101 protein-coding genes and 1 tRNA gene (1 of these 102 running past the window's edge) are annotated in these 115,343 nt (G+C 33.5%); 29 read left to right on the forward strand and 73 right to left on the reverse strand.

Translation table 11 applies throughout. From position 1 onward, the window contains the following. Window positions 1-271: 271 nt before the first annotated feature. The 10 genes from JM658_RS00005 to JM658_RS00050 form a co-directional block, all read right to left on the reverse strand. Window positions 272-1,045, reverse strand: a complete 774-nt coding sequence (locus JM658_RS00005; protein ID WP_236957166.1) for a P-loop NTPase family protein — start codon at window positions 1,043-1,045, stop codon at window positions 272-274. Then, window positions 1,042-1,500: a helix-turn-helix domain-containing protein gene (locus tag JM658_RS00010; protein WP_236957168.1), complete on the reverse strand. Its 459-nt coding sequence runs from the start codon at window positions 1,498-1,500 to the stop codon at window positions 1,042-1,044. Before JM658_RS00010 ends, JM658_RS00005 begins: the two co-directional genes overlap by 4 nt. 10 nt (window positions 1,501-1,510) lie before the next feature. Continuing rightward, window positions 1,511-1,813 (reverse strand): helix-turn-helix domain-containing protein, encoded by a 303-nt coding sequence (locus JM658_RS00015; RefSeq protein WP_236957170.1) that lies wholly within the window; start codon window positions 1,811-1,813, stop codon window positions 1,511-1,513. A 135-nt stretch (window positions 1,814-1,948) separates the two neighbouring features. Beyond that, a complete protein-coding gene (locus tag JM658_RS00020) occupies window positions 1,949-2,665 on the reverse strand; it encodes a hypothetical protein (protein WP_236957171.1) in 717 nt (238 codons plus the stop codon). After that, on the reverse strand, window positions 2,634-3,866 hold the full coding sequence (locus JM658_RS00025) for a site-specific integrase (RefSeq protein ID WP_236957173.1): 1,233 nt from the start codon (window positions 3,864-3,866) through the stop codon (window positions 2,634-2,636). The genes JM658_RS00020 and JM658_RS00025 overlap by 32 nt, the downstream gene beginning before the upstream one ends. Before the next feature lie 677 nt (window positions 3,867-4,543). Next, window positions 4,544-4,729: a hypothetical protein gene (locus JM658_RS00030; RefSeq protein WP_236957175.1), complete on the reverse strand. Its 186-nt coding sequence runs from the start codon at window positions 4,727-4,729 to the stop codon at window positions 4,544-4,546. Between the two features lie 36 nt (window positions 4,730-4,765). Continuing rightward, window positions 4,766-4,927, reverse strand: a complete 162-nt coding sequence (locus tag JM658_RS00035) for a DUF1328 domain-containing protein (RefSeq protein ID WP_236957177.1) — start codon at window positions 4,925-4,927, stop codon at window positions 4,766-4,768. Between the two features lie 134 nt (window positions 4,928-5,061). Beyond that, entirely contained in the window at window positions 5,062-5,937 is an 876-nt protein-coding gene (gene fabD, locus JM658_RS00040) for an ACP S-malonyltransferase (protein WP_236957178.1), read from the reverse strand. A 140-nt stretch (window positions 5,938-6,077) separates the two neighbouring features. After that, window positions 6,078-6,593, reverse strand: a complete 516-nt coding sequence (locus JM658_RS00045; protein WP_236957180.1) for a gamma carbonic anhydrase family protein — start codon at window positions 6,591-6,593, stop codon at window positions 6,078-6,080. 33 nt (window positions 6,594-6,626) lie between these two features. Beyond that, window positions 6,627-7,628, reverse strand: coding sequence for a PorP/SprF family type IX secretion system membrane protein (locus JM658_RS00050; protein ID WP_236957182.1), 1,002 nt, complete (start codon window positions 7,626-7,628; stop codon window positions 6,627-6,629). 86 nt (window positions 7,629-7,714) lie between these two features. Between JM658_RS00050 and JM658_RS00055 the strand changes: the two genes are divergently transcribed. Further along, entirely contained in the window at window positions 7,715-8,641 is a 927-nt protein-coding gene (locus tag JM658_RS00055; RefSeq protein WP_236957183.1) for a NifU family protein, read from the forward strand. A gap of 116 nt (window positions 8,642-8,757) precedes the next feature. On the opposite strand, the gene JM658_RS00060 is transcribed toward JM658_RS00055, so the two are convergent. After that, on the reverse strand, window positions 8,758-11,022 hold the full coding sequence (locus JM658_RS00060) for an inorganic phosphate transporter (RefSeq protein WP_236957184.1): 2,265 nt from the start codon (window positions 11,020-11,022) through the stop codon (window positions 8,758-8,760). Between the two features lie 190 nt (window positions 11,023-11,212). Between JM658_RS00060 and JM658_RS00065 the strand changes: the two genes are divergently transcribed. Both JM658_RS00065 and JM658_RS00070 read left to right on the forward strand, forming a co-directional pair. Further along, a complete protein-coding gene (locus tag JM658_RS00065) occupies window positions 11,213-11,413 on the forward strand; it encodes a dodecin family protein (RefSeq protein WP_236957185.1) in 201 nt (66 codons plus the stop codon). A gap of 158 nt (window positions 11,414-11,571) precedes the next feature. Continuing rightward, window positions 11,572-12,384: a mechanosensitive ion channel family protein gene (locus JM658_RS00070; protein WP_236957186.1), complete on the forward strand. Its 813-nt coding sequence runs from the start codon at window positions 11,572-11,574 to the stop codon at window positions 12,382-12,384. Here JM658_RS00070 and tsaB read toward each other — a convergent pair. From tsaB to ruvB, 24 genes are all read right to left on the reverse strand, one after another. Then, window positions 12,381-13,049, reverse strand: coding sequence for a tRNA (adenosine(37)-N6)-threonylcarbamoyltransferase complex dimerization subunit type 1 TsaB (gene tsaB / locus JM658_RS00075; protein WP_236957187.1), 669 nt, complete (start codon window positions 13,047-13,049; stop codon window positions 12,381-12,383). The two genes, JM658_RS00070 and tsaB, sit on opposite strands and share 4 nt — an antisense overlap. Window positions 13,050-13,070: 21 nt before the next feature. Next, the gene (locus tag JM658_RS00080) at window positions 13,071-14,441 is read right to left on the reverse strand and encodes a TolC family protein (protein ID WP_236957188.1); all 1,371 of its coding nucleotides are present in this window, start codon (window positions 14,439-14,441) and stop codon (window positions 13,071-13,073) included. Window positions 14,442-14,469: 28 nt separating this feature from the next. Then, on the reverse strand, window positions 14,470-15,591 hold the full coding sequence (locus JM658_RS00085; RefSeq protein ID WP_236957189.1) for an efflux RND transporter periplasmic adaptor subunit: 1,122 nt from the start codon (window positions 15,589-15,591) through the stop codon (window positions 14,470-14,472). A 133-nt stretch (window positions 15,592-15,724) separates the two neighbouring features. Then, complete coding sequence (locus JM658_RS00090) at window positions 15,725-16,981, reverse strand: ABC transporter permease (RefSeq protein WP_236957190.1); 1,257 nt, start codon at window positions 16,979-16,981, stop codon at window positions 15,725-15,727. Between the two features lie 2 nt (window positions 16,982-16,983). Further along, window positions 16,984-18,213, reverse strand: coding sequence for an ABC transporter permease (locus JM658_RS00095; RefSeq protein ID WP_236957191.1), 1,230 nt, complete (start codon window positions 18,211-18,213; stop codon window positions 16,984-16,986). After that, the gene (locus tag JM658_RS00100) at window positions 18,203-18,907 is read right to left on the reverse strand and encodes an ABC transporter ATP-binding protein (RefSeq protein WP_236957192.1); all 705 of its coding nucleotides are present in this window, start codon (window positions 18,905-18,907) and stop codon (window positions 18,203-18,205) included. Before JM658_RS00100 ends, JM658_RS00095 begins: the two co-directional genes overlap by 11 nt. Before the next feature lie 170 nt (window positions 18,908-19,077). Beyond that, on the reverse strand, window positions 19,078-19,290 hold the full coding sequence (locus JM658_RS00105) for a hypothetical protein (protein ID WP_236957193.1): 213 nt from the start codon (window positions 19,288-19,290) through the stop codon (window positions 19,078-19,080). Between the two features lie 11 nt (window positions 19,291-19,301). Then, window positions 19,302-19,832 (reverse strand): DUF420 domain-containing protein, encoded by a 531-nt coding sequence (locus tag JM658_RS00110; RefSeq protein ID WP_236957194.1) that lies wholly within the window; start codon window positions 19,830-19,832, stop codon window positions 19,302-19,304. 5 nt (window positions 19,833-19,837) lie between these two features. Further along, the gene (locus JM658_RS00115) at window positions 19,838-20,515 is read right to left on the reverse strand and encodes an SCO family protein (protein ID WP_236957195.1); all 678 of its coding nucleotides are present in this window, start codon (window positions 20,513-20,515) and stop codon (window positions 19,838-19,840) included. Continuing rightward, on the reverse strand, window positions 20,505-21,182 hold the full coding sequence (locus JM658_RS00120) for a hypothetical protein (protein ID WP_236957196.1): 678 nt from the start codon (window positions 21,180-21,182) through the stop codon (window positions 20,505-20,507). The genes JM658_RS00115 and JM658_RS00120 overlap by 11 nt, the downstream gene beginning before the upstream one ends. A gap of 73 nt (window positions 21,183-21,255) precedes the next feature. After that, window positions 21,256-21,603, reverse strand: a complete 348-nt coding sequence (locus tag JM658_RS00125) for a cytochrome C oxidase subunit IV family protein (protein WP_236957197.1) — start codon at window positions 21,601-21,603, stop codon at window positions 21,256-21,258. Window positions 21,604-21,622: 19 nt separating this feature from the next. Continuing rightward, a complete protein-coding gene (locus JM658_RS00130; RefSeq protein ID WP_236957198.1) occupies window positions 21,623-22,600 on the reverse strand; it encodes a cytochrome c oxidase subunit 3 in 978 nt (325 codons plus the stop codon). A gap of 50 nt (window positions 22,601-22,650) precedes the next feature. Further along, window positions 22,651-23,232, reverse strand: a complete 582-nt coding sequence (locus tag JM658_RS00135) for a cytochrome c oxidase subunit 3 (protein ID WP_236957199.1) — start codon at window positions 23,230-23,232, stop codon at window positions 22,651-22,653. After that, a complete protein-coding gene (cyoE, locus tag JM658_RS00140) occupies window positions 23,232-24,137 on the reverse strand; it encodes a heme o synthase (protein WP_236957200.1) in 906 nt (301 codons plus the stop codon). The genes JM658_RS00135 and cyoE overlap by 1 nt, the downstream gene beginning before the upstream one ends. 64 nt (window positions 24,138-24,201) lie before the next feature. Beyond that, complete coding sequence (locus JM658_RS00145; RefSeq protein WP_236957201.1) at window positions 24,202-24,984, reverse strand: energy transducer TonB; 783 nt, start codon at window positions 24,982-24,984, stop codon at window positions 24,202-24,204. A 113-nt stretch (window positions 24,985-25,097) separates the two neighbouring features. Then, window positions 25,098-25,808, reverse strand: coding sequence for an energy transducer TonB (locus JM658_RS00150; protein WP_236957202.1), 711 nt, complete (start codon window positions 25,806-25,808; stop codon window positions 25,098-25,100). A gap of 64 nt (window positions 25,809-25,872) precedes the next feature. After that, window positions 25,873-26,247 carry a VanZ family protein gene (locus JM658_RS00155; protein WP_236957203.1) on the reverse strand — a complete coding sequence of 125 codons (375 nt, stop codon included), beginning with the start codon at window positions 26,245-26,247 and terminating at the stop codon, window positions 25,873-25,875. Next, entirely contained in the window at window positions 26,237-26,617 is a 381-nt protein-coding gene (gene gcvH / locus JM658_RS00160) for a glycine cleavage system protein GcvH (protein ID WP_236957204.1), read from the reverse strand. Before gcvH ends, JM658_RS00155 begins: the two co-directional genes overlap by 11 nt. Before the next feature lie 72 nt (window positions 26,618-26,689). Continuing rightward, window positions 26,690-33,796: a T9SS outer membrane translocon Sov/SprA gene (gene sov / locus JM658_RS00165; protein ID WP_449555717.1), complete on the reverse strand. Its 7,107-nt coding sequence runs from the start codon at window positions 33,794-33,796 to the stop codon at window positions 26,690-26,692. Between the two features lie 5 nt (window positions 33,797-33,801). Then, window positions 33,802-34,383 carry a Holliday junction branch migration protein RuvA gene (gene ruvA / locus JM658_RS00170; RefSeq protein WP_236957206.1) on the reverse strand — a complete coding sequence of 194 codons (582 nt, stop codon included), beginning with the start codon at window positions 34,381-34,383 and terminating at the stop codon, window positions 33,802-33,804. An 84-nt stretch (window positions 34,384-34,467) separates the two neighbouring features. Then, complete coding sequence (locus JM658_RS00175) at window positions 34,468-36,756, reverse strand: NADP-dependent malic enzyme (protein WP_236957207.1); 2,289 nt, start codon at window positions 36,754-36,756, stop codon at window positions 34,468-34,470. A gap of 199 nt (window positions 36,757-36,955) precedes the next feature. Then, window positions 36,956-37,891: a tRNA epoxyqueuosine(34) reductase QueG gene (gene queG / locus JM658_RS00180; protein WP_236957208.1), complete on the reverse strand. Its 936-nt coding sequence runs from the start codon at window positions 37,889-37,891 to the stop codon at window positions 36,956-36,958. Further along, window positions 37,888-39,222 carry a cytochrome P450 gene (locus JM658_RS00185; protein WP_236957209.1) on the reverse strand — a complete coding sequence of 445 codons (1,335 nt, stop codon included), beginning with the start codon at window positions 39,220-39,222 and terminating at the stop codon, window positions 37,888-37,890. Before JM658_RS00185 ends, queG begins: the two co-directional genes overlap by 4 nt. A 34-nt stretch (window positions 39,223-39,256) precedes the next feature. Further along, window positions 39,257-40,279, reverse strand: coding sequence for a Holliday junction branch migration DNA helicase RuvB (gene ruvB / locus JM658_RS00190; RefSeq protein ID WP_236957210.1), 1,023 nt, complete (start codon window positions 40,277-40,279; stop codon window positions 39,257-39,259). A gap of 105 nt (window positions 40,280-40,384) precedes the next feature. Between ruvB and JM658_RS00195 the strand changes: the two genes are divergently transcribed. Then, a complete protein-coding gene (locus JM658_RS00195) occupies window positions 40,385-42,643 on the forward strand; it encodes an acyl-CoA dehydrogenase family protein (protein WP_236957211.1) in 2,259 nt (752 codons plus the stop codon). Window positions 42,644-42,726: 83 nt separating this feature from the next. On the opposite strand, the gene JM658_RS00200 is transcribed toward JM658_RS00195, so the two are convergent. The 7 genes from JM658_RS00200 to JM658_RS00230 form a co-directional block, all read right to left on the reverse strand. Beyond that, window positions 42,727-43,314 carry a DUF3332 domain-containing protein gene (locus JM658_RS00200; RefSeq protein ID WP_236957212.1) on the reverse strand — a complete coding sequence of 196 codons (588 nt, stop codon included), beginning with the start codon at window positions 43,312-43,314 and terminating at the stop codon, window positions 42,727-42,729. Between the two features lie 68 nt (window positions 43,315-43,382). Beyond that, on the reverse strand, window positions 43,383-44,390 hold the full coding sequence (locus JM658_RS00205; protein WP_236957213.1) for a phytase: 1,008 nt from the start codon (window positions 44,388-44,390) through the stop codon (window positions 43,383-43,385). Window positions 44,391-44,485: 95 nt separating this feature from the next. Further along, on the reverse strand, window positions 44,486-47,359 hold the full coding sequence (locus JM658_RS00210) for a TonB-dependent receptor (RefSeq protein ID WP_236957214.1): 2,874 nt from the start codon (window positions 47,357-47,359) through the stop codon (window positions 44,486-44,488). Window positions 47,360-47,525: 166 nt separating this feature from the next. Next, window positions 47,526-49,106 carry a tetratricopeptide repeat protein gene (locus JM658_RS00215; RefSeq protein WP_236957215.1) on the reverse strand — a complete coding sequence of 527 codons (1,581 nt, stop codon included), beginning with the start codon at window positions 49,104-49,106 and terminating at the stop codon, window positions 47,526-47,528. A gap of 154 nt (window positions 49,107-49,260) precedes the next feature. Further along, the gene (rpmA, locus tag JM658_RS00220) at window positions 49,261-49,521 is read right to left on the reverse strand and encodes a 50S ribosomal protein L27 (RefSeq protein ID WP_236957216.1); all 261 of its coding nucleotides are present in this window, start codon (window positions 49,519-49,521) and stop codon (window positions 49,261-49,263) included. A 69-nt stretch (window positions 49,522-49,590) separates the two neighbouring features. Continuing rightward, complete coding sequence (gene rplU, locus JM658_RS00225) at window positions 49,591-50,256, reverse strand: 50S ribosomal protein L21 (protein ID WP_236957217.1); 666 nt, start codon at window positions 50,254-50,256, stop codon at window positions 49,591-49,593. 98 nt (window positions 50,257-50,354) lie between these two features. Further along, window positions 50,355-50,816, reverse strand: coding sequence for a DUF4199 domain-containing protein (locus JM658_RS00230; protein WP_236957218.1), 462 nt, complete (start codon window positions 50,814-50,816; stop codon window positions 50,355-50,357). A gap of 189 nt (window positions 50,817-51,005) precedes the next feature. Between JM658_RS00230 and JM658_RS00235 the strand changes: the two genes are divergently transcribed. Beyond that, window positions 51,006-52,337 (forward strand): M16 family metallopeptidase, encoded by a 1,332-nt coding sequence (locus tag JM658_RS00235; RefSeq protein WP_236957219.1) that lies wholly within the window; start codon window positions 51,006-51,008, stop codon window positions 52,335-52,337. A gap of 9 nt (window positions 52,338-52,346) precedes the next feature. Next, window positions 52,347-54,410 carry a M16 family metallopeptidase gene (locus tag JM658_RS00240; protein WP_236957220.1) on the forward strand — a complete coding sequence of 688 codons (2,064 nt, stop codon included), beginning with the start codon at window positions 52,347-52,349 and terminating at the stop codon, window positions 54,408-54,410. 36 nt (window positions 54,411-54,446) lie between these two features. Here JM658_RS00240 and JM658_RS00245 read toward each other — a convergent pair whose 3' ends face one another. Continuing rightward, the gene (locus JM658_RS00245; RefSeq protein WP_236957221.1) at window positions 54,447-55,346 is read right to left on the reverse strand and encodes a DMT family transporter; all 900 of its coding nucleotides are present in this window, start codon (window positions 55,344-55,346) and stop codon (window positions 54,447-54,449) included. Between the two features lie 164 nt (window positions 55,347-55,510). On the opposite strand from JM658_RS00245, the gene JM658_RS00250 reads away from it, so the two are divergent. The 5 genes from JM658_RS00250 (at window position 55,511) to JM658_RS00270 (ending at window position 61,107) form a co-directional block, all read left to right on the forward strand. Beyond that, entirely contained in the window at window positions 55,511-55,819 is a 309-nt protein-coding gene (locus JM658_RS00250) for a hypothetical protein (RefSeq protein ID WP_236957222.1), read from the forward strand. Window positions 55,820-56,060: 241 nt separating this feature from the next. Then, complete coding sequence (locus tag JM658_RS00255) at window positions 56,061-57,059, forward strand: transporter (RefSeq protein WP_236957223.1); 999 nt, start codon at window positions 56,061-56,063, stop codon at window positions 57,057-57,059. Between the two features lie 19 nt (window positions 57,060-57,078). Next, window positions 57,079-59,415, forward strand: a complete 2,337-nt coding sequence (locus tag JM658_RS00260) for a TonB-dependent receptor domain-containing protein (protein WP_236957224.1) — start codon at window positions 57,079-57,081, stop codon at window positions 59,413-59,415. Between the two features lie 5 nt (window positions 59,416-59,420). After that, entirely contained in the window at window positions 59,421-60,674 is a 1,254-nt protein-coding gene (locus tag JM658_RS00265; protein WP_236957225.1) for a PepSY-associated TM helix domain-containing protein, read from the forward strand. 10 nt (window positions 60,675-60,684) lie between these two features. Then, window positions 60,685-61,107 (forward strand): hypothetical protein, encoded by a 423-nt coding sequence (locus JM658_RS00270; protein WP_236957226.1) that lies wholly within the window; start codon window positions 60,685-60,687, stop codon window positions 61,105-61,107. Window positions 61,108-61,179: 72 nt separating this feature from the next. Here JM658_RS00270 and JM658_RS00275 read toward each other — a convergent pair whose 3' ends face one another. Continuing rightward, the gene (locus JM658_RS00275) at window positions 61,180-62,049 is read right to left on the reverse strand and encodes a hypothetical protein (RefSeq protein ID WP_236957227.1); all 870 of its coding nucleotides are present in this window, start codon (window positions 62,047-62,049) and stop codon (window positions 61,180-61,182) included. A gap of 287 nt (window positions 62,050-62,336) precedes the next feature. Between JM658_RS00275 and JM658_RS00280 the strand changes: the two genes are divergently transcribed. Further along, a complete protein-coding gene (locus tag JM658_RS00280; RefSeq protein WP_236957228.1) occupies window positions 62,337-64,235 on the forward strand; it encodes an outer membrane protein assembly factor BamB family protein in 1,899 nt (632 codons plus the stop codon). Window positions 64,236-64,282: 47 nt separating this feature from the next. Here the strand turns inward: JM658_RS00280 and JM658_RS00285 are convergent, their stop codons facing one another. From JM658_RS00285 to mutY, 5 genes are read right to left on the reverse strand one after another with little or no spacing between them, the layout of a single operon-like run. Further along, the gene (locus tag JM658_RS00285; protein ID WP_236957229.1) at window positions 64,283-65,851 is read right to left on the reverse strand and encodes a hypothetical protein; all 1,569 of its coding nucleotides are present in this window, start codon (window positions 65,849-65,851) and stop codon (window positions 64,283-64,285) included. 23 nt (window positions 65,852-65,874) lie between these two features. Continuing rightward, the gene (gldD, locus tag JM658_RS00290) at window positions 65,875-66,432 is read right to left on the reverse strand and encodes a gliding motility lipoprotein GldD (RefSeq protein WP_236957230.1); all 558 of its coding nucleotides are present in this window, start codon (window positions 66,430-66,432) and stop codon (window positions 65,875-65,877) included. Continuing rightward, window positions 66,429-67,748: a gliding motility-associated protein GldE gene (locus tag JM658_RS00295; RefSeq protein WP_236957231.1), complete on the reverse strand. Its 1,320-nt coding sequence runs from the start codon at window positions 67,746-67,748 to the stop codon at window positions 66,429-66,431. The genes gldD and JM658_RS00295 overlap by 4 nt, the downstream gene beginning before the upstream one ends. 25 nt (window positions 67,749-67,773) lie before the next feature. Continuing rightward, window positions 67,774-68,235, reverse strand: a complete 462-nt coding sequence (locus tag JM658_RS00300) for a single-stranded DNA-binding protein (RefSeq protein ID WP_236957232.1) — start codon at window positions 68,233-68,235, stop codon at window positions 67,774-67,776. 58 nt (window positions 68,236-68,293) lie between these two features. After that, window positions 68,294-69,331 (reverse strand): A/G-specific adenine glycosylase, encoded by a 1,038-nt coding sequence (gene mutY / locus JM658_RS00305; RefSeq protein WP_236957233.1) that lies wholly within the window; start codon window positions 69,329-69,331, stop codon window positions 68,294-68,296. 103 nt (window positions 69,332-69,434) lie between these two features. Between mutY and JM658_RS00310 the strand changes: the two genes are divergently transcribed. The 3 genes from JM658_RS00310 to JM658_RS00320 all read left to right on the forward strand — a co-directional run bounded on the left by JM658_RS00310 (window position 69,435) and on the right by JM658_RS00320 (window position 72,906). Further along, window positions 69,435-69,755 carry an HU family DNA-binding protein gene (locus tag JM658_RS00310; RefSeq protein WP_280985323.1) on the forward strand — a complete coding sequence of 107 codons (321 nt, stop codon included), beginning with the start codon at window positions 69,435-69,437 and terminating at the stop codon, window positions 69,753-69,755. A gap of 354 nt (window positions 69,756-70,109) precedes the next feature. Beyond that, entirely contained in the window at window positions 70,110-71,663 is a 1,554-nt protein-coding gene (locus tag JM658_RS00315) for an Rne/Rng family ribonuclease (RefSeq protein WP_236957234.1), read from the forward strand. Between the two features lie 190 nt (window positions 71,664-71,853). Further along, window positions 71,854-72,906 (forward strand): NAD(P)-dependent alcohol dehydrogenase, encoded by a 1,053-nt coding sequence (locus JM658_RS00320; RefSeq protein ID WP_236957235.1) that lies wholly within the window; start codon window positions 71,854-71,856, stop codon window positions 72,904-72,906. A 58-nt stretch (window positions 72,907-72,964) separates the two neighbouring features. On the opposite strand, the gene JM658_RS00325 is transcribed toward JM658_RS00320, so the two are convergent. Genes JM658_RS00325 through JM658_RS00340 form a run of 4 tightly spaced genes read right to left on the reverse strand, consistent with a single transcriptional unit; the run spans window position 72,965 to window position 77,042 of the window. Beyond that, complete coding sequence (locus JM658_RS00325) at window positions 72,965-74,032, reverse strand: dipeptidase (RefSeq protein ID WP_236957236.1); 1,068 nt, start codon at window positions 74,030-74,032, stop codon at window positions 72,965-72,967. Window positions 74,033-74,091: 59 nt separating this feature from the next. Next, the gene (locus JM658_RS00330) at window positions 74,092-75,195 is read right to left on the reverse strand and encodes a D-TA family PLP-dependent enzyme (protein ID WP_236957237.1); all 1,104 of its coding nucleotides are present in this window, start codon (window positions 75,193-75,195) and stop codon (window positions 74,092-74,094) included. A 6-nt stretch (window positions 75,196-75,201) separates the two neighbouring features. After that, the gene (locus JM658_RS00335; RefSeq protein WP_236957238.1) at window positions 75,202-75,663 is read right to left on the reverse strand and encodes a RidA family protein; all 462 of its coding nucleotides are present in this window, start codon (window positions 75,661-75,663) and stop codon (window positions 75,202-75,204) included. A gap of 56 nt (window positions 75,664-75,719) precedes the next feature. Further along, window positions 75,720-77,042 carry a gluconate:H+ symporter gene (locus tag JM658_RS00340; RefSeq protein WP_236957239.1) on the reverse strand — a complete coding sequence of 441 codons (1,323 nt, stop codon included), beginning with the start codon at window positions 77,040-77,042 and terminating at the stop codon, window positions 75,720-75,722. Between the two features lie 166 nt (window positions 77,043-77,208). Here JM658_RS00340 and JM658_RS00345 point away from each other — a divergent pair, with 166 nt between their 5' ends. The 4 genes from JM658_RS00345 to JM658_RS00360 all read left to right on the forward strand — a co-directional run bounded on the left by JM658_RS00345 (window position 77,209) and on the right by JM658_RS00360 (window position 80,026). Continuing rightward, window positions 77,209-77,835 carry a hypothetical protein gene (locus tag JM658_RS00345; RefSeq protein ID WP_236957240.1) on the forward strand — a complete coding sequence of 209 codons (627 nt, stop codon included), beginning with the start codon at window positions 77,209-77,211 and terminating at the stop codon, window positions 77,833-77,835. Next, window positions 77,819-78,106, forward strand: coding sequence for a winged helix-turn-helix domain-containing protein (locus tag JM658_RS00350; RefSeq protein ID WP_236957241.1), 288 nt, complete (start codon window positions 77,819-77,821; stop codon window positions 78,104-78,106). The genes JM658_RS00345 and JM658_RS00350 overlap by 17 nt, the downstream gene beginning before the upstream one ends. 52 nt (window positions 78,107-78,158) lie before the next feature. After that, window positions 78,159-79,520: a cell envelope integrity protein CreD gene (gene creD, locus JM658_RS00355; RefSeq protein ID WP_236957242.1), complete on the forward strand. Its 1,362-nt coding sequence runs from the start codon at window positions 78,159-78,161 to the stop codon at window positions 79,518-79,520. An 86-nt stretch (window positions 79,521-79,606) separates the two neighbouring features. Further along, the gene (locus JM658_RS00360) at window positions 79,607-80,026 is read left to right on the forward strand and encodes a ribosomal maturation YjgA family protein (protein WP_236957243.1); all 420 of its coding nucleotides are present in this window, start codon (window positions 79,607-79,609) and stop codon (window positions 80,024-80,026) included. Here the strand turns inward: JM658_RS00360 and JM658_RS00365 are convergent. Continuing rightward, window positions 80,016-81,116, reverse strand: coding sequence for an acyltransferase family protein (locus tag JM658_RS00365; RefSeq protein WP_236957244.1), 1,101 nt, complete (start codon window positions 81,114-81,116; stop codon window positions 80,016-80,018). The two genes, JM658_RS00360 and JM658_RS00365, sit on opposite strands and share 11 nt — an antisense overlap. 131 nt (window positions 81,117-81,247) lie before the next feature. On the opposite strand from JM658_RS00365, the gene JM658_RS00370 reads away from it, so the two are divergent. Next, complete coding sequence (locus tag JM658_RS00370) at window positions 81,248-81,721, forward strand: regulatory protein RecX (RefSeq protein ID WP_236957245.1); 474 nt, start codon at window positions 81,248-81,250, stop codon at window positions 81,719-81,721. 19 nt (window positions 81,722-81,740) lie between these two features. Here JM658_RS00370 and JM658_RS00375 read toward each other — a convergent pair whose 3' ends face one another. The 11 genes from JM658_RS00375 to JM658_RS00425 all read right to left on the reverse strand — a co-directional run bounded on the left by JM658_RS00375 (window position 81,741) and on the right by JM658_RS00425 (window position 90,827). Continuing rightward, window positions 81,741-82,028, reverse strand: coding sequence for a YciI-like protein (locus JM658_RS00375; protein ID WP_236957246.1), 288 nt, complete (start codon window positions 82,026-82,028; stop codon window positions 81,741-81,743). An 8-nt stretch (window positions 82,029-82,036) separates the two neighbouring features. Then, window positions 82,037-82,903 carry a cupin-like domain-containing protein gene (locus tag JM658_RS00380; RefSeq protein WP_236957247.1) on the reverse strand — a complete coding sequence of 289 codons (867 nt, stop codon included), beginning with the start codon at window positions 82,901-82,903 and terminating at the stop codon, window positions 82,037-82,039. A 127-nt stretch (window positions 82,904-83,030) separates the two neighbouring features. Further along, a complete protein-coding gene (gene bioB, locus JM658_RS00385; protein WP_236957248.1) occupies window positions 83,031-84,131 on the reverse strand; it encodes a biotin synthase BioB in 1,101 nt (366 codons plus the stop codon). Between the two features lie 248 nt (window positions 84,132-84,379). Next, window positions 84,380-85,537 (reverse strand): beta-ketoacyl synthase N-terminal-like domain-containing protein, encoded by a 1,158-nt coding sequence (locus JM658_RS00390; protein ID WP_236957249.1) that lies wholly within the window; start codon window positions 85,535-85,537, stop codon window positions 84,380-84,382. A gap of 99 nt (window positions 85,538-85,636) precedes the next feature. Further along, window positions 85,637-85,879 carry a VF530 family protein gene (locus JM658_RS00395; protein ID WP_236957250.1) on the reverse strand — a complete coding sequence of 81 codons (243 nt, stop codon included), beginning with the start codon at window positions 85,877-85,879 and terminating at the stop codon, window positions 85,637-85,639. Between the two features lie 124 nt (window positions 85,880-86,003). Continuing rightward, complete coding sequence (locus JM658_RS00400; RefSeq protein WP_236957251.1) at window positions 86,004-86,591, reverse strand: SET domain-containing protein; 588 nt, start codon at window positions 86,589-86,591, stop codon at window positions 86,004-86,006. A gap of 128 nt (window positions 86,592-86,719) precedes the next feature. Next, a complete protein-coding gene (gene bioA, locus JM658_RS00405) occupies window positions 86,720-87,988 on the reverse strand; it encodes an adenosylmethionine--8-amino-7-oxononanoate transaminase (protein WP_236957252.1) in 1,269 nt (422 codons plus the stop codon). An 82-nt stretch (window positions 87,989-88,070) separates the two neighbouring features. Beyond that, window positions 88,071-88,463: a DUF1398 domain-containing protein gene (locus JM658_RS00410; protein WP_236957253.1), complete on the reverse strand. Its 393-nt coding sequence runs from the start codon at window positions 88,461-88,463 to the stop codon at window positions 88,071-88,073. 60 nt (window positions 88,464-88,523) lie between these two features. Beyond that, a complete protein-coding gene (bioD, locus tag JM658_RS00415) occupies window positions 88,524-89,144 on the reverse strand; it encodes a dethiobiotin synthase (RefSeq protein ID WP_236957254.1) in 621 nt (206 codons plus the stop codon). Window positions 89,145-89,173: 29 nt separating this feature from the next. Next, window positions 89,174-90,367, reverse strand: coding sequence for an aminotransferase class I/II-fold pyridoxal phosphate-dependent enzyme (locus JM658_RS00420; RefSeq protein WP_236957255.1), 1,194 nt, complete (start codon window positions 90,365-90,367; stop codon window positions 89,174-89,176). 43 nt (window positions 90,368-90,410) lie between these two features. Next, a complete protein-coding gene (locus JM658_RS00425; RefSeq protein ID WP_236957256.1) occupies window positions 90,411-90,827 on the reverse strand; it encodes a putative quinol monooxygenase in 417 nt (138 codons plus the stop codon). Between the two features lie 183 nt (window positions 90,828-91,010). On the opposite strand from JM658_RS00425, the gene JM658_RS00430 reads away from it, so the two are divergent. Then, entirely contained in the window at window positions 91,011-92,762 is a 1,752-nt protein-coding gene (locus JM658_RS00430; protein WP_236958046.1) for a M61 family metallopeptidase, read from the forward strand. A gap of 100 nt (window positions 92,763-92,862) precedes the next feature. Here the strand turns inward: JM658_RS00430 and JM658_RS00435 are convergent, their stop codons facing one another. From JM658_RS00435 to JM658_RS00445, 3 genes are all read right to left on the reverse strand, one after another. Continuing rightward, window positions 92,863-93,567 carry an SGNH/GDSL hydrolase family protein gene (locus tag JM658_RS00435; RefSeq protein ID WP_236957257.1) on the reverse strand — a complete coding sequence of 235 codons (705 nt, stop codon included), beginning with the start codon at window positions 93,565-93,567 and terminating at the stop codon, window positions 92,863-92,865. A gap of 180 nt (window positions 93,568-93,747) precedes the next feature. Next, window positions 93,748-94,644 (reverse strand): metallophosphoesterase, encoded by an 897-nt coding sequence (locus JM658_RS00440; protein ID WP_236957258.1) that lies wholly within the window; start codon window positions 94,642-94,644, stop codon window positions 93,748-93,750. Window positions 94,645-94,662: 18 nt separating this feature from the next. Then, entirely contained in the window at window positions 94,663-95,439 is a 777-nt protein-coding gene (locus JM658_RS00445; protein ID WP_236957259.1) for a DUF3050 domain-containing protein, read from the reverse strand. A 99-nt stretch (window positions 95,440-95,538) separates the two neighbouring features. On the opposite strand from JM658_RS00445, the gene JM658_RS00450 reads away from it, so the two are divergent. Continuing rightward, on the forward strand, window positions 95,539-97,899 hold the full coding sequence (locus JM658_RS00450; protein WP_236957260.1) for a GAF domain-containing protein: 2,361 nt from the start codon (window positions 95,539-95,541) through the stop codon (window positions 97,897-97,899). Here JM658_RS00450 and JM658_RS00455 read toward each other — a convergent pair. Continuing rightward, a complete protein-coding gene (locus tag JM658_RS00455) occupies window positions 97,892-99,064 on the reverse strand; it encodes a Pycsar system effector family protein (RefSeq protein ID WP_236957261.1) in 1,173 nt (390 codons plus the stop codon). The two genes, JM658_RS00450 and JM658_RS00455, sit on opposite strands and share 8 nt — an antisense overlap. Before the next feature lie 64 nt (window positions 99,065-99,128). On the opposite strand from JM658_RS00455, the gene JM658_RS00460 reads away from it, so the two are divergent. Further along, window positions 99,129-102,830 (forward strand): metallophosphoesterase, encoded by a 3,702-nt coding sequence (locus JM658_RS00460; RefSeq protein ID WP_236957262.1) that lies wholly within the window; start codon window positions 99,129-99,131, stop codon window positions 102,828-102,830. Between the two features lie 24 nt (window positions 102,831-102,854). Next, window positions 102,855-104,888, forward strand: a complete 2,034-nt coding sequence (locus JM658_RS00465; protein ID WP_236957263.1) for a sensor histidine kinase — start codon at window positions 102,855-102,857, stop codon at window positions 104,886-104,888. 79 nt (window positions 104,889-104,967) lie between these two features. Here the strand turns inward: JM658_RS00465 and JM658_RS00470 are convergent, their stop codons facing one another. Continuing rightward, complete coding sequence (locus tag JM658_RS00470) at window positions 104,968-106,356, reverse strand: dipeptidase (protein WP_236957264.1); 1,389 nt, start codon at window positions 106,354-106,356, stop codon at window positions 104,968-104,970. A gap of 104 nt (window positions 106,357-106,460) precedes the next feature. On the opposite strand from JM658_RS00470, the gene JM658_RS00475 reads away from it, so the two are divergent. Both JM658_RS00475 and JM658_RS00480 read left to right on the forward strand, forming a co-directional pair. Further along, window positions 106,461-106,542 (forward strand) — tRNA-Leu (locus tag JM658_RS00475). Window positions 106,543-106,644: 102 nt separating this feature from the next. Continuing rightward, the gene (locus JM658_RS00480; protein WP_236957265.1) at window positions 106,645-107,436 is read left to right on the forward strand and encodes a glycoside hydrolase family 16 protein; all 792 of its coding nucleotides are present in this window, start codon (window positions 106,645-106,647) and stop codon (window positions 107,434-107,436) included. 63 nt (window positions 107,437-107,499) lie between these two features. Here the strand turns inward: JM658_RS00480 and JM658_RS00485 are convergent, their stop codons facing one another. Beyond that, window positions 107,500-107,901 (reverse strand): prolipoprotein diacylglyceryl transferase, encoded by a 402-nt coding sequence (locus tag JM658_RS00485; protein WP_236957266.1) that lies wholly within the window; start codon window positions 107,899-107,901, stop codon window positions 107,500-107,502. Between the two features lie 115 nt (window positions 107,902-108,016). Next, on the reverse strand, window positions 108,017-109,261 hold the full coding sequence (locus JM658_RS00490) for a 3-deoxy-D-manno-octulosonic acid transferase (RefSeq protein WP_236957267.1): 1,245 nt from the start codon (window positions 109,259-109,261) through the stop codon (window positions 108,017-108,019). A gap of 97 nt (window positions 109,262-109,358) precedes the next feature. Between JM658_RS00490 and JM658_RS00495 the strand changes: the two genes are divergently transcribed. Both JM658_RS00495 and galE read left to right on the forward strand, forming a co-directional pair. After that, complete coding sequence (locus JM658_RS00495; protein ID WP_236957268.1) at window positions 109,359-110,504, forward strand: DegT/DnrJ/EryC1/StrS family aminotransferase; 1,146 nt, start codon at window positions 109,359-109,361, stop codon at window positions 110,502-110,504. A 43-nt stretch (window positions 110,505-110,547) separates the two neighbouring features. After that, the gene (galE, locus tag JM658_RS00500; RefSeq protein WP_236957269.1) at window positions 110,548-111,564 is read left to right on the forward strand and encodes a UDP-glucose 4-epimerase GalE; all 1,017 of its coding nucleotides are present in this window, start codon (window positions 110,548-110,550) and stop codon (window positions 111,562-111,564) included. 89 nt (window positions 111,565-111,653) lie between these two features. Here the strand turns inward: galE and JM658_RS00505 are convergent, their stop codons facing one another. Next, window positions 111,654-112,436 carry an SDR family NAD(P)-dependent oxidoreductase gene (locus tag JM658_RS00505; RefSeq protein WP_236957270.1) on the reverse strand — a complete coding sequence of 261 codons (783 nt, stop codon included), beginning with the start codon at window positions 112,434-112,436 and terminating at the stop codon, window positions 111,654-111,656. A gap of 222 nt (window positions 112,437-112,658) precedes the next feature. Here JM658_RS00505 and mfd point away from each other — a divergent pair, with 222 nt between their 5' ends. Then, window positions 112,659-115,343 carry the 5' portion of a transcription-repair coupling factor gene (gene mfd, locus JM658_RS00510; protein WP_236957271.1) on the forward strand. It continues 693 nt past the right edge of the window, so the window shows 2,685 of its 3,378 coding nt (coding positions 1-2,685); it begins with the start codon at window positions 112,659-112,661; the stop codon falls past the right edge of the window.

Below are 115,343 nucleotides of genomic sequence, written 5' to 3' on the forward strand. Positions count from 1 at the left end.
GCTAATCTATTTTTATGAAGCGACTTTGGAGGTTCTGAACTCTTTTACTGATAAGTAAAAGCAAGGTCTTTAAAATGTTATTTTAAAGGTTTTTGTAATACAAAAACACACCTTGCTCCCTCTCTAAACACGGAAATCTTTAATGTAATATGTTTTGATGCTCCTTATATATCAGATATTTAACTTCATAGAGCAAGCTGAAAGATGGTACCCTGTACCAACTTCGGCTTGATATACTTCGTTGACTCCTTTTCCAAGAAGAATGTCTTAATTAAAAGCGGCGATCCTCTCCTTCTAAGGGTATCATATTAAACATCTCATACAACCTACTTAAAATCCTATTTCTAGAATCTTCGGCACCTTCCCCATAAAACTTTTTTAAATCATACAGAGATAAATTTGTCGTTAAAAAAGTTCTAGTCCCCTTACGTTTAAACTCATTATATCTAAGTTCTAAAATCCTCCCCATGAGTTTCTCTTTAACTCCCCAAGAATTCGCCAGCTTTTCAGTACCTAAATCATCAAAGTGAACTTTTCCTTTTGCATATTTTTCAACCACATACTCACCTTCAAGATTATATTGTGCTACCACATTATGAACCGAAGTATTGGTAAACCAAAACTGCATAAGGTTATATTTTCGACTTATATTTTGAACGATATCAAACAAACTGCTTTTTCCAGTTCCACATGGTCCATATATCAAAAGCCCCTTTCTTAATTCTCCTTTGCATTGAGTTTCAAACTCTGGGTCATTTGCAAAGTATTTGCATATCAAATCAAGCACATGTTTATTATTCTCATCTACAACAAATGGCCGGTTCAAACGGTGGAAATATTCTTTATCTTCTTTCCAAAAAAGAGACTTAAACTGATCTGTAGAGATTCCTGGTTTTCGTTTCTTTTTATTCTGAGCATGAATGCGATCAAAATACTCATGTATCGAGGCGTTCTCTTTTTTTTCTCGCGCAACTCTTTTTTTTCTTTCATCCTCTGTATCTAATCCCATTTGAATTTTTACTCGTTGACCTAATGAATTTTTCATGGCTTTCTTGGGTTTGCGTTAAACTGAAATTTTGAATCTCTTTTTAAAGAATTTTTATTTATGTTATTTTTTATTCTATAAGGCTTTTTATTCTTATGTGTCAGACTTTTTCCGTCTCGGTTTTTTACCGTGTCGATATTTTTCCTGCACGGTGAAACTTGGACAGGTTGATCATTTATAACATAACAGTTTGCCCCAAATTGTCCCCCTTTTCGCTCCTGCTCCATTTTAGTAATCCATCCAGAATCAACTAATTCATTCAAATATTTTCTTAGGGTTTCAATTGAATACCCCATCGCTTTGGCTAACCCATGATTATAAAATTTCCAGTCATCACTTTGACTCGCCATATAAATAAATAATAAGCGTGCCCTATCTGATATCTCTTTATCTCGAATTAGGTTATTAGGGATTACGGTAAACCCACTTTTCAGGTTATTTTTTATATTATTCATAATTGAATAATTACCTTCTACTTGGTTTTACTAAATGAGGATTTTTTCGAGCTATTTTTAATAACTCGGATTTACTGTAGAATACTGATCGACCAATCTCGTAATATGGAACTTTACCCTTTCTTTTCCAACTTATAATGGTAGTTATCGAAACTCCAAGAAACTTTGCAGCCTCTTTTTGAGTTAAACGATCTTCTTCGGGATTTATAGGAGAATTAGAAATGGTTTCTGTTTTTAGCATTTCATCTAAAACCATTTTTACGACCCTCTTTAGATCTTCTTTATTGTGGGTATAAAATAAAACGTTGCTCATATTTAAACATATTTAAGTTTAACATGAACAAAGTTTGGGTTAAATAACAAGATGACAAGCCATACAAGTTAAGTTGCATGGCAAAACCCTAGTATTTGTGAGATGTTCGAGAGATAAATTTTTATTTTAAATCAATTATTTTGTATTCTGTAGCGTAGACTTAAAGAAAGAATATGAGGAGTATCCAATTTGTTTAGGAATAGATTTTAATAATTGGGGGTTCTTATTAATTTCGTAGAAGAGATTCTTCATAGTAACTTTTCCAAGTCCTATATTTTCAGGATTTGATTCTTTCAATTCATTGATAAGAGCTAAGTATATCTCCCTCAAACTTTTATACTCAATTGAATTACTATTTTTCAAAAGCATGATTAAATAGCATAATTTCTCCCTTGCCTCAAAATTCAGAAAGTTTATAGTTCCTTCAGCTGAGCTAGAAAAACTATACTTTGAATTAAAATCGAATACATTTATTATGAATCGTCTAATTCGATTTTCTTTATCATTATTTAACACCACATCATTTCTTTCGAAAAAATCAATCATTGTAGCCAACAAGGCTTTTGGGGATATCTTTAAAATTATTTTTCTTTCACTTCTAGATTTAACCTCTTCGATATCTGTAGGTTTAAAGTATTTCGAATAGCTTTGGAAGCTTAAAGTGATAAAGCCCACAAAACAGAATAGAATTCCACTAAGCATAGCTAGTTGAAACATTATGTCATTATTATCTACAACTATCCATAAAGCGGCAAACAGAAAAATAAATGCTAAATTTAAAAGCCCAAGGTTTTTATTTATCCAGTTTTTTATCATCTTTCTAAATTTTATTCCAGGTATTATCCATCTCACTTTGTTTAAAATCTTCGGCTATTTTAACATAACGATTAAAAGAAACTCCTTTATGACCAGTAATATTTCTTACCACCATTTCTTTCATCCCAAGAATCAAACTGTTAGTAGCAAAAGTTTTTCTTGCTGTATGACTAGTAATAAATTTATGTTTAGGTTCTGTAGTATCTACCCGTTCTTGCCCAACATATCGGGTAATAGTAATCTTTTTATTAATTTCAACTTTTTCACAACACTCTTTAATATACTTATTAAATTTCTGTCCAGAAATTACTGGTAAGGGCTCGTAGATTGTATCCTTATATTTCTTTAGAATAGCTCTCGAGTAATCATTTAAAGGAACTATATGATCTTTCACTTTAGTTTTTTGGATGTTTATTTTGATATAATCATCGAAGATATTGGATGGTCGCAATTGTTTTATATCAGAAAATCTTAATCCCGTAAAACATCCGAAACAATACGTATCCCTAACGTGCTCATATTTTTTAGATCTAAACTTATGATTATACAAAGCTAGCAATTCATCCATTGTAAGATATATCACTTCTGTTTCATCTTCTTTAGCTCTAAACTTCTTGTATTGTAAATTATCATGATACTCTCTCTCATGAGCCCATGTCATAAATGTTTTCAAGGTTTTAATAAGAAAAGCTAAGTAGCTGTTTTTATTTTTTCTTTCAAGAAAAGTATAATCCCTTATTCTTTCAAAAAACTCTCGAGTGATGGTCTCAAAATATAATTTATAACCTGTATTCTCCTCGAAGTCTTTAAGGAAGTTTTTAGTAGTAGTATATGATTTTATGGTCCTTTCTACTTTAGTAGTTCTACTAGTCTCAATGAATTCTTCAAATGAACTCCAAAACTCCTTTCCTAGATTTATATTTACACCATCCTTAAGCTTACTAGTAATAAAATCTTTTGTGGGAGTAATATCGTTAAGTAGAATATATCTTTGCAGCTTACGAAGCTTCTCAGCAAACTCATCAATTTTTAAGTTGTATTCTACTGCATAATTATAAGGTTCAGTCTTTTTGGAAGGTTTAATCCTTTCAGTCCTTTCATTCCAATGTTTTTTATTACTCTTTACCCCTGGAACAGCTTTGAATATCTTGAACCCACTTGCAGATATTAATGTCCGCACAGGTGCCAAACCTTCTTTATCAAACTTATCCGTTCTTAAATGAAATGAAGCTTTCATATAAATTAAATTTGACATAAATATACAAAAGGGGATACAAATAGGGATACTTTATTAAATAAAAGTTGAATTAAATGCATTTAAAATAATACGCATAAACGCATATAATACTAGATAAGTTGATTTAAAAGGATTTAAGATAGTTTAAAATAAATAGTACTCCCACCTCGAGTACTTAAAACCTCTGAAATCTGTTGATTTTAGAGGTTTTTTTTATTTCTCCATTTATCAAATTAAAACCACAGAGGTCATGCCATATGCCCTTTAAGAGGCACATCACCCCTTATAGCGACTACAGAAGACATTATTTGGGTCGTTTTATGGCCAATCACCCCTATTTTGCCACCCCGACCCCTATATGCACCCCCATTTACCCCTCTCTTTAAGGGGTCTTGCCCATCTTGAGACACCAAAAAGCGATAGCAAGTGGCAAAAAAGCCTCATACTATCGCTTATAAGTATTAATTTAATGGTTAAAACCCATCTCAACACCCCTCTAGGGGGTAGCTGTATGGGGTAAGGCCCCTACGACATACCCCCTCTATTTTTTATTTTATGTATTAGCTTCAATATCGGGCTAACCTTATAAGCACCATAAAATAAAGCTGCCTGAAAAACTAAATCTTAATAGATTGAGAGTTTTCAGGCAGCCTTTATATAATTGCTATAACAGGATATTAGTTATCGTCTGTCATATCATCAATTTCATCTTCTACTTCTTCAGCACCTTCTTCAATTTTATCTCCAGCGTCATCTACAGCTTCTTCAACTTGTTCTGCTGGGGTGTCTTTTTTCTCTTTACAGCTTGTTGTGAAAGCTCCTAGAGTGAATACTAATGCAAGGGTTAAAAAAATCTTTTTCATGTTGTTTAGTTTTAATGGTTTATTATTATTTGTTATTTACTTCTTCGCTATTCTACCTATTAAAGATATTAAGAATAATACCAAGAAAATAAAGAAAAGTATTTTAGCAATTCCCGCTGAAGCTTCAGAGATTCCTCCAAAACCAAATACACCGGCTATAACTGCTACTATTAAAAAAATGATTGTCCAACGTAACATATATTTAAGTTTTATGGTTATACTCTAATATACGATAATAATGTATTTTCCGACGTCTCTTTGGAGAAATTTAACGCAACTTGTTAAACCGCTGTTAACGCCAAAAAACACATTATTTATTGGATTTTAATAGATTAAGCAGAGGCTACTTCTGCTTCTCTATGGATTTTTTTCACTAAACCTTGCAACACTTTTCCTGGTCCTACTTCTGTAAATAGTAATGCACCATCTGCTACCATATTCTCTACACTTTGCGTCCATTTTACTGGAGCTGTAAGTTGTGCTATTAAGTTCTTTTTAATTTCCTCTGGATCTTCAACTGCTGTTGTAGATACGTTTTGGTAAACAGGACAGATTGGTTTATTAAATGTAGTTTGCTCTATTGCTGCTGCCAATTCTTCTTTTGCTGGATCCATTAAAGGTGAATGAAATGCACCTCCTACTGGCAATACCAATGCTCTACGCGCTCCCTTTTCTTTTAAGACCTCACAAGCTTTATTTATAGCTTCCACTTCTCCAGAAATCACAAGTTGCCCTGGGCAGTTATAATTTGCAGGTACTACAACACCTTCAATTTCTTTACAAGCGTCTTCCACAACCTCATCTGCTAATCCTAAAACTGCAGCCATGGTTCCTGGTGTGATTTCACATGCTTTCTGCATTGCCAATGCTCTACGAGAAACAAGTTTTAATCCATCTTGAAAACTCAATACGCCATTTGCTACTAAAGCAGAAAGTTCTCCTAAAGAATGCCCTGCAACCATTGCTGGCTTAAAACTTTCTCCCAATACTTTACTTAATATTACAGAATGTAAAAAGATAGCTGGCTGTGTTACTTTTGTTTGTTTTAGGTCTTCTGCTGTTCCTTGGAACATAATATCTGTAATTCTAAATCCTAAGATATCATTTGCCTCTTCAAACATTTGCTTTGCTAAATCGGAATTCTCGTATAAATCGAGTCCCATTCCTACAAATTGTGCCCCTTGACCAGGGAATATATATGCATTCATACTATTTTTTTATTTTATGGGTTGTCAGCAAAAATAGAAATTATATTTAAAGGAAGTAAATCTTAGAACGAAGTAAAAGATAGCCCTTGTAGATTCTCTATATTCTTACTGTATTAATAAACTTTATTTTTTCAAGTACTTTAATCTTCCTTATACCAAGAAGCATACTTCACATAGCTATTTGCAATTCTTTCTATCTCATTCTTACTTAAATCTTCGCTTATTTCCTTAACCTTTTTAGCAGGAACACCAGCATATATAGCATTAGCTTCTACATGAGTATGTTGCGTCACCACTGCTCCAGCTGCAATAATAGAGTTGCTTTCTACCACACAATTATCCATCACAATGCTCCCCATACCTATAAGCACATTGTCTTTTATGGTACATCCGTGCACTATCGCATTATGACCAATGGAAACGTTATTTCCAATAATTGTAGGATACTTTTGGTAAGTGCAATGAACTACTGCTCCGTCTTGAATATTTACTTTATCTCCTATTTTTATATAATTAACATCGCCTCTTAAAACAGCATTAAACCATACACTACAATAATCTCCAAATACTACATCGCCAACAATAGTAGCATTTTCAGCTATAAAAATATCAGTTCCAAATACTGGACTTTTACCGTTTACTTCTTTAACAATCATCTCCTATATATTTTTTACAAAGGTAATTTTAGTTTAGTAATTAACGGCAGGGCACTTACAATTGTAACGCGATTTACCTTGTAAAAAGTTATAGCCAATTGTTATTTGATGAAAACCTCCATCGTCAAATCTTAAATCTCCCTTCTGATAAGAATAATTATATGAGAACATAAACTTATTAAGGTTCACACCAATAAATGGAGTAAACAATTGAAGCCTCTGCGCCCCTGAAGCTCCTGGTATTTCATATTCTGCTCCATCAAAACTTCTTCTGTAAGAAAGACCTCCCCAAATTTGCCCGAAATTCATTTCTCTATAAATCTTACCATTTAAATCTATGGTAGATTCTTCTGTATATTCTGAAAACTGAAATAAAAATGAAGGTTCAAATTGCCATTGTGATTTTCCAAAAACATACCCGGCAGAGAATAAATAACGTCTTAGATTATCAATTTCTTCTACGGAATAAAGATCTCTCCCACTTCCAAGCAGATTCTTAACCGTGAAATGAGCATAGAATTCAAGAAAATTATAAGACATTCCTGCATCTACATTAAAATAACTAACATTATTACTAGCCCCAGTAATTATTGGGTCTGAAGCTGATCCCCCTGATAAAAACTCGGATTCATCTAGCCTACTCTGAAGAAAACCTACATTAATTCCAAAAGATAATTGATTAACGCCATCTCGATATTCCGAAAGTTTTATATGATGTGCATAGGTAAGCTTCATCCCCGATTGAGAGTGATACCCATTGCTATCATTAAAGAGAATAGCACCTACCCCACTTTTTTCTCCCACACGAAGATGTGCACTTAGTGTTTGTAGTGCTGGAGCATTCTCCACATCAAACCATTGTTTTCTTGCTGTTAATCGCACTTTTCCTCCCTCACTAACACCAGCCATAGACGGATGGATTATGTAATAATTATCTGACAAATAATCAAAATAAACAGGAATACCTTCTTGAGCATAAGAGGATAACGATATAAAGAATAACACAAAAGCAAATAAGCTCTTAAAATCACACATGGGGTTTGTTTAATATTAGTAGGTTATCAATCAAAGATATCGATAAATGACATATGTTTCGTAATTTTGCCTGAAATTAGATGAAAATGGAGCCTTATAAAATACATATACAGACAACAAACAAACCTGCTATAATAAAGTTTGAAGCCAATAAGTTTTTAACTCGTAAACAAAATTATGAGTTTAAAAATGTGGACGAAGCAAAAAACTCACCGCTTGCAAAACAACTTTTTTACCTGCCTTTTACAAAAACAGTATACATCTCTGGGAACTTTGTTGCCATAGAACGATACGATATTGTAGCATGGCCAGATGTGCAAGATGAAGTTGCAGCACAAATTGAAAATTATTTAAACTCTGGAGAGCCTATTATTATAGAAGATGACACAACACCTTCTAAAGTTCCAGTTACCGTTTATGCAGAAAGTACACCAAACCCTGCTGCCTTAAAATTTGTTTCGAATAAAAAATTAGCATTAGCTACATACGAGTTTAAAAATATCGAAGAAGCTAAAGACTCTCCTCTAGCTACTGGACTTTTTCATTTTCCTTTTGTAAAAGAGGTTTTTATTGATGAAAACTATATCTCAGTTATAAAATATGATATTGCTGAATGGGATGATATTGTAATCGAATTAAGAGAATACATCCGTTTACATATTGAAGAAGGAAAAGAAATTATAGCGGAAGGAGCGCAACAGAAAACGAGTAACGCTACTACTGAAGCTACTCCACAGAACAATAATAAAGGAATAGACACTTCTAACCTTGATGATACTTCTAAGCAGATTATAGATATTCTTGAAGAATATGTTAAACCTGCTGTAGCTAGTGACGGTGGTAATATTCTTTTCCAATCTTATGAAGAAGACACTAAAACTGTAAATGTTATTTTACAAGGAGCTTGTAGCGGTTGTCCATCTTCTACATTTACATTAAAAAATGGAATCGAAACAATGCTTAAAAGCATGTTAGAAGGAAAAGTAAACGAAGTGGTTGCCATTAACGGATAAACCCATTCTCCAAATTGCTAGCAAAAGCATTAGGGAGTAACAATAATAAGGAAGCTATCTATAAACAACATCACTTGTTTTTTTAGATAGCTTCTCTCTTTCATAGCAACTTATTATTATTTTATTCGCTTAAAATCGTCGTAAAAATCTTTAAATAGAGTCAGTAGATTAATTGTGGCAGTTATAAGATCTTTTGTTTCTAGTAATAAACTAAAATATAATTTAGTATTCTTTGGACTCGTTTCCGTACTTCTAATTCTATCTATTTGCTTCTGAATTAATCCACTTACACTGTCTAATAATTCTTTCTGATCTTCAATAATAGCACCAATATCTTCAAAAGTACTCCCATCTAAGTCTACTTTAGTCCTTTCAAAAAGTACTGCTAACTTATCTGCAATCCTCTTTAAATCTCGAATCTGATTAAACTTTAAGTTTTTATGATTGTTATTAACGTGAGAATAGCTGTTCTTAGCAATGTAACCAATAGACTGAACCATGTCTTGCAAGTAATCTAAGGTCAGAATATAAAACTTACTGGCTGCAACCGAGTTTTCATCTAAAGATTTAATAAAATAAAAGATATCACTCTTTAAAGTATCAACTTCCCCTTCTAACTTTACAAGTTGCTTCTTAGATTTTTTCAGTTTACTTAAGTCTTGAAGTCCTAAATTATCTACTACATCAGTATACACCTTGTCTGTTCTCCTTATAACCTTAGAAATTGTTTCCGAGCTATCTGTAATAATTTCATTAATAGTTATTAGTGATGTCCGATCTACTTTTACTAATTCTTCTTTTTCCTTTTCTGATTTACGATATGCCAAAAAGCTACGGATAAGCAATAAAGCAGCAATTATTAATAACGCCACCAAAGCAACACCCTTCCCGTAATAAATAATAGTAGCAAATAAGGCAGCTGCAATAAAAGCTACAATCGCTGTAATAAACCAACCGCCAATAACATTAAAAACACCTGCCACCCTATACACAGCGCTCTCTCTACCCCAAGCTTTGTCTGAAAGAGAAGACCCCATTGCTACCATAAATGAAACATACGTAGTAGAAAGCGGCAACTTTAAAGACGTTGCTACAGAAATTAATATACTTGCAACCATCAAGTTTACAGACGCTCTAACCATATCAAAAGCAGGGTCGTTGTTATTATCTGAAGATCGTTTTTCTTGCGGCTTAGAAAACCTTCTTTCTATTCCATCTTGAATACTTTCTGGCAATAAAGTTTTTAAAAACCTATTTGCGTTAACGGAAGACCTAACAATTAATCGGGATAGATAATTAGGCTGAAATCGTTCTGACCCCTCGTTACTTCTTGCCAAATTAATTTCTGTATACATTACAGAACGTGCCTTTTTAGAAAGCCATAAAGTAATTACCATAATTAATCCTGCTATAACCAACATATAAGCTGGTGTTGCAACTTTACCCGAAAGACTGCCCATAGCAAACTCACTTGGAAGAACCCCCGTTGCCTGGTATGCACCTTGCCATATTTCATAAGATTGATAGGCTGCAATAGGAACTCCAATAAAGTTTACTAAATCGTTCCCTGCAAAAGCTAACGCCAGACCGAAAGTCCCTATCAGGATTATAATTTTCAAGAGATTAATTTTGGTATAATTAACAATCACCTGAGATAATACCGTGAAAAAAACCAAACATACCAATACAATAAGTGACTTATTACCATCTACAAAATCCATAAAAGATTGTGGTATCACAGCAACGCCCTTAATCCCTTTGATAAGAATAAAATATACAATCGATGTAATTGCAATCCCTCCAAAAATACCTCCTACATATTTTATTCGCTTTTGATAATGGAAAGAAAAAATGAATCTCGCCAACCATTGTACAATCGCACCGACAGTAAAGGCTATCACTACAGATAGTAGTATTCCAAAAATAATTTCTATCGCCTTATCTCCATTTATATAATTGGCGATTTCGGAAATAGAATGGTCTGCTTTAAAAATTTTTATAAATGAAATTGCTACAGAAGCTCCAAGAAGTTCAAAAACTATAGATACCGTAGTAGAAGTTGGCAGTGCCAGCGAATTAAACAAATCTAAAAGCAATATATCTGTTATCATGACCGCCATAAAAATGATCATGATCTCATCAAAATAAAACTCCCCTGGATTAAATATCCCTTTCCTAGCAACTTCCATCAACCCAGAAGAAAAGATAGCACCCACCGCTACTCCAATGCTTGCTATAATAAGTATTGTTTTTAAAGAAGCTGCTTTAGAACCAACAGCAGAGTTTAAAAAATTGACTGCATCATTACTAACTCCTACCGTTAAATCTACTATAGCCAAAACAAAAAGGGCTCCCAACATTAAAATATAAAACTGCTCCATACGTACTGTTAACTAACAGCAAAAGTCTACTAAGAAATTAAAAACAAGGTTAATTTAAAGTTACCAAAATATTACTTTGAAATTAATAACTCTCTAAAATAGCAATAGTTAGAAGCGTATAAATTTCAAAATCGAATAAAAAAAGCTATCTTTAAGAAGATGAATTATTAATCATAAAAAACACAACATTATGTCAGTTTTAAAAGTAATAGAAGTACTAGCAAGTTCAGAGAAAAGCTGGGAAGATGCCGCAAGAAACGCAGTAAAAAAAGCATCTAAGTCGGTGAAAAATATTAAATCTGTTTATATAAACGAGCAAAGTGTTACCGTAAATAATGGTGATATTGCCAACTTTAGAGTAAACGTAAAAATTACATTCGAAATAGATTAAAAAACCTTCTATAAAACATATAAAAGCTGTTTTTAATGATTAAACACCATTAAAACAGCTTTTTATTTGGAAAATTTTATGAGAAAATACGTAATAAAACTTGTAAAATTCTTTCGATTTAATTTTATAGGTTCTAATTTTGAAAAAATTAAAATTATATGGAAACAGAAAAGTGGTTTGAACAAGGAATGGAAGTTGCAGTAGCATATGCGCCAAAAGTAATCATGGCTATTTTAATATGGATCATAGGTTCTTTTATATTTGGTCGTGTATTAAAGTTGATTAGAAAAATAATGGAGAGAAGAAATTACGACCTTAGCTTAAGGGAGTTTTTAGCTAATCTACTTTATTGGGCGTTTAAGATCTTATTAATAATAGTAATATTAGGAACTTTAGGGATCGAAACAACTTCTTTTGCCGCAATTATTGCCTCTGCTGGTTTAGCTGTTGGTTTAGCCCTTCAAGGTTCTCTATCTAATTTTGCTGGAGGTGTGCTTATACTAATCTTCAAACCTTTCAAAGTAGGAGATTTTATCGAAGCACAAGGACTTTCTGGCACGGTAAAAGAAATTGGTATTATCAATACTGTATTGAATACTTTCGGAAATCAACAAGCTATTATCCCTAATGGTAAATTATCTAACGAAAACATCGTTAACTACAGTGCAGAAAGTACACGTAGAGAGAACATCACCGCAGGAATAAGCTATGATTCTGACATCAAAAAGGCTAAAGAAATTCTATTAGATATTGTTAAATCTAATGATAAAGTATTAAAACACCCTGCACCAGAAGTAATGGTTGCCGAATTAGCAGATAGCTCTGTAAACTTATCATTAAGATATTGGGCTACAAATGGCGATTTCTGGGCTTGCCGTTGGTACGTTTTAGAAGAAATGAAAAATAGATTTGATGCTGAAGGTATTGAAATTCCTTACCCACATCAAGTAGAGATTCAGAAACAAGCTTAATTTTTAGGTTTTGTAGTTACAAAATCTTTCAAATAATAAGGTTCAAAATAGGCGACATCTTCAAAGTCGCCTTTTTTGTACTTTTCATTTGCCAAAAAAGCCAGCTCTTTAGCCGATGGAAAGTTTACATCTGTTGTAAATATGGCATTTACATTCTTAATAACATCTTTACATTTTGCAGCCCCATCACCAATAAAGCGAACCTCTCCTTCCGATAAATAATCGGAAAATGAATGTTCATCTATAATTTCGGCTTTGGTTTCTCTTATTTGTTGTTTCCCTTTAAAAACAGCTGCATAGACTTCCATTCTACGTGCATCTAAAAGAGATATTACACAACCATCTGTAGCAGCTTGCAGCGCTAATACAGACAATGTAGGTACAGCAATTAATGGTATATCTAACGCATAACATAGGCCTTTGGCAGCAGAAACACCGATTCGTAATCCAGTGTAAGAACCTGGCCCCATACTTACGGCTATAGCATCGATATCTGAAAATAACAAAGAAGCGTCAAGTAACGCTTCTTTTATAAAAACATGTAAATTTTCAGCATGGGAATACCCCTTGTCGTTAATTTCTTTTAACGCTATTACTTTATCATCACTACTAATACTAACAGAACAATTGGTAGTGGCTGTCTCTAAATTTAATATTATCGCCATAATGCAAAAGTACCTGCAATCTTACCATTCTTCCAAAGGAATTCCGTAATAAAATTTAAGCACCTTTAAACGGAAGATAAAATCATATTTTGCCTGGATAAGTGTTGCCTCAGAATCATCCAGCCTAGCTTGCGCCTGACTAAAATCAAAACTATTCATTAACCCAACGTTATAACGTTCTTTAGCATAATCGTAAGACAAACGTCTTGCCTCAACAGTTTTCCCAGCCGCCTCATAGTTTTTATAAGCACCCTTAACGTCTACAAAAGCTTGGTTAACGTCTGTTTCTAAATTCAATTTATCTTGTTGGAGCTGTAATTCTGCTCTCTGAATATCTATCTGACTTCTCTTTATATTATTCTTTACACTAAAGTTATTCAGAATAGGAATATTTAGTTGTAACCCATAAGAGAATCCATCTTGTAACCACAATTGGTCTTTAAACGAAATAGAAGGTCCTGCAATAAAATCTCCTGTAACGGGATCTAAACTCGCTGGATATGTAGCATTATCAGAATACCTAGTGTTGTATTGAAAAAAAGCATTTAAAGAAGGATATCTTGACGCTTTAGCAATTTGCAAATCTTTAGTTGCTAAATCTACATTCGCTTCAGAAGCTTTTATATCATTTCTAAACGTAAGTGCTTTTTCATAAATCTCTTTTGGAGTAATTTTTAAAACAGCATCATCTGGAATCACATACCCTTCATCTACCACGTCAAAGTTTTCATAATCGGTGATTTGAAGCAATTGTGCCAAACTAATTCTAGATATAAGCACACTATTTTCAGCATTTACAATTTGTTGCTCCTGCGTAGCTGCTGTAGCTTGAATTTCTAAAAGATCTCCTTTTGGCAGAACCCCATTTTCTACCAACTCATTCGTTCTTTCCAAATCCTGTTGAGTAGATCTATATTGTGCATTTAAAACATTAAGTGTTTCTCTATTAGATAGTATCTGAAGGTATGCATTTGCAACTGCTAGTCTAATATCATCTCTTATATCGTCAGATTGGTATTGTGTTGCTATAGCATTTAACTTCGCTCTGTTAAGCGTATGAAAGTTTCTTAAACCATCAAATAAAGTCAAAGAAGACGATACGGATGGCGTTACATTAAAGAACTTCTGGTTCACAAAACTATTCGTTGTTGGATCTACAGAATATCCAGTGCTTGAAGAAGCAGAGGCCTGAGCATTCAAACTCGGAATAAAATTCCCAATCGCATCAGATTTATCAATCTTTACACTTTCGATATTTAATTCTGCCTGTTGAATGCTTAAGTTATTCTCTTCAGCATATCTTACACATTCTTCAAGTGTCCAAATCTTCTTTTCTTGAGCAAACGCAAAAACCGAACATGTTAATGCTAAAATCAATAATTTAAATTTCATAAAGCGCATTTTTAATTTTCAGTATTAATTAGCTATCTCCCTTTTTCTCATCTTCCATAGGCTCTGTCTTATTCCAGACTTTAATCTTATCGTCTTTAGTAATTCCAGATAAAACTTCTACATTAATTCCATCCGAAACTCCCAATTCTAAATCGTGACGCTCATATTCATTCTCTCCAGTCACCACTTCTACGTATGGTTTTTCTGTTTCTTTATCAAACTGAAGTAATGCCTCTTTTATAGCTAATACTTTTTCTTTTTTATCTAAAATGATAGACGCATTAGCACTATAACCAGCTCTTATGAACACATCTGATGGTAAAGATAAATCAGCTTTTATTGTAAACTGAACTGCTCCTTGATCTTCAACTCCTTTTGGAGCGATAAATTTTAATTTAGCATCGAACTCTTTGTCTTGAACAGCTCCTAAATTAATAGAGATTGGCATTCCCATTTCTAATTTATCAACTTCTGCTTCATCTACTTGTCCTTCAAAAATCATTTTCGACATATCTGCAATAGTTGCAATAGATGTACCGTCGTTGAAGTTATTAGCTTCAATAACCTGATCTCCTTCTTTTACTGGAATCTCTAAAACTGTACCTTCTACTGTAGCACGAATATTTGTATTTGCCGTAGCAGAACCTCCTGAAGAACCAACTTTAATAATTTGATAATCGTTTTTAGCATTTTGAAGATCTTGCTTAGCCTGATTGTATTGTAATTCTACAGCTAAGAAATCTTGACTAGCAACTACTCCTTTATCAAAAAGCTTTTTATTTCTATCATATTCTATTTTCGCATTATTCAAAGTGAACTCTGCATTACTAACACGCCCCCTAGCGCTCACTAAAGATTGCTCATTTGGAACAACTTTAATTTTAGCAATAAGATCTCCAGATTTAAGTTTATCACCCTCTTCCACATGAATAGATTCGATAATACCAGATATTTGTGGTTTTATCAATACTTCATCCTCTGGAATAACCTTTCCAGTAGCGACTACTCTATTTGTAATAGTCTCTTCGGTTGCCGTTGCGGTATCAAAAGTAACAGCAGGCTTGCTATTTGTTTTTAAAATTCTAGCAACTGCATATAGAACAAGAACCACTCCTATTCCAATTAAAACGTACTTTAAAATCTTTTTCATCTTATTAAAATTTTTAATTTACCTAAATTGAAAAAATCAAGATTCTCTCATATTTAGGAATTTACACAATAACCGAACTACTTCTTTTTACAGGCTGTACTTTGATTATTTATGCTCATTCATGGTTGTTTAGTTATTCTTCTCTTAATGCTTCTATTGGTTTTATCTTCACAGCTCTATTTGCTGGTATCAATCCTATTAACACACTCAATGAAATCATCAATATAAATGAAAATAGAATTTGTGGGATACTCACCGTTGGATTTACGAAAGGAAACTCATCTGAATTTCCAAACTTATAATCTAAAAAATGCAACGCTGCTACCGATATAACAAAACCTACTAAACCAGCAAAGGTTGTAAGTACAATAGATTCTAATATAATTTGTCTTTTTATAATCTTAGGAGTTGCTCCTAAAGCTCTCCTTACTCCAATCTCATTTGTTCGCTCTTTTACTGTAATCAGCAGGATATTACTAACTGCGATTACTCCCGCTAGCAATGTGAATATTCCAACGAAAAAGGAAAACCCTTGCAGTACAAATGTAAATGCACTAATCCCTTTGAATATCTCTGAGAAATCGAAAGATCCAATCGCTCTAATATCGTCAGGATGAATACTATATTTTCTTTTTAAAATTGTTTTAATTTTATTTTCAGCTACAGCAACCTCTTTATCAGGGTCTACCAAAATAGCCATCCAGCCTATTTTATTTCCGCTATTAAAAGCCTTTTGAAAAGTTGTAAACGGTACAAAAATTGAATTCTCGCCTTCGAAATTTATGTTATCGTTCTTCTTATAAATCCCAACAACAGAAAAGTATATTCCATTTATTTTAACTGATTTCCCTATTGCTTTTTCCCCTTTATCGAACAGTAATTTATAGGCATCTACACCTATAACACAGACTTTTTTAGATTCTTCAATATCGTTATGGTTGATAAATCGACCTTCAACAATTCGCTTTTTTGAAACTAAATCTATGCTAGGATAATCTCCATAAACTCCAGAACCACTAGTTCTACCGTTACGAATAACTGTTGCTGTACCACCAAAATCTCCAAGTTGAATTCTCGGCGCTATAATATCTACTTCGCTAACTTGCTTTTTAATAAGATCAACATCTTCTAAAGTAAAATCTATCGGTCTACCACGTTCAAACCCTTTGTATGCCATAGATGTGTTTTGGGTCCACATAAACATACTATTGGTAGCTGTACCAGCAAAAATCTTATTGAATCCATTAGACATTCCGTTGGTAGCACCCAATAAAAGAATTAAGATTACGATTGCAAAAATTACCCCAAGAGTGGTGAGAAATGTTCTCAACATATTCTTAGTTAGCGTACTAAAAACTTCTGTCCAAAGGTCTCTATCAAATATTCCCATAGTTAGTCGGCTCTTAGTGCTACAATTGGTTTTACACGTGCTGCATTTATTGCAGGTATTAATCCTGCTAATAATCCTGCTACAACTAATACAATTGTAGAAGTTACAACAGTTACAGTGTCTACTGATGGATTTGAAAAAGCAGGGGCATCTATAATTGGCGATATAACTCCAACAACTGCCATTGCAAATAACATCCCAATTAATCCAGAAATTGAAGTAATAAACACAGACTCCAGCAATACCAATTTAATAACATCAAATGGTTTTGCTCCCAGCGCCTTTCTTACCCCAATTTCTTTGGTACGTTCTTTAATAATAAAAACTAATATATTTCCTATCCCCACAATCCCGGCGATTAGAATCAACATTCCGATTCCGATACTTATTGCAGAAAGCATTGTTGTGAAGTTAGAAACATCCGAAAAACCTTCAGCATAATTATTCATATATAGCGCGCCTTGATCTTCTGGATCTATAACTAATCTACGTTTTAATACGTGTTCTAAATTATCTGAGAAATTTATCGCTTCAGCAAAATTAAACTCAGGATTATACGTTAATGCAATCTGATCTATGTCTTGTGTATTGCTATAAAGCCTTTGCATGGTTGTAACAGGAGCATACATATTACGTTCCTCTCTTTCGTTCCCATCATCAGAAAAAATACCAATTACTTTATAAGCTAACTTATTAAGGATTATATTTTCGCCTATTGGATCGGTATCTTTAAATAACTCTTGCGCAATAACTTTACCAATCACCACAACCTTAAGCGTGTTGCGCATATCGTTATCATTAATATATCGCCCACGATCTATAACCGTTCTTTCTATTATTTGATGATCTGGATTTACCCCGCGAACAGAATAGGACCCTGTTTCCTTTCCGAACCTTGCTTCTACACCCTTAGAAAATCTAGGTGTAATATACTCGTAATACCCTTCGAAACTTTTAGCTATAAAATCTAAGTCTTCATTTTCAAACTGAATCCTTCTCCCTGCTTCAAACCCTTTGTAAGGTTTCGTTGTAGTCCCTGGATATATAAATATTGAATTTGTAGCATCGTCATTAAACTGCTTTGTAAAGCCATTTTTCATGCCATCTACAGAAGCTAGCAGTAGCACAAGAATAAAAATACCCCAAGCGACAGAAAAACCAGTTAAGAAAGTTCTAAGCTTGTTGCTTTTTATACTGTGGAATATTTCTGACCAAAGATCTCTACTGAACATACGGAGAAACTCTTACTTGTTCTACATAGGAATCTTCAACTATAACACCATCTTTAAGATGAACAATACGCTTACACATATGTGCAATATCATCTTCGTGAGTTACTACCAAAATAGTCTTTCCTTCGTCATTAATTTTCTGGATAAGATCCATCACTTCATGAGAGGTTTTACTATCTAAAGCTCCTGTTGGCTCATCGGCTAACATTACTTTTGGTTCTGCCGCTAATGCTCTCGCTATGGCAACCCTTTGTTTTTGTCCTCCAGAAAGTTCACTTGGTAAATGATCTACCCAAGGTCCCAATCCAACCGATTCGAGGTGCTTTATGGCACGCTCTTTTCTAACTTTTCTATTTACTCCTTGGTAATAAAGTGGAAGTGCCACATTTTCCCAAGCAGATTTATAATTTATTAAATTGAAAGATTGGAAAATAAAACCTAAGAATTTGTTACGGTAATTGGCCGCTTTGGTTTCACTAAGGTCTCTAATTGTAACGCCATCCAAAAGATATTCTCCCTCATCCAGATTATCTAACATTCCTAAGATATTAAGTAATGTAGATTTTCCAGATCCAGAAGACCCCATTATAGCAACCAATTCTCCTTCTTTTACTGAAAAGTTAATTCCTTTAAGCACATGAAGGGAATTACTACCCATGTGGTACGACTTATGAAGGTCTTTTATTTCGATCATGATGGTTAGTTTTCTTAAATAACACACTAATATTATTAGTGAAAATACAAAAATATAAGCTTGGTTAAATCACTCTTACGATAATAAGACTTATATAAACGCTAATTGTTACAAAATAATTAACTTTTTTTGAAAAAAAATTAATCAACTGACTATCAGAATAAAATAATTTACTTCATTCTCTTAAAAATAAAGAAACCTATAACAGCTATTAATATGTATGGAACAGCCATTAGATAAACAATACCGTTATTAATACCTTCAGCAACTTCTTCGTTACCTCCAGTTTCTAGAACGGCACGACACATTGCACATTGCGCTTGAAGAAAGTCTGGCAATAGCACTAAAACTAAAATTATTAATATAAATTTTATGCTTTTCATTTTAATGACTTTTAACTGTAATAAGGAGAAATCATAAGGTAAACAACAACACCAGTAACGGCTACATATAACCACAGAGGAAATGTTATTCTAGCTATCTTTCTGTGCTTATCGAAACGCTTAGATAATGCTCGTACAAATGTGATTAATACTAAAGGAATGATCGCAATAGAAAGTATTATGTGTGTTATTAAAATAAAATAATAAACATACTTTATAGCTCCTTCACCCCCAAACACTGTAGAATCTGAAGTCATATGATACGCCACATACATAACTAAAAATGCAATGGAAAGACCAATACAGGTTTTCATTAAACGTTCATGTAAAACAACATTTTTATTCTTAATTGCAATCACTGCAATTACCAATAATACTGCAGTTAAACCATTTACAGTAGCATATATTGGTGGCAAAAAAGATAACGGCTCTACATTTGGTAGTTTTATCCCAAAAAGAGCTGCAACAGCAACAGGAATAACTATCGACAAGATAACTATCCATTTATTATATTTTTTTTCAAGAGAAGTATTAGAATCCATTCTTATTATTTTAGAAGTATAGCAATATCCTGTTCTATCATTTTAACACCTTCATCCGTAGTACCATCATAATACACTATCGGATTCCCGAAATCATCAGGTCTAGATCTAATGTATCCATCTCTATCTATTAAAGCGAATAATCCTGAGTGCTCAAAACCTCCGTTAACATTTGCATTTTTACCTGCATATAAATTAAAACCAGTATTAGAGAGCTTATATACCTGATCTAAATCCCCTGTCATTAAATGCCAATTAGGATTGGTAATCTCATATTTATCTGCATATTCCTTTAAAACCTCCGGCGTATCATGATCTGGATTAATTGTAAAAGAAGCGATCGCAAAGTCATCATTTCTTTTAAATCGATTTTGAAGCTTCACCATATTCTCAGTCATAACTGGGCAGATTGATGGACAAGTAGTAAAGAAAAATTCAACTACATAGACTTTCCCTTCATAATCTTTATTAGTAATAGTAGCTCCATTTTGATCTACAAACTCAAAAGAAGGCACTTCTCCCATTTTGAGTAAGTCGGAAGCCTCCATTTTCTTTTCTCCAATAGCATGTCTATCTGTGTCTACTACAGTTCCATTTTGTATACGTTCTATAATTTTAGGAATAAAAATAATTCCAAAAACCAATACTACAAACCCTACTACTATGTACGACTTATTCTTCATCTTTATTATACTTTAAGAAAGCGTCTTTTTCTGTAACCCCATTTTTCTTTACTGCTAGTCGATATTCTGCTAACAACACCTTTATATCGTCTATCATTTTATTATTCAACACTGCAACAGAAGTAGCATCATAACCATAGAGTTTTCTACCTGTATGATCATCTTTTAATCTACCACGTAAACTAGCATCTTTATCAACAATAAAAACATAAGGACTATAAAGTTCTTCATTTAGAGAAAACGGCGTTTCAAGACTTTTAAAAACAGATTTTATTTTTTCTTCTGAAGTAAATACAAAATGCCAATTAGATATATCTGTAAGAGACTTAAGTTCTACTTTAAGATTCTCAACATCTTGCTCGCTTCCTTTTGGAGATAAAAAAACAAATTGAAAATCTGTGAAACCTCCAAAGCGTTTAAATATTTTCTGATTAAGGTTAAAAGCATTTAATTTATGAGCTTCTACATTATCACCTAAAAAACCTAATACGGTAATTTTATCTTTAAACTCAACTCCTAATCCATCGGCATCTTCAAGTCCGCTAACTTCTTCTATTTCTGAATTAAGAATTGGTAGTTTGCCAAAATTATTAACTCCAGAAGCAAAAAAAAGATACACAGCAATAGGAAGCACAAACAATACTGTAAGAACAATATACTTCTTCATTTAAGATATAATTAAAAACAGTGTAAAAATAAAAAAGACGGTTAAAAACCGCCTTATGAATATTGTTAAAGTATTAAAAATCCCAACTCACAAAGCCATCTTGATAGACATCATGAATGTAATTTCCTTCTACTAATAATATAAACATTAGATAAGGGATTAGGATTAATAACGGTAATACTATAGACCATCTAAAGCTTCCTTTCTCTCCTTCTAAGTGCATAAATGCCCAAGCAATATAATATGCTTTAACAAGTGTAAGAATAATAAAGATCCAGTTAAGCAACTTCATCCCTACAACATATGTATCTAGAGCAGCAGGTCTTATAATACCTAATATAACTTCTACGATAGTAATTACGGACATGATTCCGAAAACTACCCAAATTCTTTTTGTATTTGATTCGTGTGCGTGTGCCATTTTTTTCTAACTATATAATTTATACAAGGTAAAAGAAGGTAAATACGAATACCCAAACAAGATCTACAAAGTGCCAGTAAAGTCCAACCTTTTCTACCATTTCGTAATTCTTTCTTCTTTCGTAAGTTCCTAGAATAACGTTTATAAAAATAATGATATTGATAACAACTCCAGATAATACGTGGAAACCGTGGAATCCAGTAATAAAGAAGAAGAAATCTGCAAACAATCTATTTCCATATTCGTTGTGAACTAAGTTAGCTCCCTCAACTACCATTGCAGCTTGCCCAAGGCGCTCTGCAGTTTCATCACGAGAAAGAACAATTTTCTTTCCGTTCTCATCAGAAACTTCAGTTCTTGCTACTATATTTTTATTCGCTTCGAAACCTGCTTTTACTTCAGCAACAGAGAAAGATGGTAATGCTGTTTCCGACATAAACCAGATCCCCTCATTAGATTCTTGCGTTTTACGCTCTCCATGTAATGGTTTTGCAAAATCTGCTAATGCAACACGTTCTCCAGTAGTAGCATCTAAAAACTGAAGTATTCTTCCAGATCTAAGCTCTACTGCTCCGTATTCCCCTTTGATAAAGTTTTTCCACTCCCATGCTTGAGAACCAAGAAATATTGCTCCCCCGATGATGGTAAAAAACATATACCATATAACTTTAGTCTTTTTAAGTTGGTGTCCTGCATCTACTGCCAACACCATGGTTACAGAAGAAAATATAAGGATAAATGTCATTAATGCCACATAATACATAGGTGCATCTACACCATGTAAAAATGGGAAGTGAGTAAACACTTCATCGGCGATTGGCCATGTTTCGATAAACTTGTATCGAGAAAAACCGTAAGCGGCTAAAAATCCAGAAAAAGTTAATGCATCTGATACGATGAAAAACCACATCATCATCTTACCATAACTAGCGTTAAGAGGTTTGTTGCCTCCGCCCCAAACTTTTTCTTCAGAACCTGTTGTAACAGTAGCTTCCATAAATGTTAAAGTATTCTTATTTTAAAATTTTTCAAATTTACGTTTTTTATTTATCTAAAGAAATAGAAAAATAAAATCAAATATACCCACAAAAAGTCTAGAAAGTGCCAAAACATCGCACCAAGCTCTAAACCAAGTGTTTGACCGGGTTTGTATTTTTCTTTAAAATGATTATAAATTACTACAATCAACACCAATAAACCACCAAAAACGTGCACTAAATGCGAAAATACGATCGCATAAAGGAAAGATGTTGTTATTGTACTCTCTACTCCAGTGAAATAAAATCCTGCTTCTACGATTTCTGCAAAACCACGAAATTGAAATATTACAAACACTATTCCTAGCCCTAAAGTAGTCAATAAAAGTCCAGTTGCAGCACTTCTTTTATTATCGTTGACTGCTTTTTTTGCCAAGAAGAAAGTCACACTACTTAATACAATCGCTATTGTACTAATAACAAAAGCAACTGGAATATCTATAGCTGACACCCAGTCTGGCCTTGATTTACTTACAACATAAGCACTGGTTAACCCAGCAAACATCATTGCAATACTTATCATTCCAAACCAAAGCATCATTTTCTTAGCTCTAGCATTCTTTAATTCGCTACTCCCTTGAGTTAAATCCATCAACTTAAAAATTTATCTACTACATATACAATTTGCATTAATGTGATATAGCTAACACTAGCTAACATCAATGCTCTTGCCGATTTATTGTCTCTTCTCTGATATAACCTGAATGCAAAAGTAAGCATTCCTATTCCTAGTAAAAAAATAATTATTGCTGCAGGAACAGAAAGCACCAATCTACCCGTTAATCCTGCAACTGGAAAAACAGAAGCCAGGATCATCCATATAGTATACATAATTATCTGTATAGCCGTAGCTTTATCTTTCTTTCCTGTTGGTAGCATTTTAAATCCTGCACGCTTGTAATCATCATCCAACATCCAACCAATAGCCCAAAAATGAGGAAACTGCCAAAAAAATTGAATCATAAATAACGTACCTGGCTCTATACCAAAATCGTTAGTAGCAGCAACCCAACCTAACATAAAAGGGATAGCCCCAGGAAAAGCACCTACAAAAACAGCCAATGGCGTTTTAGTTTTTAAAGGCGTATATATACATGTGTATAAAAATATTGAAATCGCACCAAACATTGCCGTTTTAGGATTTACTACATATAAAGCAGTAACTCCAACAATGGTAAATACAATTGCAATAGTAAAAGCTACGGAAGTAGACATCCTTCCTGAAGGAATTGGTCTATTTTGAGTACGCTTCATAAGCGCATCAAGATCTTTCTCTATGAGTTGATTGAAGGCATTGGAAGCTCCTACCATACAATAACCACCAAAGGACAATAGTAAAAGTATCTTCCAGCTAAAAACCTCCGCTCCCAGCAAATAACCTGCTATGGAGGAGAAAACCACACTAAAAGATAGTCCTGCTTTCGTGATTTGTTTAAAATCATCAAAAATCAGGGAAAGTGAATTTGTATTCGTAGCTGTATCCAACGTAGTTTTCATCAATCCATTCTAAATCGGCTGCAAAGATAACTCACAAAAGGTTTTTATGCAATGATTTAGATGATTACTCTACTACAAAGATAATTGGCTTTGTAAACAACACCTCAACTTCTCGATTCCCTTGTATACCGGGCTTCATCTGAGGAATCAATCTAGTTACACGAGCCGCTTCTTTCTCTAAAGATTTATGTGGAGCACGAACTTTAACATCTGATACTTGCCCTTGTTTGTCAATTTTAAACTGAACATCAATTCTAAGTCGACCCGTTAAACCATAATCGGAAGCGATTGAAGCATCAAAATTTCTTTTAACAATTTCATTAATTTCCATACTCATACACTCTCTACGCTCAACATTTGTTTCTAGAGATTCACATCCTGGAAACACAGGCACAAACTCAACATTATTAACAGAAATAGGACCTACATCTTCCACTGGTTCTGGAACTACAATATCATCTACGGAAACCTCCATAACATCTTTAGTAGTATTTAAAAATTCATCTTTAGCTTTCAATTTAGCATCATCTTCGACAACGCTAATCTCTTCTGTGATTTTTGATTTCTGAGGCGTATTGTTTTCCTTAGGTACAGTTTTTACTTTTTCAATTTCATAGTTTGGCACTACAAACACCTCATCTTCATTCAAAACTAAGGAGGCTACCGATTCTTGGGGACTTGGAACAGCAAAGCCTGTTTCAATCAAAAAATAACATACTGCTAAAGCCAATAATAAGCCCAATTGGAAACGAAGAACTCCACCTTTAATCCTAAAATCCTTTTTTGAGGCTATAGAATCATGCTCAGCCCTAACTTGTTCTGACTTTGTTTTCTTAAATACTTTCATAATGCTTTGGTTTTAAATTAATTACTAACAAAAAAGTATTCAACAAACGTACCAAAAACAAAAAAGCCCGAGTAAAAATACTCAGGCTTTGAAAATATATTGTATTAAACGTATTAGTTTAATTTAAATACAATTGGATAAGCAAACGTTACTGGTGTTGGTCTTCCTCTTTGTTTACCAGGAATCAACTTAGGTAACTTATTAATAATTCTTCTTGCTTCAGCATCTAAACTTTTGTCCGGAGCTCTTGTATTAAGGATAGTAATAGAACCATCTTTATTAATACGGAAGTTTACATACACTCTACCTTGAATACCCATTTCTTGAGCCATATCAGGATATTGGAATGTTTTTCTTACGTGCTTATCTAAGTTCTCTTTAAAACATGCAAACTGCTCTGCTTTTGGAACTCCTTTACAGTTCTCAAACATTGGCTTGTCTTCAATAACTGTAAAAGGTACATCTACATCAACTACTTCTTCTACCTCAACAATCTCTTCAACTTCAACAATCTCTTCTTCTTGAGACGTTTCTGTAGACTCAATAACTGTCTCCTCTACTTCTTCCTCATCTTCAACAACCTCAATTACTTCAGGTGCTGCTGGTGGCGGTGGAGGTGGTGGAGTTTTTATTTGTTCAGTTAAAGGCACTTCTTCCTCCAACTGCTCATCTACATCCATTGTATAATTAAAAGCTTCTACCTTATCATATTTCTTCCACTCGATAGCTCTCCAAGTAAGGAATGAAATTATAGCCAACCCGATAGCAAAATATAGTCCACTATTACGAGTTAAATCAGCTTTAGGATTCTTTTTAGGTTCCATAATCTATTTATTTGTTTGCTAATTTAATTATTTATTTGCATTATTTCCAATAAAATTTCCCTTTTTAACGCAATCTAGATGCTAAACAAAAGCTTATCAAAAAGATAGCTGTTAAAATTCCTATAGAATTCGCAAGAATATCTTTCAAATCAAAGGATCTCTCATAAGGTAATACATATTGTAATACTTCAATAAGTATACCATAAATAAAAGAAAATAAAGAAATTTTAATAACTGTATTTCTTAATCCTGCTTTTTTAAAATAACAATAAAACAAAATTGTATTGATAAAATAAAATATACCGTGAACTAATTTGTCTGAAACTTCGATTCCTGATTCAACTTCTTTGACTAAATCTACAGAAATCAAGCTTGCTATCGTTATTAAAATCAACCAAGAAATAGCAAAAAAAAGGTAATACTCCTTTTTAAGCTCCAATAAGTTCTTTATAATCAGCATCACTCATTAAGTCTGCAACTTCAGAAGGGTCAGATATTTTTAATTTTATCATCCATCCTTCTCCATAAGGATCTGTATTTACTTTTTCTGGCTCATCTTCAAGAGACTCATTAAATTCTATAATCTCTCCTGAAAGTGGTAAAAATAGATCAGAAACAGTCTTTACAGCTTCTACTGTACCAAAAATCTCTTCTCTCTCTAATGTTTCATCAACAGTTTCTACCTCCACATAAACGATGTCTCCTAGTTCACCTTGTGCGAAATCTGTAACTCCAATTGTTGCTACATCACCTTCGATCTTAACCCATTCGTGGTCTTTTGTGTATTTTAATTCTGCAGGAATATTCATAAAAAATAAAATATTAGTTTATTAGCTGGACAAATGTAATTCTTTATACTATTGATTTCAAACAGAAAGTTGTTAATTTCCGAAATTATATCGCAATGTAAACCCAGTACGGATAGTTGTTTGCGGGAATGCCGTGGAAACTTTAAATTCTGAGAATGTATGATCGTAGAAAAACAAGGTCGTTAAATTCTTCGTTAAAGCATAATCTGCAGTAAACTTAAGAGCCCAAATATTCTGCCCCGCCGTTACTTGATTCGTATTGATATCTAAATTTCTAATTACCGTTATATTGTCTCGTAGAGATAAATCTGCTTTTAAATTTAAATCTCCTTTTAATACATTTCTTCGTCCTCCAATATTAGTAACGAATCTAAGGTCTGAAATTCGATATCCTAATCCCACCACATATTCATTTCCTGCCATTTCTGTAAGCAAGTTATTATCGAAACTCATAGAAAGCGCTCTATCTTTTCTCATTTCAGCTAAAACACTTACAGAGTTATTCATTTCGAAATCTACTCGCATCAAAGGATTAAACTGCTCCACCAAAGTAGCATTTGTATACAGGATAGGGTTTTTATAATCTCCCGATTGATCAAACTCACTTCCATTTCCAAAATCTAAATTCGATCTAAAACTATTAATACTATAACTAGAGCGATACCCGTGCGCTAAAGAGAAACGTCTAAAATTATCTTTAAACCATTGTACTCTCATTAAGCCCGTGTACTTCATTGTCCAATTAGGAATTGGTGTATCTCTAAATGCACCAAGAGAAACAGAACTTGCACTTTTACCAGTATACGCAGCTATAAATGCTGGTAATAATACAGCTTGATTTGTAGGGCCATATCCTTCTGGATATTCTGTAGCCTCAGGATCCTGCGGAACTCCAGCTAAACGCTGAGCTATTAAAATTCTATTTTTACTGAACTGATTAAATGTCTCCGAAGTTTCCTCCTTAGAACTATCAAATGCAGTTCCGAGCATAATAGTGGAAATTGAAAAATCTCCATATTTATTTTGAATAAGCGGATTGTAGTCTATAATACCATCTCCATTAATATCTTCAATTCTATAATTCTCAGCATAGGACTCCGAGTATTGTCTATCTGCTACTAAATCTATAGTGAAATCTTTAAAAGGCTGAATATTTGCCGAGATATTAAGCTGATTGGCTTCTCTAGACATATATTGCTCATTAAACTCCGGGAAAGTAGTAAGCCATCCTTTCTGGGCAGCCTCGTAGCGAACATCGGATTGACTTCCAAAAACAAATCCCCATGAAGGCCTTAAAGTTCCAATAAACCCAACGGATTCTGTATATCCTGGAAGAACTTTACCACTATTTCTAGTATAACTTACATTGATCCTTTTTACCATAGTCACCAAATCGATCATGGTATTGTATCCTCCATACTTTTTACCTTCTACAACTTCAGGCACCTCTTCTTGATTAGCATCTGCAATTGGCAACGATCCTCTTGAAGTTTGGGCGGCTGTGGTTCCGCTTTTTCTTCTTATTCCAAGCGAAGAATACAGCTTATCCATCCCAAAAGAACCATTAAAATTATGCGTGCTCGCATTTTGTATCGTATTAAGATCTTCTCCAGCTACATCATTTAAAACATCACTCCCTCTTTGCCAATCAAAATCTCCAGTATAAGCATAGGTTGCAGTAACAAAATCTAAAAACGGAATTTTATCTAACGGAATATCATAATTAAGCTGAAGTTGCTGCGTATGTCTATTTGGATCTCCTACGTTCCAAAATCCATCCCACAAGGCCAACTCTCTATTCACTATCTGATCTCCATTCTCATCGTACTCAAAATAATTCTTTACAATATGATTATTCGCTGCGATAAAATTAAACTGCAATGACTTTGTTAAATTATAGTTTACCGCATATTGCCAATCGAATAAATAGTTTCGTTGTTGCACTTCTGGCAATCCTAATAAATTAGATGAAGTACCCGCTTCTAAAACCTGCCTAAAAGATTGTCTATTTAAAGTTCTTGTTATATTTGAATTTAAAGAAATACTTGTAGGCAATAAATTAAAGTTGAAATCTTTCAACCAATTCCAATACTTACTCTTAAGAATCGAATCAGCATTTTTTAAAGGAACAACTTCTTTCGGTCTAAAATTATGGTTATACAAGAAACCGGTTCTTACGTTTTGATCCTTTAAGTCTTCAATTTCATAATCTCTATGATCTACTTGATTGTATGCAAAATTAAAAGTGAAGTTTTCAATACCATAAACAGTTGGCTTTTGCTCAGGTCCAATATTTTTTCTAACTCCGATAAAATTTATACTTTTTCGCTTGGTATAATCTTCAGCCTGTTTTCTAATCTGATCTTCCTCCTGAGAACTTCCAGCAGCATCCAAACGATCTTCTAATTTTATATCTTGGTATAATGGATCGAATTCTGGAGTAATTAATTCTTCAGAAACACTATAATTCATTGGCACTTGTACCCCCCATTTATTAGGAAGTAACTGCCCAAGGTTTACATTACTATTCAAAGAATAACCCATAAAATCCTCTCGACTTCTCTCATTTGGGGTCTGATCTATGCTTCCAAAACCAGAAGTACTCATATTTCCTGTTGCTGAAATATTTGCGAAATCGGCAAAATTCAAGTCTACCTGTGCAATAGCAGCCCAACCACCCTGATTATCTAATTCTGCCAAACGTAGTTCATTAAACCACACTTCACCACAAACATTATCTCCAACCGTAGTACTCGGGTTTTTCACCCCAACCATTGCAGATCGGATATTCCCCAAACTAGGATTTCCTTTCACAGCGACTCTCATATCGCCAAGCTCTCTTGGAGCAAATTCATCAATAGGACTTCCTTCTGAATCGTAATAGGTTAGATCCTGAAGAGATCCATTTGCAATACCTTGAGCTTTTATTTTAGAAAGTAAAGACAAAGGCAAATCAATACTATTGATGTCTGGCCAAATAGTAGCAGCATCTGTAGTTCCTGGTGGAGTAATCTGTAAAGGCACCTCTACTTGGTAATAATTTTCAGTGAAATCCGTACCTAATCTAAGAAAAGCCACTAAATCTCCATCTGCCACAGGAGTATTTTTATACTGCTCAGCATGAACAAACATTTTTATACGTTTATACTGCCTAATATCTATATCTATATTCTTAAAAACACCTCGAGAATCTTCAGGCTCTAAATCACAAACTGCAAAAGAAAGCGACTGCTCATTCTGTCTTATTATAGTGTTATTATTATTTAACTGCTCGCGAACTACTCCAGGAGGTAATCTATATGGAATTGGCTCTCGCTGCTCGTTTTCTTGTATATTAACTGTATTCACATCCACAAACGTACCGTCATCATTTGGATCAGGATCATCATCTGGCTGTAAACTTTGAGAGTAGTTTCTCCAATCTCCACGCACAAGATCTAGCGTTCCAAATCGTAATACAACAGGATCATTAAAACCAGTTAAGAACATTCTCATAAAACTTATCGAACGGATATCTGTAATCCCCCCAACAGCCTCATCATATTCATCAATAGGAACTTTAAACTGAATCCAACGTACTCGATAGCTATCATTATTAGGAGTTTCAACTTCAACTTCTCGGATATCTGATACAAAAGGATCTGCTCGTTGAATATTTGGTCCAATCGGAATTCTATATTGGAAGTAACTATCTACCGTATTCATAGTTAAATCTCGATCGATATCTTCTACATCTGGTAAAGTAGTGGATCCTCTATTTGTATCTCCAACTTGAACTGGAGAGTTCCCTTGAGGGTTATTATAATTGTAATACCTATCTAAAATATCACCGGCAGCATCTAAGTAAAATTGGTAGTTATCTAATGCAGGATCTGGCCCAGGGTTACTATAAAAATTAGCCTCATCACCATCTAAAAGACCATCAAAACCAGCATCTTGAATATTTCTATTACCAGTATCAGCATTAAAAGCATACACTAGGGACTGCGTAGAAGGCACACGACCAAAACTCGTAGTGTTCACTAACGCAGGATTATTCTCTACTGGCAATCCATTTTCGTATTGCTTTCTACCGTCTTTTAAAATATCCTCATTAATATTACCTAAGTTAAAAACAAGTTCTCCATTTTGTCCCGCTGTTGGCCCATCTTCATAATAAGGATCTAGCAACCAAAACTGAATGTATTCCACATTTGCTTGCTCAAAGTTTGTGCTGCTCACCGACCTCATAATTCCACCCCAACGCTCTTGAGCAGGTAAGGTTTCAAAACTTCCATTATCATTATACGGACCTTTTTCTTCTGGGTAATAAGCAATATCCAATGTAGACTGAACTAATGTTTGCCCTTGTGCCACATCTTGCTGCGGAAAAATTTCATCTATAAAAACACGTCTCGTTTGATTTGTAGAGATATCATCATCTGTAATAGAACCTGGCCGCTGATTTGTATAAAATATAGGATCGATAGTATACCAAGCCATTTTCGCTCTTTTTGCTCTTGAAGCTACATTATCATTTTCAATTTCTCCTCCATAACCAATGGGAGCACTTGCAAGCGTCCATGCTAATGAAGAACGGATATCTATAAAAGCTTGCGCTCCTTCAAAATCATCTAAATAAGACGTCGTTTCCCCATCAAAATCTGATGTTTTTGGAGAACCTGGAATTAAATAGGCAAAATCTCCACGAACAGATAAATTAGAAGGAGCATCTGTATCTATATTTGGTAATTTATTTACCATTCTCGTCAAGAAAGGAATCTCTTTAGAATAGTTTCCATTTAACCCTAAAATCGTATTATTTACGGGTTCTATTCCGAAATTAGCTTTTTGTGTTAGTGGGCGTTCACTCATATTTAAGAATGTTCCTCCTAACATAAAATTCTCATTAAACTGATGCTCCACATGAATCCCTGAGAACCTTCGTGTTTGCTGACCAAAGACAGCATTATTCTCTACTGAAACTTCAATAGGAGTATTAGAAGCTCTTAAACCTTCGTCTAGAATCTGCACAGTTCCCGCTTGATAATTTACAGTATAATCGATTCCCTCTTGAAGCACTCTTCCACCAGCAGTAACACGTACAGATCCACGAGGCACATTAAATGCCCCTAGCGGAATTCCGCCAGAACTCTCCGCTTTATACCTTCCTTTAAGCATAAACTTATTTTTTTCAGCATTCTCTAAAGAAGCTGTTTTTGTAAGTTTATACATATTACGATACACATATTGCGCTTGGTTATCGTTATTGGGTGTAAAATTTGGATCGTCATAATTATTACCACCACCCAATACATCATATAAATACTCACCAAAAGGCTCTACTTTCGTGAATTTTATTAATCCATTTTGAACATCTACAGTAACCCCAGGTAAAAAGTCAAAGAAACCATCTCCTCCATTCTGCGGATCATTATATACATTCAATCGGTCAAAATTAAATACATCCAACAAGATCCTTTCTTCTAGTCCTTGCGGCCAAGTAGCATCATCTACAGGAGTGATATAATTTATTGGTGACGGATCTGTGTACAATATATTCATTCTGAAATCTTCCTGAGAAAGCTGATACGCCCCCGTAGAATAGAAGTTTTTCATCATTAAGTCCCACACAGGATCTGTAATATTCGTAATATTACTCTTTAACATTTTAAGTACTAAAGCCTGCGGATTAACTTGGGTAACCACACCATTAGTTTCTTCGAATTCTGTAGCATTCACACCATCATTTGCAAATTCTCCAACTTGATAAACCTGACCTTGATAGGTATATTGATAAGCCACCGCCAAAACCTCATCGTTACTTAAACGCTGATTCAAAGAAATATACCCCAATTGTGTATCTACAGTATACTCTCTATTTGGTTCTAATTTTCTAGCATTCTCTAAAATCGAATAATCAAATCCCTGACTCGGATTATAACCAGCTGTATTAAAACCTTGCTGTACAGTTGCGATATCTCTAATAGACTCTGTTAATGCAGAACCTGCGCCTCCTATATTAAAAGGGTCATAACCGTTGGAACCATTTCGCGGAAGTGTACTTACAGTATTAAAAAAGCCTCCTGGCGCATTCTGATTAATACGCGTATTATCTGGCACTGGTTCCCCTAAATCTTGAAGCGCTACTAAGTTTCTAACATTATCTGTACGCTGCGCTCTATTTGTTACCCAAACTTCAATTCTGGTAATCTGAACCTGACTTCGGATATAAGGATAGTTTTCTAGCGCTTGATCATATTGATCTCTAAAATATTGCGAAAGGAAGAAATGTCGATCTTCATCATAATCTAAGGCTAAGATTTCAAATTCATTAACCGTTCCACCGCCTTGAGCTGTTACACTTCTACTTTGAGAACGTTGTTCAGAAAAAACACCTGTAACGGTTGTTCTTCCAAATTGTAATTCTGTTTTAACCCCAAAAAGACTTTGAGCTCCATTTATAAGGGAGCTATTTAGTGGCATACTCACGTTACCAACTTCTATTTTTTGGATGATATCGTCTTCGTCTGGAGTATATTCTAATTTTATAAGATTCTGAAAATCGAATGTCGCTTCGGTGTCGTAGTTTGCATTTATAGACAATCGTGTTCCTACTTTACCTAGTAAGCTTAAACTAATACGTTGATCGAAATCAAAAGAAATATTGCTTCTATTTCTAGGAGATAGCGCTGGGTTATCATTCTTCTGAAAACGCACCCCTAAATCCATCGCCACAGAACCTTGTGGAATTACTTCTATAGTATTTCCTCCAAAAACACTTTCAAAAAAGTTAGAGTTGACGTAAAAATTTGGCAGAAGATTCTTTTGAGCCTCTTCCGTTCCTTCTTTTCCGGAGATAGCATCAATCTTCTCTTTAAAGTACCCCTTCATCTCCTCATTAAGAATTAACCGCTCATATTCTTCAGGCGTTAAAATAACAGGATATGAAATATCATAATTACCTACAGATTCAGTAAAAATGTATTTATCTGTAACGGGATCGTATCTATATTTTGAGGAAATACTTTCAGGCTGCTGTAATTTAATTCTACCCAAAGAGACGCCTACCTGAGTAGAATCCTGATCTTGTTCAGGCTCTTCCTGGGAAAAAACTGCAGTCGATATAAACAGACAGCAAATAACAATAAGTGTTTTTAACTGTCTCTTCATTAATATGGGGCTAATTAAGGTTTTCAAGCCAGTTATAAGTTTTTAAGCGCATTCTTTATTATGTTTTCAACACTTAAATCAGGGTCAGTTTTCACTATCTTCTCCACCACCTTTTCTGCTTGCTTTTTAGCAAATCCCAATACTTCTAAAGCAGATAACGCTTCTTCTTTATTTGTATTGCCTTGCTGAATAAAAACTTCATCCATATCATAAATTTTAAGTATCTTATCTTTCAAATCTATAATAACACGTTGTGCAGTTTTCGCACCAATTCCTTTCACAGATTGTATGGTTGCTACATCACTAGAAGCAATTGCATCTCTAATTTGAATAGGATCCAAAGAGCTTAACATTGTTCTGGCTATGCTAGCACCAATTCCAGAAACTGAAATTAACAATCTAAAAACCTCTCTTTCACCCTTATCGGCAAAACCATAAAGTGTATGAGAATCTTCTTTAACCTGTAAATGGGTATATAGCTGTAGGTTTTCATCGGAAGAGATCTTTGAATAGGTGTTTAAAGATATATTTATCATATACCCAACACCATTACACTCAATAACAACATCGGTTGGATTCTTTTCTACAAGTTTTCCTTTGATCTGTGTAATCATTCTTAATAAAACGTTAATGCTCCAAATGTAACAAATTTAATTACATTTAGAGCATTTATTCTTACAATGAATTTATCTTCTTATTTACATTGCTGCCTTTTGACGTTTTTCTTTTTCTTGAGCATCAACAACGGCAACCGCTGTCATATTCACTATTTCCTCAACTCCAGCACCTAATTGAAGAATATGTACTGGCTTTTTCATCCCTAATAAAATTGGCCCAATAGAATCCGCTTTATTTAACTCTTTCATTAACTTATAAGTAATGTTTGCTGAATCTAGGTTTGGAAAAATTAAAGTATTAACCTTTTTACCTGCTAATTTTGAAAAAGGAAATTTACTTTGAAGCAATTCTTTATTTAAAGCGAAATCTGACTGTAATTCTCCATCAACCAAAATATCTGGATAATGGCGATGTAAATATGCTACAGCATCACCTACTTTATTAGCTTTTTCATCTTTTGAAGATCCGAAGTTAGCATAAGAAAGCATGGCAATAACTGGCTCTATACCAAACATTCTTGCCGCAGTAGCTGTCATTTGTGCTATTTTCGCTAATTCTTTTGCTGTAGGATCTATATTTATAGACGTATCAGATAAGAACATTGGTCCACGTTCTGTAATCATAAGATTCACCGCAGCAACCTTACTAACTCCATTTGCTTTCCCGATAAGTTCAAGCATTGGACGTACAACTGTTGGATAAGCTCTAGAGTAACCAGAAATTAAACAATCTGCATCGCCTTCATTTACCATCATTGCAGCAAAATAGTTACGATCACGCATTTTCTTTTCAGCATCGTAGAATGTTACTCCGTGGCGTTTTCTAGCCTCCCAATATTTCTTAGCGTATTTCTTCTTAGTATCGTTACATTCATCAGTCTTATTATCGATAATTAATACATCAGCATCAAAATCGATTTCTTTCATCAACTCAAGAATTGTCTCTTTATTACCCAATAAAATCGGCTCTGCAATCCCTTCATCTAAAACAATCTGAGCTGCTTTTAGAATATCCAAATGGTCTGCTTCTGCAAAAACCACTTTCTTAGGATTTGTTTTAGCTCTATTATGTAATAGCCTTACTATTTTATTATCGTTTCCTAAGCGCTGTAACAACTCCTCTTCATATTTAGCCCAATCTTCAATCGGCTCTTTTGCTACACCGCTATCCATAGCTGCTTTTGCTACAGCAGGAGGTACAGATGCTATAAGTCTAGGGTCAAAAGGTTTTGGAATTATATAATCTCTTCCAAAATTTAATCGTGTTTCTCCATAAGCAATATTTACCTGCTCTGGAACTGGCTCTTTTGCTAATTCTGCTAATGCTTTTACAGCAGCCATCTTCATTTCTTCATTAATCTTTGTAGCACGAACATCTAAAGCTCCTCTAAAAATAAAAGGAAAACCAAGAACATTATTCACCTGATTAGGATGGTCTGATCTACCTGTAGCCATAATAATATCCTCACGAGCATTCATCGCTACTTGGTAATCTATTTCTGGATCTGGATTCGCCATTGCAAAAACTATAGGGTCTTTTGCCATAGAATTTAGCATTTCTGGAGTCACAATATTTGCTATCGAAAGTCCGATAAAAACATCTGCATCAACCAAAGCCTCGTCTAAAGTATCTATCTTTCTATCGCAAGCAAACTCTAACTTCTCTACAGATAATGAATCTCTATCACTTCTAATCACCCCTTTACTATCTAGCATTACGATGTTCTTAGGAGAAGCACCAAAGGCTTTATATAGACGCGTACAAGAAACCGCTGCAGCTCCCGCTCCACTAATTACGATTCTAACATCTTCTATTTTCTTTTCTGCAAGCTCTAATGCATTTAACAATGCAGCAGCAGAAATAATTGCTGTTCCATGTTGATCATCGTGCATTACAGGAATATCTAACTCCTCTTTTAAACGACGTTCTATCTCAAAAGCTTCAGGAGCTTTAATATCTTCTAAATTAATCCCTCCAAAAGTAGGCGCTATTGTTTTTACAGTTTCGATAAATTTATCGACATCTTTCGTATCGAGTTCAATATCCATCCCATCAATATCTGCAAAGATTTTAAAAAGCAACCCTTTACCTTCCATAACTGGTTTCGAAGCTTCTGGGCCTATATCTCCAAGTCCTAAAACTGCGGTTCCATTTGAGATTATGGCCACTAAATTACCTTTAGCAGTATATTTATATACATTGTCTTTATCTTTTGCTATTTCCAAGCAAGGTTCTGCAACACCTGGAGAATACGCTAATGCTAGATCTCTTTGTGTGGAATATTTCTTTGTTGGTACTATTTTAATCTTTCCTGGCTGTGGTTTCGCATGATATACCAAAGCCTCTCTTCTTCTGCTTTCTTTGCTCATAATTGCTATTTTGTCCTACTAAATAGGTTAGTCTGTGTTAGTATTAATAAGCTACAAAGAGCTTTATACAATTAAACGTTTACTATTAAAATGTATTTCCTCTAAAAAATAATTTATTATAACTAAGAGTTTATTTCTCTACACAAAGGTATAAGAATTATAATCTATTTATTGTAACTAAAAGTGAAATGTTTTTCACTTAATTTTTCTTACCATTTAAGAACTCTATATTCCTTTTTAAGCCTTCATATTTTGTACGTTTTACTGGAGATTTTCTGAAAATTTCCTGAAAAACATCTTTTGTTATCTCTTGCCATTCTTTTTTTGACATTGATAAAAGCTCGGGATTTGGATTAAATAACGGCTCATTATGTGGCTTTGAAAAGCGATTCCAAGGGCATACATCCTGACAGACATCACATCCAAACATCCAATCATCAAACTTTCCTGAAAAATCATTTGGAATCTCATCTTTTAACTCGATCGTAAAATAAGAAATACATTTACTCCCATCTACCACATACGGATTTGTAATCGCTTCCGTAGGACAAGCATCGATGCAAGCCGTGCAGCTGCCGCAATGATCGGTAACTGCCGTATCATATTCTAAATCTAAATCTACGATTAATTCAGCAATAAAAAAGAAAGAACCTACTTGCTTAGATAGCAAATTACTGTTTTTTCCGATCCATCCTAAACCACTTTTTGCAGCCCATGCTTTATCGAGTACAGGTGCGGAGTCTACAAAAGCCCTTCCGCCAACATCACCGATTTCTTCTTGAATAAAATTTAATAACTGCTTTAATTTATCCTTTATTACAAAATGATAATCTGTTCCATAAGCGTACTTAGATATTTTTGGCGCCGTTGGATCTTTCTGAACTTCAGAGGGAAAATAATTCAGCAATAAAGATATTACAGATTTTGAGCCTTCAACCAAAATCCTAGGATCTAATCGCTTATCGAAATTATTCTCCATGTAGTGCATTTCCCCATTCATTCCTTTACGCAACCACTTCTCTAATCTTGGAGCTTCTTCTTCCAAGAAATCCGCTTTAGAAATTCCACATGACAAAAAGCCGAGGCGTTTTGCTTCAGCTTTTATAAGTGCGGTATGTTTTTCTGTGGAAGTCAATTATCAATTCTTTCTTTAAAATAAATCGGGACTTTTATAGGTTTTAAGGAAATAAGCGGATTAATATCTATGCTTTCTATCGTTGTTGAAATTTCGTATTTCTTAAAAATTTCTACTAAAACGAGGATCATCTCATACATCGCAAAGTTATTTCCAACACACATTCGCGGGCCAGCCCCAAAGGGATAGTAATATTCTGAATAATCTTTTTTGTCCATCTCTAAAAAGCGCTCAGGAATATAGGAATCTGGATCCTCCCAAAACTCTTCATTTCGTTGTAACTCATAAATAGACAACAAAACTAATGAGTTCTTTTTAAAAGAATGCCCTTCAATCTCATCATTTTCTTTTGCCACCCGATCAATAATATAAACTGGAGGATACAAACGCATCGCTTCCTCTATGCAAGCTTTTGCATAGGTAAGCTCTCCAAATACATCCCCTATATTATCATCATTAATAGTAACTTTTCTTATCTCGTTATATAATTTCTCTTGGACTTGAGGATTTTTAGCTAAAAGATACAATGTAAAACTGAGCGCATTCGCTGTAGTTTCATGGCCAGCCGTAAATAAAATTAAAACCTCATCTATTAATTGCCTCCTTGGCATAGAAGTTCCATCTTCATATTTAGCATTTAATAGCATATCCAAAAGATCATTTTCTTCCTGATTAGACGCTATTCTTTCTTCAATAATAGTGTTTAGAATCTCCCTTCCTTGTGCCGCATAGTTTAAATGCCTCTTTTTCATTCCTGAAATTGAAAACCACCATTGCAAGTATGGTTGTCGCATTTCTCTAATAACCATCTGCTGATTCACCTCCGTAATATCTTGCAGCTTCGCCATTGGCTCACGGATATCTGATCTGCTAAAAAGTGATTTTGCTACCACCTGAAAAGCGAGATCTCCCATAAGAGGATAGATATCTGTAGTTGTATTTTTCTTTATCTGAAGTAATTCTTCGGAAATAGCTTGCTTTATAATATGTAGCAAACCTATGATCTTCTTTTTATGAAATGCTGGCTGAATCATTCTACGATGAACCAACCAATGATCAGCTTCGGAAGTTAATAATCCGTGACCTATATAATTTGCTAGATCGACCGTCTGTAAAGTAGACTTTTTATAATTGCTATGATTTTTCTGAAGTATATGTCGAATTATCTTTGCATTCTTAGTGAATATTACTGGAGCTCCATTTGGTGTTTTTACTAAGAATATGTCTCCTAATTCCTCAAAAATCTCTTCATGGAATGAGATTGGATTCTTTAGAATCCTTCGGGCATTTAATAACACCCGCCATTGTGGGACTTTAGGTAACTTATGCATCAAACTAATTTATTAAAGTTAATACCTCCAGTTTCTAGAACAAACCGCCTTGAATTCCTCCTTTTACTCTCCCCAAATGTTTATAGGCTAACTCTGTTACTTCTCTTCCTCTTGGCGTTCTATGGATAAAGCCTTGTTGTATTAAAAAAGGTTCATACACTTCTTCAATAGTTTCTGCACTTTCAGAAACTGCGGTAGCAAGAGTTGTAATTCCTACAGGGCCGCCCTTAAATTTATCAATAATAGTGATTAGAATCTTATTATCCATTTCATCCAAACCAAAAGCATCTACATTAAGTGCTTTAAGTCCAAACTTAGAAATTTCAATATCTATTTTCCCATTTCCTTTAATCTGAGCAAAATCGCGAATTCTACGTAGTAATGCATTTGCAATACGTGGAGTTCCTCGGCTACGGCCAGCTATTTCTATAGCTGCTTCCATGGAAATAGGAACTTTTAAAATCTGCGCACTCCTTTGCACAATATCAGCTAATAATTCGGTAGAATAATATTGAAGACGACTACTAATTCCAAATCTAGCTCGCATTGGAGCTGTTAACAACCCAGAACGTGTGGTAGCTCCAATAAGCGTAAAAGGATTAAGATTTATCTGTACAGTCCTAGCATTAGGACCGCTTTCAATCATAATATCAATCTTATAATCTTCCATTGCAGAATACAAATACTCCTCTACAATAGGACTCAATCTATGAATTTCATCTATAAAAAGCACATCACGCTCTTCAAGATTTGTAAGCAACCCTGCCAAATCTCCAGGCTTATCTAAAACTGGCCCAGAAGTAACTTTTATTCCTACTCCAAGCTCATTGGCCAATATATGTGCCAATGTAGTTTTTCCCAATCCAGGAGGTCCATGAAATAAGGTGTGATCTAAAGCTTCTGATCTTAAATTTGCAGCTTGCACAAAAACCGTTAAGTTTTCTAGCACTTGGTCTTGACCTGCAAAATCATCAAAACTGAGAGGTCTTAATGCCTTTTCAATATCAACTTCTTCTGGAGAAAGATGGTCGTCTGTAGGGTCTAAATATTCATTCATAGATTACAAAGATAAAACAAAAGGAGCTACTATCTACCAACTCGATATCAAGTTATAAATAGGTTAAATTTTATTTTCCCGATATAGAAATTTGTAATTTTAAGTATGAAAAAAACCGAATACACCGCCGCGATTATAAAATACATCCCATTTTTATATGTTATCTGGTCTGATGAATTATTATCGCCTTCTGAAATTTCCATTTTCAAAAAAGCGATTTCCTCAGACATAATTTCTGAAGATGATAAATCTTTACTTGAAAAGTGGATTGATCCTAACAATGAACCTCCATCTGATATTATTAGATCTTGGAAAACCATGATTGATGAATCGGGGTTGAAATTAGTAGAAAGTGATCCTTATCCATTAACTTATTTCAGCATGCGATTGGCTAATAACAATCAGGATACAAATATTGCTGATGAGAGTCTAAAATATATCGAGATAAACTTAGGTATTCAACCAAATCACTATCATCATCTTTTTGATATAAAAATTGAAGCTGCTAGCGGAGCCACTTTTTATTCAGCAGAAAAAATAGACGCTCTATTAAAAGGAGATCATGCGGCACATATAGACACTTTCAGAAATATTTTGAATAACCCTATTTTCGACTTTAAAATTATTCGTGATAAAGAGAAGTTTAGAAATAATGTTTTAGAACAAGTAAAATATCTTGCAGAAAAGGGATATGGAGCCATGGCATATGGTAAAGAATACGGTGGAATTGACGATATGCCTACCTACGCTAATATTTTTGAGAACCTTATGTTCGTAGATGGAAGTCTTACCATAAAATTTGGAGTTCAATTTGGACTGTTTGGTGGTAGCGTACAAAACCTAGGTACAAAAAAGCATCACGATAAATATTTAAAAGATATAGGAACGGCAGATCTTTTAGGCTGTTTTGCTATGACTGAAACCAGACACGGTTCGAATGTAAGAGGTGTAAAAACCACTGCCACTTACATAAAAGAAAGAGATGTTATTGTTATTGATACTCCTGGAGAAAATGACAACAAAGAATACATTGGAAACGCATTGCATTCTGAAATGGCGACTGTATTCGCCCAACTTATTGTAAACGGAAAAAATGAAGGAGTACATGCTATCTTAGTTAGAGTTAGAGATACTAACGGAAATCTAGAATCAGGAGTTCGGATTGAAGATAATGGCTATAAACTAGGATTGAATGGCGTTGATAATGGAAAGATTTGGTTTTCTAATGTAGAAGTTCCTAGAGAAAACCTATTGAATAAATATGGCGACATTGATAATGACGGGAACTACACTTCCCCTATTGAAAATCCAAACAAGCGATTTTTCACCATGCTTGGAACATTAGTAGGCGGTAGAATATGCGTTGCCAAAAGTGGGTTAAGCGGTGCAAAAAAAGCACTTGCTATTGCTGTAAAATATGCGCTACAAAGAAGACAATTTAATAGCAGTGAAAAAATCCAAGAGGATTTAATAATGGATTACCCTACGCATCAGCTTAGACTCATTAAACCTCTTGCTAAAACTTATGTTTACCATACTGTTTTAGAAAAACTCATTAAAGAGTATGCTAATTCTAAAGACAATGAACGAAGAGAAATAGAAACTAAGGCAGCAGCCTTAAAATCCTCTATTACATGGTTTGCAAATAATACTATCCAAGAATGTAGAGAAGCTTGTGGCGGGAAAGGGTATTTAATAGAAAACAAAATCCCTCATATAAAAGGAGATGTTGATATTTTTACCACTTTTGAAGGTGACAATACAGTTTTGATTCAATTAGCAGCTAAAGGAATTCTAACCAATTTTAAAACAGAATTTAATAGTGATAACTTTATGGATGTGTTAAAATATCTAGGCACTAATGTCTCCGATAAATTAATAACTATAAATCCTATTTTTACTAATAAAACAGATAAAGAACATCTTTACGACATCGAGTTTCACAAAGAAGCCCTAGCGTATAGAACTCGAAGGCTTACATTTTCTGCCGCATCGAGAATTCAAAAATACCTAAAGAAAGGTATCCCTTCTTATCAAGCATTTTTAAAAACACAAACACATCTTGTAGCATTAGGAAGTTCCTACAGTGAAGAGTTATCTTATAATGAGTTTTTAAACTTTACGGATACCATAAAAGATGAAGAAATGAAATTCCTTTTTAGAAAACTAGGATCTTTGTTTGCGCTAAGTGAAATAAACGAACATGCAGCTTGGTATTTAGAACATGGATATATAAGCGCCAATAAATCTAAAGCCATAAGGAAACAAGTGGAACGATTGTGTTCTGAACTAAGACCACATGTAAACACGTTAGTGGACGGTTTCGGAATCCCTAAGAATTGTATCGCTACTCCGATAACATAAACAAAAAATGAGGTTTTGGAATTCCAAAACCTCATTTTATATAATTGTACTTTATAGGGATAAACCCAATTAGCACTTATAATTTAGTCTTCTAAAGAAGCAACCATTGCATCACTATAGTTACAAGCAACTTTTTCTTGTAAATAAGCTACAGCTTCTGCTCTTGGAGTAGCTGGATCTATTTTAACTTCTTCTCCATTAGGAAGATTTACAATGTATAAACCATCTTTGAAAGAAGAAAGTTCGATCACCTCTCCATCAGCTTTAATTGCATTCCATGATTTCTCAGAAGGCTTGTAAACTAAATCTACATTTTCTCCTTTTTTAGGACCTTCAATAACAGAAACCTGCATTCTATTTTTAGTCGCTGTCAATTCGTAAGTATTACCGTCTCTTTCAACAATCTGAGTTTCTGACTCTCCCTCTTGCATTGCGATTGGGTTAGAACCTGTCCAGAATTCGATTACGTTAAAGATAATTGCATCACCTAAAAAGAATAAACCGTAAACTGGAATAATGTTAAGTCCCCAAAAGATAAGGTTATTTACAAATTTATTCCCTGTTACTCCTTGATTCCAATCTTTCAAGTTATTAAAAGCACTAAAAGACCCTAAACAACTTGAACATAAAATAGTAAGTGCTAATGCACCAGAAATGACAACTTTTTTCATGATAAAAAAATTTTTGATTATTAGTTATATCTAATTTATTAATAAAATTATAAATAACCCTATTTTTTTTATAGTAATTTTCCTAAGTCAAAAAAGAAAAAATTCTGTTCATCATTCATTGCTACAAATAATCCGCTTTTAAAAGTATCATTTAAAGGTGTTGTTACCGCTTCACACCCATCAGTCTCTTTAGTACTTAAATTCAATTCTTTAACAAACTCCAACGTGTTTTTATCAAAAAACACAAAGCTATGTTTTTGCTGATTTGAAGCAATTATATAATCCTTCCCGCTCACACCATTTACAAGGCAAAGTCCCTCTATATCGTCTAGAAAATATTCACCTCCAAAAGCTGCTAATTCCTCATTTCCATTTTTTGGCTCTGCATAATACTTACGGATTCCGAAGCCTTCATCAGAATAATAAACTAATCCCTCTTTATCATCCACAACAATAGCTTCAATTTCTTTCTTTCCACTAAATTTTCCGAACTTTCTAACAAGCTCCGTTTTCACTCCTTTTTTATCAGCTTTAAGCAAATATTGATATAAATAACCTTCCAACGGCCCAGTTTTTCTACCTACAATGGCATACATATTACCATTAACAGCCGAATGATAAAGACTAATTCCCATTGGTAAGTTATGCTCAGGCTCTTTAGCATCCGTAAATACTGGAAAACCTCCACCATCTAGCGGCTTCATATCTGGAACTGAAAACAATCTTATTTGCTGACGTTCTCGTTCAGTAAAAGCTATAATATCTACCGTTGTAGAATCGTTCAGCTTAAAATCGTAACGTACATCTACATTATTTGGACGCTTAAGACCTCTTATTGTTTTATTTTCTATCACCTTCCCTTGTAAATCGAAAGCATAAATTGCACCGTCCGTATCTTTATCCGTACCAAAAACAATACTTTCAGAAGGATTCTTTTTATTTACCCATATTGCAGGATCATCGGTATCATGCAACGTGTTCTCTGTTATTACATCTGGAGATATAGGAGGTAAGTTATTTTTCTTGCATGCTGAGATTGTAACAGCCAATACTGCTAGATATTTATATAGTTTCATATTATAGTTTTTTATAATTCAGAAGGAAGCAATCTTTAGAAGTAGTTTGGAATTAAAATCAAAAAGACTGCTCCTATCTGAAAATTTGTTCTTAATTACTTCTTGAATAAATCGTACTTAATTCCGAAGGTTAGTCGCTTTTCATAATATTCCATTTGCATGGTTCTATCTTTTTGTCCTTGATAGTATCTTAAAGGCTGATTGGTAATATTATTTAAATCTGCGTAGACTCTTAAGTTATTTGTAATTGCATAACTGATATTAAAATCTAAGAAGAACTGCTCATCATAATAACGATCTTCAAAAGGGTTCCCTCCAATTTCATCTATATATGAATCTGAATAATTGGCTGATAATCTAACGCTAAGTTTTTTGCTATTATACCCTAAAGATCCATTAAACATATTAGGAGACGTATTAGGTAAATCTAAATCATCTCTTTCTTCACCATCTTCATTTTTAATTCCTTCTGCATCCGAAGACAAATAAGTATAATTAAAATAGACATTAAAATTCTTTGCAAATCCAGGAAGGAAATCTAATTTACGTTGGAAAGAGATTTCAGCTCCAAAAATAGAAGCATTATCTCCATTCTGCGGTTGGTAGACATCAAAGTCTGTAGTTCCCACTCCATAAAAATCGTCTGTAGTTTCAAAAACAGAAGTATATATAAACTTATCTATCTTTTTATAGAAAACCCCTCCAGAAAGAATCCCTACTGATTTAAAATAATGCTCTGCCATTAAATCGAAGTTCATAGATGTTGTAGGGTCTAAATCGGCATTTCCTAAATAAAGCTCTTCATCTTCAGTAACAACATCTACATAAGGCACAAGATCCACATAATTAGGTCTAGAAAGTGTATTTGTCCAAGCGAATCTTAAGATTGTCTTATCTGATAAATCATACTTAAAATGTACGCCTGGTAATATATTTGTGTAAGAACTTTTATCGGTAACCTCTCCAACAAGGTCTTCTTCATCTAAAATACGATTTCCTGTTGCGGAAACCTGCGTATTCTCAATTCTTAATCCCGCTAAAAGCGTTAGTTTATCCGTTAATTTTTGTGTAGTCATAATATAACCTGCATACACATCTTCATCAACATCAAAATTTGCTCTTAAATATTCATCTGGAACCGACTCCTTTTCAAATTCATCTCCATTTTCAAGATCTAAGTCTCCTAAAAACTCTGGCGTTACAAAATAACCAGCTTGATACTGACTTCCTGCAAGGAAATCTTCATCACTATAATCTCTAGTATTTACTAAATCCATTGTATCATACTGACTACTTAGTGGGGAATACTCAAAAAAGTTATTATCTCTATTTTTACTTTTTAGACGAGTACGTGCTCCAAATTTTATGATTCCATTTCCATTCCCAAAGAAATCTGCTGGAAGTTCAAAATTTAAAAATGCATTGATATCTTCCTCTTCAGTATATTGATATTCTTCTGTGATTTCGTCTAACTCATAATTATCTAACGCAGTATCTTCTATATTCTGAGGTGTGAAGTAAGGTTTTTTAGTATCTAAACTTCTATCTATCCCAAACTCACTTTCATAAGTTATATAACGCTCATTTGGACGCTCTTCTGAAGCTTTAGCATAAGACCCCATCCAATCAAATTTTAGTTTCCCAAATAAGTGATCTCCCCCAATGCTATAATTCTGCATCCGTTGATCTTCTAATCTAGCATTTTGATTTCTCCCTCCAGGAATTCCTCCTTTAGTTTCTCTTTTTGCTTCCACAGGAAAGCCTATAAGGTTATTATTAGCATCAATTGTAAAGTCATCTGAAGAAATATCTTCACCATCTAAAATCTTATTACTATATGCAAGTCTATTCTCACGATCATCTCTCCAGTTATACATCGTTTTTAAATAAACGCTGTTATTATCATCCAACTTATAATCTAAATTGGCAGAGAAACTCCTTCTTATACGTTGCACTAAGTAAGTACGAATCTCATATTCTGTAGCATATGGATTAACTCCCATTTCTTCAATAATATCCTCTCCTTCGGAATCTTGAATCCCTGTATTGTATTCAAACTCATCACTCCATTCTGCTTCAACATTATCAGAACCAAAGTCATTATCGTTAACTGACGCTGATAACATCCAACCAAACTTCCCGTCATTTGTTCTATCACCTACTAAAAAAGAACCATTTAAAATCCTCTTATTAGTGATAAAATTAATCCCAGAACCTGCGGTTGCAGAAACACGAAATCCTTGAGGAGCTGTTCTAGTAATTAAATTTACAGAACCTCCAATTGCATCTCCGTCCATGTCTGGTGTTACCGCTTTATTAACTTCAATAGTCTGGATCATATCAGAAGGAATCAAATCCATCTGCACGTTTCTATTATCTCCTTCTGCTGAAGGAATCCTGCTCCCATTTAATGTTACAGAATTAAGTTGCGGAGAAAGCCCACGAACAATAATATTTCTTGCTTCCCCTTGATCCATTTGCATCGTAATACCAGGAATACGTTTTATAGCATCTCCTATATTGGCATCTGGAAATTTCCCTATTTGATCCGTTGAAACAACATTGGTAATATTTGTATTATTCTTCTGTGTATTTAACGCTCTTGCTTGCCCACTTAACCCATAAGCAGAAACTTCTACCCCTTCAAGTTCTAGGCTTTCAGAATTTAGATTGATTGCTATTGATATCGTTTTTCCTGCAGTAACTTCAATCTCTCTAGATACATCAGAAAAACCTAGATATTTTATTAGTAATTGATGTGTTCCTTCGGGCACGGATATAAATGTAAACTTACCATCGTTATCAGAAACAACTCCCATATTGAGGTCTTCGATTATTACCGTTGCTCCAGGTACATAAATTCCATTCTCATCGGATATTGAACCTTGAATATTTCCGTTTTGAGCACTCATACTACTAGTAAAAAAGGCAACAATTAAGGTTACAAAAATTAGTTTAAAAGATTTCATAAAATTATGTTTGATTTTTTCACAAATCTATATACTGCAAGCCTTTAGCAGATAAAATTGATGAGAACAAAACGTAATTAAAATGTATATACATAGGAAATATAGAGGCAACATTTATAATCTGGTAACATGAGGTTAACATAAAGTTTAATTATGCTATTTTCTTTTATAGCTGATGTAAAAATCTAGTTAACTTCTCTCCAGAATCAATCTTCAATTTTTTACGTAATCTATATCTAGCTACCCGAATACTATCTGGAGTAATTCTTAAAATTGAAGCCACTTCTTTAGAAGATAGATTTAATTTTAGCAACATACACAATCTTAATTCTGAAGGTGATAATTCTTCTATTGTGTACTCCTTTAACCGATCAAAAAAGCTTGGATGAATCTGTTGAAAGTATCCCATGAATTGTTCCCATTCTTGCTTCTCCGAAAGTTCGCTATTAATTTCAGCAACAATTGCTGTCAATTTACTTTGAACATCCATTTGCTTTCGCCCTTTTAAATTTGAAAGTGTATTTGCTACCTGCGTTAATATTTTATTTTTATGTGCTAAATGAAGACTGTATTGCGACAAAGAAGTCGTTTTTAAAGCTATTTCACGCTGTAAATTTTCTTCTTGTATTTTCTTCTTTTCCAAATCAGCTTCCAGTATTTGCTGCTTATATCTTTGGGATATTAACTCATTCTCTTTTTTCTTTTTATGATAAATAAAGACTATAACAGCTACCACAATCAGAATTATAATAACTAATAAAAGTAGCAGTTCTTCTACTTTAGCCACTTCTTTCTCCTTTGTTAATAATTCTATCTTAGCCTGCTTATTTTTAGCATCATAAAGCGCTTGAAGAGAGTTTACTTGCTGTGTGTTTTGTGACTTTAAAATCTGATCTCTTATAGAATCTGAAATCTGCAAACTACGATATGCCTTTTCAAAATCATTTATAAGATTATAATGCTTGGATAAATCTTTATAGGAGCTCTCTAATTGATGACTATTATTAGTTTCTAATGCAAGGTTTTTTGCTTTTAAGGTATAAACTAAAGCTTCGCTAAAGTCACCTACTTTCCGTTTAGAATCTCCTAAATTATTAAGAATATTTATTTGTCTGTCAAAGTCTTCAGTTAAAACTATATACGATAATGCCTTTTTAAAATACTGATACGCTAATTTAAAATCTAGCTTATCCTCATAAATACTCCCTATGTTTTCGTTAACTAAGGCCAATCCATTGTAATCCTCAAGCCTCTCGAAAAGATTTAAGCTTTTGTTCTGATGAAGTAATGCCTTTTCATAATTCTGTTGTTTTTCAAAGCAACTTCCGAGAGCACTTTCTGCCAAAGCATTTCCTTTTATATAATTTATAGATTCAGAAATATGAAGTGCTTCGAAATAATATGTCTTTGCTGCCGAAAATTGTTTTACAGAAAAATTAATAGCTCCTAATTGCAAATTGAGATACACAACCAAAGTATCTGCCTTTGGAGATGGGTAAGATAATGCCTTTTGATAATTAAGGATGGCTTCATTTACTGCGCCATTATTCTTATAGAAATCTGCAAACTCAATATACTTGATTACTGCAAGAGAGTCATTATTATTCTCTAGCGCGGTAGAAAGCTCTTTCTTCAGTTTAAAGAAAACACTATCTACATTAGAAGTGGCTATATTTTCATCTTGCTGACCATAAAATCTGGATACATTTAGAAGAAAAAAAATAAAAAAGCAGCAATACCTCATCATTATTAAAAAACACATTTAAAATCTAGAAATGTACTTTTAAATAAAAACTGAAGGATTAAAAAACGGTTAAGAAATAGTTGTTATTACTGTATATAAACAGAAAACCCACCTTGTTTAGAACAAGATGGGTTTGATATCATAAATAATATGTTTATTAAGCTTCGAAAGGCTCTATAGAAACATAAGATCTGTTATCTCTTTTCTTCTGGAATTTTACCACTCCGTCAACCTTAGCATGTAAAGTATGGTCTTTCCCCATATATACATTTTCACCTGGATTGTGAGAGGTACCTCTTTGTCTTACGATGATATTTCCAGCAATAGCAGCTTGACCACCAAATATCTTAACACCTAAGCGTTTCGATTCTGATTCTCTACCATTCTTAGAACTACCAACACCTTTTTTATGTGCCATTTGTTTCGGTTTTAATGCTCTTGATTAAAAATCAAGAAAATTATACTTTATTTTAAAACTCAAGATGGATTATTTCCCACCGTTTAACTCGTCTTGCCATTTCTGTAGCTCATCCCATTTACCGTCAGCAGCAAGTTTTGCTTGATCTGCCCATGTACCTGGATCTAAGTGAGCTAAAGTAGAACTAGCTTCAGTTAAGATTTCTCTAACATCATCAGCAGATTTCTTCGCTAACTTAGCATAAGTATCAACTCCTGCTTTTGTTAGAGCTTCAGCCGCTTTAGGACCAATTCCTTCGATTTTTTTCAAATCATCTCCTTTTTTAGAAGCAGCTTTTTTAGGAGCAGCTTTCTTTGCAGGCTTAGCTTCTTCTTTAGCTTTTGGCGCTGCTTTTTTCTTAGGAGCAGCTTTTTTAGTAGCTCCACTAGCTACGATGCTTTCAATAACGATCTGAGTTAAAGATTGTCTGTGTCCGTTTTTCTTACGGTAACCTTTACGTCTTTTCTTTTTGAAAACAATAACTTTGTCACCCTTAAGGTGCTTAATGACTTTAGCCTCAACAGCGGCTCCGTCTATAGCCGGGGCGCCAACAGTAACTTCTCCATCATTATCTAATAAAAGAACGTTATCAAACGATACTTTATCACCTTCTTCCGAAGCTAAACGATGAACAAACACTTTTTGGTCTTTCGCAACCTTAAATTGCTGCCCTGCTATCTCTACAATTGCGTACATAGCGTTATAATTATATAAAATTAACTAATATAAACTGTGCTTAAAATAAATTTAAGCGGGTGCAAATATACTCCTAAATCATTAAAGAACAAATGTTTTTATGCCTTTTGGACACTTTTTTTAGTATTCCAACTAGGCTTAAACTTCTGCATGAATGTAAAAGTAAGAATAACTGTAGACGCAAACCCTTCTATTAATAAGATAAATACAAGTATTCCAGGACCTTGATTATAATCTCGAATCCAAGATTCCATAATAGAATTAGGGAAATTCTTATCTAAATGGAACATATAAATCGCCATGAAAGCAGTAAAAATAAGCGTGGCAAAAAAACCAGCGTATATCCCTGATTTAAATCCTTTAAAATAATCAAACTTATCTCCTTCCAGAATCCTACGCATTCTTATAACTGCATAAATTCCATAACCTACAATCAGTCCATTTATGAGACGTAACCAAATTTGTTCATGTAATCCAACCAATTTTAAGATTAAAAAATATGCAATAAGACCTACTGCAATTAAAAATCCATATCGTAAAAATAACTTGTCTGGTTTCATATGCTATCTATTTGATTATACAAGACTTAAGTTACGAAAAAATATTTTCAAGAAAGTTAAAGTCTCCTAAATTTTTAATCGACCTAACAATCGTATAGTAAATAATTATTATTTTTCTGATATCTATTGGAGGAAATTGTAACATTTCTTCTAAATGACTGACTAATTATATACAAATAATCAAATATTATGAGAAAAAAATTACTCTCTTTAGCAATGTTGGCTTCATTAGGTTCGACAGTCATTGCTCAAGAAATTAAATTCCAGGAATACGATCTTGCAAATGGCATGCACGTTATTCTACACCAAGACAATACTGCACCAGTAGTAACAACCTCTGTAATGTATCATGTTGGATCTAAAGACGAAAACCCTGAGCGTACAGGATTCGCTCACTTCTTTGAACATTTACTTTTTGAAGGAACAGAAAATATAGAACGAGGAGAATGGTTTAAAATAGTAAGTTCCAACGGAGGGAGCAACAATGCAAATACCACTGCAGACAGAACGTATTACTATGAAGTTTTCCCATCTAATAAAGTTGAGTTGGGACTTTGGATGGAATCAGAGCGTTTAATGCACCCAATAATCAATGAAATAGGTGTTGAAACACAAAATGAAGTTGTAAAAGAAGAAAAAAGACAACGTGTAGATAACGCACCTTATGGTGGCTTAAGCTATGGTACTGCAATCCAACCTCATTTATTTACAAAACATCCTTACAGATGGAGTGTGATTGGTTCTATGGATCACTTGGATGCTGCAACCCTAGAAGAGTTTCAAGCTTTTAACGAAAAATTCTACGTGCCAAATAATGCTGTTTTAGTAGTAGCTGGAGATATAAATATTTCTGAGACTCAAAAAATGATTAAAGACTATTTTGGTCCTATTCCAAAAGGAAAAGATATTGTCAGAAATCATCCTAAAGAAGATCCTATCACACAAGAAATGAAGGCTACAGAATACGATAGTAATATTCAAATTCCAGCCTTAGCACTTGCATACCGCACACCTTCAATGAAAGAGAAAGATGCCTATGTATTAAATATGATCTCTACCTATTTAAGTGATGGTAAAACATCTAAACTTTACAAAAAAATGGTAGATGAAAACAAATCGGCATTACAAGTTTTTGCTTTTAATAGAGCTCAAGAAGACTATAGCATGTATAATATTTTTGCACTTCCATTAGGAGATGTTTCTCTTACGCAATTAGAAAATGAAATTGATGAAGAGATCAAAAAGCTACAAACCTCTTTAATTTCTGAAAACGATTATCAGAAGCTTCAGAATAAAATGGAAAACGATTTTGTAAATTCTAATGCTAGCGTTTCTGGAATTGCAAATTCATTGGCAAGATATTATATGCTTTATGGAGACACTAATTTAATTAATTCTGAAATAGAAATCTACAGAAACATTTCTAGAGAAGACATTAAAAAAGTAGCTACTAAGTACTTAAACAAGAATCAACGTTTACGTGTTGAATATTTACCAAAATCTGCTCAAGAAGAAAAATAAAATATATTTATGAAGACTAAATTTTTATCCATCATATTATTACTCAGTGTAGGTTTTACATTTGCACAAGTAGATCGATCTAAACAACCTAAACCAGGTCCTGCACCTACAATAAACATTGCAGAGCCTGAAACTTTCACCCTAAAAAACGGACTTACAGTTATGGTTGTAGAAAACCATAAACTGCCAAGAGTTTCTATGACATTATCCATAGATAATTCTCCAATTGTAGAAGGTGATAAAGCAGGAGTTTCCCAACTTACAGGAGATGTTCTTGGAAGTGGAACTACTTCTATGGGAAAAGATGAATTTAACGAGAAAATAGATTTCTTAGGAGCCAATATTAGCTACGGATCGCAAAGTGCTTTTGCTAGCTCGCTTTCTAAATATTTCCCTGAGATATTAAAATTAATGGCAGATGGTGCTATAAATCCTGTGTTTCCTCAAGAAGAATTCGATAAGAAAAAAGCACAGGCTAAAGAAGGTTTAAAGGCTTCAGAAAAAGATGTCTCTTCAATCGCTTCTAGAGTTACAAATGCATTATCTTATGGAAAAGACCATCCTTACGGAGAATTTATTTCAGAAGAAACATTAGAAAATGTTACCCTAGCAGACGTTAAGAGTTTTTACAACACTTATTTCAAACCAGGGAAAGCATATTTAGTAATTGTTGGAGATGTAAAAATAAGAGAAGTAGAAAAATTAGTTAAAGAGAACTTCTCTTCTTGGAAAAAAGACACAACTCCTGGAGTAACTTATTCAGCTCCTAAAGATGTACAATACACGCAAATCGATTTTGTAGATATGCCTAATGCTGTTCAGTCTGAAATAGGTGTTGTAAACATGATCGACTTAAAAATGTCTGATCCAGATTACCACGCTGCATTAATCGCGAACTATATTTATGGAGGAAGCTTTTCTAGTTACCTAAATATGAATTTACGTGAGGAGCACGGATTTACATACGGAGCAAGATCTTCCATTAGAACAGACCAATACAATGCTTCTAAGTTTTCTGCTTCTTCTAGCGTTAGAAATGCAGTTACCGATAGCGCTGTTGTTGAGTTCATGAAAGAAATGAAACGTATAAGACTTGAGCCTGTTTCTGGAGAAGACTTAGTAAATGCGAAAGCTAAATATGTAGGGAATTTTGTTTTGGCTCTAGAAAACCCAAGAACAATAGCAAGATATGCGCTAGATATTAAGACTAAAAACTTGCCAGATGATTTTTACATTAACTACTTAGAAAAAATAAATGCGGTTACCGTTGCTGATGTTCAAAGAGTAGCTAATAAATATTTCAAATTAGATAACTCAAGAATCGTAATTGTTGGTAAAGGAAGTGAAGTTGCTGATAAACTAGAGGCGCTAGATTATCCTGTTAATTATTACGACACAAAGGCTAATAAAATTGAAAAGCCTAATTATAATGTTGCTATCCCAACAGATGTAACTGCAAAAAGTGTTTTAAACAACTACTTAAATGCTATTGGAGGAAAAGATAAGGTTGCTGCTATTAAATCTTTAGCACTTACTTATGAAGGAAGTTTTAATGGTGCCTCTATCAAATCTGAAGAGAAAAGAACAGCAGATAAGTATGCGCAAGTAACTTATATGAATAACAATCCTATGATGGCTGTAATTGCAAATGGAGAAGAGTTTCTTATGAAACAGGGTGGAAATACGGTTCCGCTTCCTCCAAATATGGTTAAAGACATGAAGGATAACGTAGGAACTTTTGCAGAACTTATCTTACTTAACAATGACAGTATAAAACTAACTGGAATAGAAAAAGTAGAAGGAAAGGATGCTTATAAAATTGAAGCTCCAGGAGAAGTAGTTCAGATGCATTATTTTTATGATGTTGAAACTGGACTAAAAGTAAAAGAAGTTTCTGTTATAAGCATGGGTGGTCAAACTCAAAACCAAGAAGCTTTATTAAAAGATTACAAAGAGTATGACGGAATTAAATTTCCAACTACTAAAGAAGCTGCTCTTGGCGGGCAAGCTGTAGAAACTAAACTTACAGACGCTAAGATCAATCCAACGTTTACAGAAGCAGATTTTCAATAATCTAAATTCCTAAAACAAATTTACGACCCCGAAAGTTTATGTAGCTTTCGGGGTTTCTTTTTTCCTCCCTCTATTCACAATATAAACTCCTAATAGTATAATAGCGGATGCCAATAAATGGATCAGTGTAAACTTCTCTCCATCTAATATTCCCCAGAAAATACCAACTATAGGAATTATATAAGTTACCGAAGTCGCAAATACAGCATTGGAAATCTGAATAAGTTTATTGAATACTATTTTTGCTAATCCTGTTCCGAAAACGGCTAATACTAGAATGTAAATTAAGGAAGTTCTAAAAGAAGGCTCTTGCCATAAATCTTCTGTAAAAACACCAGAAAATAGCAATACTATAATAGCAGGAATAATCATCACTGCAAAAATCCCTACAGAAATAGCCATTACAGGCACGTCTTGTAGTTTCGATTTAACAATATTAGCATTCAAAGCATAACACATCGCTGCAATAATCACTAAAACAGCAAAGAAATAATTCTGATCTGGGTTTACATTAGCACCTTGAAAAACAAGAATTAAAGCTCCTATAAACCCTATAACAACACCAATTAACTGATTCTTTGTGAAAGACACTTTAAATATTAAGAAACCAAAAAATATAGTAAAAAGCGGCACCAAAGAATTTAAAATCGCAGCGATGCTACTATCTATTTCTGTTTCGGCATAGGCAAACAAAAAAACAGGAACAAACGTTCCGCTCATAGCAGAAGCTGCAACCCATTTCCATTTATCCTTTTCTACTTTTTTTAACCATTTGAAACCGATTATAAATAAAAATATAGATGAAAAAATAATTCTAATAGCTCCCAGTTGAATAGGCGTTAGACCTACCAATCCTTTTTTTATTAAAATATAAGAACTCCCCCAAATTAAAGAAAGCACTATTAAATAAATCCATTTTTTATTTCCACTATCCATCAATTGCATTTTAAAGGCGCAAAATTCAGCTTTTTAAAATTGAATCTATCCCTTTTTTATATATTTTTGTAATCGCTTAATTACAAAAACTAATAGCTTTAATGCTAAGAATTTATCCCATAGTTTTCACTTTACTATACATGCTAGCCATGCTAAAACCGGTTATGCCGGTTTTCGACTATGTGATAAATCAAGATTACATCGCAGAATATCTTTGTATAAATAAAGATAAGCCAGAAATGCATTGTGATGGTAAATGTTATTTAATGCAGATGCTAGAAGAGCAAAGCAACGAGAAAAAACAAAATTTACCATCGATAGACTTAAGAGAATACCCTATTGGATTTGTAAATCTCTTAGAACTAGAAAATGTAAATACTACGCTATCAGAAGCTAAAAAAACTACACTTTATAATAATGAATATAGCTTTTCTTTAAGCTATCAACATTTCCACCCTCCAATTTTTTCTTGATAATTACTTTTATTCAGAATCTATAATTTTTACTGGGCGTTCCGTCGGGCAGGTTCACGCTACATGGTAGCTTGCTTCAATCCCTAACGCAAATAAAGAACTTCAATCAAAACTATTATAAGAAATAGTAGTTCCCAGTTTTCAGTTTCAGAATAAAAGCTATTACTAAAAACTTAAATATCAATCAGAATAAAAATTCTGATGACTAACTTATTAAGTATCAAGAAAAATGAAGAATTATATGTTTGTCATATTTTTTATGGCAATTACAATAGCACAAGCACAAGAAAAAACAAGTAAATGGACTTCTGGACGGCCAGACGGACATGCTCCAATATCTGTAATGGGAGACCACACACATTCTAAAGGAGAATGGATGTTTTCTTACAGATATATGTACATGGACATGGAAGATTTAAATCGCGGCAGTAGTGATGCTCAATACAGCGATGCCTTGTCTCAATACATGATCACTCCTAAAAGTATGCCTATGAATATGCATATGTTGGGAGTAATGTATGCGCCAAGTAATAAATTAACCTTAATGGCGATGATTAATCATACTTCTCAAGAAATGACGCTAGGCAATAGAATGGGAGGCGAATTTAATACAGAATCATCAGGATTTGGAGATCTTAAATTATCGGCATTGTATACTTTTTTCAATAAAAATAGTCAGCAATTACATGCTCAAGTTGGTATTTCTTTCCCTACAGGAAGTATAGACGAAACAGACGTAACTCCAATGTCTACTCCTAATGAAACTATTTTACCTTATCCTATGCAAATTGGTAGCGGCACATACGACGCCAATCTTGGATTAACCTATTTAAAACAATGGGAATATTTATCATTTGGATCACAGATAAAAGGAGTTTTCAGATTTGAAGAAAATGACAATGAATATCGTTTAGGAAATGAGTATAGTATTAATAATTGGGTAGCAATGCCAGTTAATGAGTGGTTTAGTTTCTCTGGAAGGGTGAAATGGGCAGCTATTGAAAAAATAGATGGCACTAACCCTGATTTAAACCCGATGATGGTTGTTACAGCTGATACTGCAAATAGCGGAAAAACATACGCTGAGGCAGGAATCGGATTTAACCTTTATGCTTTTAAAGGAAGCTTAAAAAACCTACGTTTTGGTTTTGAAGCAGCACTTCCGTTATATCAAAACATGAATGGGATTCAACTAAAAAATCAAGAAACACTAACCTTAGGACTTCAATATTCGCTATAAGTTAAGCTAACATAATCAAATGAAAAATATATTTCTAGCAACCATCATATTTATGATGGGATACACTCTTAGTGCCCAAAATGCACTTAAAGGGCAAGTAAAGAACACTCAAAATACTCCTTTATCTGGAGTTACAATTATATCAACAACCAATTCAAGCACAGGGGTTTCTACAGACGAAAATGGTAATTTCTCCATCTCACTTAACAATCCTGAAGTGATTGTAAAGTACATGGGGTTTGAGTCAAAAACAGTAATTCTAAAAGAAGAATTTAATACAATCATCCTCCAAGAGAGCACAGAAGATTTAGAAGAAATTATAGTTTCTGCGAGTAGAGAGGAGCAAAAGCGTTCTGAAGTTCCTGGTGCAATTTCTGTTATCAGTGCGAAAACAATTGAAGAAACTAAAGCTTTCGGGATTGAACAGATTGTAAACCAAGCGCCAGGCGTGTATATGTCTAGCTCAAAAGCTTCAGGTAATGAACAACACATGATGGCGGTACGCTCTCCTATTTCTACAAAATCTTTGTTTTTGTATCTGGAAGATGGACTTCCAATAAGACCTACAGCTGTTTTTAACCACAATGCTTTATTAGAAATGAATGATGTTTCTTTTGGAAGAGTAGAGATTTTAAAAGGACCTGCATCTAGTATTTATGGAAGTGAAGCAATTGGAGGAAGTTTTAACTTTATTTCTAAAAATCCAACTCCAGAATTACAAGGAAGTTTAGGATTTGAAATTAACGATTTAGGACTTTCAAAATACTCTTTAGAAGCTTCAAAATATACAAGTGAGAAATTTGGAATCTATCTAGGAACACAATACATCCAACGTAACAATGGTCCTATTGAGCATAGTGATTATGAGAAATTTGCTGTTACCTTTAAAACTGTATATCACATTTCTCCGTCGTTGACATGGACAAATGTAATAGATTTAGTAGACTATCGATCTGATATGTCTGGATCTCTTACACAGGAAGATTACGAGGCAGGAAATTATGAAAGTGATCAAACTTTTACTGAAAGAGAAGCTAAAGCTTTTCGTTTTAGATCTACGTTAGATAAAGTATGGAATGAGCAAAACAAAACGTCTTTTAACTTTGTTTTCAGAAACAATGAAATGGATCAGATTCCTTCGTATCGTATCAAACAATTCAGAATAAACGGACAACTTACTGGCGAAGGGGCAGGAGAAATAAACGCTAATAGCTACAATAGCTTTGTTGGTCTGATTCAGCATAAAAAAGATTTTAATTTTGCAAACTCATCATTAATTGCTGGAGCTACAGTAGACTTTTCTCCACAATCTTATGTTGCAGAATCTATAGCTGTTACTGTCGATCCAAATACAGGAATAAATACTGGGTACACATTAAATAACGGAGATTACATCCTTAACTATGATGCTGATATTTTAAATTATGCAGGATTTCTTCAGTATGAAATTACGCCCATAGAAAACCTAAAAATTACGACAGCATTACGTTATGACCGCTTTGAGTATGATTATAATAATCTGCTAGACGGACAAGCTGGGCCGAAGGATTCAGAAAATAATTATGATAATTTTGCTCCAAAAATTGGCTTCAACTACAACTTTACAAACCGATCTGGTATTTATGCAAATTATTCAAATGGATTTACACCACCTCAAACCTCTACACTTTATAGAAATAGTTATGTAGGTGTTGGCGGAGAGGTTTTTGATCTTGAGCCTAGCAATTACGATAATTATGAGGTTGGAGGATATTTTGTTTCTGAAAAATGGAAGCTAGATGCAGCATTATATATTCTAAATGGAAAAAATACTTTGGTAACTCTTAGAGATGAAAATGATGAATATTACAATGCCAATGCTGGAAAAACTCGTTCCTATGGAATTGAATATGGTATTACATTTAAGCCAGTGCCAGAACTAAGTTTAACACATAACGGAAGTTTTGCAAAACATCGTTACATAAAGTTTTATGAAGGTGGTATTGACTATTCAGGAACAGACCAACAAACTGCTCCAAGCCTTTTAGGTAATACCCAAATTAATTACCACCCTCAATTCATAAAGAATTTTTCTATTGGCTTAGAATATGAGTTGGTTGGAAAGTATGACACCAGTTTTGAGAATCAAGTCGACAACGGTGATGGAACATTCAGCACAGCAACTTATGACGAACATAACATTTTTAATTTAAGAGCTAGCTATGCATTAAAACATTTTGAAATCTGGGCACATGCATTAAATATTTTTGATACGCTCTATTCAACAAGAGCTTCTTATAATCAATATAGCAAAGAAAATAATTATAGTGTTGGAAATCCAAGAGCTTTCCACGCAGGAATCCGTTATAAATTTTAACACTGATGAAAAAAAATTCAAAATTAAATAAATGGCTATGGAAGTGGCATTTTATAGCTGGACTTATCTCGCTCCCTTTTATTCTACTGCTATCTGCAACAGGAGTTATTTATTTATTCAAAGCACAATACGAAGCTCCAATATATAAACCTGTAAAAGAAGTTACGGTAGAAGGAAAAGCTATTTCATATCAAAAACAATGGGAAATAGCTAATGCCAATGCTATAAGAAAGCCTAATGGAATAATAATTCCAAAAGAGAAAAAAGAAGCCACAGAATTCACTTCTGGAAGATTTGGAGGCGCTACCAGCCTATTTGTAAACCCATATAAAGGAGATGTTTCTGGAGAAATTCTACCACAGAAATCCTTTATGTTTAAAGTCAGAAAACTCCATGGAGAACTCCTAATGGGGAAATACGGGACAAAAATAGTAGAATTAGTTGCTTGTTGGATGGTAGTTCTCATTATTACAGGTCTTTTTATTTGGTGGCCAGAAAGAGGCTGGAAGCTAAAAGGCTACTTTATTCCGAGAACGCAATTAGGAAAGCGAACTTTCTTTAGAGATACTCATGCTATAACTGGTTTTTGGATGTCTATTCTATTTTTAATAATTCTCGCTGGAGGTTTACCATGGACAGATGTTTTTGGTAGCGGATTCAAATGGGTTCAAGACACCACTAATACAGGATACCCAAGTACTTGGAATCGATTCAGCTTAAATCAAGAAGATCCTAAAACACCGATGATTTCATTAGATGAAATGGTTACTAAAGCAAATGCACTTGCACTCCCTGGAGAGGTTAAAATTAATTTTCCGCAAGGAAAAAATGGAGTATACAGTGTTTCTAATACTAATCACAAAGACCTTGCTAGTCAAAAAATGCTTCACTTTAATCCATATACAGGAGAACAAGTATTAAAACATAATTGGGAGGATGTTGGTTTTTTAATGCGAGGAAGAATGTGGGTAATGGCATTTCATCAGGGACAATTTGGACAATGGAATTTTATACTTATGATTTTTGCTGGATGTATCTTATTTTTAATGAGTCTCTCTGCAGTAATATCATATCTTCTGAGAAAAAGAAAGGGAGATTGGGGGATTCCTAAAGTTCCAGCCTCGTTTAAAGCAAGCTATGGGGTCATTACAATCCTTGTCATTCTATGCATTCTACTTCCTCTATTTGGAATCAGTATTATATTAATATGTATTTTTGAATATCTAAATAGAAGAAAATTACAATTAAAAAATTCATAAAAAGATAGACATGAAAAAAGCAATTTTTATTATCGCAATCGCTCTATTCACCTTTGCAGCTTGTAAGCAAGAGAAAAAAGAAGATAACAAACCTTCTAAAATGGAAATGGTAATGGCAGTTCATGACAGCCTAATGCCAAAAATGAGTACCATTAGCAAATTAGTTGGCGAATTGAATGCTAAAGTTGACACTACAGAAACAGGGATGAAGTATGAGGCTGCTAAAAAGGATTTACAAGCGGCTCATGAATCTATGATGGATTGGATGCAAGGCTTCGGAGAGCGTTTTGACCATGAAGAAATCCTTAACGGAAAAGAACTCACTGATGAGAAAAAAGCACTTCTTACTGAAGAAGAAACTAAAGTGAAAGCTTTAAAAGAAGAGATAAATACAAGTATTAAAAACGCTGAGGATCTTTTAAATCAGCAATAGAAACAAATTTAACAATGAAAAGAGCGCCTTTGAAAATTATATCAAAGGCGCTCTTTTTTCATAAAAAATAAATTACTTCTTGTACTTTACACCAAAAGGAGATCTCTTTAGCATATATTTTAACCCTGAATGATACGCTTCTATTCCTCCTAGACCAAATGGGTGTCTTGTTTCTGCATATATATTTTCCCCCTGGTCATTAAATATTTTTAAATCCAATTTCACATCATAAGTAACTGTTGTCGTTGTACTCGAAGAAGAGTAAGAAGTTCCTTTAGATTCTTTTTTATTCCTATCTTTATTGGTATCCTTTTCTTTGTATACCGTTGAGCCGCTTCCATAACTTGTAGTTCCTTCGTTTATGACTTCTGCTCCTCCATATAAAACAAATTCCACACCCAGTAAATTAGCTAATTCTGCTGGCAACTTAGTACTGATATTTGAAGCATCTAAATTATTTTTTGACAATAATGCATTCGTAGTCATTGCATCTTGGACTTTTACTCCGTGTATCGCTTCTTCCCTTAAAACATTTGCACAATCATTTTGCACCTGTACACTAAAAACATCTGGCTGAATAGTATCATCATTAGAAACTATTGCAAATGGAAGAATAGCAATACTATTTTTTGAACTTCCACTATTAGAGCTACTTGCTATAGGTTTTACTTGTTGTTTTACCGTAGTAAAAGCTTCTACTCTTCCACTAGAAAATTTAATCTGACTAATTTCCTTCCTTGCTATGTCATACTCTAAATCTTCGCCTTCATATTTAAACTTAATTGTTTCGGTAGAGATACTAGTTACTTTCCCTTTCTTAACATCACCGTTTAACATAGTCACTTCATCATTTTTATCTTGAGCAAAAACACTGCTACAGAAAAAGGTGAAAAGAAATAGTAGAGAGATTAAGCGCTTTATATTTAAATCTAAAACTTTCATAGAAATTATGAATTTGGTTGTTATTTTATAAAGATAATACTTACAAAAAAGATTTCACAATAAAATAATTAATAAGAAAACACATAGAATAATTATCGTTTCGCATAAAATAAACCAACCCAATAAATAACTTTTAATACAAAATCAAAGCTAAGAGAAATATCTCCTTGATTAAAAATAAAACAACTTACCATTAAACCTTCACTACACATTTCATCCAATTCACATCAAAAAATAAATACCTTCCAATCTTTTTCCTATATTAGGCGTCGAATATAATCTAAATAATGATGAAAAAAACACTACTATTGCTCTGTTGTATATGCTTTATACAATTAATTCATGCCCAAAGAGAAGCCACTAAAACACTAGAATTCGAAAACTCCGTAGATGATTTATTAGTTGTTCCTTTTAATGGAATAACTGTAATATCTGATGGAGATAAAGTTTACGGATATGACCCTGAACAAGAAAAAATTATTTGGGAAAAAGAAGCTCCAAAACGTTCAGGTGTTGATATTGCAACTAATATTCTTCAATCAGGTCCTACAGGTATCGATATTACAAAATTTAATACTATAGAATCAACACCATTCGTTGAGAAATTTTTTGATGACCGTCTTTACGTTATTAATAGTTATGACGGAAAAGTACTTTTTTCTGCTGAAGGAAAAGCTAAATACTTCCAAGCAGAATATCTATTCGATGAAAATTCTTTTCTATTAAGAGGTGTAAATGGACAAGAACTTATTATCGCAAAATACAATATTCCAGAACAAAAATTTGATTGGCAAACTACAGTTTCTAATACATATGCCGAATGGTTACAGACAATTAACAAATTAGGAGGAGGTGAATCTGTTGGTGCTGGGGATCATTTAGAATATACAGATGACAAAATTTTTGCTCTAATTAAAAAACAATTCTTTGCATTAGACAAAGAAACTGGAGAATTAAAATGGAAAGTAGACCAAGGTGACGTTGACCACTTTAAAAGATCACTAGATGGTTCTAAAGTACTTACTGTTGAAACAAAAGGTCTCCTTGGTAATAAAAGTGATATAATGCTTTATGATGGAGAGACAGGAAAGCCCATGTGGAAATCTTCATTAACAACAAAGTACTTAGTTCTTTATGAAGATTGGCAAGACAAAATGCTACTAGCCCACTACAAAGGCTTCAATTTCTATGATTATAACACTGGTGAAAAGCTTTGGAAAAAAGATCCTAAAGGAAAAGGTATTAAAAATGTAATTCCAATTGGAACTGATTTCCTTTATGTATATGACGATGAGATGATGCTTATTGATAAAAACGGAGAAAAAGTGTGGAAAAAGGATGTTAAAATATCTGATGATGAAGAAGATCCTATTTATTTCCTTGAAAAAACTAAAAACGGACGTGTATTATACATAACAGCTACCTATGCCAATATGGTAGATTATAAGACTGGAGAAAAAATATGGAGAAAAAATTTGAAGTTGAACGAAAAACGACCAACTTTTGCTAAATACGATGAGAATTCAGGAAATTTTGTAGTTTATAACGATGAGGAACTATATAAATTTAATGAAAATAGTGTAGAGCGCCCAGAGCCTTATGCAGAAATGAAATTAAAGGATGAAAAAGACCTTACTAGCTTAGAGATTTTTCCTAATAATGTAACCATAACTGGATTAAGTGAAGTTGTAGGTGTTGACAATAACGGAAAAATTATTTTTCACAATAAATACAAGCAACCTGGAGAATTAGGAAGAAGATTAGGTAAAACAGGGATGATTATGGCTAGATTTGCGTTTAGCACACCTACACCAGGTATAGATTATGCAAAACCAACAATTTACCGAAGCCCTAATGGGAGTTTAGTTATTGATAATAGTTTACCTGTTGACATCTATAATAGTGCTGTTGATGCTATTAACAATGCAGGGTATATGGCTCAGGAAGCTGCTTACAACCTTGTTAAGGATAGATTTAATGCGCTACAAGAAACTAGTAAATATGCCCTAGTTTTTGCCAAAGGAGAAGAAGGGGAGCGCTTACTTATTAAAGTTGACAAAGAGACAGGAGAAGAGTTAGACAGAATCATCTTAAACAACGTGAAACCTATTTATGATGTAGATAGCGCTAGTGAAGATATATACTATAGCTTAAAAAATGAAGTGAGAATTTTTAAAGGAAAATAAAATATCCTAATCACTAAAAAAAAAGGAGGCTTTAAAGCCTCCTTTTTTTATTCACAGTAAACTACATCTTCGATAAAACTTCGGAGACTTGCTGTGTTGTTTTTATAATAGTTCTTATCGATTAACTCATTCACTTTAGAGCAAGAACCAGTAAACTTTTTAAGCTCATTTTTAAAGCCCATTAAAAACTTATAAGAACGGTTAGAGGAACCAACCTCATCATCATTTATAAAGAAAACAACTTCATCATTTTGAAAACTATACATAGAAAGATCATCCGTTTCAAACTCTTTTCTTACTAAATATTTCTCTGGAGATTTTGCTCTCGGGTTATTTTTATAAGAAATAAATTCTTTCTGAACATAAACATTATTTTCATCAAAAACTAGTTCCTTTATTTCAGAAGCATCAAATACCTTTAGCTTTAAATTGCCATTTACATCTGGTAAATAGACTTTCGCCTCCGCTCCTACATTCTCCAAATCACCATAATTCATATTTGCAATTAAAGTATCGTTTTTAGCAGTAACTAAATAAGCAAAACCGTCGAAATCACTAACTTCAAATTCAGAAAACTTCTCATCTATCTGAACTTCCATTCTCCTACTGTCTACCATATTTACAGATAGAATTTCCTCTAAATCTAATGCTTTCTCCCTTAAATTCTCTGCATCTCTTTCTCCATACTCTAACGGATAAATCATCTCTGCATATTTTATAGCCTCTTCAGGTAAATCCATATAATATGACAATACTGAAGCATTATAATAACATGCATACATCACTTTGCGTTCTCTTCTTGAATCTCCTTCTACTTGCCCAGCCATCTGCACAAAATCCTCCACAATTGGCTTCAAAGCATTTCTAGTCTGTTCAATAGGCATATCGTGAGTTACACTCTCCATAGCAGCTATTGTTTTTTCAAAAGCAGCTTTTTGTGGAACTGTTAATGGGTTTTTTTTAGAATCTAAAATCCATAAATATGAGTTTGTTTTATAAGGACGATAACCAAAAGTAGCGTTTATCAAATCATCCAACCTATAACTTACATTGTCAACAAAATTATAAAGTATATTTTCTTTTATCTCCTCTTTATTTACCTCATAATGAGTAAAAGCTTCCTTTTTTGAATTATAATAATCGGAAGCATACACCTCTGCTTTAGTAATATCATTGCCCATTTCCAAATCAAGAGGATTCTCAATAGTATACATAGCAGTAACGGCATATCTAAAAACATAGCGAAATATACGATAAGACCTTGTTACATTACCGTCATCATCTTTCTCTTCTACCAGCTTATCTTCTACTTTAAAAGACGCAGCATCAATTAAAAAATTTTTAAAATTAAGCTTAACAAAAACCTGAGGAGCTACTTCATCTCTTAAAAATCCACTTATTTGAATATCATTAGAAATAGCTGGTTCGGAAATAAAGCTATCGATATCTTCATCTGAAACTACAGAAACATTATAAGTTCTTTCGTTTTCATTTAGAATTGGGTTTGTAGGAAGCTTTACATAAGCAACAGGAAAATATTGTTTATCTATATCTGCTGCTTGCCCAGAAGACTTCCAAGCAAATAATAAGATCAATGGTAAAATAAAAAAGCGCATAATCTGGGGTAATTTAGTTAATGTTATTTCCAACGGATCGTTTCCATTATCTTTCTAATATCTTTTTCTATATACTGTGCAGCAGGTAACACAGAATCGTAATTAGGTTTGGTATTGAAATATAATGAGCCTGTTAAAAAATGTGAAGTGCTATCTGTAACATAAAATTGAGATGCTGAAGCCGCATTTCCTGTAACTAAATAAAACATCCCATATACTTTATTATCAACATTAATAAAAGGCTGTTCCTGGATGTTATCTGCTTTAGCAACATGCTCGTAGGTTAATTTTTGAGCATCTCTAAGTAACTTATTTAAATCATCACTTACAGGTTTGTAAGTAATGAATATACTAGCATTCATTTTAGGATAATTAACTGTAATTGCACAATTATCGCTCACTGATATTTCTGCTTCTTTATTTTTACTGAAAAAATAAGGACACGTATCCTTTATAGAAGTATAGGAAGCTTCTGGATATTCCAAACGAAGCATTCCCTTGGGTTTTGGAAGTGTTTCATCTCCGCAAGAGTACAATAAAACACTACTTATTAATAAACTAAGAAATATTTTTACTTTCAATTAAGTGTAACTTTTATCTGTTTGATTCGCTTTTTATCTAAAGCCTCAATAACAAATGTAATGTTATCAAAGACTATATTCTCACCTTTTTTAGGAAACCCCTTAGAAATCTCTAGCACAAAACCTGCAATAGTTTCCGACTCCCCTTTATTCTCTTCAAAAAGCGTTTCGTTATCTATATCTATTACTCTATAAAAATCTTTTAAAGCTGTTTTCCCTTCAAAAACATAATTATTCTCATCTAACTTAGAATACACAAGATTCTCATCATCAAACTCATCACTAATATCTCCTACAATCTCTTCTATAATATCTTCTAAAGTTACCAATCCAGAAGTTCCCCCATATTCATCTACAACTATAGCTAAATGATTTTTCATGTCCTGAAATTCCTTTAATAAATCATCCAACTTTTTATTTTCAGGAACAAAGTAAGGCTCTCTTTTTAAAGAAGCCCAATCGAAATCCTTTTTATCTAGATATGGAAGCAAGTCTTTTACATACAAAACCCCTGTGAAATTATCCATATTATCCTTATAAACAGGAATCCTAGAATATCCATTCTTGATAATTTCATCTACCACCTCTTGAAACTTCATTTCCTCATTCAATGCGAAAACATCAATTCTAGGCTGCATTACTTGGCGAGTATCTGTATTTCCAAAAGAAACTATTCCTTGTAAAATTTTCTGCTCCTCTACTGTAGTATCTTCTTCAGAAGTCAACTCTAATGCATGCGATAACTGGTCTACAGAAAAATTTGATTTTTGCTTCCCTAATTTTTCTTGTAAGAAAATAGTTATAGATCGCATCGGCATACTAAGCGGATAGAAAAGCGTATCCAAAACGCTTAAAGGATATGCCATAAAAGAGGCAAATTTCACTCGGTTTCTATTAGCATACACTTTTGGGAGAATCTCTCCAAATAGTAATATTAAAAATGTAGCTGCTACAACTTCTACAATAAAACGGATGTCTATTACACCAAGAATAGTTCCTTTTAAAGATCCAAAAAAGAAGGTCCCCAAGGAACTGAAGAGTAAAACAACAGCTATATTTATAAAATTATTTGCTACTAGAATGGTTGCCAATAGCTTCTTTGGCTTGTCGAGAAGTTTAACTATAATCTTTCCAACCGCTGTTTTACTATCTTCTGCCTCATTTACATCCGTTTGAGAAAGTGAGAAGAAAGCTACTTCTGCTCCAGATATAAGAGCAGAACATATGAGTAAAACAACTAAAACAATTAACTTAATAATTGACGTTGTGTCTATAATGAGAAAAAATGAAATTAAACTCGCGGGCTCCGGGTCCAATGCGTTGTGTTTTAGTTAATTTTAATTAAAATGGCAAATCATCCTCTTCGTTTGAAGGTGATGACTGCTCAACTTGCTGTTTATTCTGTGGAGTTGAACTACTTTGATTACTTCCTGAGGAAGCTTGAGAAGCTCCTCCAGCAGCGTCTCCTTTATTTGTTAAAAATGTGAAATCTGTTACCTGAATTTCCGTTGTGTAACGCATATTTCCATCTTCTCCCTGCCATTGTCTTGTTTTTAAACGACCTTCTACATAAACTTTATCACCTTTACTAAGGTATTTTTCACATACTTCTGCTGCTTTATTTCGAACAACTACATTATGCCATTCTGTATTAGAAACTCGTTCTCCAGTTTGTCTATTTGTGTAGGTTTCATTGGTCGCCAAAGGAAAACGTCCAATACTTCCTCCTCCTTCGAAATAATTCATTTTTACGTCATCTCCAAGGTGACCTATCAGCATTACTTTATTTAACGTTCCACTCATCTTATTATTTCTTAAAATCTAATTCGTTAATTTATAAATGTATTAAAAATAACTAAATCTAAAAACCAAAATCTTCAACAAAATTAGCAATTAACACAGGAACAGGATAATTCGTGACTTTATTGACAGAAATACCCTCTTCTAATACACTCTGCAAAGTTACAATCCAAAAACGAGTATATATATGCTGATGTGATAATTTATGAACTTTAGAGGTTTCATTAAACAAGCTAACCTCATAAGAGTGACCTTTTGTGATTTTCAAAAAAGCGTCATTAGTTTCCAATTCCTCAATATTTATTTCTGCTGAAGTTTCAATTAAAGGAAATTCATAAAGGTTACGCCAAATATCTTTTTCTACTCGCTGCTGAAGTATTGTTTTTTTATCATCAGTAATAACTAAATAATTAAAGAAACGCTTTTTAAGTTTTCCTTTTTTAAGTTTTACAGGAAGTTCCGACACTCTATCTTCTAAAAAGGCAACACATTTCTGCTGAAGATTACAAATCTCACAATTAGGAGATTGTGGCTTGCATTGTTTTGCTCCAAACTCCATAATCGCTTGATTATAGGTACCTGGATCTTTAACATCTAAAAGTTCTGCGGCTAAAGATTTAAAATATTTTATTCCTTCGGTGCTATTTATTGGCGTATCAACCCCAAAATATCTTGCCAGAACACGGTATACATTTCCATCTACCACAGGTTCGGGTTCATTAAAGCAAATTGAAGCTATTGCGCTTGCAGTATAATCTCCAATTCCTTTAAGTTTTTTTAGCTCTTTATAGTTATTTGGAAAGTCACCATTTAAGTCAAATGCGACTTTTTTTGCTGTTTCATGTAGATTTCTAGCTCTAGAATAGTACCCTAAACCCTGCCATAATTTTAAAATTTCTTCTTCTGAAGCATTTGCAAGGTCAAAAACTGAAGGATATTTTTCAACAAATTTTAAATAATAAGGCAAACCTTGCTCAACTCTTGTCTGTTGAAGCATAATTTCTGAAAGCCAGATATAGTATGGATTTTGAGTTGCTCGCCATGGCAAATCCCTTTTATTTTGACCATACCAAGTGATGATCACGCCTTTAAAATTCATACATTTTCGTATCAGATTCAAAAATAATAGCTTTATTCAGTTAAATTTTAATTATTTACACTTTATTTATTGGGTAATTAATTTATATATTTGCATCCCCTAAATTTATAACACTGTAAACAAATATAAAAAAATGACTAAAGCAGACATTGTAGCTAAGATTTCAGAGAAACTTGGCATGGAAAAGGGAGATGTACAGGCAACTGTAGAATCCTTTATGGAAGAGGTGAAAAACTCATTAGAAAGCGGTGATAATGTTTACCTAAGAGGTTTTGGTAGTTTTATCATCAAAACTAGAGCAGAAAAAACAGGAAGAAACATTTCTAAGAACACAACTATCAAGATTCCTGCTCACAATATCCCAGCTTTCAAACCCGCAAAAGTATTTGTAGAGGGTGTTAAAACAAGCGTAGAAGTAAAATAATTATTAATATAAAAAATTTAAGTCGATGCCAAGCGGTAAAAAAAGAAAAAGACATAAGGTAGCTACGCATAAGCGTAAGAAGAGAAGAAGAGCTAACCGTCACAAGAAAAAGTAGTTAGATAACTACTTTTTCTTTTTTAAGTGATTGTATACTCATTATACTAAACGTTCATTGAAAAAGAAATTAAATCTTAGCAAAAGCTAGGGTTAATTTCGTTGGGTTTATTCAAAAAAACCTGTAGTAAAAATTTATCTCACCATTAACTTGGTGAGAGAAATTTATTGTTTAATCCATCGGTTTTATAGTTTTTAGTTAATTCTAGAAGCTCTATGACAGATAAAAATTCATTCAGAGTGAATAAAGAATTAATCGTAAGATCTAGTTCCTCTGACGTTGATTTTGCCATATTAAAGGATGGAAAACTTGTTGAATTACACAAGGAAGAAGAAAGCAGTGACTTTTCCGTGGGGGATATTATGCTTGCAAAGGTGCGAAAGCCGGTTACCGGTTTAAATGCTGCTTTTGTAAATGTAGGGTACGAAAAAGATGCATTTTTGCATTACCACGATTTAGGTCCTCAATTGAGCTCCTTGTTGAAATTCATTAAACGTGTAAGCACAGGTAAACTAAAAGATTTCTCTTTAAGAGATTTCCCATTTGAAAAAGATATAGACAAGAATGGCATTATAAACAATGTTTTAAAAGCCAATCAATCTATACTAGTACAAATTGTAAAAGAGCCTATTTCCACTAAAGGACCAAGAATAAGTTCCGAGCTATCTATAGCTGGAAGGTATTTAGTATTGGTTCCTTTTTCTGATCGAGTTTCTGTTTCTCAAAAAATAGAAAGTAAAGAAGAAAAAGATCGTTTAAAAAGGCTTGTACAAAGCATCCGCCCAAAAGGGTTTGGTGTGATTGTACGTACAGTGGCAGAAGGCAAAAAAGTCGCCGAACTAGACAAAGATCTAAACAACCTGTTGACTAAGTGGACAGCGTTGTGCAAAAAAATTTATAAAGCGAACTATCCGTCTAAAGTTTTAAGTGAAATGAATCGTGCAGCCTCTATTTTAAGAGATGTATTTAACGATGACTTTACTGGAATCCATGTAGATGACGAAACGCTTTATTACCAAATTAAAGATTACTTGCATGAAATTGCGCCAGAAAAGGAATCTATTGTAAAATTGTATGATTCTTCTGTTCCTATTTTTGAAAAACATGGAATAGAAAGACAAATTAAAACTTCTTTTGGCCGAACCGTATCCTCAAGCAAAGGAGCTTATTTAGTAATAGAACACACAGAAGCATTACATGTTATTGATGTAAATAGCGGAAACCGTTCTAACAAAGCTAAATCTCAAGAAGACACAGCTCTAGAGGTTAATTTAATTGCAGCTACAGAAGTAGCCAGACAGTTAAGATTAAGAGATATGGGAGGTATTATTGTAGTCGATTTTATAGATATGTCTAATGCAGACAATCGAAGAAAATTATATGACCACCTAAGAGACGAAATGAAAGATGATAGAGCCAAACACAAAATCTTACCTCCAAGTAAGTTTGGACTCATACAAATTACAAGGCAACGCGTAAGACCAGAAATGAATATTAAAACCCGTGAGGAAAATCCTAACGGAAATGGTGGAGAAATTGAAGCTCCTATCGTTTTAATAAATAAAATAAATTTCGATCTAGAACGCATCATTCAAAGTAATAATGGAAATAATGGAATTGTATTAAATATACATCCCTTTATTGCCGCATATTTAACAAAAGGATTTCCATCCGCACGTTCTAAATGGTTTTTAGAACATAAAAAATGGGTTAAAATTTTACCAAGAGATGCTTACACATATCTAGAATACCGTTTTAAAGATAAAGACGGAAAAATTTTAAAGTTAAATTAACTTATTAAAACCACGCCAAGGCGTGGTTTTTTTGTTTACAATAAATTCTCTTAACAACTCAAAAAACATCTTCTTAAAAACATTTCCTATATTATTATTTTAACATTCATGTAGCAGAACTTAACATGTGTTAATTATATTCTCATCAATATTAAATAAATTGCATAAACTAACATAAAATCAAATTGTTATGAGTCAAGTTAAAGCATATGCTGCACTTACAAATGATGCAGATTTAGTTCCACATAAAATAGAACGTAGAAATATAAAAGATACAGATGTAAAAATTGAAATCGATTTCTGTGGCGTTTGTCATAGTGATATTCATCAAGTAAGAAACGATTGGAAGAACTCAAAATACCCAGTTGTTCCTGGACATGAGATTATAGGTAGAGTAACAGAAGTCGGATCTAAAGCAAACAACTTTAAAGTTGGTGATTTAGTAGGTGTAGGCTGCATGGTAGATTCTTGTAGAGAATGTGATTCCTGCAAAGAAAACCTAGAGCAATATTGCGAAAATGGAGCCACCTTTACATACAATGGAGTCGATAAAGATTTAGGAGGACATACCTTTGGAGGTTATTCTGAACAAATTATAGTAGATAAAGATTTTATACTTAAAGTTCCTGAAAATTTAGACACAAAAGCTGTAGCTCCTCTGCTTTGTGCCGGTATTACAACATGGTCTCCTTTAATAGAATGGAATGTCAAAAAAGGAGATAAAGTAGGTGTCATTGGTTTAGGCGGATTAGGACACATGGGAATAAAGTTTGCACACGCTCTAGGCGCCAAAGTTATTATGATTACAACGTCTCCATCTAAAGCAGAAGATGCCAAATCTCTAGGAGCAGATGACGTTCTAATCTCTAAAGATACAGAAGAGATGAAATCTCACGCTAATAGCTTTGACTTCATTCTAAATACTATCCCTGTAGGACATGATATAAATCCATATTTAGGACTTTTAAAGCGAGATGGAACAATGGTGTTGGTTGGAGCTATTGAACCAATAGACCCTGTTCACGGTGGCGCTTTGGTTACTGGAAGAAAACGTGTAGCTGGATCTCTAATTGGAGGTATTAAAGAAACCCAAGAGATGTTAGATTTCTGTGGAGAGCATAATATTGTTTCTGATGTAGAAATGATCGACATCCAAAATATCAATACAGCTTTTGACCGTGTTGTAAAATCAGATGTGAAATACCGCTTTGTAATTGATATGAAATCTTTAAAAGAAGCTTAAGTTTCATAGCTCTTTTAAACTACCAAAAGCCTTGCTAAAAATAGTAAGGCTTTTATTTTTAGCTCCAAACGCTTCTAATAAACCTTAAAAAATTACCATTCATAATTCCTTCAATATCTTTTTCTGAATATCCTCTAGCTTCTAACATTTTTGGTATTTTTTGAAGATCTGCAATAGTATCCAAATCGTGTGGCGATTGTTCTAAACCAAAACCTCCATCAAGATCAGAGCCAATTCCAACCTGAGTTGCATTTCCTGCTAGCTGACAAACATGATCAATATTATCTATAATTTGCTTTAAAGAAGCATCCATACTTTTAGGAGTAGATTTACCACGCACCCAATTCGGAACCATCATCCAAGTATCCATTACCACTCCAATTACAGCATTTCTTCCTAACAATTCCTTGATTTGTTCATCCGAAAACTGTCGGTTATGGTCTACCAAAGCTCTACAGTTATTATGACTCGCCCAAACAGGTCCGTTATAAACTTCCATAGCCTCCCAAAAACTTTGATCGCATAAATGCGTAGCATCTAAAATAAGGTTTAGCTTTTCTATTTCTCTAAGCAATTCCTTTCCATTCTCTCCAATTCCTCCAACAGAGTCTGTACCAAATGCATAAGTTCCTGGTCCATAATGAGCCGGACCAATAGCCCGTAATCCATAAGCATGAGCCTTATGTAAATGCTCCATAGAAACTATGGAATCTGCTCCTTCTAGACTTAAAATATAACCAATTGTTTTTTTATAATCATCTGTAGTATTCCAATATTCCAAATGAGCATCCAACCCATTAACTTCTGTAATCTGCTTCATTTCCCCCAAAGCTTCCATCTCCTTATACCACGCTAATTGTGCTTGCGTATGCGCCCATGCCTGTTGTGGAGAATTCCATCCCGGTAAAGGATTTGCCTTTTTTACATAACGCGCAATTTGCGTGGCTACACACAACCCTACATTTCCTTTTCTCATAGCATCCAAAGAAACCGTATTTTGACCTCTCCCCGGTAAGTCTGTCATCCCTTTTTCGTAATCACGAATTTCTTCGACAGACCATCTTAAATCTCGGTTCCAATCTATAGAATTCATAGAAAGATCTAGGTGTGCATCAAGTATAAACATATTTTTATTTTGAATATTGAATTATAAATATTGCCCTTAAAAAGGCTTTTAAAAGATGGTTAAATAGTTATTTTCTGATTCCTCGCTACAACTTCCCATGTTTTAGCAACAACATTATTTTCGACCACTTGAAGCTCTTGATATTTAGCAACTGTAGGGCAAATATGCATCGGAAGTGCATAAAAAATATCTCCCACTTTATAAGCATCCGAATTATTGGTATGGACTACAAAATGCTCTTCACTCTGACCGATCTGCTCAAAATCGTCAGTGTTTAAAAACTTTACTCTTGGAAAATTCATTTCTGAAGCCAAAGATTTGTGCCCTAAATCTAAACAAAGAACTCCATCAGAAGGCTTACTTATTATACGAGTAACTAAAACTGCTGCGTGAAGCATTTCCATATCTGGAAATAAATCTCCGTAACCAGCATCCCAAAGCAATGTCGTTCCGGGACTTAAATCAACTTCTTCTCTTAATGCATGTACAGGAAATGTTGGCGATCCACCAGCAATAATATTCTTCACATGCAAACCTTCCCCTTCTAACTTTTCTTTCAACAATAAAACTTTTTCAAAAGCCTCGTCACAAGTATCCTTTCTAACTTGAAATTCAGAATACCTGATATGTCCATCATACACATGAAATCCTTCAGCAATAATATTATCAGCTTCAAGAAGCAATTTAAAGAGCTTACACGCATTTTCATCTGGCTTTACTCCTGTTCTATTCATCCCTACATTTACATCCAACCAGAGAGAAACTTTTATACCTTTTTCAATTGCGACTTTATTTATTTTCTGAATAATAACACCATCATCTACAATCGTTGAAAACTGTGAATTCGGATACTTTTCCTTCAGTTGAAAAAAACGATTTATATTTTCAGCAACAGGTTGCATTGCTAAAAGCACTTCCTTAGCATTACATTTTGCTAATAATTCTGCTTCAGCAATAGTAGCACATTTAAATTTATTAATCCCAACTTGCTGCTGAAGCTTAATAATTTGTGCAGTTTTATGAGTTTTTATATGAGGCCGCAGTCGATTAACATCACCAGAAATATCAATCATTCGTTGAATGTTCAATTTAATTCGCTCTGGATACACTAATAAAGCTGGTGTTGCAATTTTATCAATATTAGAAATTTCGTACCAATTCATAATTTTCTATTTATGAAGTTCGAACATTGCTTCTATTTCTGCAGGAATATTATCTGGGAGCATCATTCCTACAGCACTTCTTACACCAATTCCGTGCTCTGTACCAAAGATTTCTGCCATTAACTCACTAAATCCATTAATCACCAAAGGGTGTTTTCTAAACTCAGGTGTACAATTTACCATTCCTAATACTTTTACAACACGTTTTATACGATCGATATCGCCAAAATGCGTTTGAACTGTAGAGAGCATTGTAAGCGCTACTTGTCGAGCAGCGGCATAACCATCTTCTAAATCAATATCATCTCCCACTCTTCCAAACATCAAACTCCCATCGGTATTTACAGGGCCTTGTCCCGAAACATATAAAAAGTTATCTACCACTAAAATCGGTCGATATACCCCCGCTGGTTTTGGTGCTGGAGGAAGTATTAATCCTAATTCTTTTATCTTTTCTGAAGGTTTCATTTATGTTATTTTATAACATCACACAGACTATTCATGCGACTAATTATACATTTCACTTAAACAAACATATTCAATACTAAAACACCAATTAATCCCATTACTCCAACGGTCGTTTCCATGACCGTCCATGAGGAAAGTGTCTCTTTTACTGAAAGATTAAAATATTCTTTAAATAGCCAAAAGCCACTATCATTTACATGAGAAAGCATTAAACTCCCTGAGCCTATTGCTAGCACCATCAATTCTGCATTCACACCATCTGCTTGTGCTAAAGTAGATACAATTCCTGCAGTTGTTAAACCAGCCACAGTAGCAGAACCTACACAAACGCGAATCACAGTAGCAATAAGCCACGCTAATAGTAAAGGTGATAAACTTGAATCTTTTATTAAGTCGGCTATATAATCGCTTACACCACTATCTACAAGAATTTGCTTTAACGCCCCCGCACCTGCAATAATTAAAAGCACCATTGTAATACTAGAAATTGAAGCCGTTAGCGAATCCATCACCTCTGGCATTTTCTTCCCTCTAGCAAGTCCCAACGTATAAATAGCAGTTAATACAGTAATTAACATCGCAATAACAGGGTTTCCTAAAAAAGCTAAAATCTTAGAAATAAGAAGGTCTTCATCCAAAAAATGATTCGCAATTGTAGAAGCTCCTATTAAAATGACGGGTAATAAGGCTGTAAGAATACTCACACTCATACTCGGCATTTGATCTTCCTTTAAAATCACAGGATTATAAAATTCTTTAAGCGGAGTAGCATTTATATTTTTTATAAGTTTTGTCCTAGAAAGTAGTGGTCCAGCTACAATAATTGCAGGAATAGCGATAATAATTCCATACAATAAAGTTTTACCAATATCTGCATTAAACTGATTAGCTATCGCAGTTGGCGCAGGATGTGGCGGTAAATAACCATGTGTTACAGATAAGGACGCCAACATTGGCAACCCAACATAAAGCAAAGGCACTCCTGTAGAAACAGCAACTGTAAAAACTAATGGAATCAAAATCACAAAACCAACAGAATAAAACATTGGGATTCCAACGATAAAACCTGTTAGCATTACTGCCCACTGGATATTTTTACGACCAAATTTATCAACTAGCTTCGCTGTTATTTGTTGTGCTGCGCCACTATCGGCAACTAGTTTTCCAAGCATTGCGCCAAGGCCTAGAATAAGCACTAAAAACCCTAACGTATTACCAATTCCATTCTGTATGGAATCTACTACAGTTAAAAGATCCATTCCTCCTGCGATTCCTACAAATAAGGAAACGATTATAAAAGAAAGAAAAGCATTGAGTTTAAATTTGACAATCAGTAAAAGGAGTAGCAGTATTCCTAATAGAACAATTAATAATGGCATTGGTTGGCGGTAATTTAGTGGTTGTTAATCGGTTCAAAAAAATTAAACCTTTCGAAGATAATAAAAATATTAAAGCCTCCACTTTAAGTTTTAAAAATCATTTTTTATCATTTGTCTTTGAAAATAGAAAATTTTATATTTACTTTGTTTTTCAAAGTACTTTAAAATGAATAAAAAAGATTACTTAAAAGATATCACCGAAATTAAAGATATGATGAATCGCTCTTCACGATTTATCTCTCTGAGCGGTTTATCAGGAATATTTGCTGGACTTTATGCTATCATCGGCGCGTTTATTGGTTATTACTTCCTATTCCCTGCTCCTGGTGAAAAACTATATGTATATAGCAAAAATTTTAACTGGTTAATCATTTTACTTGCAGCTATTGCTATTTTAAGCTTTGTAACAGCCTTATTATTAACCACTAGAAAAGCTAAAAAGAATGACGAAAAAATTTGGGATCCAACGACCCGAAGATTACTAATCAATTTTCTAATCCCATTAGTAACTGGGGGTATTTATATTTTAATTAAGCTAAATAGTCAGCATTACGGATTAACGGCATCACTCATGCTTATTTTTTACGGCCTCGCTTTGGTTAATGCTTCAAAGTATACGGTAGGAAATATAAAATACTTAGGTTATGCCGAAATTATAGCAGGATTGCTTTGCGCTGCTTTACCAGGATATGGATTATGGTTTTGGATTATAGGCTTTGGATTTTTTCACATTATCTACGGAAGTATTATGTTTGTTGAGGAAAAAAAGAATCGCATTGGGAATAATAGATAATATAAATAAGCTTTTTGATCATCGTGTGCGACTAGGTATTATGTCTATCTTAGTTGTGAACGATAATGCCGATTTTAACCGATTAAAAGAGCTTTTAGGTGTTACCGATGGAAATTTAGCTAGCCATCTTAAAGCGCTTGAAAAAGCTGAGTATATTTCCGTAGAAAAAACTTTTGTAGGTAGAAAACCCCATACTAATTATAATGCTACTAAAATTGGGAAACTTGAATTTAAAAAACACATCGAAGCGCTCGAGAAATTAATCAATTAATATTTTTTTAATCATTTACTTTGAAATTCAAAGTACTTTAATAAATACAAAAATGGAACAAAAAAGAAATAGAATAACAACATGGTTACGAGAATCAATAACAGCTAGAATGGGAGTTGTAGGCTTTTTATTATTGATATTACTAATCCCTTTATCTTTTGTGCAAAATCTCATCGAAGAACGAGGTTACAGACAAGAAAATGTGGTACGAGAAATTAATAGCAAATGGGGAGATGAAGTATTATTATCTGGAGCAATTTTAAAAGTACCTTATAAAAAAATCTCTAAGGTTACCTTCTTCAATGAAAAAACAAATCAGAACGAGCAACAAATAAATGAGCGCATAACATATGCTTATTTCTTTCCAGACGATTTGAATATAAACTCTAAAGTAACAACAAAACCTCTCAATCGGAGTATTTATAAATCTGTGGTTTATACTACTGATATTAATGTAGATGGAAGTTTTCCTAAGATCGATTTTTCAAAAGAAAGTATTTCAGAAGAAAACATTCTTTGGGACAAAATAACATTACTTATTCAAACTTCAAACCTAAAAGGAATAAGGAATTCAGCTGTTATAAAATTAGAAAATGATGAACTTGCTATGACCCCTATTTACAAACCCAATACTCAAAATACACTTCAGCTAAATAGTATTGAAAGTGAACCTCTAAAAAATGCAAAAGCTATTATTGAAAAGGATACAAATTTCAAGTTTAATCTAACTGTTAATGGGAGTCAGTCTTTAAAATTTATTCCAATTGGCAAGACTACTAATGCTAAAATGGAATCCAACTGGGCTTCACCGAGTTTTGACGGCATGTTCTTACCAGAAGATGGATCGAGAGAAATATCTGAAAATGGTTTTAAAGCTTCTTGGAAAGTTCTTCAAATAAACAGACAATTTGAACAGGAATTTTACGGAAACTTGCCTGATCTGAGAGAATTTGCATTCGGAACAAATTTGATTATTCCTGTTAGCGAATATGCTAAAAGTGAGCGAGCTTCAAAATATGGAATCTTAGTAATAGGACTAACATTATTGGTTTTTCTACTAATACAATTGGTTAGCAAAATATACATTCATCCGTTTCAATATGTCATGATAGGTTTAGCATTAATAATGTTTTATACATTATTAATTTCCATTTCAGAGCATAGTAGCTTCCTTAAAGCATATATAATTGCGGCGGCATCAGTTTTAGCACTTATTACGCTCTATTCTAAAACAATACTGAACGGGTATAAATTTGCTTTAATGATTGGAGGCTCTCTTTTGTGCCTTTATGGATTCATCTATGTAATTATACAATTAGAAGACTATGCATTACTCGTAGGTAGTATCGGGTTGTTTTTAATTCTAGCTTTCGTAATGTTCTTTTCAAAAAAAATTGACTGGAATAACAGCTAAAAGTAATTAATAGCATCTAGCGAAATTACTCCGCTAGATGCTATAACTTTTTAAATGGATAATTTTAAATAGCACACTTGGCAACCATGAAGATTTTTAAATTCAATTCAAAACATCTTTTTATATTTCTCTTACTATTTCAGATTGAGGTATGCATTGCTTTATACATTCAGCAAGAATTCATTAGAGGTTTTTTAGGCGATGTACTTGTAATCCCACTCCTATATTCTTTTTTTAAAATGTTTATAAACACCAAAAACAATAAACCTGAAGTAAGTCTAGAACCATCAGAAAAATATAATAAAACCAATTATAAAATAGCTGCCATTGTATTATCGATAGCCTTTTTGATAGAATTTCTTCAGCTTATAAAAATCATAGATTTACTAGAAATCCAAAATAAAATTGCAAGAATTATAATTGGCTCTACTTTCGATATCCTAGATCTCATTGCTTATTTAATAGGCTATATAATCACCTTAATAGCTATAAGGTTTAAACTTTAATATAAATCTTCTTTTTATCCATAAAATAGGCGATTCCCCAAAGTATCATTGCAAAAACTAATGCAAACATTAAAGACCCAAAACGATTCCCCATCCAAGACATAAATAGATTTTGTGCAATCCACCCATAAGCAGAAGTACCATCTATAGAAAAAGTAAGAAGCAATGTTGCAAATGCTCCTGAAAGGATGTAAATAAAAAGTGGATTTTTACCTAAAACCTCAAAGAAAGATGTCCAGCTTCTTTTATTCAAAATTTCAATAATGTACACTAAAACAGCTATCACCATTAAGTCAATTCCAACCGTTAATAAAACATAAGAGCTGGTCCATAGTTTTTTATTTATAGGTAATAATAAATCCCATCCCAATGCTATAAATATTAATAATGCACCAACCATCATTAACTTTGCAATGGTTTCAAAATTCTTACCATTTTTTTGAAGAAAAGCACCAGCAAAATAACCTGCAATTACATTCACAATAGCTGGTAATGTACTTAAAACACCTTCTGGATCAAACGGAAAACCTTCTCCTTTATACATATGAGAAGGACCAATAAGCCATAAATCTGCCTTTATAGCTGCATTCCCTTCCATTGTAAGATCACCAAACAAAAGCAAAATTACATGGTATCCCACTAAGGCTATAATACTAAATATAAATGCTCCTTTTGCCTTCCAATAATGCAGAATCAAAGCAGCAAAACAATAACATAAAGCAATCCGTTGGAGAACACCAAAGATTCTAGTTTCAGAAATTGGTTTTAACTCGCCATCTTTAAAAAATGGGAACCAATACAATAAAAAACCTATTAAAAATATAAGAAACGTTCGTTTAAAAACTTTCTTTAAAAAAGCAGAATCTCCAATCTCTTCAAACTTTTTCAAACTAAAACTCATAGCATTCCCTACTACAAATAAAAAGGTTGGGAAAACTAAATCGGTCAGTGTAAATCCATTCCAGTGTGCGTGGTGTAATGGCTTGTAGATATAACTCCAAGAACCTGGAGTATTAACTATTATCATTAAAAAAAGAGTGAGTCCTCTAAATACATCTAACGATAAATAGCGTTCTTTAATTTGTTTCAAAATTGGTTGGTTTAAGAATAGGGTACTAAAGGTAAAATATTTTTTTAACTATAAAACATTAGTTTTCAAGATGATTTCTACAATTCATAATTACACACATTTAAGTTTATGTTTTTTCGTTACTTTACACCATGGATAACGCCAAATCATATACCGTAGAAGAAGCCATGCGAAAGCTAGAGAGCTATTGTGCTTACCAAGAGCGTTGCCATTATGAGGTAAATCAAAAATTGCGACAAATGAATATGATTCCTATTGCAATCGATACAATTATATCTCATCTTATTGAACATAACTTTTTAAATGAAGAGCGCTTTGCTAAAAGTTTTACAAGAGGAAAATTCAAAATAAAAAAGTGGGGTAAAAATAGAATCCTACGAGAATTAAAATACCGTCAAATTTCGAGGTTTAATATTCAAACTGCCTTGAAAGAGATTTCTGATGATGAATATTACGAAACTTTTAATGCCCTTGCAGAAAAAAAAGCTGCACAGGTAACAGAGAAAAATCCTTATAAGAAAAAGAAAAAAATTGCTGATTACCTCTTATATCGCGGTTGGGAATCACATTTAGTTTACGAAAAGGTCAATGAATTGGTTTCTTAGATTTGGTGATTAAACACAATTAGCCCTCCATACTATTTACAACCACATTCCATTTTCTAACTGTCCATTCTTCAATCAGTCCATTTTGCACATACGGATCGTTTTCAGCAAAGCTTCTGGCTACCTCATCACTTTCAGACATAAAAACTAACAATGCCTCATCTGCGGGATTATCCAAAGCTCCAGCCAATACTAATTGTCCGTTTTTAGCATATTCTTTGGCCAACAACAAATGTTCAGCCCTATATTTTGGACGTTCTTCTAGGTAGTTTTTTACAGTCTTGTAAGAAAGTATATAATAATTCATATTAAAACTTAAGAATCTATTCCCAATTCCTGGTGTGTTTTGGTAATCGCACGCTCATTCTTTTTATCAATCCAATCCTGACCTTTAATCTTACGCATCATATTATCATAATTACGCATTACAAAAACGTTATACGTTGCTTTAAAAAGATTAGATGCCTTTTTAGGAAGTGAGCGTAAACTCATAGAAAAACCAGGAGTTTCATATTTCATATAATGCCAATATCCTTCAGGCATATATAACATTTCTCCATGATTTAAATGTGTAATATAACCTTCAGCCGACTTTAATGCTGGCCATTTTTCGTAATCTGGATTATCAAAATCTATATCCTCACGAGAAATTAAAGAGTGAGGTACTTTATACATATATTTAGTTTGGTCTGGCGGAAATATCATACATTGTTTCTTTCCGTGGAAATGGAAATGTAGAATATTAGAATAGTCAATATCAAAATGCATAAACACCTTACTATTTTCACCACCAAAGAATAGCATTGGGAGTTGCTTCACTAATTTTATACCAATGTCTGGCCACTTAAAATCTTTCTGTAAAGCTGGCACTTCCTTCATAAGGTTATAAAGAAAAATACGATAATTTGTAGGTTTAGATTCCAGCAACTTTATATACTCACTCATCTTCATTTTTGCATGAGGTTCATTAAAACCATCTTCATGCGTAACGGGACGATCATCATATAAAGGAACAATTTTATCTCCCGCTACTTCATCTATATAATTAAGATGCCACTTTTTATATGCAGGCCAATCTTCTGTTAATTGCTCAATTACTACAGGCTTTTGTGGCTTTACATAATTTTTTATAAAGTCGTCCTTTGTGATCGTTTTTAAACGAGGAATTTCTTTTAAGTGCATAAAAATAACTTGAAATAAACTGTATAAAAGTACGAATTGTTTGTAATTATAGCATAAAAAATACCATATTTACAAACAATTCGTATAATTTACATCATTACGATGCTCTCCTTCAATATCTTAAAAACTATACGGTCTTAGCTTTTTTTGCTAGTTCCTTTGCAGATTCATTTTTCTCAATGGTATGCCCAGGACGTGACCACTTTGGCTTTTCTCCTAAAGGCTTAAATTGTGACTTTTCTGCATCTACAGAATCTGGTTGTGCCTTTTTTACAAAAGGCTTTTGTGGATTTAAACCTAACATTTTAAACATTTCCATATCCTCATTTACATCAGGATTAGGTGTAGTTAGTAATTTATCTCCAGCAAAAATAGAATTCGCACCAGCAAAGAAGCACATTGCTTGCCCCTCTCTACTCATTTGCGTTCTTCCAGCAGATAAACGTACCTGTGTTTTCGGCATTATAATTCGAGTTGTTGCCACCATTCTAATCATATCCCAAATTTCTACAGGCTTCTCCTCTTCCATTGGAGTACCTTCTACAGCTACCAATGCATTTATTGGGACTGATTCTGGTTGCGGACTCAAAGTAGAAAGTGCAACTAACATCCCTGCACGGTCTTCTAATTTCTCTCCCATTCCAATAATTCCACCGCTACAAACTGTAACATTCGTTTTTCTAACGTTGTCTATAGTTTGCAATCTATCTTCATAACCTCTCGTAGAAATCACCTCTTTATAATACTCCTCAGAAGTATCTAAATTATGATTGTAAGCGTAAAGTCCTGCTTCTGCCAAACGTTGTGCTTGGTTTTCGGTAATCATTCCTAGCGTACAACAAACCTCCATTTCAAGTTTATTAATGGTACGAACCATTTCTAAAACTTGATCAAATTCTGGTCCATCTTTTACATTTCTCCACGCTGCTCCCATACAAACGCGTGAACTTCCAGACGCTTTTGCTCGTAAAGCTTGTGCTTTTACATGCGGTACCGTCATCAAATCGTTCCCCTCAATATCTGTATGGTAACGGGCTGCTTGCGGGCAATACCCACAATCTTCTGGGCAACCTCCCGTTTTTATAGACAACAACGTAGACACCTGTACCATATTTGGATCATGGTGTTCTCTATGCACAGTTGCTGCCTCATACAACAACTCCATTAATGGCTTGTTGTAAATCTCTAAAATCTCTTCTTTTGTCCAGTTATGTCTTATCTCAGTCATAAAAAATATATTTGGGGCTTCTCCAGACATGCTATGTCTAGAGCCGGGCTTTCGTTACTCGCTTCCCAATAATAAAAATTGGGAGAGCTCAAACATACCTCTCAATCCCTAAGCCAACAATCATTTATAATTCAAAAATAGTAATTACAATTGGGTTTCGCCGTGTTCAAAACCCATTTTTATGTAACAATAGGCAATACTTTTTTTGCCATTTATTATCAGTATCTCAAAAAAACCGACTTTACAAACTAATTTGACAATAATACACTTACTGCATTACCTCCAAATCCAACGGCATTTATCAGTACTTTATTAATTTGTTTTGGTTTAATCTTATGTTCAATATAAGGAACTTCTATAAACTTTTGATGTTGCATCATTAAAACACCTAATTCTAAACTCAATAAACCTGAAGCTCCAAACGTATGTCCAATCTTCCATTTATTAGTGGTTAGTGCAGGCTTATACTCACCAAAAACCATCTCTATAGCTTTTAATTCTGTACTATCACCTTTTATAGTTCCGGGAGCATGCATTACAATAACATCTACATCTTCTAACTTAGTATCTTTCAACGCCATTTTCATTGACTTCTGAAAACACACAGCATCTTCAGAAATAGAAATATTATGTTTTAAAACTTCTGTAGCATATCCAACACCATCAACATACGCCAGCACCTCTTTTTCTGGTGATGTTTCCATACAAATAACAGCAGCTCCTTCACCTAAAACCATTGCATTTCTTTTCTTCTCTAAATCTAATGCTCTACAAGGATACGCAGCCTCTTTGTCTTCGGCGTAGATTTTTAATGCCTTCATCTGCGCAATCGTAAAAGGAGTTAAACTAGCTTCACTTCCTCCAATTAAAAACTTATTACTCATTCCACTTTTTATCCATGCAACACCATTTACTAATGCATGTAATGCTGTAGAACAGGTTATGGAGTGTGAAAGTTCTGGTCCTTCCGACTGTAAATCGTGTGCCAACCAAGAAGAAATATTCCCTAAAGTTGTTGTTGGAGAAGCCAAAGTACTAGAACGCCCTTCTTTTAAAAACTCTTCATGGTATTTTTCGAATAAAGAAGTTGCGCCACGCGAAGAACCAATATTTATTCCGAAATCGTCGCCTGCTTTCCATCCCGCCTGCTTTACCGCCGCTCGAGAAGCTAACATTGCGTATAAAACAGAGTTATCTAAGCTTTTATATTTTATATCTGAAGCTCTTAAAGCTTCTATCTTTTCGATACTTGCCTCCGGCAAAGCTGCAACTAATGCAGTATCTGAATCGAAATCCTTATTGTTTAAAAAGTGTTTATCCTTTAAATAATTACTCCATATTTCTTCTGAAGTATCCCCCAAAGCAGAAATCGAAGAAAGTGCTGTAATAGCAATTTTAGTATCCATTGGTAATTCATCTACATTATCGGCACAAATCTAGTGTTTCTGTAGGGAAGAGCCGAATACATTTATTTAAAAATAAAATAGAGAAGTGATGAGTTACTTTTATCTATGCCCATTCATATAAAGATACATTCTCTCTACTTTTTCTCTTGCCCATGGTGTTCTCCTTAAAAACTTAAGGCTCGATTTTATAGAAGGGTCACTCTTAAAGCAATTAATATTTACACGTTCAGACATTTCCTTCCATCCGTAATTTTCTACAAGTTGCTCGAGGATATCCGCTAACTTTACACCGTGAAGAGGGTTATTTGGCTGCTCATTATTTTTTTTCGGACTATCGCTCATGGAATGTTTTTTAATTCTAGATTAGAAAGTCCCAAAGATAGGCATTCAATTTAAAAGCATTTTATCAAAAAAACAAAACCTCTAAACCAATATATAGATCTCGAGGTTTTGCTAATCATCACATTTATTTAGCTTTATAATAGCAGTTAATAATAGAGTCTAGAACAGCTTCTCCTTTATTTATCTTGTCAACCTTAGTCAATACTTCCTTACTTAAGAACTTATATAATGGTTGCTCTACATCTTTTATATCATAAAAAGCATTCTGTAGCGATTTATCCCAAATAGGATGGTATTTCAATAAATCGTTTGGGTATACCGTTTTTCTTCTTGTTCCTTCATTTTTCGCTTTAAAAGGCTTAGCAATATTTAGGTATCCATAATCATCTGTAAGTTCTTCCCCAGGATAAATATCTCGGATTGCGATTTCAAAATCGTAAGGAGTAGTTAAGCAGTTACTTTTAAAACTATGATTTACATATTTCCCTAAATCCCAACAAAGCACAAATTCCCCTTTACTATTTCTAAAAGTAAAATAATCTAATATCTGTTGGTAATCGCTAGTCATTTCCGAAACTTGAGATGGAGAAAAAACTAAATCCAATTGGTCTTGAACCCATGTAATTGTTCCTTTAGGAATCAATTTAGTAGCCACAACGCCATGACCTATTTCTTCAGAAATAAATCGTAGCTCAGTATGCGGATGTATCATTATATGATATCCGAATAAATTTTAATTCTACAATACGGAAGGAGCATGAAAATACTTTTCATATAAATATATTTTTTGTTTTTATACCTCATGGACATGCCCTAAGGTTATTAATTTCTAATGCTAATTTATAGTATTTTTTGAATCAGAAATTCAATTTTATCATAAATTTTTTGCAATTGCTCATCACTGATTACATAAGGTGCTGCGATATAAACAGTACTCCCTAGCGGCCTCATAAACAACTCATTATCCAAGAAAAAGCTTAATAATTTATCGCGTAGATTCCCATAACGCTCCATCTCTACATCTAAATCTATCGCATAGATAATTCCACACTGCCTAGTTCTAGCTATTTTTGGATGATTCTTTATACGCTCATCAAATTTCTGATGTGATGCAATTACCCGTTGGATATTATCTTGCATCTCTTTTGTTTGAAGTAACTCAACACCAGCAAGTGCAGCTGCACATGCAATCGGATTAGCGCTATATGTATGCCCATGAAAGAGTCCTTTTCCAATATCGTCGCTATAAAATGCTTGATATACCTCTTCAGAGCAACTTGTAATTGCCATCGGAACCATCCCAGCTGTTAGCGCTTTACTCATGCAAATAATATCTGGATAGCTATCTAAATGAAGAGATGCAAAGTTCTTTCCTGTTTTACCAAAACCTGTCATCACCTCATCGGCAATAGTAACAACTCCACTATTTTTACACTCTTTTATTAATAGTTCAAGCCCTTCAGCATCATGCATCTTCATAGCTGCAGCTCCTTGAACTAAAGGTTCATAGATAAAACTAGCCACTTCATTTTCAGCAATAATAGCTTTTAATTGATTTAAAACCTCTTGGTTGTTATCTCCATTTGGCACTGGAATCCTCTTTACAGAAAGAAAGAACTCTTCAAAAGGACCGTTATAAACCGACAAACCAGAAACCGACATGGCGCCAAAAGTATCGCCATGGAAACCTTCTTCAAAAGCAATAAGTGTATTTCTCTTTTCCCCTTTATTAAAATGATACTGCAAAGACATTTTTATAGCCACTTCTACGGAAGTAGAACCATTATCGGAAAAGAAAAGTTTGTTCTGATTGTTAGGAAGGATCTTAATTAATTCTTCTGAAAGCCTCACAACAGGCTCATGCGTAAGTCCTGTGAAAACTACTTGATCTAAAGTCTCTACTTGCTTTTTTACACATGAAACAATATAAGGATGGCAATGTCCGTAAGCAGAAGTATACCACGAAGCAATCCCATCTATATATTCTTTACCATCCTCGCCGTATAAAACAGCTCCTTTTGCATGCGTAATTGCAATAGCTTCAGGGTGCAACTTGTGCTGCGTTAATGGATGCCAAAGATGTTTTTTATCTCTTTCAGAAAGTGTCATAAAACAGTGTTTTTGTAAATAAACAATTACACTGCAAAGATGCAGATTCTTTTAGATTATAAAATGAAAAAGAAGCTACTTTTTAGACTCCAGGAATTTTTTCAACAAGGATTTCATTTGCTCCCTTGTCGTAGTAAATGCATGTCATTTTATGAAGATCTACAACCCATTTTTCTATACCATTCTCGGCACAATCCTTACAAAAAGTCATATAATCGGTTTCTCCTTTTTGATGTGCTTTTAAACGTACAGTAAACTTCTCTTTATTACTTTTTTCAGCAATAGCCAAAGCATCATAAACAGCATCAGAGCTTGTTTTATAGTCATTCGCTCCAAAATAATCGGTATGACTATCTTCAACAAATGTTTCAAAACCTTCTACTCCCAATGCTTTTATCTCTTGAATATACCCTGGAAAATCAGCTCCACTTTTAACCTTATCGTGTGCTTTATGGATTTGCGCAACTGTAAACATAATTGTACGATTTTAAAAAGATAAATCTTTATTTAGAGTCACAAAATTACAGTAAAAATTCTATAGTTTTTCTAATGTAGTCTTAAACTTTTTAGCATACTTCTGAATTACTTCTTTAGTGAATTCCTTTTCTTCATCAATACGGCCAATTACAGGAACATTGGTCATTTTCTGAATAATCTGTTCTGTTGTAGGATGCTCTTTTCCACTAAATAGAATAGAAACTTCAAAACCATGCTCTTTAAGTAAGTTTACTGTAAGCAACGTATGATTTATGCTCCCTAAATAATGCCTAGAAACCACAATAATTTTATACTTAGGACTGATAATATCCATAATAGTATTCTTATCATTAAGTGGTACCAAAATCCCGCCAGCACCTTCTATCACCAGATTGTTATCAGTCTCTGGAAGTTTTATTTTATCAATTTCTATTTCTACATTATCAATAGCAGCAGCTGCGTGCGGACTAATCGGAACTTTTAACGCATAGCTATTTGGATGAAACTTAGTTTCTGTATTAGAGATTAAAGCATGTACTTTCTTCGTGTCAGAATTATTTAAATCTCCAGATTGAATAGGTTTCCAATAATCTGCTTGTAAGGCCTCTACAATAATTGCCGAAGCAATAGTTTTTCCGACTTCTGTAGAAATCCCTGTTACAAAATAACAAGACTTCATAGGTTAGTATTTATTATTAGTATAGATTTCTAATTTACAAAATCACTTTTTATATACCTCGAAAGTAGGTTTAAAACTTCAGAAATTTCGCTAAAAGAATTAAAACTATGGATACAAAAGCGAAGACGCTCTTCTCCCTTCCGAACTGTAGGTGACAAAATGGGCTTTACATCAATGCCTTCTTCTTTAATTTTCTTAGCTATTAATTTCACCGCTTCATTCCCTGGAATTACACAACATTGAATAGGGGAATCGCTTGATATATATCTTAAATTTCCATGGAGATAAATCTTATTAATAGTAGCTTTAAAGTAATCGATATTTACCTTTAACTTATCCGAGTTATTTTTAAAAAGTGAAGCTTCCTTTTTGCTTTTCATTTCATTATACACACTTAAAATAGTAGCTAAAGAATGCGGCGGTAAACCTGTAGTATAAATAAAGCTTCTTGCATAATTCACTAGATAATCCACTAAAATATTTGATCCTAAAACTGCCGCACCATGACAACCAAAAGCTTTTCCAAACGTAATAATTCTTGCAAAAACCTCATCTTGAAGCTTTAAATTATAAACTAAGCCTTCCCCTCGAACTCCAAAAACACCTACCGCATGCGCTTCATCTATAACTAACTTTATATTGTATTTATTGGTGATTGCTACTAAAGTCACTAAATCTGGGCTATCGCCATCCATAGAAAAAACAGACTCGGTAATCACATAAATTTCAGAATCTGAAGCTTTTGAGGCTATTTGAGTTGCTATTCGCTTTTCTAAATCTTGAAGGTCATTATGCTTAAACTTATATGCCTTGGCATTACTCAACTGCACTCCATCTCTTATACTTGCATGAATATACTCATCGTATAAAATAATATCTCCGCGTTGAGGAACAGAAGAGAAGAACCCAAGATTAGCATCGTATCCTGAATTGAAAACCAATGCTGCTTCGCTTTTATGGAAGGAACGTATTTCCTTTTCTACTTCAGAATACAAAAGAGAGTTTCCACTAATTAATCGTGAACCTGTGGCTCCATTAGCATGAATATGACGATCTTTTAGTATTTGTTGCGTTTCAGAAAAAATTAATTCAGAATTAGAAAACCCTAAATAATCATTAGAAGAAAAATCAACCAAATTAGATGCTTCAGGTAACACCCGATATGCATTTTCTAGCCTTCTATCCTCTAACTTTTTTAATAGCTTCTTCGGAAAATTAATCATTCAACTATCGCTTTTAAAGATTTCTATTTTAGGTCTTACTGCGTTATTTTATCTTCTTAAAAATTATTGGCATGGTCTGCTCATCAATTGCATTCATATCTACCAATTTTAATGATTTCACCATTTTGAGCGTTGTTTCTTTATAATCCTTAAAGTGCGACGTCTCTAAATGTGACTCATATGCTTTTTTATCAGCATAAATTTCTAAAATTCTAATTTCGTTAGGTTTTTCTTGCTGATACATTGGATAAATAGAAATCACACCTGATTCTAGTTTTACGGATGCTCTAGATTCTTCCTGCAATATTGCTAAATATTCATCGAGATATTCGGGTTCTATTTCTATCTCCGATAATCTTATCATCATTTCTTCTGAACTAAAACCTACACTTGCTTCATTTTCTTGCTTACAAGAAACACAAAGAACTATGGCAAAAAATAATAAGCTTAGCCTTTTCATATCATAGAATTTAAAATATCAGTAAAAGTACATAAACACTAAAGTAGCTACAAACACTTCGATAGAAAAGAAAATACATTAACCTTTTAGCTCAAAAATTAAAATTGGTATCTTGTCGCTTCAACAAAATTAACATTAAACCTAAATACGTTGAAAAATACACTTCTTATTACAAGCTTTTTGATGCTTTCCCTCATATTAAAAGCTCAAACTCCCGTAAATTATACTATTTCATTTGAAAATGCAGTTCACCATGAGGCGGAAATCAAGGCTGTTTTTCCAAATACAACTAGCGATTCACTACACATTAGAATGAGTAGGAGTTCTCCTGGGAGGTACGCATTACATGAATTTGCTAAAAATGTTTATGGCGTAACCGCAGTAAATAAAGATGGTGAAGCTCTAAAAATTATTCGTCAGAATCCTTACGAATGGATTATTGCTAATCCAAAAGGAGAAACTACCGTAACTTATACTCTATTTGCCAATCGTGGTGATGGAACGTATAGCCAAGTAGACGAAACACATGCTCACCTGAATATGCCCGCTACTTTTATGTACGCAGTAGAAATGCTAAACAACCCAGCAGAAGTAACTTTTAATACTCGAAAAGACCTCGATTGGAAAGTAGCTACACAGTTAAAACACAAAAGCGGAACTACATACTACGCTCCCAATTATCAATATTTTTTCGATAGTCCTACCGAAATTAGCAATCATAGAACACGTAGCTTTGAAGTAAATTCTAATGGAAAAGATTACACCATAGAATTTGTTTTACACGACAATGCTTCTGATGATTTATTCGATCAATATTTTGAAAAAGTAAAACGTATTGTTCTAGCTGAAAAGAAAGTTTTTGGAGAGCTTCCAGACTTTGATTATGGAAAGTACACCTTCTTAGCTTGCTACATTGGAAATGCTAGTGGCGACGGAATGGAACATAGAAACTCCACTATTTTGACAGACACAGAAGGTCTTGCTGATGGAGGAATGAAAAATAATATCGGAACCGTTTCTCATGAGTTTTTCCACTCTTGGAACGTAGAACGCCTTCGTCCAGAAGCTTTAGAGCCTTTTGATTTCTCGAAAGCTAATATGACTGGTGCTTTATGGTTTGCAGAAGGTTTTACAAGTTATTACACCAATCTTATTTTATGCAGAGCGGGCGTAATTACTCCTGAAGAATATGCCAAGAGTATAAACGGCACTTTTAATTACGTTTGGAACTCTCCAGCTAGAGAATATTTCAATCCAATAGAAATGAGTTACCAAGCGCCGTTTGTAGACGCTGCTACTTCTGTAGACCCTGTAAATAGAGAAAATACTTTTATTTCTTATTATTCCTACGGAAGTGTACTCGGATTGGCATTGGATTTATCGCTCCGTCAAAATGGACTTAATCTTGATGATTATATGAAGAAACTTTGGCAAGAGCAGGGTAAAAAAGAAGATCCTTATTCTATAGACGACTTACATTTTACATTAAGCTTATATGCTGGAAAACCATTTGCTGATGATTTCTTTAATAAATATATCTATAAAAGTGAAATGCCAGATTATGCAACGCTTTTTGAAAGTATAGGTTTTAACTACACACAAGATCAAGAAAAGGTATTTACTGGGTTTACTGCAAACACTCACAATATCATTACTAGAAATATTAAAAAGGGAACTCCTGCTTATGAAGCTGGACTTGATACAGGAGACAAAATTATAGCTATCAACAATAAAAATTTAGATAACGAGCATACTGCAGAAAAGGCGATTACCGATTATAAAGTTGGAGATGTTATAACCATAAAATATAGCCGATATGGAACTGAAAGAGAAACTAAACTAACGCTAACCAGTGATCCTACGTACGCTATTTCACTTGACGAAAAAGCAAGAAGAAAGATTGAAAAACATAGAAATGCGTGGTTACATCAGTAACCTCAACATCACATTAAGCAAAAAGCCTTCCATCTAATAATAAGACGGAAGGCTTTTCTATTTTGAATAAAACTGGTTTATTAATTATATATAAACCCTTTTATTTTATAAAGTTCTTCTTTCTGATCTCAAATAAAATCTGAGTCACAAAACTACTATATGCCTCTTTTGAAGGGTGTAAACCATCTGAAGCGACTAAAGAAGTATTATTTAATCCCTCTTTTGTAATATTAGTGATGTTTACAAAGCTTACCCCCATAATACCTGCAGTACGCTTAGCAAAAGCATTATACTCTTCTATTTCTTTAGAGATTTGTTCTGTATTACCCTTTTTCTGACCATAAGGAGTGTATGCATAGTCTGGAATAGAAACTACAAATACATGATCTTTATTTCCTTTTGCTAACTGAATTGCTTTTGCTACCAATGCAGGAAAATCTTCTTGATATAATGAAAAGTCTTTCCCTTGATATTGATTATTAACACCAATTAATAACGTTACAATATCTTGATCTGGGGTTGGCTGCGCATCATTAATTCCCTTAATAAGATCTGAAGTTGTCCAACCTGTTTCAGCAATAATTTGCAGCCCTATCTTTTCATCTGTATCTTCTGCTAAATCGGAGATTAATTGAATAGGAAACTTACATCCTTCACAAACACTCTCCCCAATAGTATAGCTATCTCCTAATGCTAAATATTTTAAATCTTTTGCTGGAACAGAATCGTTGTTGCTTACAACAGTTTGTTGAGTACTACACCCCACAATTCCAATAATGATAACTAATAATATGTATTTTTTCATCTTATTCATTTTCTATAACAAAAGTAAATGATTTACTTTCAAACTATTAAAGAATCTACTTTACATCCTATATACGAGAAATAAATCGTAATAGATGTTGTAGTCGATTTCTTATACAGTGGCAAATTTACTACTATTTCTAGTAAAAAACTTTTACTTACTAATAAGTTCTTTAACTATTTATGACGTTTTATAATCTATGAGTTTCTTTGGGCCTTCTAAAACCGATCTTACCACATGCAAAAAACCTTCTTCAGTGGTATCTAAATTCCATTTTATAAGAGTAATAGCGCCATTTTCAATCTCAATTCCTGTTATACTCCGAGGATGCACACAACTCCCATCATTAAAATAAGCCAAATCACCAGGTTCAGGAAATCTAGGTCTGTGCGTATGCCCTGTAATCGTAAACTGATTATTTTTATTTGCAATCCATTTTTTGGTACGTCTTTCAACTTTAATAAGCTCTGTATTATTCTTTGCTGGACTCGTAGGGTCTGAAATCCCAACAACTTGTAAAGGTCTCCATACTACGCGAACCATAAATCGGCTCCATTTCCAAAAAATATAATTCCACCAATCTGCTTGGTGACCATGAGCTATAAATATTTTCTGACCTGTATTTTTATGTTTTAAAATAATACTTTCGTAGTATGTTAATCCAGGCATAAAGGGAACTTTCTCTCCTAAATTAGGATCTAACCAAGTATCATAATCCTTTTTTACCACCTTCGGGTCACTGTAAACCATATCGTGATTGCCATATATTAAATACAGTCTATTATCATCGTAGAATTGTTTCAGCAATAAGAAGATATTTTTATGAGCTTCGAATACAGTTTTAAATTGGGTGTTTTCCCACAACTCATTCCCATCGCCTAATTCGCAATAGGTAAAACCTCCTTTATAATATTGCTTAAGCGCATGAAAATAAGTATTTCGATTATTGGCAAAATCGTCTGCAAAAGTATTATCTCCCCTGTGGCAATCACTAAAAAAGATAAATTTAGATGAATCATCAAAATCGATCACCTTCGCATTTTCATACGCTTTATCAAAATGTTTTTGTGTAAACATCTATTAAAATTAGTGAATTTACACCAACGCTGCTTCAGAAATTTCCTTTTCTATTCCGTCCCATAATATAATTCGCTTTTGGAGGGAAGTAATGGCTACCTCTTTTACTTCTTCCCATTTTTTATTGTCATCACCACAAAGCTCTGCAATCATTTTATGAGCTAACGGACCATGAGTATCTCCATCAACTTCAATATGTCTTTCAAAATAATAAATTAATTGCTGCAACTCTAAATTTGGAAAATCACTTTGCATATTTTTCAAGATTGCTGTAAACATATCTGGAATAAGATCTTCTCGCCCAAAAGTAAAAGCTGATGCTATCTTATGAGGTTTTCCTTCGACAATCAATTCAAATGAAAAACTTAAAAACTCTTTAATGCTAGTATGTAGTTCTGAGTTATCAATAGCTTCGAGAATGGTATCCATTTCCTTGACATTATCAACAAAATCTATAATCTCTTTTGTATCTGTATTGCAAGCCTCCATTGCTTCTAGGTACATCTCGTAATGACTTTTATAAACTCCATTCTCATCAATATCTGTTTCTTCGCCTAAAACAATTTCATTAATTAAATAACGAGTCTGAGGGTTTCCTTTTGGTCTCCATGGAAGCTCTGTACAAGTTAAATTATTTTGAAGTGCTTTTAATAGCGACATAAAATCCCAAACAGCATACACATGGTGCTTTAAAAAAATTTGTAAATGCTCAGGGCGCTCAATTTGAGCATACAAATTATGATCTAAGAGCATTTGTCGCTCCTCTTTAATCGCTTCTTTTATAACTTCTATCATATCTTTTTTTTGGTAAAAGTATTTCAAGATCATTATAGTTGCAAGTTTTATCACTTTTGTACGACTAGTAAATAGTAATATATTCAGTATCTTTATAATATGAAAAACTACACATACGATTCTCCATTCCAATTAAAAGTAAGTTTTAATAAGCTTCTTGGAATGTATGACGAGTTAGCAAAGAGTGAAGATGAAGCAGTTGCCGATAAAGCTAAAAAAATATTGGCAGTAGCAGATCAATATCCAGAATTAAGAGCTGGATTTTCTGACATAGAAAAAATAAACGATTACAAAGAGCCGATAAATACAATATTAGGAGATATATTTAACCCTGTTCTCTCCAATAATGAGATAAAAACTGCTGGACTCGCCTATGATGATGCTGTTTTTAAATCTTCGGAACGGTTTAAAAAAATTATAAAAGATGCAGGAAAAGATTTTTCTTTAGAATTAAGAAATATTCCTGAAAATGAGATGTACATTATACAATGTGCAGCCATTCTATCGCTTAATTATAAAAAAGATCTTTCATTTAAAATGCCTCTCTTTTATGATATTCCAGACAGCGAAGGAATAAATCGTCATTATAGAATATTATATAATGCCGACTTCATGGAACTTAAGCCAACTAAAGATGCTCCTACAATTACGCAAGAAGATATAGATCAACTTTTAGATGGTTTTGACAATCTTGACCTATGGAAAGAAAAATTCCCTCCTAATAGTTGGGAAGCAAATGGTTTTATAATTTCTAACATTTTTGATGTTACAATAGACGACTCCATTTCTTCTCTAAAAACAGCTTTATTAGAACAGTCTTTAAGCGATGGTGTATTACTAGACCGATTTCAGGATATTTTTAGATCTATTTTCGGAATTAAAGACCTACACACAGGATATTCATCTTATGACGAAAACACATTGAGTTTTGAAAAACTCACTACCAGTATGCCTAGCTATCTTTTAAATGAAAATGCTGAGGAAAACTGCATGGATGTGTTATGTGAAAATTCTTATAAAGCCATTTTGGATGATAAAAAGTATTTTACAATTTCTGATGTAGAAAAATACTACGATCTAAGTGAAGGCGCTATGCCGTATAGAGCACTACATAACCAAGGGTTTAAAAGTGCCATTCTGATTCCTATTGCAAATGACAAACAATTACTAGGTGTTTTAGAATTAGTTTCTGAAAGAAAGCATGACCTCAACAGCATTAATGCAAACAAACTAAATGAAGTTATGCCTTATATTATTTCTGCTGTAGTGAGAAATAAAATAGAACACATAAACTCCATCGAAGCTATTATTCAGAATGAATATACTTCTCTTCATGAGAGTGTAAAATGGAAGTTTGTAAATGAAGCCAAAAAATATATAAAAGAAAAAAGTAAAGGGAACAACCCTTCATTTAGTGATATTTCATTTAAAAATGTATATCCTCTTTATGGACAAATAGATATCAAAGATTCATCTCGAGCTAGAAATGACGCCACACAAAAGGATCTAATCATTCAACTTGAAATGATTAACAATATCTTTAACAGCGCCACTAAAATAGGTAAAATGCCTATTTATGAAGAATATAGCTTTCGGATAAATTCTTTTTTAAAGGAAGTTAAAGAAACATTTCAAACAAGTTCAGAACAGAATATTATAGACTTTCTTTTTGAAGAAATTCATCCAGCATTAAAACAGGTAAGCAATATAAATCCTGACTTAAAAAAGCTTGTTGAAGAATATGAAAATGCACTAAACACAGGTACAAATATGATCTATCATCACAGACGTGAATATGATGATACGATTATGTTGATCAATAAAAAAATGTCTAAAATTATTGATCATGAACAAAAAGATGCTCAGAAAATGTTTCCGCATTTCTTTGAAAGATATAAAACCGATGGTGTAGAGCATACCATGTACATCGGAAAATCTATAAACCCTTCTAATAATTTTAGTGAAGTGTTTTTACAAAACCTTAAGTTATGGCAACTAGAGGTTATGTGTGAAATGGAGAATGAGTATTATGACCTAAGACCAAACTTAGAGATATCTTTGGATGTTGCCTCATTAATTTTAGTTCACAGCTCTCCCCTTTCTATAAAATTTAGAATGGATGAGAAACATTTTGATGTTGACGGAACATACAATGCCCGCTATGAAGTGATTAAAAAACGAATTGATAAAGCTTTTATAAAAGGCACAAATGAGCGTGTTACAAAACCTGGAAATATTACAATCATATATTCTCAGAAAAAGGATGAAAACGAGTACCTACGCTATGTAAGACTTCTACAGGCAAAGAAAGTGTTGCATAACGATTTAGAGATCTTAGACCTTGAAGAATTACAAGGTGTAAGCGGACTAAAGGCAATTAGAGTTGGTGTTTTATATAAAAATGAAAACAATAAAAGCCCTCTTACATTTGATGATCTAGCAAAAGTAATTGCTAAATAGACATAAAAGCAATAATAAAAGAAAGTACTGAACATATAATACCTATCATAAAAACGGTATAAGTGGTTCTTAATAATCGGTACTTTCTAGCCAATACGATTCCCAAATAGTAAAGATCCTTTGTTAAAGAGTCGTATATATATTGCTTGTCGTTTGTCATTTCTCTAAGCGCACGTTCATATCTATCATAAGGCACTTTATGAAAGTTTCCGAAGAATAGTAAGTTCACTTTTCGAGCTTTGACATCTTCATCTGTAAACTCTCCACTAGTAACATTGGGTTTTGTAGATAAAATGGCAAAAACAATCGAAGCAACACTAAAGACAACTAATATTAAGGTTGGAATTATTAAATGTTGATTAGAAGGACTATCAAGCTTCGGAATCAAACTAGAAAGTGCTAGAGAAATAATAATAGCATTTACAGAGAGTAAAATATTTGCTTTTGTATCTGCTATATCACTAAGTTTTATATGATTTCGAAGTGCTACTCTATATAAGGTTTGCACCCCTCTCTCAGGACTCTCTCCTTTTATTTGTGCCTTTAATTGTTCTTTCTTTACTCGGCGTTTTTCTTTTTTATCTTTTTCCACAAGTAACGCTAAATTATCACTTTTACCTTGTTGCCAATTCTCTTTAGCATAAGTCGTGTAATATTGATGTTCAGTAGTAAAAAGAATGATATTAAGCTTACGCCATTCTTCAATAGTATATTCTTTAACACCTGTAAGTGCTAGCTCTTGTCTTAGAATTTCTGACGTATTAATATAACTGTCTTTGGATAAATGGGAGCTATCTGCATCTTTAATTATCATTTCTAGCTCGTTATTAGGCTTAACACCCATTCCAGTGGCCATAATAATACTGGAGACTTCTTTGATTTTATTTTCTCCGTACCCTTGCTCTTGCAAATAAGCAGCAGCAATTTTACAACTTTCACCTTCATGTCCGTCTATCCTAGATGTATAGCCAGTATCATGAAACCAAGCTGCCAACATTACCAACTCTCTTTCCTCTTCAGAAACGTTTAAAGCCTCACAAAGTTTTTCTACACCCGCTACCACCCTTAATGTATGAGTTGTATTGTGATATATATGACGTTTATCTAACCTTGATGCTAGTAAATCTTTCACATAACTAGAAGATTTATCAATAATTTCGCTCATAGACTTTTTACTATTGTTTATTATGCATAATATTACAATAAATATTTTATTTATACCGCAGATAATGAAAAATCGCCTTTTACCTTTCTTAGTAATATTCTTATTTATTAGTGCATGTGCTACCTATAAAACAAAATATAAAGAAGGTTCCTATTCCGAGTCATACCCCGACAAAGAGCTTGACAGAAGGTTTTTCCTGATTGGAGATGCTGGAAATTCTCCCGCAGATGGTAAGGCTGATGGGCTAGCGCTTCTTGAGAACTCAGTACAGAAAAGTACTTCAAAAGATTATATGATTTTCTTAGGAGATAACATCTACCCTAATGGGATGCCAAAAAAAGGAGCTAAGAATAGAGAAAATGCAGAACATCAATTAAAATCACAAATTGACGCTGTAAAAAACTTCAAGGGAACAACTTTCTTCATCCCTGGAAATCATGATTGGTATAATGGCGGAATTGACGGTATAGAAAGACAAGAAGATTTTATTGAAAATATAATACAAGAAAAAAAAGTATTACTTCCCAGTGATGCTTGTGGTATAGATGAAATAGAGATCTCTGACTCTGTACATTTAATTACTATAGACTCACAATGGTTTTTAGAAGACTGGGATAGACACCCAACCATAAATGATGATTGTGAAATAAAGACAAGAAAAAAATTCTTTATAGAATTTGAAGGGATGCTTAAAAAGAATGAAGGGAAAACGGTTATTGTTGCCATTCACCATCCTCTATTTACATATGGCTCTCACGGCGGTCATTTCCCTGCTAAAAGTCAGCTTTTCCCTTTTCAGAATTACATCCCGTTACCAGGAGTTGCTACTGTAATCGACCATGTAAGAAAATCTGGAGGTGTTTCTATCCAAGATATACAAAACGAACGTTATAAAGAATTATCCAATAAACTCCAGTCTTTAGCCATTGATGCTCCTGCAAATGTAATATTTACGAGCGGACACGAGCATAATCAACAATATATAGAATCAAATACTATAAAACAGATTATTGCAGGTGCTGGTTCTAAAAATGGAGCTGCAAAGCTTACTGATTATGCCCTTTTTACCTCTGGAAAACAAGGATATGCTACACTTGACATTTTTAAGGATGGATCTTCGTGGGTTCGTTTTTACACAGCAGATGAGAATGGAAATGAAGAAATAGCTTTTCAGAAAGAAATTTATCCTCCTACACCTGCACCAAAAACATTAGACTTCCCAGAAACATATCCAGAATATATAGCTACAACTGCTTACCCAAAGGAAAAAACAGAAGTTAGCAATGCATATGCTGGTTTTTGGGGAGATCATTATCGCGATATCTATGGTACAGAAATAAATGCTAAAGTTGCAATTTTAGACACTCTTTACGGCGGATTAAAACCTTCTAGAATGGGTGGCGGACACCAAACTAAAACACTGCGTTTAGTAGATAAAGAAGGGAGAGAATTTAATATGAGAGCAGTTAAGAAAAGTGCTGTACAATTTCTGCAGACTGTTGTTTTAAAAGACAAAGTGCTCTCTAATGAAGATCTATCTTCGACACTTCCAGAAGATATCCTTTTGGATTTTTACACCACAGCACATCCATACGCAGCATACACAATCCCTACTCTTTCTAAAGCTATTGGAATATACCATACAAACCCTAAATTATACTACGTTCCAAAACAAAAAGCACTAGGAAAGTATAATGACAATTATGGAGATGAACTGTATATGATTGAAGAGCGCCCTTCTGATGAACATAAAAATGTTGCGAATTTCGGTTATACAGAAAAAATTGAAAGTACAGATGATTTCTTTGATAATTTAAGAGATGATGAAAAATATAAACTTGATGAAAATGCATACATAAGAGCTCGTCTTTTTGATATGCTTATTGGAGATTGGGACAGACATACTGACCAATGGAGATGGGCAGAATTCGATCAAGATAGTACCGTTTTATACAGACCTATCCCTAGAGATCGTGATCAAGCATATTCCGATTTTGACGGTGCTTTTTTAGGCTCCATAAGAACACTAGCTGCTCCTGCTAAAATGATGCAAAAATATGAACCTGAATTAAAAAATTTAGAATGGTTCAATACCGAGCCTTTTCCTATGGATAGAATTCTTTTACAGAATACAACTGAAGAGAATTGGGTAACACAAGCAAAATATATTCAAGATAATCTTAGTAATACAATTATAGAGGAGGCTTTCGAGAACTTCCCTAAAGAGGTTCAAAATGAATCAGCAGAAGAAATCAAATCTATTCTAAAAGGAAGAAAAAATTTACTTACGGATATTGCTAAAGACTACTATAAGATATTAAACGAAGTTGTAATTCTTAGAGGTACAGATAAAGATGATTATATTGAAGTTATACGTACAGATAACAACGAAACTAGAGTGATAATTCATCGTATTAAAGGTGGAGAAAAAGCAGATCTTATAGTTGATAAAACATATAATAAAAAACAAACAAAAGAAATCTGGATTTATGGACTTGATGACAAAGATGTCTTTGAAGTTACTGGAAACGGTAAAAAGAGAATATTAGTACGCCTTATTGGTGGACAGAATAATGACACCTTCAAAATCGTTAACGGAAAACGTGTTCGATTTTACGATTATAAGACTAAAAAGAATACTATCGCTGTAAATAATGGAGGAACAAAACGATTTACAGATATTTATGAGAATAATATCTTTACTTATAATAAAAATAAATACTCGTCTAGAATTATAATCCCTGGACTAGGTTTTAACCCAGATGCTGGAATTATTGCTGGTTTAAACTATAGTATCACAAATTTTGGTTTCGAGAAAAATCCTTTCTCTACCAGACATTCTGTAAGTGCTCGTTACCATTTTGCAACTCAAGGTATAGAACTTAAATATGACGGAGAAGCTGGTGGTCTTTTCAAGAAATTAAATCTAACCTATGGCGCAAGGTACAACAGTGCTACTTATGCTAGGAATTTTTATGGCTATGGAAATGAAACTGAAAATAATGAAGATGAATTAGGGATGGATTATTACAGAACAAACCTCAGCAATTTCTCTACCCATTTAGGAGTTGTTAGAAGATCTTTCTACGGAAGTACTTTTAATGCTAGATTTATTTTTGAAGGTGCAGAAGTTGATAAAATAGACGATCGTTTTGTAGGGGGACTAAGTAACAATGCACTTTTTTACGATTGGAAATATTTTGCTACTCTAGAAGCTAAATACACTTATGAAAGTTATGATTTAGATATTAACCCTAGCCGAGGAATGTATTTTGATATAGAAACTGGATATACTTTCTATCTTTCAGATTCTGATAAAAATGGTTTCGGATACTTAAAGCCAAAGTTGACTTTTTATAATAGATTAACTAAAAACAAAAAATTAGTTTTAAAATCTAACGTACAAAGTAATTTGACTTTTGGAAATGACTATGAATTTTATCAGGCGCCATTCCTAGGAGGTAATAGTGGTTTAAGAGGATACCGTATCAATAGGTTTACAGGAAAAAATAGTCTTGTTTTTAATGGTGATGTAAGGTATACATTCAACTCTTTTAAAACTAGAATACTACCAATGCAATTGGGGATATACGGAGGTGTTGATTACGGACGTGTATGGGTAAGAAATGACGACTCCAACGTTTGGCACAATTCTTTTGGTGGTGGACTCTATATTATTGCAAGTAAATTAATTAACTTAGACCTATCTTTCTTTAACTCAAAAGAAGGAAACAGATTCGCTTTTAAATTTGGCGTTAGTTTATAATATTAGTTAATTAGTTTTAGATATATGGTAAAAAAATTATTTCTATCCATATCATTATTTCTTATAACACAACTTTGCTTTTCTCAATATGAGCTGAGCGAAGAGTTTTATAATGTTATACAAGACACTCTTAAACCTACCGATAGGAAAGACATTAAGTTAATGGAGTTATTGCGTGTATTAGATCATAACTCATTAGCACATTCAGAGTATAAGAAAGAGAAAGACTCTTTAATAGAAATTGTTAAACAAAACGCCTATAAACTTAAAGGCAAAGATAGGATTGACGCATCGTTTATGTTGATGCTATACAATTTTAATCACAATCATAAAGATAGCTTACAAACATTTAGATACGGAGATACCCTAAAATCTTTAATCGGAAATAACAAAGAAGGTCATTACTATCAACTTTTTATGAGAGGCTCCCTAAACGCAACCTATCTAATTGAAAATAATCAATATGGAAAAGCTATTGATAAGCTAAACGAAATTATAAGTTATAGTGATAAAGTAGAAGATCTAGCTTATCTCCCAAATGCATATATCACAATGGGATATGCCAATTTTCAAACTTTTCAATTCGACAAAGCACTTAAAAACTGTGTAAAAGCAGATTCAATAGCTTCTATTTATTCTACAATACAGTTTAAATCATACATCAACCGTGTAAAAAAAGATATAAAAGTTGAAATACCCACATTACAATTTATTGATTCTAACAATGATGCCTATCTAGAATTAGCACAACAAAATTTAGACACTATTATATCTCATCAAGTTCCAGGCTCCGATCCTTCACATATAAATTCTAATTCTACCTTTCATCAGAGCTTTATCCATTACTTAAAAGGAGACTTTGAAAATGCTAAAAAAGAATTTGAAGAAATAAACTTAGAAAGTGTTTTAACTAACACCTATTTTTCATCATCATATCGTATAAAAACTTTAAACGCATTATTACAAATAAAAGACAATAAACAAGAAGAAGCCTTTAATTTTTATGATACAGTAGAAGTTAAAGCTCCTACAGACTATTTATACAAAGAACTTTTAGGAGAGACTCTCTACAAGTATTATCTCGACAAAGGAGATACGGAAAGGTCTAACAATTTGTATTCTCAAATTCGAGAGACTAATATTTCTCAAAGTATATACAGATACCAAGGGTTAATTGCTGAAGCCAATAAAAAATATAATGTAGGTGAAAAGGAGATGAAAATAATGGAACTCGAAAATGAGATTCAACAAAAAAAGAATAGAGATCTATTGTTATATTCGACTAGTACCTTATTATTAATCCTTCTTCTTGGAATAGGAATTTTAAAGTCCAAACAAAATAAAATAAAAGCATTAATAAGTGAAGAAACCTACAATAAAAAGGTTAGACTTCTAGAAGAATCACTCCAAGAAGTAGACAGAAAAGTTACAGACAACAGAAAAGAAATAGGACAGAAAATTCATAATGAATATCTAAGTAGTTTGCTAGCCCTTAAATATCTAGTTACTGATTATACCCAAAAAGCAACATCAAAAAAAGCAGCAGATAAATTAAATATTATTATTGACGAGTTAGATGCTCTTTATCAAGAGTCTCGAAATTATTCACATCAATTAATTCATGATAACGAGGACCAAAAAAGTCTTAATATCATAGAGTATACTGAAAATCTACAAGCTCGATTTACGGAGGTTGGTTTATTAGATATAGAAACTAACATTCCAGAAAACATTTCAGACATTCTAAACAAAAAAGAGCAGCAAGCAATTTATCATTTAATAAAAGAGTCTATAACCAACACAATAAAGCATGCAGATGCAAAAAAAGTAATGATTGAGATCAGCATAAAAGATAAAGTTTGCACTGTTTTAATTACAGATAATGGGCAGAAAAAATCAAAAATCAATCATAATATTAAAATGAAAACAAAATCTGGAGTTGGGTTAGAATCATTGCAGCAACTAATAAAAAAACTTAATGGAAATATAGACTTCATTAACGAAAGCAATGGATTTAAAACAATAGCTTCCTTTCCTTTAAGCCCTAAATCGATTTAATCAAATTTATAATAGCATACACCAAAAAAGGGGAACGATATAATTGTCGTTCCCCTTTTGCGTTATTAACGCTATATTTTTATTTACTCAGTTCTACAAAGTATTTATAAAAATAAGGTATTGTTTCAATCCCTTTTAAGTAGTTCCAAACTCCATAATGTTCGTTTGGAGAGTGAATCGCGTCACTATTTAAACCAAATCCCATTAAAATAGTTTTGCTTTTTAATTCTTTTTCAAAAAGAGAAACAATTGGGATACTACCTCCACTACGCTGTGGTATAGGTGTTTTACCAAAGGTTTCCTCATAAGCTTTACTAGCCGCTTGATATCCTAAACTATCTATTGGAGTAACATAAGGATAACCCCCGTGATGTGGCTTCACTTTTACACGAACTCCACTCGGCGCTAGACTCTCAAAATAGGCCTGAAAAAGTTCTGTTATTTCTTTCCAATCTTGATCTGGAACCAATCGCATAGATATTTTTGCATAGGCAGTACTTGCAATAACAGTTTTGGCGCCTTCACCAATATAACCTCCCCAAATACCATTAACATCTAGAGTTGGTCTTATACTTGCACGTTCGTTCGTACTGTATCCTTTCTCACCATAAACATCATTCAATTTTAAAGCATCTTTATACTCTTCTAAAGAAAAGGGAGCCTTTGCCATTTCAGCACGCTCTTCAACGGAAAGCTCAGCTACTTTATCATAAAACCCAGGAACCGTAATATGATTGTTCTCATCATGCAAGCCAGCAATCATCTTACTAAGCACATTGATAGGATTTGCTACAGCACCTCCATACAAACCACTATGCAAATCTCTGTTAGGCCCTGTAACCTCGACCTCAACATAGCTTAGCCCACGAAGACCAGTAGTTACAGAAGGAACCTCTTTAGAGATCATTCCAGTGTCTGAGATTAGAATAACGTCATTAGAAAGCTTTTCACGGTTATTTTGAACAAACCATTCTAAACTTTCAGAACCTACCTCTTCCTCTCCTTCAATCATGAATTTCACGTTACAAGGAAGATTTCTAGTTTGGGTCATGTACTCCAATGCTTTAACGTGCATATACATTTGCCCCTTATCATCACATGCGCCACGAGCAAAAATTGCACCCTCTGGATGAATCTCTGTTTCTTTAATAATTGGCTCAAAAGGTGGCGAATTCCACAGTTCTATAGGATCTGCTGGTTGCACATCATAATGTCCATAAACCAAAACAGTAGGCAATGTTTTATCTATAATTTTTTCTCCGAAAACAATAGGGTATCCTGGAGTCTCACAAACTTCAACATATTCACATCCTGCTTTTTCTAAAGCCTCCTTTACTGCTTCCGCTGTGTTTAGTACATCTTGAGAAAATGCAGGGTCTGCACTTACGGAAGGTAACTTTAATAATTCTATGAGTTCTGCTATAAATCGATCTTTATGCGTATCGATATACGACTTAATATTTTCCATGAAGTATATTGTTATGAACTCAAATGTACAAAAAAAGATTTTTTTTTGTGTATAAACTTTGATTATTGGAAAAATGACTTATATTTGCACCCACAAAATCACATGCGGGTGTGGTGGAATTGGTAGACACGCTAGACTTAGGATCTAGTGCCGCAAGGTGTGAAGGTTCGAGTCCTTTCACCCGCACAAAGAAAAAGCTTCTCAAACGAGAGGCTTTTTTTATGGCTATAATTCAATAATATTACCTCTCTTTTTTCTAAATTTACTTCAACCTATAACCAACCAAAAATGAAACTACTAACACTCTTTAGCATATCAATGCTATTCTTTTCCTGTTCTGAAGACAGTAATGCGCAAGATCTTAATCCTTCCTTAGATGATAACCTTGTATGGGAGGAAAACTTTAACGGTTCATCATTAAACGAATCAGATTGGAATATAGAGCTTGGAAATGGTTGTCCTAATAATTGTGGATGGGGAAATAATGAACGTCAAATATATACAGAGAATAACCATAAAGTAAAAGATGGTCATCTTATAATCACTGCTATAAAAAACGAAGATACTTATACTTCAACACGAATTACCACTAAAGATAAACATGAATTCCAATATGGAACTATCGAAGCAAGAGCTAAACTTCCTATCGGACAAGGAATATGGCCGGCATTCTGGATGCTTGGAGCCAATATAAACGAGGTTGGCTGGCCAAAATGTGGCGAAATTGATATTTTAGAATATGTTGGAAAAGAACCAGAAACCGTATACACAACTATCCATACTACAGATACACATGGTGCAAATGCAAGTTCCCAAAAAACAACTTTTAAAAATATAGAAGATGGATTTCACATTTTTAAAGCTGAATGGACTCCCAACAGCATAAAATTCTTTGTAGACGAGCAATTAGTTTATACATATTCTCCTGAAAATAAAACGGAAGATAATTGGCCTTTTAATAAACCACAGTTTATAATTGTAAATATGGCTGTAGGAGGTAATTTCGGCGGGCCAGAGGTAGATGATACTATTTTCCCTCTACAATATATTGTAGACTATATAAAAGTCTATAAAAATTAAAAGCCCGATACACGTGTATCGGGCTCTAACTTATTTATACTTTAGGATTTTACTCCTAGTATATTATAATTTTGCGTTTTCAATTGCTTTATTAGCAGATTTTTTAGCATCTGTAGCAGCTTTGTCAGCATCAGCAGCAACTTTATCAGCAGCAGCTTTAGTATCTTCAACCGCTTTGTTAGCAGCATCAGTTGCATCTGTAGTAGCTTTATCTAAAGATGTTTGTGCATCATCTGCAGCCTCATCAATTGCTTCTCCAGCTTCGTCAACTTTCTCGTCGATTGCATTCCCAGCATCATCAGCAGCTTTTTCGATTGCAGCTCCAGTGTCTTCAGCAGCTTCTTCAACATCATCAGCAGCACTTTCGATTGTATCTTCTGCTTTCTCCTTAGTTGTTTCTTTACAAGAAACAGCTGTAAATCCTATTGCTAATACTACAGCTAAACTTAAAATTACTTTTTTCATGTTCTTTTTGTTTAATTATTTTAGTTAAATTTTGCGATGCGAATTTAGAATATAATCCGTTCGCTAACAAATAATTTTCACATAATTTTAACAATACATAGATTCCTGTGAAAAATCATTTAATTAATTTACGTATGAAGTGTCCTATTTGGATCTTAGCACCCTTATTTTTATTTATAAAATTGCTATTAATCGTTCCAACATCATTCATAGTAGACTTATTATCAACTAAATAACTTAACTTATCACTAAATTCTTTTTTATTAGATACAGATAAAACACCTCCTAATTCTACTAAATTTTCAGCCTCCAAAAATCCTTTATACTCCTTCCCTATAATCACTGGAATTCCAAAAACGGCGGGCTCTAATGTATTATGAAGCCCAGTAGACCCCATTCCACCACCTACATATGCAATATCTGCATAACTATAGGTTCTTGTTAACAGTCCAACTGTATCTAAAATAAAAACTTCATATTCCGATAGGTGTTTCCCTTCCATTTCAGAATATAGAATACTTTTCTTATTTAAATCTGCTAATAGCTTTCTTATCTCTCCTCCTTTAACATTATGTGGTGCAATAATATATTTTACTTCCCCTGAGCTCTCATTATTTATATAATCTACAAGTAAATTATTATCTTCTGGCCAAGTACTTCCGGCAATAACACATAGTTTATCTTGCTTAAATTCCTCTATAAACGCTAAATTATTATCACGCTCTAAAATTTCTGCTACACGATCAAAACGAGTATCTCCACTTACGGTAACATTCGTAATTCCAATACCTGAAAGTAATTCTTTCGAGTTTTCATCTTGAACAAAAAAGTGATTGAATGTTTTTAAAGACTTTCGCATAAAACTCCCATACCAATGGAAAAAAGCTTGTTCCCCTCTAAAAATACCTGATATTAATAAAGTAGGGATGCTTTCTTTTTTTAATGCTGAAAGGAAATTTGGCCAAAATTCATACTTCACGAAAATAGCGAGTTCAGGTTTTACAATGTCGAGAAACTGATTTACATTATATTTTGTATCCAAAGGAAGGTAACAAACAACATCTGCAACATCCGTATTCTTTTTCACTTCGTAACCTGAAGGCGAGAAAAAAGTAACTAGAATTTTATGAGATGGATATGCTTTTTTTGTAGCTTCAATAACGGGTAGTCCTTGTTCAAATTCTCCTAAAGAAGCAGTATGAAACCAAATAACCCTATCGTTTTTAGAAATAGTCCCTTTCAGAAAATCAAACAATCCTTTACGACCACTTACAAAAAGCCCTAGCTTTTTATTAAAAAGTGCAGCTATATTCAGAAAAAAACCGACGATGTAAACTAAAATATTATATAAAAAAAACACTTTATTTCTTTTATGGCTAAAATACGTTACTTTATGTTAATACATTGTCTATGGTTACTAATTTTTGTAATTTCGTAGCTACTTAAGATCGATCTCCATGAGGAAAATACAGATGGTTGACTTACAAAGTCAATATAGTTTCATAAAAGAACAAGTAAACAATTCCATAACCGAAGTTTTAGAATCTGCTGCATTTATAAATGGGCCAGAAGTGCAAAATTTCCAAAAAGAATTAGAGACATATTTAGATGTAAAACATGTAATCCCGTGTGCTAACGGTACAGACGCATTGCAAATTGCAATGATGGGATTAAATTTAAAGCCAGGAGACGAAGTTATAACTGTAGACTTCACCTTTGCAGCTACTGTAGAAGTGATTGCGTTATTACAGTTAACTCCAGTTTTGGTAGATGTGGAGCCTGATACTTTTAATATAGACATTGAAGCTATTAAAAAGGCAATTACTCCAAAAACAAAAGCTATTGTACCAGTTCATCTTTTTGGACAGTGTGCCAATATGGAAGCTATTATGGAAATAGCGAAAGAACATAACTTATATGTAATTGAAGATAATGCTCAAGGAATTGGTGCAGATTACACTTATAAAGACGGAACTACCAAGAAATCTGGTACTATTGGTCACGTTGCAGCAACCTCTTTCTTTCCTTCTAAAAATTTAGGATGTTATGGTGATGGTGGTGCAATTTTCACTAATGATGATGAATTAGCGCACACGCTTCGTGGTGTTGTAAACCACGGAATGTACGAACGCTACCATCATGATGTTGTTGGTGTAAACTCTCGCTTAGACTCTATTCAAGCTGCGGTTTTACGTGCTAAACTTCCATTGTTAGACACTTATAATACGAAAAGAAGAGAAGCTGCCGTAAAATATACCCAAGCATTAAAAGGGCATAACCATATTATAACTCCTGTGTTGGCTGAAGGCGAACTTGAAGCTAGCAATAATCACCACGTTTTTCATCAATATACCTTAAGAATTACAAACGGTAAACGTGATGAATTAGTAAAATTCTTAAACGAAAATGGAGTTCCTTGCGGAGTATATTATCCAATTCCATTACACAGTCAGAAAGCATATATGGATTCTCGTTACAATGAAAGCGATTTTGAAGTAACAAATCAGTTGGTAAAAGAGGTTATTTCTTTACCTATGCATACAGAGCTGGATGATGATCAGATTGTATTTATCACCGATAAAATAAAAGAATTTATTAACTAACCGAGTTATAGCTTTTGCCTAACTCACACCAATAATATTATAAATGAAAATATTAGTAACCGGAGGACTAGGTTTTATAGGGTCTCATACTGTTGTAGAGCTTCAAAATAAAGGTTTTGAAGTTATCATTATAGACAACCTATCTAATTCTTCTCTTGATGTTTTGGATGCTATCACCAAAATAACCGGCAAGAAACCTGAATTCGAGAAACTCGATTTGAGAGAAAAAGATGCTGTTGCTGCTTTCTTTAAAAAACACACAGATATAGCAGGAGTTATACATTTTGCTGCCTCTATTTTTGTAAATGAAAGTGTAGAAAACCCATTACTATATTATGAAAACAACTTAAATTCATTAATCTATCTTCTGAAAGAAGTTTCTGCAAGAAAGGAAATGTCGATGATTTTTAGTTCATCTTGTACTGTTTATGGCGAAACAGATAAATTGCCTATAACGGAAGAAGCCCCTGTAAAAAAAGCAGAAGCTCCTTACGGTAACACAAAACAAATAGGAGAAGAAATAATCCAAGACACTTGTAAAGTTAATCAGCATATTAAAGCTATTTCTTTACGTTATTTCAATCCAATTGGAGCACATCCAAGTGCTAACATTGGAGAAACTCCTCAAGGAAAGCCACATCACTTGGTTCCTTATATCACGCAAACAGCAATCGGAATCAGAGAACAATTACTAGTTTTCGGTGGAGATTATCCTACTGAAGACGGAACTTGTGTTCGAGATTATATCCATGTGGTAGATTTAGGAAAAGCACATGTTACCGCTTTAGAACGATTACTTGAAAACAAAAACAAATCTAATTACGAAGTTTTTAATATCGGAACAGGAAAAGGAAGTTCTATTTTTGAGGTAATTCAAAGTTTTGAAAAAGTAAGCGGACAAAAACTCAACTATAAAGTTGTAGACAGACGTCTTGGAGATGTTACTGCTATTTATGCAGACACTAAAAAAGCAAATGAAGAATTAGGATGGCAAGCTAAGTCTACTTTAGATGAAGCAATGGATTCTGCCTGGAAATGGGAACAAAAAGTAAGAAGTTAATATTTCCGACATATAATTATAAAATTGAGCGTAGCCGAAAAATTAATCCGACTACGCTCAATTTTTATAAAAACTTTCCTTTTAATAATTTAATATGCAGTTTTAACAACTCCTCCATCTACACGGAGCGCTGCCCCATTAGTTGCTGCAGATAGCGGACTAGCAATATAAACTACCATATTTGCTATTTCCTGAGGATTTGCAAATCGCTGCAATAAAGAAGTAGGACGCTCAGTTTTAAAAAACTGCTTTTCAACCTCTTCCCTTTTTCCTTCCTCTACTCCTGCAAACTCTTTAACTCCTTCTGAAAGTGTTGGCCCGGGCAAAACAGCATTAACCGTAACATTTGTACCTTTTGTTGTTTCTGCAATTCCACGAGAGACTGCAAGTTGTGCCGTCTTCGTCATCCCATAATGCACCATTTCCTCAGGAATATTAATACCACTTTCACTAGAAATAAATATAATACGACCCCAATCGCGTTTCTTCATTCCTGGTAATAAAGCACGCGATAAACGAACGCCACTCATTACATTGATATCATAAAACCGCTGCCATTCATTATCTGATATTTCTTCAAAAGGCTTCGGTTCAAAAACCCCTACATTATTAATTAAAATATCTACTTCTCCTAAAGCACTGATTAAGGATTTTATTTCCTCAGGACTCGAAAAATCACAAACATATCCTGTTACATTTGCATTATCTATTTCCTTAGAAATACTCTTTATAGCATCATCAATCGAGCTTTGAGTTCTTCCGTTTATAACAACTTCAGCTCCTTCTTTAGCAAGTGTTTTTGCTATTGCAAATCCAATTCCCTTCGTTGAACCAGAAATAAATGCTCGTTTTCCTTTTAATTCTAAATCCATATCTATTTTATTTACACTCAAATTATTCAATAAGTGTTACATAAAAAAGTTTCATCCTGGTTTTAAGTTTAATTTAGCTTTTCTATTGTAAAGACATTCATTTATCTTTGTAGCTAACTCCCCTACAGTTTTACTGATAAGGAAGTTAGTCCAAAGCAATTAATCTTTTCCACGTGTTACGTTGGGAAATTAAGCCCACCTAGTGGGGTAAAATAAGTTTCAGTGAGTAAAAAAATCACGCTACCTGGTCTCAAACAGGTTATAACTACGTATAAAGAATCTCTGCAACAACAGAAATTAGGGAGTTCTATTGCCAATTCTCAAAATAACATTCATTTAAAAGGCCTTGTAGGATCGTCACTTTCATTTGTAATTGCAAATGCATTTGAAGATGCTGAATTACCTTTTTTATTTATTCTGAATGATAAAGAAGAAGCCGCCTATTATCTAAATGATTTAGAGCAACTCATAAACGAAAAGGATGTTCTTTTTTATCCTGGAAGTTATCGTAGACCTTATCAGATTGAAGAAACAGACAATGCAAATGTTCTCTTAAGAGCAGAAGTATTGAACCGTATTAATTCTCGAAAAAAGCCTGCAATAATTGTCACCTACCCTGAGGCGCTTTTTGAAAAGGTTGTCACCAAAAAAGAATTAGAACGAAGCACGTTAAAAATAAATCTTAATGATAAGCTTTCTATAGATTTTATAAATGAAACGCTATTTGAGTATAAATTTAAAAGAGTAGATTTTGTAACTGAGCCTGGAGAGTTTTCAGTTCGTGGTGGTATTGTAGATGTGTTTTCCTTTTCTAATGATGAACCATATCGAATAGAGTTTTTTGGTGATGAAGTAGATAGCATCCGTACTTTTGATGTGGAAACTCAGCTATCAACTGATAAACTAAAGAAAATTTCAATTATTCCGAATGTTGAAAATAAACTGCTGGAAGAAGATCGTGAAAGTTTCTTAAAATATATTTCAGTAAAAACAGTTGTCTTTATTAAAAATAACGAGCTTCTTTTTTCAAGAATAGATAGTCTATTCACTAAAGCCGAAGAAGCTTTTGATAAGCTATCTAAAGATATAAAACACGCACCTCCAAAAGAACTTTTTTCTACAGGCGCACTTCTTAAAGATCAGCTTAAAACATATATAACCGTAGATTTAAGTACACCTAAAGACAATGATACTTACTACGAAACAATAACCTTTAATATAGCTCCTCAACCTTCTTTTAATAAACAATTTGATTTATTAATCGAAGATTTAGATGAAAATCATGAGAAAGGATATACAAACTATATCCTTTGTGTAAGTGATCAGCAGGCAAAACGCTTTCACGATATTTTTGACGACATGGAAGTCGACGTTCATTATCAAACAGTCGTTTTTTCTATGTTTCAAGGGTTTATTGACAAGGAGCATAAAATTGCGTGCTATACCGATCATCAAATTTTTGAACGCTATCATAAGTTTCATTTAAAAAATGGATATTCCAAAAAGCAAGCTATTACTTTAAAAGAACTCACCAATTTGGAAATTGGAGATTATGTAACTCATATCGATCATGGAATTGGTACATTTGGTGGTTTACAGAAAATTCAAGTTGAGGGGAAATTACAAGAAGCTATTAAACTTATTTATGGAGAGCGAGATATCCTATATGTAAGTATCCATTCGCTTCATAAAATAACTAAATATAACGGGAAAGACGGAAAAACTCCTAAAATATATAAACTAGGTTCTACCGCTTGGAAAAACCTTAAAAAGAAAACAAAGAGTAAGGTTAAAGAGATTGCTTTTAACCTTATTAAACTATACGCTAAAAGAAAAACAGAAAAAGGGTTTCAATATGGCCCTGATAGTTATCTCCAAAATGAGCTTGAAGCCTCCTTTATTTATGAAGATACTCCAGATCAAAGTACAGCTACCGAAGATGTAAAACGAGATATGGAGAAGGAGCAACCTATGGATAGACTTGTTTGTGGGGATGTTGGTTTTGGTAAAACAGAGGTTGCCATTCGAGCAGCTTTTAAAGCAGTTGATAATGGTAAGCAAGTTGCTGTTTTAGTACCTACAACCATTTTAGCTTTTCAGCATCAGAAAACATTTAGCGAACGTCTATCTGATATGCCAGTAACCATAGAATATCTAAATCGCTTTAGAACCGCTAAAGAGAAAAAGGAAACGCTAGAAAAGCTTGCTGAAGGGAAAGTTGATATTATTATAGGAACCCACCAATTGGTAAATAAAAATGTAAAATTTAAAGACCTCGGCCTTCTTATTGTTGATGAGGAGCAGAAGTTTGGTGTTGCCGTAAAAGACAAACTGAAAACAATTAAAGAAAATGTAGACGTACTTACACTTACCGCTACTCCGATTCCGAGAACGCTACAATTTAGCTTAATGGCAGCAAGAGATCTTTCTGTTATTACTACACCTCCGCCAAATAGATACCCAATTGAAAGTAACGTAATTCAACTTAATGAAGAAGTTATTCGAGATGCTATTTCTTATGAAATTCAACGTGGCGGACAGGTTTTCTTTATCAATAATAGAATTGAAAACATTAAAGAAGTAGCAGGAATGATACAACGTTTGGTTCCTGATGCTAAAATTGGAATCGGACACGGCCAGATGGACGGAAAGAAACTAGAGCAATTAATGCTGAGTTTTATGGCTGGAGATTTTGATGTTCTGGTAGCTACTTCTATTATAGAAAGTGGACTTGATGTTCCGAATGCAAACACAATATTTATTAATAACGCCAATAACTTTGGTCTTTCAGACCTGCATCAAATGCGCGGACGTGTTGGACGAAGTAATAAGAAGGCATTTTGCTATTTTATAACACCTCCATACTCTGTAATGACGGAAGATGCCAGAAAAAGAATTCAGGCATTG

Origin of the sequence: Joostella atrarenae, from assembly GCF_021764745.1 — a bacterium.
GTDB lineage: Bacteria > Bacteroidota > Bacteroidia > Flavobacteriales > Flavobacteriaceae > Galbibacter > Galbibacter atrarenae.

What these genes read in the sequence shown, in the direction of transcription:
- JM658_RS00135 (WP_236957199.1), bottom strand. Translation starts at nt 23,232, where the DNA reads ATGGATTTAACTCAAGGGAGTAGCGAATTAAAGAATGCTAGAGCTAAG.
- JM658_RS00110 (WP_236957194.1), bottom strand. Translation starts at nt 19,832, where the DNA reads ATGGATTCTAATACTTCTCTTGAAAAAAAATATAATAAATGGATAGTT.
- JM658_RS00255 (WP_236957223.1), top strand. Translation starts at nt 56,061, where the DNA reads ATGTTTGTCATATTTTTTATGGCAATTACAATAGCACAAGCACAAGAA.
- fabD (WP_236957178.1), bottom strand. Translation starts at nt 5,937, where the DNA reads ATGAATGCATATATATTCCCTGGTCAAGGGGCACAATTTGTAGGAATG.
- JM658_RS00410 (WP_236957253.1), bottom strand. Translation starts at nt 88,463, where the DNA reads ATGTTTACAGTTGCGCAAATCCATAAAGCACACGATAAGGTTAAAAGT.
- JM658_RS00090 (WP_236957190.1), bottom strand. Translation starts at nt 16,981, where the DNA reads ATGGGAATATTTGATAGAGACCTTTGGACAGAAGTTTTTAGTACGCTA.
- JM658_RS00050 (WP_236957182.1), bottom strand. Translation starts at nt 7,628, where the DNA reads ATGTGTGATTTTAAGAGCTTATTTGCTTTTGTGTTATTCTTTATATCG.
- JM658_RS00025 (WP_236957173.1), bottom strand. Translation starts at nt 3,866, where the DNA reads ATGAAAGCTTCATTTCATTTAAGAACGGATAAGTTTGATAAAGAAGGT.
- JM658_RS00175 (WP_236957207.1), bottom strand. Translation starts at nt 36,756, where the DNA reads ATGAGCAAAGAAAGCAGAAGAAGAGAGGCTTTGGTATATCATGCGAAA.
- JM658_RS00095 (WP_236957191.1), bottom strand. Translation starts at nt 18,213, where the DNA reads ATGTTCAGTAGAGATCTTTGGTCAGAAATATTCCACAGTATAAAAAGC.
- JM658_RS00010 (WP_236957168.1), bottom strand. Translation starts at nt 1,500, where the DNA reads ATGAATAATATAAAAAATAACCTGAAAAGTGGGTTTACCGTAATCCCT.
- JM658_RS00125 (WP_236957197.1), bottom strand. Translation starts at nt 21,603, where the DNA reads ATGGCACACGCACACGAATCAAATACAAAAAGAATTTGGGTAGTTTTC.
- JM658_RS00445 (WP_236957259.1), bottom strand. Translation starts at nt 95,439, where the DNA reads ATGATAGAAGTTATAAAAGAAGCGATTAAAGAGGAGCGACAAATGCTC.
- JM658_RS00340 (WP_236957239.1), bottom strand. Translation starts at nt 77,042, where the DNA reads ATGCCATTATTAATTGTTCTATTAGGAATACTGCTACTCCTTTTACTG.
- JM658_RS00280 (WP_236957228.1), top strand. Translation starts at nt 62,337, where the DNA reads ATGATGAAAAAAACACTACTATTGCTCTGTTGTATATGCTTTATACAA.
- JM658_RS00210 (WP_236957214.1), bottom strand. Translation starts at nt 47,359, where the DNA reads ATGAAATCTTTTAAACTAATTTTTGTAACCTTAATTGTTGCCTTTTTT.
- JM658_RS00285 (WP_236957229.1), bottom strand. Translation starts at nt 65,851, where the DNA reads ATGCGCTTTTTTATTTTACCATTGATCTTATTATTTGCTTGGAAGTCT.
- JM658_RS00455 (WP_236957261.1), bottom strand. Translation starts at nt 99,064, where the DNA reads ATGAGCGAAATTATTGATAAATCTTCTAGTTATGTGAAAGATTTACTA.
- JM658_RS00080 (WP_236957188.1), bottom strand. Translation starts at nt 14,441, where the DNA reads ATGAAATTTAAATTATTGATTTTAGCATTAACATGTTCGGTTTTTGCG.
- JM658_RS00495 (WP_236957268.1), top strand. Translation starts at nt 109,359, where the DNA reads ATGAGGAAAATACAGATGGTTGACTTACAAAGTCAATATAGTTTCATA.
- JM658_RS00330 (WP_236957237.1), bottom strand. Translation starts at nt 75,195, where the DNA reads ATGAATTGGTACGAAATTTCTAATATTGATAAAATTGCAACACCAGCT.
- JM658_RS00465 (WP_236957263.1), top strand. Translation starts at nt 102,855, where the DNA reads ATGGTAAAAAAATTATTTCTATCCATATCATTATTTCTTATAACACAA.
- JM658_RS00070 (WP_236957186.1), top strand. Translation starts at nt 11,572, where the DNA reads ATGGAAACAGAAAAGTGGTTTGAACAAGGAATGGAAGTTGCAGTAGCA.
- JM658_RS00395 (WP_236957250.1), bottom strand. Translation starts at nt 85,879, where the DNA reads ATGAGCGATAGTCCGAAAAAAAATAATGAGCAGCCAAATAACCCTCTT.
- creD (WP_236957242.1), top strand. Translation starts at nt 78,159, where the DNA reads ATGGAACAAAAAAGAAATAGAATAACAACATGGTTACGAGAATCAATA.
- bioA (WP_236957252.1), bottom strand. Translation starts at nt 87,988, where the DNA reads ATGACACTTTCTGAAAGAGATAAAAAACATCTTTGGCATCCATTAACG.
- ruvB (WP_236957210.1), bottom strand. Translation starts at nt 40,279, where the DNA reads ATGAATGAATATTTAGACCCTACAGACGACCATCTTTCTCCAGAAGAA.
- JM658_RS00440 (WP_236957258.1), bottom strand. Translation starts at nt 94,644, where the DNA reads ATGTTTACACAAAAACATTTTGATAAAGCGTATGAAAATGCGAAGGTG.
- JM658_RS00370 (WP_236957245.1), top strand. Translation starts at nt 81,248, where the DNA reads ATGGATAACGCCAAATCATATACCGTAGAAGAAGCCATGCGAAAGCTA.
- JM658_RS00065 (WP_236957185.1), top strand. Translation starts at nt 11,213, where the DNA reads ATGTCAGTTTTAAAAGTAATAGAAGTACTAGCAAGTTCAGAGAAAAGC.
- JM658_RS00205 (WP_236957213.1), bottom strand. Translation starts at nt 44,390, where the DNA reads ATGAAACTATATAAATATCTAGCAGTATTGGCTGTTACAATCTCAGCA.
- JM658_RS00450 (WP_236957260.1), top strand. Translation starts at nt 95,539, where the DNA reads ATGAAAAACTACACATACGATTCTCCATTCCAATTAAAAGTAAGTTTT.
- JM658_RS00035 (WP_236957177.1), bottom strand. Translation starts at nt 4,927, where the DNA reads ATGTTACGTTGGACAATCATTTTTTTAATAGTAGCAGTTATAGCCGGT.
- JM658_RS00345 (WP_236957240.1), top strand. Translation starts at nt 77,209, where the DNA reads ATGAATAAAAAAGATTACTTAAAAGATATCACCGAAATTAAAGATATG.
- JM658_RS00030 (WP_236957175.1), bottom strand. Translation starts at nt 4,729, where the DNA reads ATGAAAAAGATTTTTTTAACCCTTGCATTAGTATTCACTCTAGGAGCT.
- JM658_RS00195 (WP_236957211.1), top strand. Translation starts at nt 40,385, where the DNA reads ATGAAAAAAACCGAATACACCGCCGCGATTATAAAATACATCCCATTT.
- JM658_RS00470 (WP_236957264.1), bottom strand. Translation starts at nt 106,356, where the DNA reads ATGGAAAATATTAAGTCGTATATCGATACGCATAAAGATCGATTTATA.
- JM658_RS00300 (WP_236957232.1), bottom strand. Translation starts at nt 68,235, where the DNA reads ATGAGTGGAACGTTAAATAAAGTAATGCTGATAGGTCACCTTGGAGAT.
- JM658_RS00200 (WP_236957212.1), bottom strand. Translation starts at nt 43,314, where the DNA reads ATGAAAAAAGTTGTCATTTCTGGTGCATTAGCACTTACTATTTTATGT.
- JM658_RS00505 (WP_236957270.1), bottom strand. Translation starts at nt 112,436, where the DNA reads ATGGATTTAGAATTAAAAGGAAAACGAGCATTTATTTCTGGTTCAACG.
- JM658_RS00115 (WP_236957195.1), bottom strand. Translation starts at nt 20,515, where the DNA reads ATGAAGAATAAGTCGTACATAGTAGTAGGGTTTGTAGTATTGGTTTTT.
- JM658_RS00120 (WP_236957196.1), bottom strand. Translation starts at nt 21,182, where the DNA reads ATGAAGAAGTATATTGTTCTTACAGTATTGTTTGTGCTTCCTATTGCT.
- JM658_RS00245 (WP_236957221.1), bottom strand. Translation starts at nt 55,346, where the DNA reads ATGGATAGTGGAAATAAAAAATGGATTTATTTAATAGTGCTTTCTTTA.
- JM658_RS00055 (WP_236957183.1), top strand. Translation starts at nt 7,715, where the DNA reads ATGGAGCCTTATAAAATACATATACAGACAACAAACAAACCTGCTATA.
- JM658_RS00250 (WP_236957222.1), top strand. Translation starts at nt 55,511, where the DNA reads ATGCCGGTTTTCGACTATGTGATAAATCAAGATTACATCGCAGAATAT.
- JM658_RS00100 (WP_236957192.1), bottom strand. Translation starts at nt 18,907, where the DNA reads ATGATCGAAATAAAAGACCTTCATAAGTCGTACCACATGGGTAGTAAT.
- bioB (WP_236957248.1), bottom strand. Translation starts at nt 84,131, where the DNA reads ATGACTGAGATAAGACATAACTGGACAAAAGAAGAGATTTTAGAGATT.
- JM658_RS00335 (WP_236957238.1), bottom strand. Translation starts at nt 75,663, where the DNA reads ATGAAACCTTCAGAAAAGATAAAAGAATTAGGATTAATACTTCCTCCA.
- ruvA (WP_236957206.1), bottom strand. Translation starts at nt 34,383, where the DNA reads ATGATTACACAGATCAAAGGAAAACTTGTAGAAAAGAATCCAACCGAT.
- JM658_RS00045 (WP_236957180.1), bottom strand. Translation starts at nt 6,593, where the DNA reads ATGATTGTTAAAGAAGTAAACGGTAAAAGTCCAGTATTTGGAACTGAT.
- JM658_RS00130 (WP_236957198.1), bottom strand. Translation starts at nt 22,600, where the DNA reads ATGGAAGCTACTGTTACAACAGGTTCTGAAGAAAAAGTTTGGGGCGGA.
- rpmA (WP_236957216.1), bottom strand. Translation starts at nt 49,521, where the DNA reads ATGGCACATAAAAAAGGTGTTGGTAGTTCTAAGAATGGTAGAGAATCA.
- JM658_RS00435 (WP_236957257.1), bottom strand. Translation starts at nt 93,567, where the DNA reads ATGAAAAAATACATATTATTAGTTATCATTATTGGAATTGTGGGGTGT.
- JM658_RS00260 (WP_236957224.1), top strand. Translation starts at nt 57,079, where the DNA reads ATGAAAAATATATTTCTAGCAACCATCATATTTATGATGGGATACACT.
- JM658_RS00105 (WP_236957193.1), bottom strand. Translation starts at nt 19,290, where the DNA reads ATGAAAAGCATAAAATTTATATTAATAATTTTAGTTTTAGTGCTATTG.
- cyoE (WP_236957200.1), bottom strand. Translation starts at nt 24,137, where the DNA reads ATGAAAACTACGTTGGATACAGCTACGAATACAAATTCACTTTCCCTG.
- JM658_RS00060 (WP_236957184.1), bottom strand. Translation starts at nt 11,022, where the DNA reads ATGGAGCAGTTTTATATTTTAATGTTGGGAGCCCTTTTTGTTTTGGCT.
- JM658_RS00375 (WP_236957246.1), bottom strand. Translation starts at nt 82,028, where the DNA reads ATGAATTATTATATACTTTCTTACAAGACTGTAAAAAACTACCTAGAA.
- gcvH (WP_236957204.1), bottom strand. Translation starts at nt 26,617, where the DNA reads ATGAATATTCCTGCAGAATTAAAATACACAAAAGACCACGAATGGGTT.
- JM658_RS00380 (WP_236957247.1), bottom strand. Translation starts at nt 82,903, where the DNA reads ATGCACTTAAAAGAAATTCCTCGTTTAAAAACGATCACAAAGGACGAC.
- JM658_RS00235 (WP_236957219.1), top strand. Translation starts at nt 51,006, where the DNA reads ATGAGAAAAAAATTACTCTCTTTAGCAATGTTGGCTTCATTAGGTTCG.
- JM658_RS00145 (WP_236957201.1), bottom strand. Translation starts at nt 24,984, where the DNA reads ATGAAAGTATTTAAGAAAACAAAGTCAGAACAAGTTAGGGCTGAGCAT.
- tsaB (WP_236957187.1), bottom strand. Translation starts at nt 13,049, where the DNA reads ATGGCGATAATATTAAATTTAGAGACAGCCACTACCAATTGTTCTGTT.
- JM658_RS00265 (WP_236957225.1), top strand. Translation starts at nt 59,421, where the DNA reads ATGAAAAAAAATTCAAAATTAAATAAATGGCTATGGAAGTGGCATTTT.
- JM658_RS00275 (WP_236957227.1), bottom strand. Translation starts at nt 62,049, where the DNA reads ATGAAAGTTTTAGATTTAAATATAAAGCGCTTAATCTCTCTACTATTT.
- JM658_RS00085 (WP_236957189.1), bottom strand. Translation starts at nt 15,591, where the DNA reads ATGAAAAAGATTTTAAAGTACGTTTTAATTGGAATAGGAGTGGTTCTT.
- JM658_RS00325 (WP_236957236.1), bottom strand. Translation starts at nt 74,032, where the DNA reads ATGTTTATACTTGATGCACACCTAGATCTTTCTATGAATTCTATAGAT.
- JM658_RS00360 (WP_236957243.1), top strand. Translation starts at nt 79,607, where the DNA reads ATGAAGATTTTTAAATTCAATTCAAAACATCTTTTTATATTTCTCTTA.
- JM658_RS00430 (WP_236958046.1), top strand. Translation starts at nt 91,011, where the DNA reads ATGCTTTCCCTCATATTAAAAGCTCAAACTCCCGTAAATTATACTATT.
- JM658_RS00005 (WP_236957166.1), bottom strand. Translation starts at nt 1,045, where the DNA reads ATGAAAAATTCATTAGGTCAACGAGTAAAAATTCAAATGGGATTAGAT.
- JM658_RS00185 (WP_236957209.1), bottom strand. Translation starts at nt 39,222, where the DNA reads ATGCATAAGTTACCTAAAGTCCCACAATGGCGGGTGTTATTAAATGCC.
- JM658_RS00230 (WP_236957218.1), bottom strand. Translation starts at nt 50,816, where the DNA reads ATGAAACCAGACAAGTTATTTTTACGATATGGATTTTTAATTGCAGTA.
- bioD (WP_236957254.1), bottom strand. Translation starts at nt 89,144, where the DNA reads ATGAAGTCTTGTTATTTTGTAACAGGGATTTCTACAGAAGTCGGAAAA.
- JM658_RS00480 (WP_236957265.1), top strand. Translation starts at nt 106,645, where the DNA reads ATGAAACTACTAACACTCTTTAGCATATCAATGCTATTCTTTTCCTGT.
- JM658_RS00015 (WP_236957170.1), bottom strand. Translation starts at nt 1,813, where the DNA reads ATGAGCAACGTTTTATTTTATACCCACAATAAAGAAGATCTAAAGAGG.
- JM658_RS00425 (WP_236957256.1), bottom strand. Translation starts at nt 90,827, where the DNA reads ATGAAAAGGCTAAGCTTATTATTTTTTGCCATAGTTCTTTGTGTTTCT.
- JM658_RS00215 (WP_236957215.1), bottom strand. Translation starts at nt 49,106, where the DNA reads ATGATGAGGTATTGCTGCTTTTTTATTTTTTTTCTTCTAAATGTATCC.
- JM658_RS00240 (WP_236957220.1), top strand. Translation starts at nt 52,347, where the DNA reads ATGAAGACTAAATTTTTATCCATCATATTATTACTCAGTGTAGGTTTT.
- JM658_RS00420 (WP_236957255.1), bottom strand. Translation starts at nt 90,367, where the DNA reads ATGATTAATTTTCCGAAGAAGCTATTAAAAAAGTTAGAGGATAGAAGG.
- rplU (WP_236957217.1), bottom strand. Translation starts at nt 50,256, where the DNA reads ATGTACGCAATTGTAGAGATAGCAGGGCAGCAATTTAAGGTTGCGAAA.
- JM658_RS00320 (WP_236957235.1), top strand. Translation starts at nt 71,854, where the DNA reads ATGAGTCAAGTTAAAGCATATGCTGCACTTACAAATGATGCAGATTTA.
- galE (WP_236957269.1), top strand. Translation starts at nt 110,548, where the DNA reads ATGAAAATATTAGTAACCGGAGGACTAGGTTTTATAGGGTCTCATACT.
- JM658_RS00390 (WP_236957249.1), bottom strand. Translation starts at nt 85,537, where the DNA reads ATGGATACTAAAATTGCTATTACAGCACTTTCTTCGATTTCTGCTTTG.
- JM658_RS00485 (WP_236957266.1), bottom strand. Translation starts at nt 107,901, where the DNA reads ATGAAAAAAGTAATTTTAAGTTTAGCTGTAGTATTAGCAATAGGATTT.
- JM658_RS00270 (WP_236957226.1), top strand. Translation starts at nt 60,685, where the DNA reads ATGAAAAAAGCAATTTTTATTATCGCAATCGCTCTATTCACCTTTGCA.
- JM658_RS00400 (WP_236957251.1), bottom strand. Translation starts at nt 86,591, where the DNA reads ATGATACATCCGCATACTGAGCTACGATTTATTTCTGAAGAAATAGGT.
- JM658_RS00150 (WP_236957202.1), bottom strand. Translation starts at nt 25,808, where the DNA reads ATGGAACCTAAAAAGAATCCTAAAGCTGATTTAACTCGTAATAGTGGA.
- mutY (WP_236957233.1), bottom strand. Translation starts at nt 69,331, where the DNA reads ATGAATTTTAAAGGCGTGATCATCACTTGGTATGGTCAAAATAAAAGG.
- JM658_RS00460 (WP_236957262.1), top strand. Translation starts at nt 99,129, where the DNA reads ATGAAAAATCGCCTTTTACCTTTCTTAGTAATATTCTTATTTATTAGT.